102 protein-coding genes, 1 tRNA gene and 4 pseudogenes (1 of these 107 cut by a window edge) are annotated in these 112,144 nt (G+C 68.3%); 57 read left to right on the top strand and 50 right to left on the bottom strand.

Translation table 11 applies throughout. The annotated features are described in order from the left end of the window. Window positions 1–438 carry the 5' portion of a tRNA epoxyqueuosine(34) reductase QueG gene (gene queG / locus FM069_RS14795; RefSeq protein WP_143489136.1) on the bottom strand. 648 nt of this gene lie to the left of the window's left edge, so only the first 438 of its 1,086 coding nucleotides appear in the window; its start codon is at window positions 436–438; its stop codon lies off the left edge, out of view. 63 nt (window positions 439–501) lie between these two features. Between queG and FM069_RS14790 the strand changes: the two genes are divergently transcribed. The 13 genes and pseudogenes from FM069_RS14790 (at window position 502) to FM069_RS22360 (ending at window position 15,515) form a co-directional block, all read left to right on the top strand. Further along, on the top strand, window positions 502–2,001 hold the full coding sequence (locus tag FM069_RS14790; RefSeq protein WP_143489135.1) for an NAD(P)H-hydrate dehydratase: 1,500 nt from the start codon (window positions 502–504) through the stop codon (window positions 1,999–2,001). After that, window positions 1,998–2,468, top strand: coding sequence for a tRNA (adenosine(37)-N6)-threonylcarbamoyltransferase complex ATPase subunit type 1 TsaE (gene tsaE / locus FM069_RS14785; RefSeq protein WP_143489223.1), 471 nt, complete (start codon window positions 1,998–2,000; stop codon window positions 2,466–2,468). Before FM069_RS14790 ends, tsaE begins: the two co-directional genes overlap by 4 nt. Before the next feature lie 8 nt (window positions 2,469–2,476). Then, complete coding sequence (locus FM069_RS14780; protein ID WP_218570303.1) at window positions 2,477–3,907, top strand: N-acetylmuramoyl-L-alanine amidase; 1,431 nt, start codon at window positions 2,477–2,479, stop codon at window positions 3,905–3,907. Continuing rightward, window positions 3,904–5,805 (top strand): DNA mismatch repair endonuclease MutL, encoded by a 1,902-nt coding sequence (gene mutL / locus FM069_RS14775; protein WP_143489133.1) that lies wholly within the window; start codon window positions 3,904–3,906, stop codon window positions 5,803–5,805. Before FM069_RS14780 ends, mutL begins: the two co-directional genes overlap by 4 nt. Before the next feature lie 30 nt (window positions 5,806–5,835). Further along, window positions 5,836–6,810, top strand: coding sequence for a tRNA (adenosine(37)-N6)-dimethylallyltransferase MiaA (miaA, locus tag FM069_RS14770; protein ID WP_143489132.1), 975 nt, complete (start codon window positions 5,836–5,838; stop codon window positions 6,808–6,810). A gap of 96 nt (window positions 6,811–6,906) precedes the next feature. Continuing rightward, entirely contained in the window at window positions 6,907–7,155 is a 249-nt protein-coding gene (gene hfq, locus FM069_RS14765; RefSeq protein ID WP_143489131.1) for an RNA chaperone Hfq, read from the top strand. Between the two features lie 12 nt (window positions 7,156–7,167). After that, on the top strand, window positions 7,168–8,469 hold the full coding sequence (hflX, locus tag FM069_RS14760) for a ribosome rescue GTPase HflX (RefSeq protein ID WP_143489130.1): 1,302 nt from the start codon (window positions 7,168–7,170) through the stop codon (window positions 8,467–8,469). A 96-nt stretch (window positions 8,470–8,565) separates the two neighbouring features. Beyond that, window positions 8,566–9,738, top strand: coding sequence for an FtsH protease activity modulator HflK (gene hflK / locus FM069_RS14755; protein ID WP_143489129.1), 1,173 nt, complete (start codon window positions 8,566–8,568; stop codon window positions 9,736–9,738). Beyond that, a complete protein-coding gene (gene hflC / locus FM069_RS14750) occupies window positions 9,738–10,607 on the top strand; it encodes a protease modulator HflC (RefSeq protein WP_143489128.1) in 870 nt (289 codons plus the stop codon). Before hflK ends, hflC begins: the two co-directional genes overlap by 1 nt. Window positions 10,608–10,896: 289 nt before the next feature. Beyond that, window positions 10,897–12,084 (top strand): ATP phosphoribosyltransferase regulatory subunit, encoded by a 1,188-nt coding sequence (locus tag FM069_RS14745; protein ID WP_143489127.1) that lies wholly within the window; start codon window positions 10,897–10,899, stop codon window positions 12,082–12,084. Window positions 12,085–12,138: 54 nt separating this feature from the next. Further along, window positions 12,139–13,434, top strand: a complete 1,296-nt coding sequence (locus FM069_RS14740) for an adenylosuccinate synthase (protein WP_143489126.1) — start codon at window positions 12,139–12,141, stop codon at window positions 13,432–13,434. Window positions 13,435–13,706: 272 nt separating this feature from the next. Then, window positions 13,707–14,657 (top strand): annotated as a pseudogene (locus tag FM069_RS22365) (HAMP domain-containing protein); the annotation flags it as partial. After that, on the top strand, window positions 14,631–15,515 hold the full coding sequence (locus tag FM069_RS22360) for a methyl-accepting chemotaxis protein (RefSeq protein WP_407681593.1): 885 nt from the start codon (window positions 14,631–14,633) through the stop codon (window positions 15,513–15,515). The pseudogene FM069_RS22365 and the gene FM069_RS22360, both read left to right, overlap by 27 nt. A gap of 107 nt (window positions 15,516–15,622) precedes the next feature. Here FM069_RS22360 and FM069_RS14730 read toward each other — a convergent pair. Next, window positions 15,623–15,709 (bottom strand) — tRNA-Leu (locus FM069_RS14730). A gap of 203 nt (window positions 15,710–15,912) precedes the next feature. Between FM069_RS14730 and rnr the strand changes: the two genes are divergently transcribed. The 9 genes from rnr (at window position 15,913) to FM069_RS14685 (ending at window position 26,787) form a co-directional block, all read left to right on the top strand. Continuing rightward, complete coding sequence (gene rnr / locus FM069_RS14725) at window positions 15,913–18,612, top strand: ribonuclease R (protein ID WP_143489124.1); 2,700 nt, start codon at window positions 15,913–15,915, stop codon at window positions 18,610–18,612. Further along, window positions 18,609–19,361, top strand: coding sequence for a 23S rRNA (guanosine(2251)-2'-O)-methyltransferase RlmB (gene rlmB, locus FM069_RS14720; protein WP_143489123.1), 753 nt, complete (start codon window positions 18,609–18,611; stop codon window positions 19,359–19,361). The genes rnr and rlmB overlap by 4 nt, the downstream gene beginning before the upstream one ends. Window positions 19,362–19,552: 191 nt before the next feature. Then, entirely contained in the window at window positions 19,553–19,969 is a 417-nt protein-coding gene (rpsF, locus tag FM069_RS14715; protein ID WP_143489122.1) for a 30S ribosomal protein S6, read from the top strand. A gap of 26 nt (window positions 19,970–19,995) precedes the next feature. Then, on the top strand, window positions 19,996–20,226 hold the full coding sequence (rpsR, locus tag FM069_RS14710; protein ID WP_003452992.1) for a 30S ribosomal protein S18: 231 nt from the start codon (window positions 19,996–19,998) through the stop codon (window positions 20,224–20,226). Between the two features lie 39 nt (window positions 20,227–20,265). After that, entirely contained in the window at window positions 20,266–21,159 is an 894-nt protein-coding gene (locus FM069_RS14705) for a YybS family protein (protein WP_143489121.1), read from the top strand. Window positions 21,160–21,180: 21 nt separating this feature from the next. Next, the gene (gene rplI / locus FM069_RS14700; RefSeq protein WP_143489120.1) at window positions 21,181–21,627 is read left to right on the top strand and encodes a 50S ribosomal protein L9; all 447 of its coding nucleotides are present in this window, start codon (window positions 21,181–21,183) and stop codon (window positions 21,625–21,627) included. Window positions 21,628–21,756: 129 nt separating this feature from the next. After that, window positions 21,757–23,151 (top strand): replicative DNA helicase, encoded by a 1,395-nt coding sequence (gene dnaB / locus FM069_RS14695; protein ID WP_143489119.1) that lies wholly within the window; start codon window positions 21,757–21,759, stop codon window positions 23,149–23,151. 96 nt (window positions 23,152–23,247) lie between these two features. After that, window positions 23,248–24,327: an alanine racemase gene (gene alr / locus FM069_RS14690; protein WP_143489118.1), complete on the top strand. Its 1,080-nt coding sequence runs from the start codon at window positions 23,248–23,250 to the stop codon at window positions 24,325–24,327. A gap of 165 nt (window positions 24,328–24,492) precedes the next feature. Then, window positions 24,493–26,787: a YgiQ family radical SAM protein gene (locus tag FM069_RS14685; RefSeq protein ID WP_143489117.1), complete on the top strand. Its 2,295-nt coding sequence runs from the start codon at window positions 24,493–24,495 to the stop codon at window positions 26,785–26,787. Between the two features lie 87 nt (window positions 26,788–26,874). Here FM069_RS14685 and FM069_RS14680 read toward each other — a convergent pair whose 3' ends face one another. The 4 genes from FM069_RS14680 to FM069_RS14665 all read right to left on the bottom strand — a co-directional run bounded on the left by FM069_RS14680 (window position 26,875) and on the right by FM069_RS14665 (window position 29,408). Further along, on the bottom strand, window positions 26,875–27,321 hold the full coding sequence (locus tag FM069_RS14680; RefSeq protein WP_143489116.1) for a GNAT family N-acetyltransferase: 447 nt from the start codon (window positions 27,319–27,321) through the stop codon (window positions 26,875–26,877). Between the two features lie 74 nt (window positions 27,322–27,395). Further along, entirely contained in the window at window positions 27,396–27,866 is a 471-nt protein-coding gene (locus FM069_RS14675; protein ID WP_143489115.1) for a hypothetical protein, read from the bottom strand. Window positions 27,867–28,191: 325 nt separating this feature from the next. Continuing rightward, complete coding sequence (locus tag FM069_RS14670; protein WP_143489114.1) at window positions 28,192–28,782, bottom strand: hypothetical protein; 591 nt, start codon at window positions 28,780–28,782, stop codon at window positions 28,192–28,194. Beyond that, window positions 28,779–29,408 (bottom strand): transglycosylase SLT domain-containing protein, encoded by a 630-nt coding sequence (locus tag FM069_RS14665; protein WP_143489113.1) that lies wholly within the window; start codon window positions 29,406–29,408, stop codon window positions 28,779–28,781. The genes FM069_RS14670 and FM069_RS14665 overlap by 4 nt, the downstream gene beginning before the upstream one ends. 279 nt (window positions 29,409–29,687) lie before the next feature. Here FM069_RS14665 and azu point away from each other — a divergent pair, with 279 nt between their 5' ends. The 7 genes from azu (at window position 29,688) to FM069_RS14630 (ending at window position 36,921) form a co-directional block, all read left to right on the top strand. After that, window positions 29,688–30,137, top strand: coding sequence for an azurin (azu, locus tag FM069_RS14660; RefSeq protein ID WP_143489112.1), 450 nt, complete (start codon window positions 29,688–29,690; stop codon window positions 30,135–30,137). A gap of 412 nt (window positions 30,138–30,549) precedes the next feature. Then, window positions 30,550–31,659 carry a branched-chain amino acid ABC transporter substrate-binding protein gene (locus tag FM069_RS14655; RefSeq protein ID WP_143489111.1) on the top strand — a complete coding sequence of 370 codons (1,110 nt, stop codon included), beginning with the start codon at window positions 30,550–30,552 and terminating at the stop codon, window positions 31,657–31,659. 136 nt (window positions 31,660–31,795) lie between these two features. Beyond that, on the top strand, window positions 31,796–32,710 hold the full coding sequence (locus FM069_RS14650; RefSeq protein WP_143489110.1) for an ABC transporter permease subunit: 915 nt from the start codon (window positions 31,796–31,798) through the stop codon (window positions 32,708–32,710). A gap of 3 nt (window positions 32,711–32,713) precedes the next feature. Continuing rightward, entirely contained in the window at window positions 32,714–33,997 is a 1,284-nt protein-coding gene (livM, locus tag FM069_RS14645; RefSeq protein WP_143489109.1) for a high-affinity branched-chain amino acid ABC transporter permease LivM, read from the top strand. Beyond that, a complete protein-coding gene (locus tag FM069_RS14640; protein ID WP_143489108.1) occupies window positions 33,994–34,869 on the top strand; it encodes an ABC transporter ATP-binding protein in 876 nt (291 codons plus the stop codon). Before livM ends, FM069_RS14640 begins: the two co-directional genes overlap by 4 nt. Beyond that, entirely contained in the window at window positions 34,866–35,579 is a 714-nt protein-coding gene (locus FM069_RS14635) for an ABC transporter ATP-binding protein (RefSeq protein ID WP_143489107.1), read from the top strand. The genes FM069_RS14640 and FM069_RS14635 overlap by 4 nt, the downstream gene beginning before the upstream one ends. Window positions 35,580–36,156: 577 nt before the next feature. After that, complete coding sequence (locus FM069_RS14630) at window positions 36,157–36,921, top strand: SDR family oxidoreductase (RefSeq protein WP_143489106.1); 765 nt, start codon at window positions 36,157–36,159, stop codon at window positions 36,919–36,921. Between the two features lie 40 nt (window positions 36,922–36,961). Here FM069_RS14630 and FM069_RS14625 read toward each other — a convergent pair whose 3' ends face one another. The 7 genes from FM069_RS14625 to osmE all read right to left on the bottom strand — a co-directional run bounded on the left by FM069_RS14625 (window position 36,962) and on the right by osmE (window position 41,396). Next, window positions 36,962–37,534 (bottom strand): HupE/UreJ family protein, encoded by a 573-nt coding sequence (locus FM069_RS14625; RefSeq protein WP_143489105.1) that lies wholly within the window; start codon window positions 37,532–37,534, stop codon window positions 36,962–36,964. A 53-nt stretch (window positions 37,535–37,587) separates the two neighbouring features. Continuing rightward, window positions 37,588–38,202 carry an urease accessory protein UreG gene (gene ureG / locus FM069_RS14620; RefSeq protein WP_143489104.1) on the bottom strand — a complete coding sequence of 205 codons (615 nt, stop codon included), beginning with the start codon at window positions 38,200–38,202 and terminating at the stop codon, window positions 37,588–37,590. A gap of 17 nt (window positions 38,203–38,219) precedes the next feature. Continuing rightward, a complete protein-coding gene (locus FM069_RS14615; protein WP_143489103.1) occupies window positions 38,220–38,894 on the bottom strand; it encodes an urease accessory protein UreF in 675 nt (224 codons plus the stop codon). Further along, window positions 38,891–39,391 (bottom strand): urease accessory protein UreE, encoded by a 501-nt coding sequence (gene ureE / locus FM069_RS14610; protein WP_143489102.1) that lies wholly within the window; start codon window positions 39,389–39,391, stop codon window positions 38,891–38,893. Before ureE ends, FM069_RS14615 begins: the two co-directional genes overlap by 4 nt. A gap of 171 nt (window positions 39,392–39,562) precedes the next feature. Beyond that, on the bottom strand, window positions 39,563–40,198 hold the full coding sequence (locus FM069_RS14605) for a TetR family transcriptional regulator (protein WP_143489101.1): 636 nt from the start codon (window positions 40,196–40,198) through the stop codon (window positions 39,563–39,565). Window positions 40,199–40,391: 193 nt separating this feature from the next. Then, the gene (locus FM069_RS14600; RefSeq protein WP_143489100.1) at window positions 40,392–40,805 is read right to left on the bottom strand and encodes a hypothetical protein; all 414 of its coding nucleotides are present in this window, start codon (window positions 40,803–40,805) and stop codon (window positions 40,392–40,394) included. Between the two features lie 243 nt (window positions 40,806–41,048). Beyond that, on the bottom strand, window positions 41,049–41,396 hold the full coding sequence (gene osmE, locus FM069_RS14595; protein WP_143489099.1) for an osmotically-inducible lipoprotein OsmE: 348 nt from the start codon (window positions 41,394–41,396) through the stop codon (window positions 41,049–41,051). A 118-nt stretch (window positions 41,397–41,514) separates the two neighbouring features. On the opposite strand from osmE, the gene FM069_RS14590 reads away from it, so the two are divergent. Beyond that, window positions 41,515–42,405, top strand: a complete 891-nt coding sequence (locus tag FM069_RS14590; protein WP_143489098.1) for an esterase/lipase family protein — start codon at window positions 41,515–41,517, stop codon at window positions 42,403–42,405. 17 nt (window positions 42,406–42,422) lie between these two features. Then, window positions 42,423–42,830 carry a hypothetical protein gene (locus FM069_RS14585; RefSeq protein WP_143489097.1) on the top strand — a complete coding sequence of 136 codons (408 nt, stop codon included), beginning with the start codon at window positions 42,423–42,425 and terminating at the stop codon, window positions 42,828–42,830. Between the two features lie 14 nt (window positions 42,831–42,844). Here FM069_RS14585 and FM069_RS14580 read toward each other — a convergent pair whose 3' ends face one another. The 4 genes from FM069_RS14580 to FM069_RS14565 form a co-directional block, all read right to left on the bottom strand. Further along, window positions 42,845–43,051 (bottom strand): hypothetical protein, encoded by a 207-nt coding sequence (locus FM069_RS14580; RefSeq protein WP_143489096.1) that lies wholly within the window; start codon window positions 43,049–43,051, stop codon window positions 42,845–42,847. Window positions 43,052–43,192: 141 nt separating this feature from the next. Then, a complete protein-coding gene (locus FM069_RS14575; protein ID WP_143489095.1) occupies window positions 43,193–43,591 on the bottom strand; it encodes a termination factor Rho in 399 nt (132 codons plus the stop codon). Between the two features lie 83 nt (window positions 43,592–43,674). Further along, a complete protein-coding gene (locus tag FM069_RS14570; protein ID WP_143489094.1) occupies window positions 43,675–44,940 on the bottom strand; it encodes an Hsp70 family protein in 1,266 nt (421 codons plus the stop codon). 100 nt (window positions 44,941–45,040) lie between these two features. After that, on the bottom strand, window positions 45,041–45,979 hold the full coding sequence (locus FM069_RS14565; RefSeq protein WP_143489093.1) for a lysylphosphatidylglycerol synthase transmembrane domain-containing protein: 939 nt from the start codon (window positions 45,977–45,979) through the stop codon (window positions 45,041–45,043). A 398-nt stretch (window positions 45,980–46,377) separates the two neighbouring features. Between FM069_RS14565 and FM069_RS14560 the strand changes: the two genes are divergently transcribed. From FM069_RS14560 to FM069_RS14550, 3 genes are all read left to right on the top strand, one after another. Next, window positions 46,378–46,620: a hypothetical protein gene (locus FM069_RS14560; protein WP_143489092.1), complete on the top strand. Its 243-nt coding sequence runs from the start codon at window positions 46,378–46,380 to the stop codon at window positions 46,618–46,620. A 204-nt stretch (window positions 46,621–46,824) separates the two neighbouring features. Next, window positions 46,825–47,781 carry a siderophore-interacting protein gene (locus FM069_RS14555; protein ID WP_143489091.1) on the top strand — a complete coding sequence of 319 codons (957 nt, stop codon included), beginning with the start codon at window positions 46,825–46,827 and terminating at the stop codon, window positions 47,779–47,781. Window positions 47,782–47,848: 67 nt separating this feature from the next. After that, window positions 47,849–48,115: a DksA/TraR family C4-type zinc finger protein gene (locus tag FM069_RS14550; RefSeq protein WP_143489090.1), complete on the top strand. Its 267-nt coding sequence runs from the start codon at window positions 47,849–47,851 to the stop codon at window positions 48,113–48,115. Between the two features lie 52 nt (window positions 48,116–48,167). Here FM069_RS14550 and ureC read toward each other — a convergent pair whose 3' ends face one another. From ureC to FM069_RS14440, 22 genes are all read right to left on the bottom strand, one after another. Beyond that, window positions 48,168–49,868: an urease subunit alpha gene (ureC, locus tag FM069_RS14545; RefSeq protein WP_143489089.1), complete on the bottom strand. Its 1,701-nt coding sequence runs from the start codon at window positions 49,866–49,868 to the stop codon at window positions 48,168–48,170. Window positions 49,869–50,356: 488 nt separating this feature from the next. Then, window positions 50,357–50,662: an urease subunit beta gene (locus FM069_RS14540; protein ID WP_143489088.1), complete on the bottom strand. Its 306-nt coding sequence runs from the start codon at window positions 50,660–50,662 to the stop codon at window positions 50,357–50,359. Continuing rightward, the gene (locus tag FM069_RS14535) at window positions 50,659–51,219 is read right to left on the bottom strand and encodes a GNAT family N-acetyltransferase (RefSeq protein ID WP_143489087.1); all 561 of its coding nucleotides are present in this window, start codon (window positions 51,217–51,219) and stop codon (window positions 50,659–50,661) included. Before FM069_RS14535 ends, FM069_RS14540 begins: the two co-directional genes overlap by 4 nt. Window positions 51,220–51,227: 8 nt before the next feature. Further along, window positions 51,228–51,530 (bottom strand): urease subunit gamma, encoded by a 303-nt coding sequence (locus FM069_RS14530; protein WP_143489086.1) that lies wholly within the window; start codon window positions 51,528–51,530, stop codon window positions 51,228–51,230. An 8-nt stretch (window positions 51,531–51,538) separates the two neighbouring features. Next, window positions 51,539–52,408: an urease accessory protein UreD gene (locus FM069_RS14525; protein ID WP_233282050.1), complete on the bottom strand. Its 870-nt coding sequence runs from the start codon at window positions 52,406–52,408 to the stop codon at window positions 51,539–51,541. After that, entirely contained in the window at window positions 52,405–52,857 is a 453-nt protein-coding gene (locus FM069_RS14520; protein WP_143489085.1) for a GNAT family N-acetyltransferase, read from the bottom strand. Before FM069_RS14520 ends, FM069_RS14525 begins: the two co-directional genes overlap by 4 nt. Before the next feature lie 272 nt (window positions 52,858–53,129). Next, window positions 53,130–53,729, bottom strand: coding sequence for a MarC family protein (locus FM069_RS14515; RefSeq protein ID WP_143489084.1), 600 nt, complete (start codon window positions 53,727–53,729; stop codon window positions 53,130–53,132). A 73-nt stretch (window positions 53,730–53,802) separates the two neighbouring features. Further along, window positions 53,803–56,598 (bottom strand): hybrid sensor histidine kinase/response regulator, encoded by a 2,796-nt coding sequence (locus FM069_RS14510; RefSeq protein ID WP_143489083.1) that lies wholly within the window; start codon window positions 56,596–56,598, stop codon window positions 53,803–53,805. Window positions 56,599–56,789: 191 nt separating this feature from the next. Next, entirely contained in the window at window positions 56,790–58,079 is a 1,290-nt protein-coding gene (gene purD, locus FM069_RS14505) for a phosphoribosylamine--glycine ligase (protein ID WP_143489082.1), read from the bottom strand. 209 nt (window positions 58,080–58,288) lie between these two features. Continuing rightward, entirely contained in the window at window positions 58,289–59,896 is a 1,608-nt protein-coding gene (gene purH, locus FM069_RS14500; protein ID WP_143489081.1) for a bifunctional phosphoribosylaminoimidazolecarboxamide formyltransferase/IMP cyclohydrolase, read from the bottom strand. Between the two features lie 88 nt (window positions 59,897–59,984). Continuing rightward, the gene (gene fis / locus FM069_RS14495; RefSeq protein ID WP_143489080.1) at window positions 59,985–60,305 is read right to left on the bottom strand and encodes a DNA-binding transcriptional regulator Fis; all 321 of its coding nucleotides are present in this window, start codon (window positions 60,303–60,305) and stop codon (window positions 59,985–59,987) included. Continuing rightward, window positions 60,302–61,297, bottom strand: coding sequence for a tRNA dihydrouridine synthase DusB (gene dusB / locus FM069_RS14490; protein ID WP_143489079.1), 996 nt, complete (start codon window positions 61,295–61,297; stop codon window positions 60,302–60,304). Before dusB ends, fis begins: the two co-directional genes overlap by 4 nt. A 179-nt stretch (window positions 61,298–61,476) precedes the next feature. Further along, window positions 61,477–62,871 carry a DUF3426 domain-containing protein gene (locus FM069_RS14485; protein WP_143489078.1) on the bottom strand — a complete coding sequence of 465 codons (1,395 nt, stop codon included), beginning with the start codon at window positions 62,869–62,871 and terminating at the stop codon, window positions 61,477–61,479. Between the two features lie 43 nt (window positions 62,872–62,914). Next, a complete protein-coding gene (gene prmA, locus FM069_RS14480; RefSeq protein WP_143489077.1) occupies window positions 62,915–63,805 on the bottom strand; it encodes a 50S ribosomal protein L11 methyltransferase in 891 nt (296 codons plus the stop codon). 80 nt (window positions 63,806–63,885) lie between these two features. After that, entirely contained in the window at window positions 63,886–64,323 is a 438-nt protein-coding gene (locus FM069_RS14475; protein ID WP_143489076.1) for a hypothetical protein, read from the bottom strand. Beyond that, window positions 64,317–64,928 carry a peptidoglycan recognition protein family protein gene (locus FM069_RS14470; protein ID WP_143489075.1) on the bottom strand — a complete coding sequence of 204 codons (612 nt, stop codon included), beginning with the start codon at window positions 64,926–64,928 and terminating at the stop codon, window positions 64,317–64,319. The genes FM069_RS14475 and FM069_RS14470 overlap by 7 nt, the downstream gene beginning before the upstream one ends. 217 nt (window positions 64,929–65,145) lie before the next feature. Continuing rightward, window positions 65,146–66,489 carry an acetyl-CoA carboxylase biotin carboxylase subunit gene (gene accC, locus FM069_RS14465; RefSeq protein ID WP_143489074.1) on the bottom strand — a complete coding sequence of 448 codons (1,344 nt, stop codon included), beginning with the start codon at window positions 66,487–66,489 and terminating at the stop codon, window positions 65,146–65,148. A gap of 17 nt (window positions 66,490–66,506) precedes the next feature. Next, window positions 66,507–66,974, bottom strand: a complete 468-nt coding sequence (gene accB / locus FM069_RS14460) for an acetyl-CoA carboxylase biotin carboxyl carrier protein (RefSeq protein ID WP_143489073.1) — start codon at window positions 66,972–66,974, stop codon at window positions 66,507–66,509. Window positions 66,975–66,997: 23 nt separating this feature from the next. Continuing rightward, entirely contained in the window at window positions 66,998–67,441 is a 444-nt protein-coding gene (gene aroQ / locus FM069_RS14455) for a type II 3-dehydroquinate dehydratase (RefSeq protein WP_143489072.1), read from the bottom strand. Between the two features lie 113 nt (window positions 67,442–67,554). Next, a complete protein-coding gene (gene dsbD, locus FM069_RS14450) occupies window positions 67,555–69,375 on the bottom strand; it encodes a protein-disulfide reductase DsbD (protein WP_143489071.1) in 1,821 nt (606 codons plus the stop codon). 81 nt (window positions 69,376–69,456) lie between these two features. Next, window positions 69,457–70,764 carry a methyl-accepting chemotaxis protein gene (locus FM069_RS14445; RefSeq protein WP_407681592.1) on the bottom strand — a complete coding sequence of 436 codons (1,308 nt, stop codon included), beginning with the start codon at window positions 70,762–70,764 and terminating at the stop codon, window positions 69,457–69,459. Between the two features lie 753 nt (window positions 70,765–71,517). Further along, entirely contained in the window at window positions 71,518–73,131 is a 1,614-nt protein-coding gene (locus tag FM069_RS14440) for a GGDEF domain-containing response regulator (protein WP_143489069.1), read from the bottom strand. 338 nt (window positions 73,132–73,469) lie between these two features. On the opposite strand from FM069_RS14440, the gene FM069_RS14435 reads away from it, so the two are divergent. The 4 genes from FM069_RS14435 to speA all read left to right on the top strand — a co-directional run bounded on the left by FM069_RS14435 (window position 73,470) and on the right by speA (window position 77,683). Then, complete coding sequence (locus FM069_RS14435; RefSeq protein WP_143489068.1) at window positions 73,470–74,537, top strand: DUF2333 family protein; 1,068 nt, start codon at window positions 73,470–73,472, stop codon at window positions 74,535–74,537. A gap of 3 nt (window positions 74,538–74,540) precedes the next feature. Beyond that, window positions 74,541–75,080: an NUDIX hydrolase gene (locus FM069_RS14430; RefSeq protein WP_143489067.1), complete on the top strand. Its 540-nt coding sequence runs from the start codon at window positions 74,541–74,543 to the stop codon at window positions 75,078–75,080. A 189-nt stretch (window positions 75,081–75,269) separates the two neighbouring features. Next, complete coding sequence (locus FM069_RS14425) at window positions 75,270–75,641, top strand: translation initiation factor Sui1 (protein ID WP_143489066.1); 372 nt, start codon at window positions 75,270–75,272, stop codon at window positions 75,639–75,641. 128 nt (window positions 75,642–75,769) lie between these two features. Next, window positions 75,770–77,683, top strand: a complete 1,914-nt coding sequence (gene speA, locus FM069_RS14420) for an arginine decarboxylase (RefSeq protein WP_143489065.1) — start codon at window positions 75,770–75,772, stop codon at window positions 77,681–77,683. A gap of 99 nt (window positions 77,684–77,782) precedes the next feature. Here the strand turns inward: speA and pdxR are convergent, their stop codons facing one another. Next, entirely contained in the window at window positions 77,783–79,213 is a 1,431-nt protein-coding gene (pdxR, locus tag FM069_RS14415) for a MocR-like pyridoxine biosynthesis transcription factor PdxR (RefSeq protein ID WP_143489064.1), read from the bottom strand. 87 nt (window positions 79,214–79,300) lie between these two features. Between pdxR and FM069_RS14410 the strand changes: the two genes are divergently transcribed. Continuing rightward, entirely contained in the window at window positions 79,301–79,732 is a 432-nt protein-coding gene (locus FM069_RS14410; protein WP_143489063.1) for a carboxymuconolactone decarboxylase family protein, read from the top strand. On the opposite strand, the gene FM069_RS14405 is transcribed toward FM069_RS14410, so the two are convergent. Both FM069_RS14405 and FM069_RS14400 read right to left on the bottom strand, forming a co-directional pair. Continuing rightward, complete coding sequence (locus FM069_RS14405) at window positions 79,726–80,280, bottom strand: DUF2799 domain-containing protein (RefSeq protein ID WP_143489062.1); 555 nt, start codon at window positions 80,278–80,280, stop codon at window positions 79,726–79,728. The two genes, FM069_RS14410 and FM069_RS14405, sit on opposite strands and share 7 nt — an antisense overlap. Beyond that, window positions 80,280–80,735: a DUF2214 family protein gene (locus FM069_RS14400; protein WP_143489061.1), complete on the bottom strand. Its 456-nt coding sequence runs from the start codon at window positions 80,733–80,735 to the stop codon at window positions 80,280–80,282. The genes FM069_RS14405 and FM069_RS14400 overlap by 1 nt, the downstream gene beginning before the upstream one ends. Before the next feature lie 77 nt (window positions 80,736–80,812). Between FM069_RS14400 and FM069_RS14395 the strand changes: the two genes are divergently transcribed. After that, on the top strand, window positions 80,813–82,165 hold the full coding sequence (locus FM069_RS14395) for a CoA transferase (protein WP_143489060.1): 1,353 nt from the start codon (window positions 80,813–80,815) through the stop codon (window positions 82,163–82,165). A 212-nt stretch (window positions 82,166–82,377) separates the two neighbouring features. Here the strand turns inward: FM069_RS14395 and FM069_RS14390 are convergent, their stop codons facing one another. After that, complete coding sequence (locus FM069_RS14390; protein WP_143489059.1) at window positions 82,378–83,718, bottom strand: MATE family efflux transporter; 1,341 nt, start codon at window positions 83,716–83,718, stop codon at window positions 82,378–82,380. 167 nt (window positions 83,719–83,885) lie between these two features. On the opposite strand from FM069_RS14390, the gene FM069_RS14385 reads away from it, so the two are divergent. The 5 genes and pseudogenes from FM069_RS14385 (at window position 83,886) to FM069_RS22350 (ending at window position 95,844) form a co-directional block, all read left to right on the top strand. Further along, window positions 83,886–88,802, top strand: coding sequence for an alpha-2-macroglobulin family protein (locus FM069_RS14385; RefSeq protein WP_143489058.1), 4,917 nt, complete (start codon window positions 83,886–83,888; stop codon window positions 88,800–88,802). A gap of 31 nt (window positions 88,803–88,833) precedes the next feature. Further along, window positions 88,834–91,173 carry a peptidoglycan glycosyltransferase PbpC gene (gene pbpC, locus FM069_RS14380; protein ID WP_143489057.1) on the top strand — a complete coding sequence of 780 codons (2,340 nt, stop codon included), beginning with the start codon at window positions 88,834–88,836 and terminating at the stop codon, window positions 91,171–91,173. Window positions 91,174–91,333: 160 nt separating this feature from the next. Continuing rightward, window positions 91,334–93,787, top strand: a complete 2,454-nt coding sequence (locus FM069_RS14375; RefSeq protein ID WP_143489056.1) for a glycogen/starch/alpha-glucan phosphorylase — start codon at window positions 91,334–91,336, stop codon at window positions 93,785–93,787. A gap of 128 nt (window positions 93,788–93,915) precedes the next feature. Beyond that, window positions 93,916–94,980, top strand: a pseudogene (locus FM069_RS22355) (HAMP domain-containing protein); the annotation flags it as partial. A 126-nt stretch (window positions 94,981–95,106) separates the two neighbouring features. Continuing rightward, on the top strand, window positions 95,107–95,844 hold the full coding sequence (locus FM069_RS22350; RefSeq protein WP_407681591.1) for a methyl-accepting chemotaxis protein: 738 nt from the start codon (window positions 95,107–95,109) through the stop codon (window positions 95,842–95,844). Window positions 95,845–95,973: 129 nt separating this feature from the next. Here the strand turns inward: FM069_RS22350 and FM069_RS22345 are convergent. From FM069_RS22345 to FM069_RS14360, 3 genes and pseudogenes are all read right to left on the bottom strand, one after another. Next, window positions 95,974–96,573: pseudogene (locus tag FM069_RS22345) on the bottom strand (methyl-accepting chemotaxis protein); the annotation flags it as partial. A gap of 261 nt (window positions 96,574–96,834) precedes the next feature. Beyond that, window positions 96,835–97,602: pseudogene (locus FM069_RS22340) on the bottom strand (MCP four helix bundle domain-containing protein); the annotation flags it as partial. A 154-nt stretch (window positions 97,603–97,756) separates the two neighbouring features. Then, window positions 97,757–98,203, bottom strand: a complete 447-nt coding sequence (locus FM069_RS14360) for a DMT family transporter (protein ID WP_143489053.1) — start codon at window positions 98,201–98,203, stop codon at window positions 97,757–97,759. 591 nt (window positions 98,204–98,794) lie between these two features. Here FM069_RS14360 and FM069_RS21635 point away from each other — a divergent pair. Together FM069_RS21635 and FM069_RS14355 are read left to right on the top strand one after the other, a co-directional pair. Further along, the gene (locus tag FM069_RS21635) at window positions 98,795–98,932 is read left to right on the top strand and encodes a hypothetical protein (RefSeq protein WP_178106754.1); all 138 of its coding nucleotides are present in this window, start codon (window positions 98,795–98,797) and stop codon (window positions 98,930–98,932) included. Between the two features lie 88 nt (window positions 98,933–99,020). Then, window positions 99,021–99,992: a M29 family metallopeptidase gene (locus FM069_RS14355; protein WP_143489052.1), complete on the top strand. Its 972-nt coding sequence runs from the start codon at window positions 99,021–99,023 to the stop codon at window positions 99,990–99,992. A 79-nt stretch (window positions 99,993–100,071) separates the two neighbouring features. Here FM069_RS14355 and FM069_RS14350 read toward each other — a convergent pair whose 3' ends face one another. Next, window positions 100,072–100,638, bottom strand: coding sequence for a DUF4136 domain-containing protein (locus FM069_RS14350; protein WP_143489051.1), 567 nt, complete (start codon window positions 100,636–100,638; stop codon window positions 100,072–100,074). 324 nt (window positions 100,639–100,962) lie between these two features. Here FM069_RS14350 and FM069_RS14345 point away from each other — a divergent pair, with 324 nt between their 5' ends. The 10 genes from FM069_RS14345 to FM069_RS14300 all read left to right on the top strand — a co-directional run bounded on the left by FM069_RS14345 (window position 100,963) and on the right by FM069_RS14300 (window position 110,444). Then, entirely contained in the window at window positions 100,963–101,979 is a 1,017-nt protein-coding gene (locus tag FM069_RS14345) for a methyl-accepting chemotaxis protein (protein WP_143489221.1), read from the top strand. 9 nt (window positions 101,980–101,988) lie between these two features. After that, window positions 101,989–102,354: a response regulator gene (locus FM069_RS14340; protein WP_143489050.1), complete on the top strand. Its 366-nt coding sequence runs from the start codon at window positions 101,989–101,991 to the stop codon at window positions 102,352–102,354. A gap of 3 nt (window positions 102,355–102,357) precedes the next feature. Then, window positions 102,358–102,678 (top strand): STAS domain-containing protein, encoded by a 321-nt coding sequence (locus FM069_RS14335; protein ID WP_143489049.1) that lies wholly within the window; start codon window positions 102,358–102,360, stop codon window positions 102,676–102,678. A 10-nt stretch (window positions 102,679–102,688) separates the two neighbouring features. Next, window positions 102,689–104,896, top strand: a complete 2,208-nt coding sequence (locus FM069_RS14330) for a chemotaxis protein CheA (RefSeq protein WP_143489048.1) — start codon at window positions 102,689–102,691, stop codon at window positions 104,894–104,896. A 12-nt stretch (window positions 104,897–104,908) separates the two neighbouring features. After that, a complete protein-coding gene (locus FM069_RS14325) occupies window positions 104,909–106,549 on the top strand; it encodes a methyl-accepting chemotaxis protein (RefSeq protein ID WP_143489047.1) in 1,641 nt (546 codons plus the stop codon). A gap of 10 nt (window positions 106,550–106,559) precedes the next feature. Then, window positions 106,560–107,081 carry a chemotaxis protein CheW gene (locus FM069_RS14320; protein WP_143489046.1) on the top strand — a complete coding sequence of 174 codons (522 nt, stop codon included), beginning with the start codon at window positions 106,560–106,562 and terminating at the stop codon, window positions 107,079–107,081. Window position 107,082: 1 nt separating this feature from the next. Next, window positions 107,083–107,898, top strand: a complete 816-nt coding sequence (locus FM069_RS14315; protein ID WP_143489045.1) for a CheR family methyltransferase — start codon at window positions 107,083–107,085, stop codon at window positions 107,896–107,898. Further along, a complete protein-coding gene (locus FM069_RS14310; protein ID WP_143489044.1) occupies window positions 107,895–108,380 on the top strand; it encodes a chemotaxis protein CheD in 486 nt (161 codons plus the stop codon). The genes FM069_RS14315 and FM069_RS14310 overlap by 4 nt, the downstream gene beginning before the upstream one ends. Further along, window positions 108,377–109,474 (top strand): protein-glutamate methylesterase/protein-glutamine glutaminase, encoded by a 1,098-nt coding sequence (locus tag FM069_RS14305; RefSeq protein ID WP_143489043.1) that lies wholly within the window; start codon window positions 108,377–108,379, stop codon window positions 109,472–109,474. Before FM069_RS14310 ends, FM069_RS14305 begins: the two co-directional genes overlap by 4 nt. Before the next feature lie 313 nt (window positions 109,475–109,787). Beyond that, window positions 109,788–110,444 carry a response regulator gene (locus FM069_RS14300; protein ID WP_143489042.1) on the top strand — a complete coding sequence of 219 codons (657 nt, stop codon included), beginning with the start codon at window positions 109,788–109,790 and terminating at the stop codon, window positions 110,442–110,444. A gap of 1 nt (window position 110,445) precedes the next feature. Here the strand turns inward: FM069_RS14300 and FM069_RS14295 are convergent, their stop codons facing one another. From FM069_RS14295 to FM069_RS14285, 3 genes are read right to left on the bottom strand one after another with little or no spacing between them, the layout of a single operon-like run. Then, window positions 110,446–111,063, bottom strand: a complete 618-nt coding sequence (locus tag FM069_RS14295) for a DUF4136 domain-containing protein (RefSeq protein ID WP_143489041.1) — start codon at window positions 111,061–111,063, stop codon at window positions 110,446–110,448. 12 nt (window positions 111,064–111,075) lie between these two features. After that, window positions 111,076–111,825 (bottom strand): methyltransferase, encoded by a 750-nt coding sequence (locus FM069_RS14290; protein ID WP_143489040.1) that lies wholly within the window; start codon window positions 111,823–111,825, stop codon window positions 111,076–111,078. Further along, window positions 111,822–112,127, bottom strand: a complete 306-nt coding sequence (locus FM069_RS14285) for a MazG-like family protein (RefSeq protein ID WP_143489039.1) — start codon at window positions 112,125–112,127, stop codon at window positions 111,822–111,824. The genes FM069_RS14290 and FM069_RS14285 overlap by 4 nt, the downstream gene beginning before the upstream one ends. Window positions 112,128–112,144 lie beyond the last annotated feature (17 nt).

The raw sequence follows: 112,144 nt of genomic DNA, 5'->3' as shown, positions 1-112,144 counted from the left end.
GACGAACGCCCGGTAGCCGAACGGGCCGATGGCCGTCTGGATGCGTTCGGCCAGCTGCTGCAGGCGTTTGCGGATCAGCTTGTGATAGTCGCGGCCGAGGGCGTAGCGGGAGACGTAGGCCTTCTCCGGCTCGCCCAGCACCTGGGTCATGCGGGTGTCGCCGGGCAGGTAGTCCATGCGCAGGGACACCACCCGCAGGGTCCCCGGGACCAACTCGTCCGGCCGCGAGCGCTTGCTGCCGTGGGCCGCCATGTATTCCATTTCGCCCTGGTAGCCGGCGTCCAGCCAGCGCTGCAGGTGCGCTTCGTGCTCGCCCAGCACCACCCCGGCGATGCCCACCTGCTGGAAGCCCAGCTCACGACCCCAGACCTTGATCGACTGCGCGAGGGCATCCGGGTCGGGCCGGAGCGGAGGGGGAGAGGCGGGAGCGGCGGACATGGGCGAACGGAGCGAGGGAGGTGCGTATAATTCTGCCAGACCCAGCCGCCCGCGCCGACTCGCATGACTGCCTTTCACGACGACCTGCCCACTTCCCTGCATTCCGCCGCCCAGGTCCGCGACCTGGATGCGCGCCTGATCGCCGCCGGCACGCCGGGCTTCGACCTCATGCAGCGCGCCGCCCGCGCCACCTGGAATGCCCTGCGCCGACGCTGGCCGGACGCAGGCGCGCTGACCGTGCTGGCCGGCCATGGCAACAACGCCGGCGACGGCTACCTGGTCGCTGTGCTGGCCACGCGTGCGGGCTGGCAGGTCCGGGTGCTGGCGGTGGGCGAACCGACGCGGCTCGAGGGCGACGCCCGCCGGGCCCATGCGGAGGCCCTGGCCGCCGGGGTGGAGGTCCTGTCCTGGAGCACCCAGTCCGCCGTCGAGGGCGTGGCGGTGGATGCCCTGCTGGGCACCGGCTTCCACGGAACCTTGCGAGCGCCCTACGCCGAGGCGATCCGCTGGCTGAACGCCAGCGGCGCGCCGATCCTGGCGGTGGACCTGCCCTCGGGGCTCGAGGCCGACAGCGGGCGGGTGCCGGAGGTGGCGGTGCGGGCCGAACTGACCGTGACCTTCATCGGTCTCAAGCTCGGTTTATTTTCCGGTGAAGGGGCGGACATGGCCGGCGACCTGGTATTCGACGATCTGCAGGCGGACGCGGCGCTGCGCGAGGCGACCCCGGCGGTCGCCCGGCGCCTGGCCCGTGAGTATCTGCCGACCCTGGCGCCGCGCGCGCGTACCGCCCACAAGGGGCAGTTCGGCCATGTGCTGGTGGTGGGCGGCGACCTGGGCCTCGGTGGCTCGGTCCTGCTGAGCACCGAGAGCGCCCTGCGCGCCGGTGCCGGGCTGGTGAGCCTGGCCACCCGAGGCGAGCACGTCCCGGCCGCCCTGGCGCGGATGCCGGAAGTCATGGCGCGGGGCGTGCGCTCCGCCAATCAGTTGCACACCCTGGTGGACAAGGCCGACGTGCTGGTGGTCGGCCCCGGCCTCGGCCAGGACGCCTGGGGCCGCAGCCTGCTGAGCATCGCCAGTGGCCGCGAGGTGCCCCAGGTCTGGGATGCCGACGCGCTCAACCTGCTGGCCAGCGGCGGCTACCGTCTGCCGCCCGACGCGGTCATCACTCCGCACCCCGGCGAAGCCGGCCGGCTGCTCGGCCGAAGCACCGCCGACGTCCAGGCGGACCGGCCGGCCGCCGCCCGCGCCCTGGTGGAGCGCTTCGGCTGCTGCGTGATCCTTAAGGGCGCCGGCAGTCTGGTGGCCGCGCCGGGCCAGCCCCTCAGCCTCTGCGACCGTGGCCACCCGGCCATGGCCGGCGCCGGCTTCGGCGACGTGCTCGCCGGCCTGGTGGGGGCCTTGCGGGGCCAGGGGTTGTCCGCCTACGACGCCGCCTGCCTGGCGGTCTGGCTGCATGCCAGCGCTGGCGAACGCCTGGGTCAGGGTGGGCGCGGCATGACCGCCAGCGACCTGATTCCGGCGATCCGCCAGCTCCTCGAGGAGGTGTCCCCGTGCCGGCCGTGAGCGACGCGCTGACCCTGGAGATCGCCGACGAGGCCGGCATGCTGGCGCTGGGCGGGCGGCTCGCCGCGGTGACCGCCGGGCGCGGCATCCTGTATCTGCACGGCGACCTGGGGGCGGGCAAGACCACCCTGTCCCGCGGGATCATCCGTGGCCTCGGTCACCACGGCGCGGTGAAGAGTCCCACGTTCACCCTGGTGGAGCCCTATGAACTGGGCGAATGCCGGGCCTTCCACTTCGACCTGTATCGCCTGGCGGACCCGGAAGAGCTGGAGTTCCTCGGCATTCGCGACTACTTCGCCGACGATGCCCTGTGCCTGGTGGAATGGCCGCAGCGCGGGGCAGGCATTTTGCCAAAGGCCGACCTGGACATTACCATTAGCCCCCACGGGAGCGGCAGGCGATTGCTCCTGCAGCCGCGCAGCGCACGTGGCGAGGCTTGGTGCTCCGTACTGGGCGGTGCAGTTTGAACGACAAGATGGGGTGGGTTATGCGCATGCGCGCACTGTGTGCCGGCTTGGGGCTGATGCTTGCATTCCTGGCTTTCGACGCCCTGGCCGCCACGGCCGACGTGCGGGGCGTTCGCCTGTGGCGCGCGCCCGACAACACCCGGCTGGTGTTCGACCTGTCCGGGCCAGTGCAGCACAGCGTCTTCACCCTGAGCGCGCCCAACCGCCTGGTGATCGACGTCAACGGCGCCCATCTCACCACCCCCCTCGACAAGCTCAACTTCGCCAACACCCCCATCACCGGGATGCGTTCCGCGCAGCGCACCCCCGATGACCTGCGGGTGGTGATCGACCTGTCCGCGGTGGTCAATCCCAAGAGCTTCACCCTGGCGCCCAACCAGCAGTACGGCAACCGCCTGGTGGTGGATCTCTACGATCAGGAAGCCACCCCGTCCCCCAGCGTGCCGGCCACCGCCGTCCCCGACACGCCCCAACTGCCGGTGACCCCCGCGCAGCCGGCGGTGAAGCTGCCCAGCGTGCCGGGCGGCAAGCGCGACATCATCGTCGCGGTGGATGCCGGGCATGGCGGCGAGGACCCGGGAGCCATCGGCGCCAAGGGCCAGCACGAGAAGGACATCACCCTGGCCATCGCCAAGGCCCTGCAGCAGCAGATCAACCAGCAGAAGGGGTTCCGTGCCGAGCTGGTGCGGACCGGCGACTATTTCATCCCGCTGCGCAAGCGCACCGAGATCGCCCGCAAGAAGGGCGCCGACCTATTCGTCTCAATCCATGCGGATGCCGCGCCCCGGCCCTCGGCCTTCGGTGCGTCGGTGTTCGCCCTGTCCGATCGCGGCGCCACCTCGGAGACCGCCCGCTGGCTGGCGGACAACGAGAACCGTTCCGACCTGATCGGCGGCGTCGGCGGGGTCAGCCTGGACGACAAGGACCGCATGCTGGCCGGCGTGCTGCTGGACCTGTCCATGACCGCCTCGCTGTCGTCGAGCCTGAACGTCGGGCAGAAGGTCCTCACCAACATCGGTCGCGCCACCCCGCTGCACAAGCGCCGAGTCGAGCAAGCCGCGTTCATGGTGCTGAAGTCCCCGGACATCCCGTCGATCCTGGTGGAAACCGGCTTCATCTCCAATCCCAACGAGGCGCTCAAGCTCACAAGTGCCAGCCACCAGCAAGTGTTGGCCCGCTCCATCGCCTCCGGTGTGCGCCAGTTCTTCCAGCAGAACCCGCCGCCCGGGACCTACCTTGCGGCGCTGCGTGACCAGGGGCGCCTGCCCACCGGCCCGCGGGAGCACGTGGTGGCGCCCGGCGAGAGCCTGGCCCTGATCGCCCAGCGCTACCAGGTCAGCCTCGGTTCGCTGCGCAGCGCCAACGGCCTGAAGAACGACACCGTGAAGGTCGGCCAGACCCTGAACGTGCCGGCCACCACCCTGGCGTCCCAGGAATGAGCGGCTCCCCGGAACGGCTGGCGTCCCGCATCCAGCAACTGTCGCCGCGGCTGGCCAACCAGATCGCCGCCGGCGAGGTGGTGGAGCGGCCCGCCTCGGTGATCAAGGAGTTGCTGGAGAACAGCCTGGACGCCGGCGCACGGCGAATCGACGTCGAGGTGGAGCAGGGTGGTATCAAGCTCCTGCGGGTCCGCGACGACGGTGGCGGCATCGATGCCGACGATCTGCCCCTGGCTCTGTCTCGCCATGCCACCAGCAAGATCCGCGAGCTGGAAGACCTAGAGCGGGTGATGAGCCTGGGCTTTCGCGGCGAGGCCCTGGCGTCCATCAGTTCCGTGGCGCGGCTAACCCTGACCTCCCGCACGGCCGATGCCGCCCAGGCCTGGCAGGTGGAGGCCGAGGGCCGCGACATGGCTCCTCGCGTGCAGCCGGCGGCCCACCCGGTGGGGACCTCGGTGGAAGTGCGCGACCTGTTCTTCAATACCCCGGCCCGGCGCAAGTTCCTGCGGGCCGAGAAAACCGAGTTCGACCACCTGCAGGAAGTCATCAAGCGCCTGGCGCTGGCCCGTTTCGATGTGGCGTTCCACTTGCGCCACAACGGCAAGACGGTGCTGGCGCTGCACGAGGCCCACGACGAGCTGGCCCGCGCACGCCGGGTCGCGGCGGTGTGCGGGTCGGCCTTCCTGGAACAGGCCCTGCCCATCGAGATCGAGCGCAACGAACTGCGCCTGTGGGGCTGGGTCGGCTTGCCGACCTTTTCCCGTAGTCAGGCCGACCTGCAGTATTTCTACGTGAACGGCCGCATGGTGCGCGACAAGCTGGTGGCTCACGCGGTGCGCCAGGCCTACCGCGACGTGTTGTTCAACGGCCGTCACCCGACCTTCGTGCTGTTCCTGGAGATCGATCCGCTGGGGGTGGACGTTAACGTCCATCCCACCAAGCACGAGGTGCGCTTCCGCGAAGGGCGGATGGTTCACGATTTTCTCTATGGCACCCTGCACCGGGCGCTGGGGGATGTGCGTCCGGAGGACCAGTTGGCCGCGCCGGCGGCGGTGACGGCGGTGCTGCGTCCCACCGGGCCGGCGGCCGGGGAGTTCGGTCCCCAGGGCGAGATGAGCCTGGCGGCCTCGGTGCTCGAGGTGCCGGCAGCGCCGCAGGACTGGCGTCCCGGCGCGAGCACCGGAGGCGGTTATTCGCCTCCGCGGCCGGCCCCGGACGGTTCGCTCGCCGAAGTGCGCGGCGCCTACCGGGAATTCTTCGCCCCGCTGCCGCAGGGCGCCTCGCCCGCCGCGCTACCGGACACGCCGGGTGACGTACCGCCCCTGGGCTACGCCCTGGCACAGCTGAAGGGCGTCTACATCCTGGCCGAGAACAGCATCGGGCTGGTGCTGGTGGACATGCACGCCGCCCATGAACGGATCACCTACGAGCGCCTGAAGACGGCGATGGACAGCGAAGGCCTGCGCAGCCAGCCGCTGCTGGTGCCGGAGTCCATCGCGGTCAGCCAGCGCGAAGCGGATTGCGCTGAGGAACACGGTGCCTGGTTCCAGCGCCTGGGCTTCGAGCTGCAGCGCCTGGGGCCGGAAACCCTGGCGATCCGCCAGATCCCGGCATTGCTCAAACAGGCCGAGGCCAACCAGCTGGTGCGCGACGTGGTCGCCGACCTGCTGGAGTACGGCACCAGCGACCGCATCCAAGCGCACCTCAACGAGCTGCTGGCCACCATGGCCTGCCATGGCGCCGTTCGGGCCAACCGCCGGCTGACCCTGCCGGAGATGAATGCGTTGCTGCGGGACATGGAGCAGACCGAGCGCAGCGGGCAGTGCAACCATGGGCGCCCCACCTGGACCCAGCTGGGCATGGACGACCTGGACAAGCTGTTCCTGCGCGGTCGCTGAGCCGCCTCTTTTCCTTCCCGACCTTCCTCCATGAACCCACGGCTTCCTCCCGCGATCTTCCTGATGGGCCCCACGGCCGCGGGCAAGACCGACCTGGCCCTGGCCCTGGCCGATGCCTTGCCCTGCGACCTGATCAGCGTCGACTCCGCCCTGGTCTACCGCGGCATGGACATCGGCACCGCGAAGCCGGAGCCTGCGGTACTGGCACGCCATCCCCATCGGCTGATCGACATCCGTGACCCGGCCCAGAGCTATTCCGCCGCCGAGTTCCGCGCCGACGCCCTGGCAGCCATGGCGGAGAGCCGCGCGAGAGGCCGCATTCCCCTGCTGGTGGGCGGCACCATGCTGTACTACAAGGCGCTGCTGGAGGGCCTGGCGGACATGCCGGCCGCCGATCCGGCGGTGCGCGCGGCCCTCGAGGCCCAGGCCGCGGCCGAGGGCTGGGAGGCACTGCACCGTGAGCTGGCGACGGTGGACCCAGTGTCCGCCGCGCGCATCCATCCGAACGATCCGCAGCGCCTCGTCCGGGCCCTCGAGGTGTACCGGGTGAGCGGCCTTACCATGACCGCCCACCGCGAGCGTCAACGCGCCGAAAATACCGTCCCAGAGGCTCCGGGCGCTGGACAATTCCCTTATACTGTCGCCCACTTGGCGATCGCTCCGGCGCAGCGCCAGGTCCTGCACGGGCGGATCGCCGAGCGTTTTCGCCTGATGCTGGAACGGGGGTTCGTCGAGGAAGTCGAAGCCCTGCGTGAGCGGGGTGATTTACATGTGGGGTTGCCGTCGATACGCGCCGTGGGCTACCGGCAGGTGTGGGAATACCTGGAAGGCAGCCTGAGCCGGGCCGAAATGGAAGCGCGAGGCGTCATCGCCACGCGTCAACTGGCCAAACGTCAATTCACCTGGTTGCGCAGCTGGTCCGATCTGCACTGGCTGGACAGCCTGGCTTGCGACAATCTGCCGCGTACCTTGAAATACCTGAAAGCGGTCTCCATATTGAGTTGAGACCTCACGGTCGCGTTTGTCCCCGGGCACGCGATACACCAAATTCTTTCTTACTTGATACCTACCAAACGGTTGATTCTTAAAGGAGTGCGTCACATGTCAAAAGGGCATTCGCTACAAGACCCTTACCTCAACACCCTGCGTAAGGAACGCGTCCCGGTTTCCATCTATCTCGTCAACGGTATCAAGCTGCAGGGCCAGATCGAATCCTTCGACCAGTTCGTCATTCTGCTGAAGAACACGGTCAGCCAGATGGTGTACAAGCATGCCATCTCCACCGTGGTGCCGAGCCGTCCGGTTCGCCTGCCCACCGCTGATCAGCCACTGGAACCGGGCAACGCCTGACAGGAGTCCGCATTGTTCTTCGAGCGCCCGGGAGGTGGTGAGCGGGCCATTCTGGTTCATCTGGAAGGCCAGGATCCCGAGGTGCGGGAAGACCCGCAGGAATTCCAGGAGCTGGCACGCTCCGCGGGCGCGGATATGGTGGCCCTCGTGGTCGTCCCGCGCCAGCAGTTCACTGCCAAGTACCTGATCGGTAGCGGCAAGGTTGACGAATTGCACGATCTCGTCCGGGCCGAACAGGTCGAGCTGGTCATCTTCAACCACACCCTCACACCCAGCCAGGAGCGCAACCTCGAGCGTGCCTTCGAGTGCCGGGTGCTGGACCGTACCGGTCTCATCCTCGACATCTTCGCCCAGCGCGCCCGTACCCATGAAGGCAAGCTGCAGGTGGAGCTGGCGCAGCTCAACCATGTGAGCACCCGGCTGGTGCGGGGCTGGACCCACCTGGAGCGGCAGAAGGGCGGGATCGGCCTGCGTGGCCCCGGCGAGACTCAGTTGGAGACCGACCGCCGCCTGCTGCGGGTGCGTATCCGTCAGATCAAGCACCGACTCGACAAAGTCCGCAGCCAGCGCGAGCAGGCGCGACGCGGGCGCAAGCGGGCGGAAATCCCTTCGATCTCTCTGGTGGGCTATACAAACGCCGGTAAATCCACGCTGTTCAATGCGCTAACCACCTCGGACGTCTATGCCGCCAACCAGCTGTTCGCCACCCTCGACCCGACGTTGCGCCGTCTGGACCTGAGCGACATCGGTCCGGTGGTGCTGGCGGATACCGTGGGGTTCATCCGTCACCTGCCGCACAAGCTGGTGGAGGCGTTCCGCGCGACCCTCGAGGAATCCAGTAACGCCGACCTGCTGGTGCACGTGATCGATGCCCACGAGCCCGAGCGCGACGCCCAGGTTGAGCAGGTGCTGGCGGTGCTGGCGGAGATCGGCGCGGACCAGCTGCCGATTCTCGAGGTGTATAACAAGCTGGACCTGCTCGATGGCATCCCGCCGCACATCCAGCGTGATGCCGAGGGCAATCCCGAGCGGGTCTGGCTGTCCGCCCGCGATGGGCTCGGACTGGAGTTGCTGGAGCAGGCTATCGCCGAGTTGCTTGGGGACAACCTGTTCGCCGGGGTGTTGCGATTGCCCCAGACGCTGGCGAAGTTGCGGGCGCAGTTCTTCGAGGCGGGCGCGGTGCAGGCCGAGGAGCACGATGAGTCCGGTACTACACTGCTGTCCGTGCGCCTGCCGCGGGTGGAACTCAACCGTCTGGTGAGCCGCGAGGGCTGGGAGCCGGACGCATTCATCGAGCAACATACTTTGCAATAAAGCCCGGCCCCGTGCTTTTGCCGCGGGCGACGGGCATTCTGTAGCATTGGCGGGCGCGCCGCGGGCGCGCCTTCGCTTTATCAGATGGAGAGCGCTATGGCTTGGAACGAGCCGGGTGGCAACTCGAATAACCAGGACCCCTGGGGCGGGCGCAAAGGGGGCGGTAAACAAAGTCCACCGGATCTGGATGAAGTCCTGCGCAAACTGCAGGGTAGCCTGGGCGGTCTGCTCGGCGGACGCAAACGCAGCGGCAGTGGGGGCGATGGTGGCTCCGGCGGTCGCGGGCGCGGCGGCAGTTTCGGCTTGGTGGGGATCGTCCTCGGCGTACTGGCCATCCTCTGGCTGTACAACGCCATCTACGTGGTGGATGAGCAGGAGCAGGCCGTGGTGCTGCGCCTCGGCAAGTACCACGAGACCGTCGGCCCGGGCCTGAACATCTACTTCCCGCCCTTCGACAAGCGCTTCCAGGAGAACGTTACCCGTGAGCGGGCCTACAGCAAGCAGGGCCAGATGCTCACCGAGGACGAGAACATCGTCGAAGTGCCGCTCACCGTGCAGTACAAGGTCACCAGCCTGCAGGACTTCGTGCTCAACGTCGACCAGCCGGAAGTGAGCCTGCAGCAGGCCACCGAGAGCGCCCTGCGCCACGTGGTGGGTTCCACGGCGATGGACCAGGTCCTCACCGAGGGTCGCGAGCTGATGGCCAGCGAAATCAAGCAGCGCCTGCAGCGTTTTCTCGATACCTACCGCACCGGTATCACCGTCACCCAGGTCAACGTGCAGAGTGCGGCCGCGCCGCGGGACGTGCAGGAAGCCTTCGACGACGTGATCCGCGCACGGGAAGACGAGCAGCGCGCCAAGAACCAGGCGGAAGCCTACGCCAACGGCGTGGTGCCGGAGGCCCGAGGCCAGGCACAGCGCATCATCGAGGACGCCAATGGCTACCGGGATGAAGTGGTGGCTCGCGCCCAGGGTGAGGCCGACCGCTTCACCAAGCTGGTGGTGGAGTACCGCAAGGCGCCGGAGGTGACTCGCCAGCGCCTGTACCTGGATACCATGCAGGAGGTGTTCAGCAACACCAGCAAGGTGCTGCTGACGGGTGACAAGGCCCAGAACAACCTGCTGTATCTGCCGTTGGACAAGATGATCGACAACCGTGGGGCGAGCAATGCGGCGTCGGGTGGAGTGACCAGCAGCGCGCCGGACGTGGGCGCCCGTGTGGTCACCGACCTGCAGCAGCGTGACCTGCGTTCGAGGGAGAGCCGCTGATGAGCAACAAATCGCTGATCGCCCTGATCTGCGGCGTGGTCGTCGCGCTGGTGGCCTGGAACAGCTTCTACATCGTGCTGCAGACCGAGAAGGCCGTGATGCTGCGCTTCGGCCGTATCGTCCAGGCCGACGTTCCGCCGGGCCTGCACGTGAAGATTCCGTACGTCAACCAGGTGCGCAAGTTCGATGCGCGGCTGCTGACCCTGGACTCGCCCACCGAGCGCTTCCTCACCCTGGAGAAGAAAGCGGTGATGGTGGATGCCTATGCCAAGTGGCGGGTAGCGGATGCCGAGCGCTTCTACACTGCCACGTCCGGCATGAAGCAGATCGCCGACGAGCGTCTGTCGCGGCGCCTGGAAGCGGGGCTGCGCGACCAGTTCGGTAAGCGCACCCTGCACGAGGTGGTGTCTGGCGAACGCGATGCGCTCATGGGCGACATCACTGCAGCGCTGAACCGCATGGCGGGCAAGGAGCTGGGTATCGAAGTGGTGGACGTGCGCGTCAAGGCCATCGACCTGCCCAAGGAAGTCAACCGCAGCGTGTTCGAGCGCATGGGCACCGAACGCGAGCGTGAGGCGCGGGAACACCGGGCCAAAGGCAGCGAGTTGGCCGAAGGTATCCGTGCCGACGCCGACCGCCAGCGCCGGGTGCTGCTGGCCGAGGCTTACCGCCAGGCGGAAGAGGCTCGCGGTGATGGCGACGCCAAGGCCGCGGCGATCTACTCCCAGGCTTATGGCCAGGACCAGGAGTTCTACGCGTTCTATCGCAGCCTGCGGGCTTACCGGGAAAGCTTCGCCACCAAGGGTGACGTCTTGGTCCTCGACCCCAGCAGTGAGTTCTTCCGCTACCTGCAGCAGGCCAAGCCCTGACCGGGACCCGGCAGGCGTCCCGTCGCCTGCCGGGGTGACCCACGGGGAAAATCTGGGTATCATGAATCAGCCGGGAACCTCCCGGCTTTTTTACGTCCGCGGGAATCATGCGGCAGGAATCGGCCTCGCGGCCGGGCTGCCTTTCTCTCTGCGCCGAGGCGCACCGCGGTACCGGGCTGGCGGCCTTCACTGCCGGCTCCGCCCGACGGGAATGACCGGCCTGCCGCCGGGCTCGCTCCCGCATCGGCTTCACTGAAGGCCTGCCGCCGATTGAGAAGGAAATGGTGAAATGGCAACGGTAGATCGCTGGCTGCTGCCAGATGGGATCGAAGAAGTGCTGCCGCCTGAAGCGGCCCGTATCGAAGCAGCCCGTCGTCAGGTACTGGACCTGTTCCAGCGCTGGGGCTACGAGTTCGTCGTCACGCCACACCTGGAATACCTCGAATCCCTGCTGACCGGCGCGGGCCAGGACCTCGACCTGCGTACCTTCAAGGTCATCGACCCGCAGTCCGGCCGGCTGATGGGCTTCCGGGCCGACATCACCCCGCAGGTGGCGCGCCTCGATGCCCACACCCTGCGCCGCGAAGGCCCCAGCCGGTTGTGCTACGCCGGTAGCGTGCTCCACGTGCAGCCCCGCGCGCTGTCCACCTCCCGCAGCCCGATCCAGCTGGGCGCCGAACTCTACGGCGACGCCAGTCCTGCCAGCGACGTGGAAGTCATCAGCCTGATGCTGGACATGCTGGACATGGCGCGCGTCCCCGATGTGCACATGGACCTCGGCCACGTCGGCATCTACCGTGGCCTGGCGCGCGCAGCCGACCTGTCCGGCCAGGCCGAGCAGGAGCTCTTCGACGCCCTGCAGCGCAAGGCCGTGGACGAAGTGGCCGCCCTTACCGATCACCTGCAGCCCGGCATGGCCTCCATGCTGCGGGCCCTTGCCGAATTGTCCGGCGGGCGCGAGGTGCTGGAGTTGGCCCAGGCCTGCCTGGTGGAGGCGCCGGGCGATGTCCACCGTGCCCTGGACGACCTGATCGCCATCGCCGACGAACTGGAAGTGCGTTATCCGGAATTGCCGCTGTACTTCGACCTGGGCGAGCTGCGGGGCTATCACTATCACTCCGGCGTGGTGTTCGCCGCGTTCGTCCCCGGGGTTGGCCAGTCCATCGCCCAGGGCGGGCGCTACGACGGCATCGGTGCCGATTTCGGCCGGGCACGCCCGGCCACGGGCTTCTCCACCGACCTCAAGTCCCTGGTCAGCCTCGGCCGCATGCAGCTGGACGAGCCGTTGACCGGCATCTGGGCGCCGGACAGCCGCGACGTCTACCTGTGGCAGGCAGTACGCCGGCTGCGGCGCGAAGGCCAGCGGGTGGTGCAGGCGCTGCCCGGCCAAGCTTCCGGAGCCGCTGGCGAGGCCGGTTGCGACAGCCAGCTGGTCTGGCGCGACGGTCAGTGGGCCGTGGCGCCACTGGCGCTCTGAATCGTTTTTTCGCCGGCCTGGCCGGCTGTGGTTTTCCTCGAGAGGACAAGTGTTATGGGTAAGAATGTCGTCGTCCTGGGCACCCAGTGGGGTGATGAGGGCAAGGGCAAGATCGTCGACCTGCTCACCGACCAGGCCGCCGCCGTGGTGCGCTACCAGGGCGGGCACAACGCCGGCCATACCCTGGTGATCGACGGTGAGAAGACCGTGCTGCACCTGATCCCGTCCGGCATCCTGCGCGACAATGTGCAGTGCCTGATCGGCAACGGGGTGGTGGTCGCGCCGGACGCCCTGCTGCGGGAGATCACCAAGCTGGAAGAGAAGGGCGTACCGGTGCGCGAGCGCCTGCGCATCAGCCCCTCGTGCACCCTGATCCTGCCCTACCACGTGGCCCTGGATCAGGCCCGGGAGAAAGCCCGCGGCGATGCGAAGATCGGCACCACCGGCCGCGGCATCGGCCCGGCCTACGAGGACAAGGTGGCCCGTCGCGGCCTGCGCATCGGCGACCTGTTCCACCGCGAGCGCTTCGCCGCCAAGCTGGGCGAACTGCTGGACTTCCACAACTTCGTCCTGCAGCACTACTACAAGGAGCCGGCGCTCGACTTCCAGAAGACTCTGGACGAAGCGCTCGGCTACGCCGACCTGCTGAAGCCGATGATCACCGACGTCGCCGCCCGCCTGCACGAACTGCGCAGGGAAGGCGCCTGCATCATGTTCGAGGGCGCCCAGGGTTCGCTGCTGGACATCGACCACGGCACCTACCCCTACGTCACCAGTTCCAGCACCACCGCCGGCGGCACCGCCACCGGTTCGGGCTTCGGCCCGCTGTACCTGGACTACATCCTCGGCATCACCAAGGCCTACACCACTCGCGTGGGGTCCGGTCCGTTCCCCACCGAGCTGTTCGACGACGTCGGCGCATTCCTCGCCAAGCGTGGCCACGAGTTCGGCGCCACCACCGGTCGCGCCCGTCGCTGCGGCTGGTTCGATGCGGTGATCCTGCGCCGCGCCATCGAGATCAACAGCATCTCCGGCCTCTGCCTGACCAAGCTGGACGTGCTCGACGGCCTGGACACCATCCGTATCTGCACCGGCTACAAGGACCAGAACGGTGATGTGCTGACCGACGCGCCCACCGATGCCGACAGCTACATCGGCCTGCAGCCGGTATACGAGGAGGTGCCCGGCTGGTCCGAGTCGACCGTGGGGGCGAAGAGCCTGGACGACCTGCCGGCCAACGCCCGTGCCTACATCAAGCGCATCGAGGCGCTGGTGGGGGCGCCCATCGACATCATCTCCACCGGCCCGGACCGTAACGAGACGATTGTCCTGCGTCATCCCTATGCCTGATCGGATCGGGTAGAAAAGCAACGGGCCGCTATGCGGCCCGTTGCTTTTTCAGGAGGAAATTTCGTCCCGCAAGCGGCACGCCCTTTGCTTTGGGCTATAAATCCCTTTGTAGTCCCGTCCATCGACGGTCGTTGGAGGTCAATATCGTGTCCGCCGTCCTTTCCCTGCTGCGCAGCCGCTTGCTGCTGCCTGTGTTCGTCGCCCTGGGCATCGCCCTGTTCGTACAGGTGGTGGTGGTGCTCGTGCTGACCCAGAGCACCGTGAAAACCCTGATGGCTGACCTGGGCGACCGCCTGAGCAGCGACACCGAGCGCCTTTCCTCCGAGCTGAAGGCGGCCGGGGACGAGGTGACTTCCAGCCTGGGTAGCCTTTCCACCCGCACCCGGGAGGGGCTCACCACAGGCCTCACCGCGCGGCTGTCGGAAGAACAGAAGCAGATGCGTACCGCCCTGGAAAAGGGCCTGAAGGACTCCGCCAACGATCTGGCGCTGCTGCTGGCGGCCGTCGCCCCGCGCGCCATGTGGGACGCCGATATCCCGACGCTGTCCGAATTCGCGCGCCGTGCGCAACGCAATCCCAACGTGCTGTTCGTCGTCTATGACGATGCCGAAGGTCAGCACCTGACCCGCTACCTGAACCGCGACAACGCCCAGATCAAGGCACTGCTGGAAAAGGGGCAGGGAGCTCGAGCGCTAGACAAGGTCCTGGACGCCGCGCGCAACGACCCATCGGTGTTCTTCGTGGAGTCGTCCATCAGCCCCAACGGGGTGGAAATCGGCAAGGTGCTGATGGGGGTCTCCACTGCAGCCATCGAGAGCGAACTGGCTGCCCTGGATACCCGCTTCGGCGCCTTGATTTCCAGCAGCGACCAACTGGTGGCGGACAGCCTCGCCGGCGCCGCCAAGGACAGTTCCACGGCCCTGACGGCTCGCCTGAAGTCCGCCGAGGAAACCGCTTCCAACATGACCGCCGGCATGCGTGGCGCGGTGCACAACGCGGAATCCAACCTGCGCTGGCGCATCGGTATCGGCCTGGTGCTGGTGGGGTTCGGCGTGCTGTTGGTGGTGGCGATCGTGCTGGGCCACCGGGTGGTGAACCGCCTGCGCCTGCTCATCGCGGCGCTCCACGACCTGGCAGCGGGCGAGGGCGACTTGACCCGCCGGGTGGAAATCGATAGCCGTGACGAAGTCGGGGAAATGGCTTCGGCGGTGAACAGCTTCGTCGCCAAGTTGCAGCCCATCGTGCGCGAAGCGGGAGACGTGGCGGTGCGCACCGGGCATGAGATCAGCGACCTGACCGCTCGAAGCGGCGCTGCCGAGGCGGCGACGGCACGTCAGCGGGACGAGGTGGCGGTGAGCCTGAGCGCCCTGGCGGAAATGGCCGCCGAGGCCCAGTCGGAAAGCCACACCATGCAGGAAGCGCTGGAGCGGGTGGTGGCGATCCGCAAGGCGGCCCACGACAACGCGGCGATCGCCAGCCGGGTGGGCAGCCTGATCGAGGAACTGGTCACCCGGGTCGAGACCGGCTCCGCGGTGATCGAACGCCTGGCACGCCAGAGCGAGCAGATCGAAGTGGTGCTGACGGTGATCCATGGCATCGCCGAGCAGACCAACCTGCTGGCGCTGAACGCCGCCATCGAAGCCGCTCGCGCCGGTGAAAGCGGCCGCGGGTTCGCCGTGGTGGCCGACGAGGTGCGCGCGCTGGCGAGCAAGACCCAGCAATCCACCGGGGACATCCAGGCGCATATCGGCGCCCTGCAGCGGGGCGCCCGCGAGGCGGTGGCGGCCATCGGCCAGGCCGGCCAGCAGGCGGGCGAAGGGTTGTCGGCGCTGCGGGAAAGCCGTCAGTTGCAGCAATCCGTGGAGCGCGCGGTGGACGAGGTCCACGTGGCCATCGATGCTGCGACCCTGGCCGCGTCCCGGCAGGCGGCCGGTGCCGATGCCGTGCGTGGGCGGGTCGAGGTGATTCATGCGGAAGCCCAGCGGGCTGCCGAGGCCGTAGCGGCCACGGCGGCCAGTGGGCGGGAACTGGACATGCTGGCGGCCCAGCTCAAGGCCAGCCTGGGGCAATTCCGCGCCTGACTGCGAGATGAACCCGGTGCCGGCTGCGAGTCGGTATCGGGCAAAAAGAAAATTTTCCGGAACGGAAAAAACAAAACCGAGCACGAGGCTCGGTTCTGTTTGGAATTTGGTGCCCAGGAGAAGACTCGAACTTCCACGGTGTTGCCACCGCTAGGACCTGAACCTAGTGCGTCTACCAATTCCGCCACCTGGGCGTTGCGTCCGGCGATTGCTCGCTTTCTTCAACTACAACCACGTTTGCCGTCGTTGTGGTGGCGCACTATACGGACCAGGTTGGGTGTTGTAAACACCTGTTGTGAAAAAAATTTTAATCGCGCGCCGAAGCTGACCGCACCGGTATTTTCCAGCTTAATAGGCGCGTACCGTATGGACAGACGAACAAGGTGAAGGCGCTCTGATGGCCGATTGGAAGACCCTCGATCCCGAGGCCGCCCGCGAGGCGGAAAAATACGAAAACCCTATTCCCAGCCGTGAACTCATTCTCCAGCACCTCGCTGAGCGCGGGGCGCCCGCCAGCCGCGAGCAGTTGGTGGACGAGTTCGGGCTCACCACCGAGGATCAACTGGAAGCGCTGCGCCGCCGCCTGCGGGCGATGGAGCGCGACGCGCAGTTGATCTACACCCGCCGCGGCACCTATGCCCCGGTGGACAAGCTGGACCTCATCTGCGGCCGCATCAGCGGTCACCGCGATGGCTTCGGTTTCCTGATCCCCGACGACGGCAGCGACGACCTGTTCCTCAGCCCGGCTCAGATGCGCCTGGTATTCGATGGTGATCGTGCCCTGGCGCGGGTCGCCGGGTTCGATCGGCGTGGCCGCCGCGAAGGCGCCCTGGTGGAGATCGTTTCCCGGGCCCACGAAACCCTGGTGGGACGTTTCTTCGAGGAAAGCGGCATCGCCCGGGTGGTGGCCGACAACCCGAAAATCCAGCAGGAAGTGCTGATCCCTCAGGGCAAGCAGGGCGGGGCGCGGCACGGCCAGTTCGTCCAGGTGCGCATCGATCAGTGGCCCAGCGGTTTCCGTCAGGCGCAGGGCGAAGTGGTGGAAGTGCTGGGTGACTACATGGCGCCGGGCATGGAAATCGAAGTGGCCTTGCGCAGCTACGACATCCCCCACGAGTGGCCGCCCGAAGTGCTCAAGGAGGTCGCCAAACTCAAGCCCGAGGTGGCGGACAAGGACAAGGAGAAGCGGATCGATCTGCGGCACCTGCCCCTGGTCACCATCGATGGCGAAGACGCCCGCGACTTCGACGACGCGGTATACGCCGAGGCCCGCAAGGGCGGCGGCTGGCGCCTGTTCGTGGCCATCGCCGACGTGTCCCACTACGTGAAGGTCGATTCCGCCCTGGACCAGGAGGCCAGCAAGCGTGGCAACTCGGTGTATTTTCCCGAGAAGGTCGTGCCGATGCTGCCGGAGATCCTCTCCAATGGCCTGTGCTCGCTGAACCCCCTCACCGACCGTCTGGCGATGGTCTGCGAGATGGCCCTGTCGCGCGCCGGCAAGCTTACCGGCTACGTGTTCTACGAAGCGGTGATCCATTCCCACGCACGGCTTACCTACACCAAGGTCAGCCAGTTGCTGGAAACCCCGGATTCGGTGGAGGGCCGGCAGCTTGCCGAGCAACTGCCCCACCTCGTGCCGCACCTGCAGCAGCTCTACGCGCTCTACCAGGTGCTGCTGGGCGCGCGTCAGCGCCGGGGGGCCATCGACTTCGAGACCCAGGAAACCCGCATCGTCTTCAGCGCCGAGCGCAAGATCGCCGAAATCCGTCCCACTCAGCGCAATGAGGCTCACAAGCTGATCGAGGAGTGCATGCTCTGCGCCAACGTGGCCACCGCGCGCTTCCTGCAGCAGCACGGCATCCCCTCGCTGTACCGGGTGCACGATGGTCCGCCGGCCGAGCGTCTGGACAAGCTGCGCCAGTTCCTCGGAGAGTTGGGCCTGACCCTCAACCGCGGCAAGGGCGACCCGACCCCGACCGACTACCAGGCCCTGCTGCAGACGATCCGCGAGCGGCCCGACTACCACCTGATCCAGACCGTGATGCTGCGCTCCCTGAGCCAGGCGGTGTACAGCCCGGAGAACGAAGGCCACTTCGGCCTGAACTACGAGGCCTACACCCACTTCACGTCCCCGATCCGGCGCTACCCGGACCTGCTGGTGCATCGGGCGATCCGCAGCGTGATCCGCTCCCGGATCGCCACCGACCACGTACGCCGGGCCGGTGCCAGCAGCATGCCGAAGGCGCGCATCTACCCCTACGACGAGGCGGCCCTGGCGCAGTTGGGCGAGCAGGCGTCGATGACCGAGCGCCGCGCCGACGAGGCGACCCGCGACGTCACCAACTGGCTCAAGTGCGAGTACATGCGCGAGCGGGTCGGCGAGGTCTTCCCCGGGGTGATTTCCGCGGTGACCGGCTTCGGGCTGTTCGTCGAACTGACCGACATCTACGTCGAAGGCCTGGTGCACGTCACGGCGCTGCCGGACGACTACTACCACTTCGACCCGATCCACCATCGCTTGTCGGGCGAGCGCAGCGGTCGCAGCTTCCGCCTCGGCGACCCGGTAAGTGTGCGGGTCGCGCGGGTCGACCTGGACGAGCGCAAGATCGACTTCGAAATGGGCGAACTCGGCCCGGCCGGTCGCAAGAAACGCTCGACTGGCGATGATTCGGCCAAGACCGATTCCCGCGCGCCACGTCGGCGAGGGCGCGACGAGTCCCCGGCAGCGGACGACAATGCCAGCCTGTCAAAGCGCTCGGGCAGGGTGCAGGCGTTGCCACCGGTCGCGCCGGATATCCTGGCCCAGGCCGAGGACATGCTGGGTGGTGACGTGCAGAAGAGCCGGGCGATGAAGCAGGCCCTGCTGTCCGAGGCGCGCCAGGAGGCGACCGGCAAGAAGAAATCCCGGTCCGCCACGTCCGGCGCCACCCGGGCGCCAGGGGCAGGCAAAGGCAAAGCCAAAGGCGGTGCGGGAGCCGGGGCGGTATCCGCCCAGGCCCCGAAGAGCAAGGCTGGCAAGCATCGCAAGGGCGTCTCCAGGGCCAAGACGGCGGACGCCGCGGCACCGACCCCCCGTAAGCGCAAGGCCACGTCATGAGTCAGTTGGAAAAAATCTACGGTGTGCACGCCGTAGAGGCACTGCTGCGCCACCATCCCAAGCGGGTCAAGCAGGTCTGGCTGGCGGAAGGGCGCGGCGATCCCCGCGCACAGGCACTGGTCGAGCTGGCCGAGCGGGCACGAATCGCCGTGGGGCAGTGCGAGCGACGGGAAATGGACGCCTGGGTAGAAGGCGTCCACCAAGGCGTGGTGGCGGAGGTCAGTCCCAGCCAGGTCTGGGGCGAAGCGATGCTCGACGAGTTGCTGGACCGAGCCGAAGGGCCGCCCCTGCTGCTGGTCCTGGACGGGGTCACCGATCCCCACAATCTGGGCGCCTGCTTGCGGACCGCGGATGCCGCCGGTGCACTGGCGGTGATCGTGCCCAAGGACAAGTCGGCCACCCTTAATGCGACGGTGCGCAAGGTCGCCTGTGGCGCTGCCGAGGTGATGCCCCTGGTGGCGGTCACCAACCTGGCCCGCAGCCTGGAAAAACTGCGCCAGCGGGGCCTGTGGGTGGTGGGCACCGCTGGCGAGGTGGAGCAGGAGCTGTTCGACCAGGACATGACCGGCCCGACGGTGCTGGTGATGGGGGCCGAGGGCAAGGGCATGCGCCGCCTGACCCGGGAGCATTGCGACTATCTGGTGAAGTTGCCCATGGCCGGCAGCGTCAGCAGCCTCAACGTCTCCGTGGCCACCGGTGTCTGCCTGTTCGAGGCCTTGCGCCAGCGACGCGCCAAGGCCGCCCGCTGAAAGCCTGGGTCATCGTCTGGCTGTTCAAATAATCGCCATTCGCCTTGCGCCTCCCGAGGGGCTTCTCTAGAATGTCGCGCCTTGCCGCCTCGGCAGGCGCAGACGCGCCCCGGTGCCGGCAAGTCCATACGAAACATTCACTCCTTGCCTGACCGCACCCGTCGGCAGGCTACAACCCGTAAGGAGCATTCATGCGTCATTACGAAATCATCTTCCTGGTCCACCCGGATCAGAGCGAGCAGGTCGGCGGCATGGTCGAGCGCTACACCAAGCTCATCGAGGAAGACGGCGGCAAGATCCATCGCCTGGAAGACTGGGGCCGTCGCCAACTGGCCTACGCCATCAACAACGTTCACAAGGCTCACTACGTGATGCTGAACGTCGAGTGCAGCGGCAAGGCTCTGGCCGAACTGGAAGACAACTTCCGCTACAACGACGCCGTGATCCGCAACCTGATCATCCGCCGCGACGAAGCCGTTACCGGTCAGTCCGAGATGCTCAAGGCCGAGGAAAACCGCAGCGAGCGCCGTGAGCGTCGCGACCGCGTCGAGTCCGCGGAAGGCGCCGAGAGCGACGACAGCGACAACAGCGACAACGCTGACGAGTAATTCCCGGATCTAGTGAGGATATCCACATGGCACGTTTCTTCCGCCGTCGTAAGTTCTGCCGTTTCACCGCCGAAGGCGTGAAAGAGATCGACTTCAAAGATCTCAACACCCTGAAAGCCTACATCTCGGAAACCGGCAAGATCGTTCCCAGCCGCATCACCGGGACCAAAGCCAAGTATCAGCGTCAGCTGGCCACCGCTATCAAGCGCGCCCGCTACCTGGCCCTGCTGCCCTACACCGACAGCCACGGCCGTTGAGCCCAGGTCGTCGACAGAAGTAACGGATAGATAGAACGCATGCGCGCCCTGGCCGGTTTCATCATGCGCGGGCGCATGCAGGCCACCCTCGTGGTGGCGGGTGCCGCCGCGATGCCGTTGTTGTTCTGGCTGAGCGCTGCCGCCGGTTCCCTGGTGCTGTTGCGCCGCGGCCTCGGCGATGCCATGGGCATCGTGCTCTGGGCCTTGTTGCCCGCCGCGGCCTGGTGGTTCTTCGGTGAGCCGAGGACGCTGCTGGTGCTGGTGGGCACGCTGGGCCTGGCGCTGGTGCTGCGCTCGAGCCTGTCCTGGCGACGTACGCTGCTTTGCAGCGTCGCCCTGGGGCTGGTGTATGGCGTAGCGCTGGGCATGCTGTTCGGCGCGCCCATCGAGGCGTTGGCGGGCGAGTTGCGCAAGCTGCTGCCGCAGATGCTGCAGGGTGTCCACCAGTCGTTGTCGGTGGACGAACAGGCCCGCCTGGAAGGTATGGTGGCGCCGGTACTGACCGGACTGCTGGCGGCGTTGTTGCAGATCGCCAGCCTGCTGAGCCTGGTGCTCGGTCGCTACTGGCAGGCGGCGCTGTACAACCCTGGCGGCTTCGGGCATGAGTTTCGTGCCCTGCGGTTGCCACCGGTGATGGCGTTCGGGTTGCTCGCCGGCATGCTGCTGGGGCCCAACCTGGGGGTCCAGCTGGCCATGCTGACACCGCTGTGCAGCGTGCCGCTGGCCTTCGCCGGCGTCGCCCTGATACACGGCCTGGTCGCCCAGGGGCGGCTTGGCCGGTTCTGGCTGGTGGGGCTCTACGTAACGCTGCTGCTGTTCATGCAGTTGATCTATCCATTGCTGGTCGTCGTGGCCATCGTCGACAGCCTGTTTGATTTTCGGCGCCGCCCGGGTCGCAAGAACGGACCGGACGCACCGAACGGTGAAGGTTAAAAGTTAAGAGGTAAGACTCAAATGGAAGTCATCCTGCTGGAAAAAATCGCCAACCTGGGCAACCTGGGCGACAAGGTGAACGTCAAGTCCGGTTACGGCCGCAACTACCTGCTGCCGCAAGGCAAGGCCACCGCCGCTACCGAAGCCAACGTCGCCGCGTTCGAAGCCCGTCGCGCCGAGCTGGAAAAGGCTGCTGCCGACAAGCGCGAGTCCGCCGAGACCCGCGCCGCTCAACTGGCCGAGCTGGAAGTCACCATCACGGCTGTGGCCGGTGACGAAGGCAAGCTGTTCGGTTCCATCGGCACCGCCGACATCGCCGACGCCCTGACCGCCTCCGGCGTTGAAGTGGCGAAGAGCGAAGTGCGTCTGCCCAACGGCACCATCCGCCAGGTAGGCGAGTACGACGTGGCCGTGCACCTGCACACCGACGTCGAAGCCACCGTCAAGCTGATCGTCCTGGCCGGCTGAGTCGCGCCAGGCGGTCCGCCGCCGGAGCGGGCTTGCGTCCAGGCGCAAGGCTGCTAACAATCGGGCACGGTCACGCGCGAGCGTACCGTGCCCGTTGTCTTTTCCTATGCCCCGAATTCCGCGAAGCCCATGAACGATATCTCCGTCCCCGAGCAATACGACCTGGAAACCGCCGCACTCAAGGTGCCGCCGCATTCCATCGAGGCCGAGCAGGCCGTGCTGGGCGGGCTGATGCTGGACAACAACGCCTGGGAGCGGGTGCTCGACCAAGTGTCCGACGGTGACTTCTACCGTCACGACCACCGCCTGATCTTCCGTGCCATCCACAAGCTGGCCGAGCGCAACCAGCCGTTCGACGTGGTCACCCTGTCCGAGCAACTGGACAAGGAAGGCCAACTGAGCCAGGTCGGCGGCCTGGCCTACCTGGGCGAACTGGCCAAGAACATTCCCTCGGTGGCCAACATCAAGGCCTATGCGCAGATCATTCGCGAGCGCGCCACGCTGCGGCAGCTGATCGGCATTTCCAACGAGATCGCCGATAGCGCCTACGCCCCTCAGGGCCGCACCGGCGAGGAAATCCTCGACGAGGCGGAGCGGCTGATCTTCCAGATCGCCGAAGCCCGGCCGAAAACCGGCGGCCCCCTGGCGATCAATGACATCCTGGTCAAGGCCATCGACCGGATCGACTCGCTGTTCAACGCCGGCGACGCCATCACCGGCCTGTCCACCGGGTTCACCGACCTGGACGGCGCCACCAGCGGCCTGCAGCCGGCCGACCTGGTGATCGTCGCGGGGCGGCCGTCGATGGGCAAGACCACCTTCGCCATGAACCTGGTGGAAAACGCCGTCCTGCGCAGCGACAAGGCGGTGGTGGTGTATTCCCTGGAGATGCCCGCCGACTCCATCGTGATCCGGATGCTCGCGTCCCTCGGCCGTATCGACCAGACCAAGGTGCGCGCCGGTCGCCTGGAAGATGACGACTGGCCGCGGCTGACCTCCGCGGTCAACCTGCTCAACGACCGCAAGCTGTTCATCGACGACACCGCCGGTATCTCGCCGTCGGAGATGCGCGCGCGCACCCGGCGCCTGGCCCGGGAGCACGGCGAAATCGCCATGATCATGGTGGACTACCTGCAGCTGATGCAGATTCCCGGCTCCAGCGGCGACAACCGGGTCAACGAAATTTCCGAGATATCCCGCTCGCTCAAGGCCCTGGCGAAGGAATTCAACTGCCCGGTGGTGGCCCTGTCGCAGCTCAACCGCTCTTTGGAGCAGCGGCCCAACAAGCGCCCGGTGAACTCCGACCTGCGGGAATCCGGCGCCATCGAGCAGGACGCCGACATCATCATGTTCGTCTACCGGGACGAGGTGTATCACCCGGAGACGGAGTACAAGGGCGTCGCCGAGATCATTATCGGCAAGCAGCGGAACGGCCCCATCGGCACCACACGGCTGGCGTTCCTCGGCAAGTATTCGCGCTTCGAGAACCTCGCGCCGGGCAGCTACACCTTCGACGACGAATGATCCACCCCGGCCGCCACGCGGCCTGAGTCAGGTCAATTCGGCGCCACCCCCGGCGTGGTTAAGATGGCTGCCCGTCCCGCCTGCAAGGATTCGTCAATGCGCCCGCTCATCGCCACGGTCGATCTGGCCGCCATTCGCCACAACCATGCCGTCGCCAAGCGTTGCGCACCGGGCCGGCAGAGCTTCGCCGTGGTCAAGGCCAATGCCTACGGGCACGGCGCCCGGGAAGTGGTCAGCACCTTGCACGACGAGGCGGACGGGTTCGCCGTGGCCTGCCTGGAGGAGGCGGCCGAGGTGCGGGGCATGCACGGCACGGCGCGCATCCTGCTGCTAGAAGGTTGTTTCGAGCCGGACGAATACCGGGTCGCCGCCCAATTGGGGCTGGACGTGGTGCTGCGCGACGATGCCCAGGCCGAGGCGCTGCTGGCCAGCGACCCCCACAAGCCTCTGGCGGTATGGCTCAAGCTGGACTCGGGCATGCACCGGCTCGGCTTCACCCCGCAGGCCCTGCGCGCCTGGCACGCCCGGCTGCAGGACGCGGCGCAGGTTGCCGAATTGAACCTGATCAGCCATTTCGCCTGCGCCGACGAGCGCGGCCATCCGCTCACCGAGCAGCAGGTGGAGATGTTCCTCGACCTGCTGGACCTGGACTTCAACCAGCGCAGCCTGGCCAACTCGGCGGCGATCCTGACCATTCCCGCAGCCCACATGGACTGGGTGCGCCCGGGCATCCTGCTCTATGGCGCCACGCCGTTCGCCGACCTGGGCGCCCACGAGCTGGGTCTGCGCCCGGCGATGACCCTAGAGGCGGAGCTGATCGGCGTGCGCGAGGTGGAGCGGGGCGCCAGCGTCGGCTACGGCGCCGACTGGATCGCCGAACGGCCGACCCGCCTCGGCACAGTCTGCTGCGGTTACGCCGACGGCTACCCGCGCCACGCGCCGGCCGGCACTCCGGTGCTGGTGAACGGCAAGCGCGTCCCGCTGGTGGGCCGGGTGTCCATGGACCTGCTGACGGTGGACCTGTCGGACCATCCGGACATCGTGGTAGGGGCCAAGGTGGAGTTGTGGGGCGCCGGCCTGCCGGTGGACGAGGTGGCACAGGCCGCCGGCACCGTGGGCTACGAGCTGCTGAGCAAGGTCACCGCCCGCGTCCGCCGGCGCTACCGCGGCCACTGAGGGCGCGAGGGGCCTGGCGCACCGCCCACGCGAAGGGCCTCGGCGTGGGCGTTCCGGCACGATGGAAAGACCGACCGCCCGCGTCGGACTTGTATGTTTTTTGTGCTATATTCCGCGCCCGCGTTTTCGCGACCCCCCATTCCTAGAGATACCCCGGTGCCCGTGATGCAAGCCGCGAAGCCGCTGTTCGACTATCCCAAGTACTGGGCCGAATGTTTCGGCCCCGCACCGTTCCTGCCCATGAGCCGGGGGGAAATGGATCAGCTGGGCTGGGACTCCTGCGACATCATCATCGTCACTGGCGACGCCTACGTGGACCACCCGTCCTTCGGCATGGCGATCATCGGCCGGCTGCTGGAATCCCAGGGCTTCCGGGTGGGGATCATCGCCCAGCCGGACTGGCGCTCGAAGGACGACTTCATGGCGTTGGGCGAACCGAACCTGTTCTTCGGCGTGGCGGCCGGCAACATGGACTCCATGATCAACCGCTACACCGCCGACAAGAAGATCCGCTCCGACGACGCCTACACTGCGGGCGGCCTCGCCGGGCGGCGGCCGGACCGGGCCAGCCTGGTCTACAGCCAGCGCTGCAAGGAAGCCTACAGCCACGTGCCCGTGGTGCTCGGCGGCATCGAAGCGTCGCTGCGGCGCATCGCCCACTACGACTATTGGCAGGACAAGGTGCGCCGCTCGATCCTGATGGATGCCACCGCCGACATCCTGCTGTACGGCAACGCCGAGCGCGCGGTGGTGGAGATCGCCCAGCGCCTGGCCTACGGGCAGAAGATCGAGGACATTTCCGACATTCGCGGCACGGCGTTCATCCGCCGCGACACGCCGGTGGGCTGGTTCGAACTCGACTCCACCCGCATCGACCGTCCGGGGCGGGTCGACAAGATCATCAACCCCTACGTGAACACCCAGGACACCGAAGCCTGCGCCATCGAGCAGGAAAAGGGGGCGGCCGGCTCAGGCCCTGTCGAGGATCCCAACGAGGCCAAGGTCGTCCAGCTGCTTTCGCACCCGCGCCTGGAGCGCGACAGGACGGTGATCCGCCTGCCGTCCTTCGAGAAGGTGCGCAACGACCCGGTGCTCTATGCCCACGCCAACCGCGTGCTGCACCTGGAAACCAACCCGGGCAATGCCCGCGCACTGGTGCAGAAGCATGGTGAGGTGGACGTGTGGTTCAACCCGCCACCCATCCCCATGACCACCGAGGAAATGGACTACGTGTTCGGCATGCCCTATGCGCGCGTGCCGCACCCGGCCTATGGCAAGGAGAAGATTCCGGCCTACGAGATGATCCGTTTCTCTGTGAACATCATGCGTGGCTGCTTCGGTGGCTGCACCTTCTGCTCCATCACCGAGCACGAAGGCCGGATCATCCAGAACCGTTCCCACGAGTCGATCATCCGCGAGATCGAGGAGATGCGCGACAAGGTGCCGGGCTTCACCGGCGTGGTCTCCGACCTCGGCGGGCCGACCGCCAACATGTACCGCATCGCCTGCAAGGACCCGGAGATCGAGAAGCACTGCCGCAAGCCGTCCTGTGTGTTCCCCGGCATCTGCGAGAACCTCAACACCGATCACTCGTCCCTGATCGAGCTGTACCGCAAGGCGCGTGCGTTGCCAGGCGTGAAGAAGATCCTGATCGCCTCCGGCCTGCGTTACGACCTGGCCGTCGAGTCGCCGGAGTACGTCAAGGAGCTGGTCACCCACCATGTCGGCGGCTATCTGAAGATCGCTCCGGAGCATACCGAGCGCGGCCCGCTGGACAAGATGATGAAGCCGGGCATCGGCAGCTACGACACCTTCAAGCGGATGTTCGAGAAATACTCGAAGGAAGCGGGCAAGGAACAGTACCTGATCCCGTACTTCATCGCCGCGCACCCGGGCACCACCGACGAGGACATGATGAATCTCGCCCTGTGGCTCAAGCGCAACGGCTTCCGCGCCGACCAGGTACAGGCGTTCTACCCGTCGCCAATGGCCACCGCGACGGCCATGTACCACTCGGGCAAGAACCCGTTGCGTAAGGTCACCTACAAGAGCGATGGGGTGGAGATCGTCAAGAGCGAGCAGCAGCGTCGTCTGCACAAGGCGTTCCTGCGCTACCACGACCCGAAGGGCTGGCCGCTGCTGCGCGAGGCGCTGGAGCGCATGGGCCGCGCCGACCTGATCGGCAGCGGCAAGCATCAACTGATCCCCGCCCACCAGCCCCAGGCCGATGGCTACCAGAGCGCACGGCGCAAGAACTCCACCCCGGCCGGTAGCAAGAAGGCCGGTGGCGGTCGTGTTCTCACCCAGCACACCGGCCTGCCGCCCCGTGGCAGCGATGGCAGCAAGCCGTGGGACAAGCGCGAGCAGGCCAAGGCCGCCGCCGAGGCGCGGCACCAGGCGCACAAGGCGGCCGGCGCACGGAAGAAGCCAGGCAAGGCCCGTCCGGCGGTGCCTCGCTAAAACGCTGTCGCAGCGTCCTCCCGGTAGGGAGCGGCGTCGCTTGCTTCCCGGTGTAGAAGGGCCGGGCGAGCCCGCCGGCCGCTTGGCTCAGCCCATGCGCCTCAGGTGCAGCAGCGGAAAGGGGCGTCCCTCGCCATCCACCGGCGAACGGCCCGTCACCTCGAAGCCCATGCGCCGGTAGAACCCCAGGGCCTGGGGATTCTGCTCGTTGACGTCCAGTTCGTTCACGCCCTGTTCGGCTATGGCCTGCTCCAGCAGGTGGCGGCCCAGCCCCCGGCCATGGTGGGACGGGGCGACGAACAGCATCTCCACGCGGCACCCGCTGCGCCCGAGGAAACCGACCACGCGCCCTGCCTCGTCACGGATGCAGGACAGCTCCAGCGCGGGCAGATACCGCTCACGGATCGCTACCCGCAGCGCATGGATGTCAGCCTCGTCGAGGAAACCGTGGGTAGCCCGTACCGCCGCCTCCCAGACGTCCAGCAGGACGGGCAGGTCGGTGGCCATGGGCGTATCGAGGCGGACGTCGGGCATGGTGGGTGTTGTCGGCATGGGGCAGGCAGGAGACCCGGGCCAGTCTAGCGGGATCAGCCCGCAGGCCGAACCGTTCAGGGCTGCGGGCGCCGCGGCTTCAGGCGGATGGCGTCGTAGCCTGGCAGCGCCGGCAGGGTGTCGCTGCCCTGGGGGCCTTCGGACAGGTAGGCCTGGTAAGCCGCTCCCTTGCTGCTGTCGAACCGGTAGACCAGGTAGCGTTCCGGCGTCTCGTTTCGCCCGGGATTGGGCACTACGACATAGAAGCCGCCCGGGCCGAGGTAGAGCCATTCCGGTGCATCTCGCTCGGCGATGTTCAGCCGTTCCCAAGTGCCCCAGGCCTGGTTGTAGCGCAGCACCACACTCTGCAGGAAGTTGGAGTGGAACTCGCCGGTGAGCACCAGGACCTGCTCGCCATGGCCCGCGCACTGGGCTTCCACGAACGATCCCCTGGAACGCTCCGCCGGATCGTCTTCCGGTTCTTCGCGTTCGTCGTATAGGTATTCCGCCTTGCCCTCGAGGACCAGGTGATAGACGGCTGACCCCACCCAAGCATCGTTCCGGGTGACATCCACCCTTTTCTTTTCCGTTTCGCCCAGTGTGCAGGTGATGAGCCTCTCCGCAGACAGCGCAGGCAGGCCGCATACGAGTGGCAGCAGGAAAACAAGGTGCAGCAGCGGTTTGGGCATGGCGTTCTTCGAACAAGGACAGTTGCGGGGAATGGAGTCGCGCAGGGATTGATGCAAGCCGTCTTCTTAGCGTCTCTTGGGCACACGCGTGGTGAGCCTGGTATGCATTGCCTGAGGCGTACGGTACATCCCGAATTGGCTGGTGGCAGGCCGGCCCGCTTGGTCGGTGGCCGAGCCGGTGCACTCACTCGTCTTCGCTATGGATTTGCTCGATCTCCATCACGTCATAACCGTCCCGGGCGGGAAGGACGTCGCTGACGGCGGGTTCTTCGACGCCCTCCGCAGGGGTGGGAAAGTGGTAGACGAGGTACTGCTTGTCGCTTTCGTAACCCTGGTTCGGAATCACCGCCAGCATTCCATCGCGGCCCAGGTAGAGCCAGCGCGGCGTGGCCTTCTCCGCGAAGATCAGGACTTCGGTTTTATGGGTGGCGGGGTTCTTCCGGACCACCGCGCCCTTGAGATACGGGGAGGCGCTCTCGTAGACGAAGAACAGGGTGTTGCCAAGGCACTGGGCGGACAGCTCATGGCCGACGTACTCGATGGCCGGCATGTCCTGAAACGCTGGTCGGGTCTCGCCATCGATGTCCAGCAGCGGGGTTTCCCGGTCATAGCCGTCGGGCTGGCCCAGCAGCGCCGCCCGGCTGCCATCGACCATGGTGCAGGCGAGCACCGAGCGAGGCGGCGCCTCCTTGCCCGGGTAGGGGGGCTGGTCGGCCCGGGCCGCGAGGGCCAGGGTTCCCAGCAGGACGGAGGCGAGCCAGGGGCGCATCTTCATTTGAGGGTATCGTAGAGCGGTTGCATGGAGTCCGGCCGGGCCCGCAGGCGGGTGGCCGCCAGGCTGATCTTGGCGTAGTAGACGCCATTGCGCAGGCCACGGTACTGCTTGTAGCCATCTTCCACAGAGCCGGCGCTGTCGACGCAGTACTGCATGTATTCGGTGCCCAATTGGATGTTGGTGGCTTCGTCGAAGATCAGCGCGCTGGAGTGCATTGCCTTGCCTTCGGCCATGCAGGCTTCGAACTCGGCCTTGTCGCGGATCTTGTGCTTGAGCTCCTTTTCCTTGCGGGTCTGGTAGACCTGCTTCACCGCGGCCAGGGTCATCTGCATCAGCCCCTTGGCACTGCTGCCGGGAGCCTTGGCCATGGCGTCGAAGCGCGACTCCATGTAGATCTGGCAGATGATCAGGTCGTTATCCAGCGTGGAACGGTTGTTGGCCGTCACGAGGCGGCGGATTTCCTGCAGGCGTGCCCGATCCGCGGGGCTAGTGCGGTCGATGCCTTCGCCGGAGCCCTGGCTGCCCACCGGGCCGGGGGCGGGACTGAGGGAGCGGCACAGGGTGCCGCTGTCGATGGCGCCGCTGCGCGTGGCGCAGGTCGGTCCGGGAATGCGGTAGCCGGTCATGCTGTCTTCCTGGCTTGTCACGGGAGGCGCGACCGGCCGCGGCATGGGCCTGGCGCGCGAAAGGTCCCACTATTGGCAAAATCCGGGCGGGACGCCAGCCTCGCCTGTCGATTAGCAGACCGGCGTCACACAAGCCGGGGGCGCCGCGACGGACGAGCCGAACGGTGTCCCGGTCGGGTTCGGCGCCTGCGTCTCGTTGCCGCAACCACTGGGAACCGCGCCGCTTATCAGGCAGTCTGGAATACGGCTACGTATGCCAATCTGCCAAGGAGACATCCAATGATTCGCAAGCTCATCGTCGCATCCGTGCTGGCCGCCGCCAGCCTGCCGGTCCTGGCCGCCGAATGCGAGGTCGAGGTGCATTCCACCGACCAGATGTCCTATACCACCAAGGCCATCGACATCAGCAAGAGCTGCAAGACCTTCACCGTCAAGCTCACCCACGACGGCAAGCTGCCGAAGAACGTGATGGGCCACAACTGGGTGCTGAGCAAGACGTCCGACATGGCCGGCATCACCACGGACGGCATGAGCGCCGGCGTGGACAACAACTACCTGAAGGCCGACGACGCCCGTGTCATCGCCCACACCAAGCTCATCGGTGGCGGCGAGTCCGATTCCGTGACCTTCGACGTATCCAAGCTGCAGGCCGGCGAGGACTACCAGTTCTTCTGCTCCTTCCCGGGGCACTCCTCGATGATGAAAGGTGCGGTGAAACTGGTCGACTGACCGTTCGCCCGCTTCGCCAGATGCCCCGGCCTTGTCTGGGGCGTTTCGTTTTGGGGCACGGCGATTCCTTTGGCGCTGCAACGGCCGTTCGGGCCACCCGTTGAACAGGGGGAATAACCGGTCGATGCGCCATTACGAGGCGCTCGATACGGTGCCTGCACCAGGCTGGCGCTTTTTGGGAAAACGGGGCGCAGGCGTTACAGAAAGTAAAGATCAGTGCCCCGAGTGGGGCGTTACAGATCAGTCGCGGAAAACAGTCGGCCCACGGGTCGTCGGGAAAGTCTACGCAAAAGCGACGTTTTTTTAACTGGAAACTACTTTTGAAGGGGCTGGAGCCCCGCGCAAAAAGACTGGCATAAGCCTTGCTGTTGCACGGGGGCCAATACCTATAACTCCCCTCGGAGCATGCTGCATGTCGAAGATTCTTCAGAAAGGCTTTCTGGCTCTCGCAGTGTCCACCGCCATGGGCTTCGCCCATGCCGATATCGTCGTCGCCGTCGCCGCTCCGCTCACCGGCGGCAACGCAGCGTTCGGGGAACAGTTGTGGCGGGGCGCCGAGCAGGCGGCCAATGACATCAACGCGGCCGGCGGTATCAATGGCGAGAAGATCAAGCTGGTGAAAGGCGACGACGCCTGCGAGCCGAAGCAGGCCGTGGCCGTGGCCAACCGGCTGGTGGACTCCGACAAGGCGGTGGCGGTGATCGGCCACTTCTGCTCGTCCTCCACCATCCCCGCCTCGGAGATCTACGACGAGGCCGGCATCATCTCCATCACCCCGGCGTCCACCAACCCGCAAGTGACCGAGCGCGGCCTGAACGGCGAATTCCGCATGTGCGGCCGTGACGACCAACAGGGCATCGTCGCTGGCGACTATATCGTCGACGTGCTCAAGGCCACCAAGGTCGCCATCGTCCACGACAAGGACACCTACGGCCAGGGCCTGGCCGACGCCACCAAGGCGCAGCTGGCCAAGCGCGGCATCAAGGAGGTGCTCTACGAGGGCCTGACCCGCGGTGAGAAGGACTTCAACGCCCTGGTCACCAAGATCCGTTCCTCCGGCGCCGAAGTGGTGTACTTCGGCGGCCTGCACCCCGAGGCCGGCCCGCTGGTCCGGCAGATGCGCGAGCAGGGCGTGAACGCCAAGTTCATCTCCGGCGATGGCGTGGTCACCGACGAACTGGTCACCACCGCTGGCGGCCCGCAGTACACCAAGGGCGTGCTGATGACCTTCGGCGCCGACCCGCGGTTGATCGCCGACGGCAAGGCGGTGATCGAGAAATTCCGCAGCAGCGGTTACGAGCCCGAGGGCTACACCCTGTACTCCTACGCTTCCATGCAGGCCGTGGCCGCTGCCTTCAAGGGCGCCGGCAGCACCGAAGGCGCGGCCGCCAGCGCCTGGCTGAAGAGCAATCCGGTGGAAACCGTCATGGGCAAGAAGGAGTGGGACAAGAAAGGCGACCTGAAAGTCTCCGACTACGTGATGTACGAGTGGGACGACCAAGGCAAATACCACCAGAAGTAAACCGCTCTCCTGACGCGGGATCGCCTTCGGGCATCCCGCCGTCGCCGTTCCCGGCCGTGTCGCGACCGGCCCGCTCACGAGGCGGGTCGGTCGCCGGCGCGCCGCCGTTCTTCCCTACGCCTATGAGAATGACTTCATGGACGGTATTTTCCTGCAACAGCTGATCAACGGGCTGACCCTCGGGTCCGTCTATGGGCTGATCGCCATCGGTTACACGATGGTCTACGGCATCATCGGCATGATCAACTTCGCCCACGGCGACGTGTACATGATCTCCGCCTACCTCGCGGCCATCGGCCTGGCCGTGCTGGCCTTCTTCGGCGTCCAGTCGTTCCCGCTGCTGATCCTCGGCACCCTGGTGTTCACCATCGTGATCACCGGCGTCTACGGCTGGACCATCGAGCGCATCGCCTACAAGCCGCTGCGCAACTCCACCCGCCTGGCGCCGCTGATCAGCGCCATCGGCATGTCGCTGATCCTGCAGAACTACGTGCAGATCGCCCAGGGCGCCCGCCAGCAGGGCGTGCCCACCCTGCTGGACGGCATCATCAAGTTTCACGTCGGCACCGGCTACGTGCAGCTCACCTACACCAAGCTGTTCATCATCGTCGTGTCGCTGCTGGGCATGGGCGTGCTCACCTACGTGATCCAGCGCACCAAGCTGGGCCGCATGTGCCGTGCCACCCAGCAGGACCGCAAGATGGCCTCGATCCTCGGCATCAACACCGACCGGGTGATCTCCTACGTGTTCGTCATCGGCGCGTCCATGGCTGCCCTGGCCGGCGTGCTGATCACCATGAACTACGGCACCTTCGACTTCTATGCGGGCTTCATCATCGGCATCAAGGCGTTCACCGCCGCGGTGCTCGGCGGCATCGGCTCGCTGCCCGGCGCGATGCTCGGCGGAATGATCCTCGGCATTGCCGAGGCGCAGTTCTCCGGGCTGGTGAATTCCGACTTCAAGGACGTGTTCTCCTTCTCCCTGCTGGTCATGATCCTGATCTTCCGTCCCCAAGGGCTCATGGGCAGACCCCATGTAGCGAAGGTGTAAGCGATGTCGGTTAAAGAATCCTCGATCGATTTCAAGCGGTGCCTGATCGATACCATTCTGGCCGGCCTGGTGGCGCTGATCGTGTTCGGCCCGATCGTCGGCGTGGTGCTGCAGGGTTACGACTTCACCCTGCAACCGGTGCGTGTCGCCTGGCTGGTGGCGGCGGTGATGCTCGGCCGTTTCTGCCTCAGCCTGTTCCTGCAGACTTCTGCAGGCCGCCGCGTCGCCGACTCGTTCGCCTCGCCGTCGGGCGGCGTGCACGTGCTGCCGCCCGACCACAAGTCGATGCTGCGCTTCGTCATCCCGGTGGTGGTGCTGCTGGCCATCGCCTTCCCGTTCTTCGCCAACAAGTACCTGCTCTCGGTGGTGATCCTCGGCCTGATCTACGTGCTGCTGGGTCTGGGCCTGAACATCGTGGTGGGGCTGGCTGGTCTGCTGGACCTGGGCTTCGTCGGGTTCTACGCCATCGGCGCCTATGGCCTGGCCCTGGGCTACCAGTACCTCGGCCTGGGCTTCTGGTCGGCGCTGCCGATGGTGGTGATCCTGGCCGCCTGCGCCGGCGCGCTACTGGGCTTCCCGGTGCTGCGCATGCATGGCGACTACCTGGCCATCGTCACCCTGGGCTTCGGCGAGATCATCCGCCTGGTGCTGAACAACTGGATGGAGTTCACCAAGGGCCCCAACGGCGTACCGGTTCCCGGCCCGACCCTGTTCGGCCTGGAGTTCGGTCGACGGGCCAAGGAGCAGGGGCACGTCCCGATCCATGAGTGGCTGGGGGTGGCCTACAACCCCAACGCGACCCTGATCTTCACCTTCGTCGCCCTGTTCGTGATGGTGCTGATCGTCCTGTACATCAAGCACCGGCTGACCCGCATGCCCATCGGCCGGGCCTGGGAAGCGCTGCGCGAGGACGAAATCGCCTGCCGCGCCATGGGCCTCAACCACGTACTGGTGAAGCTCTCGGCGTTCATGATGGGCGCCGCCGTGGCGGGTATCGCCGGGGTGTTCTTCGCCACCAAGCAGGGCTTCATCGATCCGTCTTCGTTCACCTTCTTCGAGTCGGCGCTGATCCTCGCCATCGTGGTGCTGGGCGGCATGGGCTCGACCCTGGGCGTGGTGATCGCGGCCTTCGTGCTGACCGTCGCGCCGGAGCTGCTGCGCAGCTTCGCCGAGTACCGCGTGCTGCTGTTCGGCATCGTCATGGTGCTGATGATGATCTGGCGGCCCAGGGGCCTGGTGCGGATCAGCCGCACCGGTGTCGCGATCCGCAAGGGGGTGGCGCCATGAGCCGCGACGTCATCCTCTCCGTCGAACACCTGATGATGCAGTTCGGCGGCATCCGCGCCCTGAACGACGTCAGCTTCGCCATCGAGCGACATTCCATCTCCGCCCTGATCGGGCCCAATGGCGCCGGCAAGACCACGGTGTTCAACTGCCTGACCGGCTTCTACAAGGCCACTGACGGCCACATCGTGCTGGATACCCGTGAGCAGCCCACCGACGTGGGCCAGGTGATGGGCGAGCCGTTCCAGCTCCATGACTTCGTGTCGCCGCCGAGCTTCCTCAGCCGCCTGCGTTACAAGATGTTCGGTGGTACCCACCTGGTGAACCGTGCCGGCCTGGCGCGCACCTTTCAGAACATCCGGCTGTTCCGCGAGATGTCGGTGGTGGAGAACCTGCTGGTGGCCCAGCACATGTGGGTCAACCGCAACCTGGTGGCCGGCGTGCTCAACACCCCGGCCTATCGCCGGGCCGAGGAAAAGGCCTTGGACACCGCCTTCTACTGGCTGGAAGTGGTGGACCTGGTGGAGCACGCCAACCGCCTCGCCGGCGAACTCTCCTACGGTCAGCAGCGCCGCCTGGAGATCGCCCGGGCCATGTGCACCCGGCCGGAGATCGTCTGCCTGGACGAGCCGGCCGCCGGCCTCAACCCGGCCGAGACCGAGCGCCTGAGCGCCATCATCCGTCGCCTGCGGGACGAGCACCGGATCACCGTGCTGCTGATCGAGCACGACATGGGCATGGTGATGAGCATCTCCGACCAGGTGATCGTGCTCGACCACGGCGCGCTGATCGCCGAGGGTACTCCCGAACAGGTCCGTAACGATCCCAAGGTCATCGCCGCCTACCTGGGTGCCGATGAGGAGGAAGTGGCATGAGCGCCCTGCTCGAATTCAAGGACGTCGACGTCCACTACGGGCCGATCCAGGCGCTGAAGAAGGTCTCGCTGCACATCCACGAGGGCGAGACGGTCAGCCTGATCGGCGCCAACGGCGCGGGCAAGTCCACCCTGCTGATGTCGATCTTCGGCCAGCCCCGGGCCAGCGCCGGGCAGATCGTCTACAGCGGCGTCGACATCACCCGCAAGTCGGCCGACTACGTGGCCTCCCATGGCATCGCCCAGTCGCCGGAAGGGCGGCGGGTGTTCCCTGACATGAGCGTCGAGGAAAACCTGCTGATGGGCACCATTCCGGTGGGCATGAAGCACGCCGACGAGGACATGCAACGGATGTTCGACCTCTTCCCGCGGCTGAAGGAGCGGCGCAACCAGCGGGCCATGACCATGTCCGGGGGCGAGCAGCAGATGCTCGCCATCGCCCGGGCGCTCATGAGCCGCCCGCGCCTGCTGCTGCTGGACGAGCCGAGCCTGGGCCTGGCGCCCATCGTGGTGAAGCAGATCTTCCAGACCCTGCGGGAGTTGGCGAAGAGCGGCATGACCATCTTCCTGGTGGAGCAGAACGCCAACCACGCCCTGCGCCTTTCGGACCGCGCCTACGTGATGGTCACCGGCGAGATCCGCATGACCGGCACCGGTCAGGAACTGCTCGGCAACGAGGACGTGCGCAGCGCCTATCTCGGCGGTCACTGACCGCTTTTCGGCCGGGACGCCCGTCCCGGCCTTCTTCCACTGTTCGTGTGGATGTCCTTGTGGATAAGATGGAGACAGCCTGCTACAGGCCAACGCCTGCGCGGCCTCCAGTCATCCGCTCGAAAAACGCTCATATCGGCTTTCTGCCCACCTAATCAGACACTTAGCGATCTCCAGCTGCTCGTGGCTCTGGGCAGGAATTGTCCACGCGACCTGGGGATAACTCTGTGGAAAGCACGGGGAGCGACGGCTGGCGCCCAGGCGGCGCGGGGCCTGGAACAGGCTGGCCAGCGTTTGAGCGGTGGACCCTGGTGAGCAGTGCGACTTAGCAGCTCCTATGAGGCTCGCTGAGTTGTCCACGGATGCTGTGGGTCGGGGTGTGCGCCGGTTGTGGACAACCTGGGGGCATTCGACGGTCGGGCCCGGTAACCGGGGCCACGGGCGTCCCGTACGTTTTTCAGCCAGGCTGGCGACCACGCGGGCGCTGCAGATCGGGTACGCTTGCCGCTGGCCATCTTCCGGCCGTGCCGACGAAGCCCGTGGCGCGGCCGCCGACACTCGATCGAGGAGAACTGACATGCCCGCAACCCTGTTCATCACCGGCGCCACGTCCGGGTTCGGCGAAGCCTGCGCCCGCCGTTTCGCCGAGGCCGGCTGGTCCCTGGTGATCACCGGCCGCCGCGCGGAGCGCCTGCAGGCGCTGGCGGAAGAACTCTCGGCGAAGACCGCGGTGCTGCCGCTGGTGGTGGACGTGCGCGACCGGGCGGCCATGGAGGCCGCGGTAGCGGGGTTGCCGGAGCGTTTCGCGCGGCTGCGGGGGCTGATCAACAATGCCGGGCTGGCCTTGGGCACCGACCCTGCGCCGTCCTGCGACCTGGACGACTGGGACACCATGGTGGACACCAACATCAAGGGCCTGATGTACAGTACGCGCTTGCTGCTGTCCCGGCTGATCGCCTACGGGCGCGGCGCCGGGATCGTCAACCTGGGCTCGGTGGCGGGGCACTGGCCGTACCCGGGCAGCCACGTCTACGGCGCCACCAAGGCCTTTGTCCGGCAATTCTCGCTGAACCTGCGCAACGACCTGGTGGGCACCGGGGTGCGGGTCACCGACCTGGAGCCGGGGATGTGCGAGAGCGAATTCTCCCTGGTGCGCTTCGATGGCGACCAGGCCCGCTACGACGCCACCTATGCCGGCGCCGAGCCGATCCAGCCGGCGGATATCGCCGAGACCGTGTACTGGATTCTCAACCAGCCGGCCCACATCAACATCAACAGCCTCGAACTGATGCCGGTCAGCCAGACCTGGGCCGGGTTCGCCGTGGACCGCACCCGCGGGTGACGCCAGGCCCGGCCCGCTGAAACGGGTCGGGCCCGTGGTGTCAGCCGGCCAGCATCCAGGCGCCGATGACGGCCGAGACCGCGCCTGCCAGCCGCACCAGCGGCGCGGCGGCGCGGGGCAGGACCCGAACCACCCCATAACCGGCTGCGTGCAGGGCGGCGGTGGCGGCGACGAAGCCGGCGGCGAAGGTCCACGGGCTGGCCAGGTCCGGCAGTTCCAGGCCGTGGGCGGTGCCGTGGGCCACGGCGAACAGCGCGGTCAGGCCCAGGGCGAGCGCCAGGGGCGGACGCACCGCCAGGGCCACCAGCAGGCCCAGGGCCAGCACCGAGGCAGCGATGTCGGTCTCCAGGAACGGCAAGGCCACCCCGGAAAAGCCCAGCAGGCCGCCCACCAACATGCTGCCGACGAAGGTGGCCGGCAGCGCCCAGCGGGCGGCGCCCTGCTGCTGGGCCGCCCACAGCCCCACTGCCAGCATGGCCAGCAGGTGGTCCAGGCCGGTCAGGGGGTGGGCGACCCCGGCCAGCAGGCCGGTGCTGTCGTGGCCCGGATGGGCGAAGGCCAGGGTCGGGCCCAGCAGGGTGGCGAAGGCGAGCAATGCGGTGGAACGTTTCATGGCGGGGACTCCAGAGGGGTGGGGCGCCGCAGCCGGCGGCGCGACGGGAGGGCTCAGGCAGCGCCCAGCAGGCCTTGGTGTTCGATGAAGGCGATGATCCGGTCCAGGCCCTGGCCGGTCTTCTGGTTGCTGAACACGAACGGCTTGTCGCCGCGCATCTTCCGCGCGTCGCGGTCCATCACCTCCAGGGACGCGCCCACCAGCGGCGCCAGGTCCACCTTGTTGATCACCAGCAGGTCCGACTTGCAGATGCCCGGCCCGCCCTTGCGGGGCAGCTTGTCGCCGGCGGAGACGTCGATCACGTAGAGGGTCAGGTCGGACAGCTCCGGGCTGAAGGTGGCGGACAGGTTGTCGCCACCGGATTCGACGATGATCAGCTCCAGGCCGGGGAAGCGCCGGTTGAGCTGGTCCACCGCCTCCAGGTTGATGGAGGCATCCTCGCGGATCGCTGTATGGGGGCAGCCGCCGGTCTCCACGCCGATGATCCGCTCCGGCGCCAGGGCGTCGTTGCGCACCAGGAACTGGGCGTCCTCCTGGGTGTAGATGTCGTTGGTCACCACGGCCAGGTTGTAGCGGTCGCGCAGGGCGCGGCACAGCGCCAGGGTCAGGGCGGTCTTGCCGGAACCGACCGGGCCGCCGATACCGACGCGCAGGGGTTGGCTGTTCATCTGTGGGGCTCCTTTTCCTAGGATCTGAACAAACGGCTGTACTGGCGCTCGTGCGCCATGCTCGCCAGGGCCAGGCCGAAGGCGGCCGTGCCCCAGTGGGCGGGTTCGAGGGTCTGGGCAGTCGCCTGGGCGGCCTGCAAGGTGGGCAGCAGGGCGCTGGTCAGCCGCTGGGCCGCCTGCTGCCCCAGGGGCAGGGTCTTCATCAGCACCGCCAACTGGTTCTCCAGCCAGCCCCACAGCCAGGCGGCCAGGGCATCGGCAGGAGCGATGGACCAGGCGCGGGCGGCCAGGGCCCAGGCCACCGGCAGGCCGGGCTCTTCCAGGCGGGCGAAGGCGGCGCGGGCCGGCTCGTCCAGCTCCGGCAGGTCGGCCAGCAACTGCTGCAGGGAATAACCCATCTGCCGGCTTTCCAGGTGCAGCTCGCGGGTTTCGCGGCTGGCCCGGTGGCGGGCGGCGAGTGCCTGCAGGGCTGGCCAGTCCGCCGCTTCGGCGGCGAGGCAATGGGCGAACAGCAGGGGCGCCTCGAAGCGCGCCAGGTTGAATTGGAGCTGGTCGGCGATCCAGCGACGGGCGCCTTCGGCATCGGCCACTCGGCCTTGTTCGACGGCCATCTCCAGCCCCTGGGAGTAGCTGTAGCCGCCGATGGGCAGCTGCGGGCTGGCCAGGCGCAGCAGCGCCCACGCCGGGTTCATCGGCGCACGCCGAACTGGTGCAGGCGCGGCGCGTAGCTGAATTCCGCCTCGCCGGCATGGGAATGGTGGTGGCCGCCGCCGTAGGCCCCGTGTTCCGGCTGGAACGGCGCCTCCAGGGTCTCCACCTGGGCACCCAGCTGTTCCAGCATGGCCTGCAGCACGTAATCGTCCAGCAGCCGCAGCCAGCCGTCGCCGATTTGCAGCGCCACGTGGCGGTTCCCCAGATGGTAGGCCGCGCGGGTCAGTTCGAAGGCGCTGGCGCAGGTGATGTGCAGCAGGCGCTCGGCCTGGGCCCGCACCACGACGATCCGGCCGTCTTCCGCTTGCAGGCATTCGCCGTCATGCAGCGGCGGCTGGCCGCGTTCGAGGAACAGGCCGACGTCCTCGCCGGCGTGGCTGAAGCAGCGCAGCCGACTCTTGCTGCGGGCGTCGTAGGTCAGGTGCAGTTCGGCATCCCAGGTGGGCTGGGGTGCGAGACGGTGGCGGATCACCAGCATGAGACGCGTTCCATGTCGGTCGGGAGGACGGGCTGGAGTGTAGAGCAAGGGGCTTGCCAATCAGGCGCGGCGCCACGGCTCGCGGCGCGCCGCACAGCATGCCACCGAATTTGATCGTCCGGTCAGGTTTTTTGGGTGCACGGCCGGGCGGTCGCGCACCGCGCTGGTGCGTCAGGCGTCGGGACGGCCGATGCCCGACCAGTGCTTGCCACCGACGAAGATGAAGCGCAGCTGTTGGGTGATCTTGGCGGCCGCGGCCAGGTGCGTGGGCAGGTGCGCATCCGGCGGGTCGATGAGCTCCGGCAGGGTGGCGAAGACGGTCTTCACCACCAGGTCGGACAGCACGCCAAGGGCGGCTTCGTCCAGGTGTGGCAGGCGGTTCATCAGCTTGAGGTCGGCCGCCAGGTCATCGGTAATGCGCTGGCGCAGCGCGGCGATGGCTTGGCGAACGGGCTGCGAGCCACCGTACTGCTCGCGGGCGAGGAACAGGAACTGCGCGCGGTTGGCGCTCACCGCGTCGAGGAAGATGCGGGTGCTGGCTTCCACCAGGCCGCCCAGTTCGAACTCGTTGCGCCGCACCTGGCGCAGCGTTTCGCGAAAGGTCTCGCCCACTTCCGCTACCAGGGCCAGGCCCAATTCGTCCATGTCCTGAAAGTGCCGATAGAAGCCGGTGGGTACGATGCCCGCACGCCGCGCCACTTCCCGCAGGCTCAGGCTGCCGAAGCCCCGACCGCTGTCCATCAGCTCCCGGGCCGCACCCATCAGGGCCTGCCGGGTCTGCAGTTTCTGTTCGGCACGAAGGGACATGGCACGCGGAATCCGGATCGACGACGCGCCACTCTAGCAAATGGCCTTCGACGGCGTCGAACGGGGCGGAAGAGGAGGGGGAGCTGCGGGGCGAGGGGCCCAAGGCTCACCGCGAGGCCGGCGGAGCCGGTCTTCGCGGTCGGGCGGAAGGTCAGGCCGGATGCCGGGCCTTCAATCGGCGATCGACACCGCTTCAGGCGGTGCGGATCCCAGGGGTGCGGTCGGAACCGTCTTCGGCGATGCGGATGCCCGGGGTGCGATCAGAACCGTCTTCGGCGATGCGGATGCCAGGTGTGCGGTCAGAACCGTCTTCAGCAATGCGGATGCCCGGGGTACGGTCGGAGCCATCTTCGGCAACGCGGATGCCAGGGGTACGGTCGGAACCGTCTTCAGCAATGCGGACGCCCGGGGTGCGGTCGGAACCGTCTTCGGCAATGCGAACGCCGTCCCGCTGCAAGGCGCGGTGATCGCTGTTGTGGTCGTGTTCCTGAACGAAGGTGCTGCGGTGGGCTTCAGCGGGGGCCGGCTGGAGGGTGTCCTGCGGCAGGGCAAAAGCGGCGGTGGAAAGGCTGGCCAGGATCAGGCTGGCGAGAAGGGTGCGTTTCATCGTGGGGCTCCTTGTGGGGGCTTGAATGGGTACGGAGCTATGGTCCCTCAAGGGAAATCGATGAAAAAGCGCGAATAGGGAATAGTAAGAATCGACATTGTTGATTGTTTTGCGGAAAGCCCCGTCCCAGAGCGCTTCCTGGCACTCAGGTGATGGCATTTTTATTGATCGAACGGACAAAAAAAGAGGAGGGATACGTTGGGGAAAAGGGTGGGCGCGGCCGGGGAGGCCGCGCCGCGGACATCAGGGGTGCAGCTCGCGCTCGCGTTCTTCGCGCTGGGCGCAGGTCATGAAGCCGGTGTGGTCCACCAGCCCGTTGGCGTCGAAGCTGACGTGGAACGGCTGTTGATGGCCGTCGGTGGTCAGGATGTAGTTATTGCAGGTACCGGGGCGGTAGGTGCGTTTCACCGAAGAGGAAGCCGGGCCGCCGATGGCCAGGACGCGCTCCTTGGTCATGCCTTTTTCCACCTGCTTCACCAGCGGTTCGTCGCGGTAGGTGAAGTGGTCAACCGGGTTCTCCGGTTTGCCGGCGCAGCCCGCCAGGGTGAGGGTGCCGAGGGCGAAGAGAGTGGCGAGGGAGAGCTTGGACATGGTCGCTTCCTTGTTGAGTGGACACACGATGTTGATCCGCGAAGCGCGCCGGGAGTTCGACTGCAATGCACCCGAGCGATTGCCGCGGCCGGCGGTCCATAGCCTAGGAGGTGCGCCCATGCCCCATGCTGCCCGAACCCGTTATCCCCTCGTCCTGGTGCCCGGCCTTCTGGGTTTCGTGCGGTTGCCGGGTTACCCGTACTGGTATGGCATCGAGGCCGCCCTCCGCGAAGCCGGTGCCGAGGTATACCCGGTGCGGGTCTCCGGCCTGAACACCAGCGACGTGCGCGGCGAGCAGTTGCTGACCCGCATCGAGGCCATCCGCCGCCACAGTGGCGCGGAGCGGGTCAACTTGATCGGCCACAGCCAGGGGGCGCTCACTGCGCGCTACGCAGCGGCTCAGCGGCCCGAGTGGGTGGCGTCGGTGACCTCGGTCGCCGGTCCGAACCGGGGCTCGGAGCTGGCGGACTACCTGCAACGTAAAGCGCCCGAAGGCAGCGCCCGGGAACGCTTGCTGAACGCCGCAGCCCTTGGCGTCGCCCATGCCCTGGCCGCCCTGGACCAGGGCGACCCCGGCCCGCGGCTGCCCCAGGATGCCCGGGCGGCAAGGCGTTGCCTGACCCGTGACGGGGTGGCCGCCTTCAACGCCCGCTTTCCCCAAGGGCTGCAAGAGCCCCCGGATGCCCTGGGCGACGTGGAGGTCGCGGGTGTTCGCTATTACTCCTGGACCGGCATCCTGCAGCCCGGTCGCAGCGACCGCGGGCGCAACCGCCTGGACCCTACCCAGCTGGCCTGCCGCCTGCTGGCGCGGACCTTCCGCGATGACGCGGGCCAGAACGATGGTTTCGTGGGCCGCAGCAGCGCCCGCCTGGGCCGGGTGATCGGCGATGACTATGCCCTGGACCACCTGGACATCGTCAACCAGGGTTTCGGCGCGGTCGGCCTCGGCGTCGACCCGGTGGCCCTGTTCGTCGCCCATGCCGCGCGCCTGCGCGACGCCGGCCTGTAACCTGAGGAGAACCGCCCATGACACGCATCCCGTCCATTCGCGCCTGGTTGCTGGCGCCCCTGATCCTGGTGGCCGCCTGTTCCACCGCCCCCCCGTCCGCGCCACCCGTGGACCGGCCGCTGCCACCCCGGGAGGCCGGGCTCGCCTTCGTCAACCAAGTGTGGAAGGTGAGCGAGTCCCGCGACGTGGCGCTGGGCATGCTGTACGTCTTCCTCTCCGACGGCACCCTGGTGATGAGCGCCCCCGGTAGCCGGCCGGCTCTGGGGACCTGGGCCGCCCAAGGCGAGGGGCTGACCATGACGGAGGACGGCATCACCTATTCGGTACAGGTGCTGGAGTCGAGCCCGGCGCGGTTCCGCCTGCGCAGCTTCAACCCCGGTGAGCCCGTGGACATCACCCTGGTGCCGGCGGCCGGGTCTCGCTAGGCGTCCTGAGCGGATTACTGGTCAGGATCGGCCTGCTGCTGAAGACGCTGGTTGTTCAGCGCGTTGGCCTGTTCGATCTGCTGGCGCAGTTGGGCTTCCTGCTGGCGTGCCTGTTCGGCCTGCTTTGCCTGGAGGGTGGCGGTGGCGGCGGTTTCACCTGCGCCGCAACCCGTCAAGGAAAAAAGAGCCACCAGCAATAGGGTGAGACGTGTAATGGACATGGAACGACCTCGAATCGGCAATCACGCGACCAGTATGGCGTGATGTCGAAGGAGGCGCAGAGGGCCCTGGCGTAACGGTGGCGTGGGTGCGACGAACAGGCGGACAAGATGTCCCGCATGGGCGGGCGAGGGGCTTGGCGCTCAGCTGAGCGCCTTGATCAGTTCGGCCTTGCGCATCCGCGAGCGGCCCCGGACGTTTTTCGCCGCAGCGCGCTTCATCAGCTCGTCCTTGGTCAGCGCAGTCAGGGACGTGCTGCCGCCGTGGCTGCCAGCGCTGGCGCGGCCGCGGTTGGCCGGGTGGCCCTTGCGCGCGGAGGCCGCACGACGAGCCGAATCCTTGCGATCGGCGCGCTTCGCGGTGGCGCTCTTCTCTTTGCCGGAGCCGGATTTCTCGCCGCCCCCGGACTGCTTGTTGACGGTCGCCCAGGCGCGCGCCTCGGCTTCCTTGTCGGAGACACCGCGTTCTTCGTAGCTTTCCGCGATGTGCTCGGCCTTGCGCTTCTGCGCCGTGGTGTAGGTACTCTTGTCGCCGCGAGCCATGATGGACCTCCGGATCGAGTGGTTACGTCTGTATCGACTGCCCACCCGGACCGGGTTTCCGCTGCGCCGACGTATGGCAACCGTCAGCCGTAGCGCTTCTTCGCCTCGATGGCCAGGCCGCTGCCGATGCTGCCGAAGGTGTTGCCTTCCACATGGGCGGCATTGGGCAGCAATCGGGCGATGCGCTGACGCAGGGCCGGGATGCCGCTGGAGCCGCCGGTGAAGAACACCGTATCCACCTGGTCGGGCTGCACGCCGGCCTTGCGCAGCAGCTCGGTGACGCCCTGGTGGATGCGGGTCAGCTGGCTGTCGATGGCATCCTCGAACAGCGGGCGGTCCAGCATCACCCGCAGGTCCGCCTCGATCCGCTCCAGGGACAGCTCCAGGCGCGGCGCCTTGGTGAGGTCGATCTTGCTCTGCTCCACCTGCATCGCCAGCCAATGGCCGGCCCGCTCCTCGATCAGCCGGAACAGCCGGTCGATGCCGGTGGCGTCGACGATGTCGTAGCGCATGTTGCGCAGCGCCAGCTGGGTCTTCTGGGCATACAGCGCGTTGATGGTATGCCAGGTGGCCAGGTTGAGGTGGTAGTGGGTGGGCATCAGGGCATCGCTCTTCATCCGGCTGCCGTAGCCGAACAGCGGCATCACCCCGCGCAGGCTGAGCTGCTTGTCGAAGTCGGTACCGCCGATGTGCACGCCATCGGTGGCGAGGATGTCGTCCTGGCGCTCGGCCCGGTCACGTCGCTCCGGGGACAGGCGCACCAGGGAGAAGTCCGAGGTCCCGCCGCCGATGTCGACGATCAGCACCTGCTCCTCGCGGGTCACGCTGCGCTCGTAGTCGAAGGCAGCGGCGATGGGCTCGTACTGGAACGACACGTCGCGAAAGCCCAGGTCCCGGGCCACGGCCACCAGGGTATCGGCGGCCTCGCGGTCGGCCTCGGGGTCGTCGTCGACGAAGAACACCGGCCGGCCCAGCACCACCTGCTCGAACCCGCGGTCGGCGAAGGCCTCGGCGCGCCGCTTCAGTTCACCGACGAACAGCCCGAGCAATTGCTTGAAGGGCATGGCGCTGCCCAGCACGGCGGTTTCGCTCTTCAGCAGCTTCGAGCCCAGCAGGCTCTTCAGCGAGCGCATCAGCCTGCCTTCGTAGCCACTTAGGTATTCGTCCAGGGCCTGGCGGCCGAAGACCGGGCGGCGCTCCTCGAAGTTGAAGAACAGTACGGAGGGGAGGGTGATCTTGCCGTCCTCTAGGGGCAGCAGGGGTTCCTCGCCGGGGCGCCACCAGCCGACGGTGGAGTTGGACGTGCCGAAGTCGATGCCGCAGGCTCGGGCCGGGGAATCCTTGTACATGTCGCGACGGTTCCGGGTAGCAAAAACGGCCGCGCAGTGTATGCGAGCCGTCGCGGGAAAGCTGCCCCCGCCCGGTCGGAAAAATCCGCGGGGGCGCGACTCAGCCCGGGCCGGGCTTGCGGTTCCAGCGCGACCATTCGAAGCCGGTCACGACGAACACCGACAGGGCGAACGGCAGCAGCAGGTACAGGCCGCGGAAGACGATCAGCGCCGCCAGCACGTCGGACTTGTGCATCTCCGGCATCGCCGCGAGGAAGGTCACTTCCAGCACCCCCAGCCCGCCCGGCGCGTGGGACAGCAGGGCCAGGGAGAACGAGGCGAGGAACACCCCCAGCACCACCAGGTAGCCGGGATTGCCCTCGCTGGGCAGGGCGAAGTAGATGATGGCTGCCGCGCAGGCCAGTTCCAGCGGGCCGGCCATCAACTGGCGGGCCACGATGCCCAGGCGCGGGTACTCGATGTGCAGCTTGCCCCAGGTCCACGGCTTGAACCGCCGCCAGGACCCCAGCACGTAGAGCGACACCAGTCCCAGCAGCACCAGGCCGATGGACACCGACAGCCAGGGCCCGACATTGGCCACGCGGGTGATGATCTGCGGCTGCGCCACCAGCACACAGCCGCTGGCCAGCAGGGTGCCGAGGACGAAGGTGAAGGAGCAGAAGACGATCAGGATGCCGATTTCCTGAGGCGCCAGGCCTTTGGTGCGGTAGGCCCGGTAGCGCACCAGGGCGCCGGAGAACACCGAGGCGCCGATGTTGTGGGCCAGGGCGTAGGTGGTGAAGGAACAGAGGGTGATGAACCACCAGGAAATCTTCTTGCCCAGGTGGGCCACGGCGATGCGGTCGTACCAGGCCAGGGCAGAATAGGCGCCGAGGGTCGCCACGGCGGCCAGCAGCCAGTTCAGCCGGGGAATCGCCTGCAGGCTGGAGGCGATCTCGTCGAGGGAGATGTTGCGCACTTCATGGTAGAGCAGGTAGCAGGACAGCACGACCGCGCCAATACCGACGAGGGTCCAGAGCAGGTCACTCCTCTTCATCACTGGCATGACTCCTTAACCTTTGGCTGTCATCCCTCACGGCATTTCCAAGGCCAGGGGGACCGGCGTCTGCGGCCGGTTTTATACGTGTTGGTCCGAGGTCGGCGCGCACCTGCTCCCTTTTCGGGCACGACAACGGCGGGGCAGTATCCCGGACGCCGGCCCGTTCCTCAACTCCCGCCGGCGTAACGAGGTGTTTCCTCGACGTCCGCCTTCCAGGTGTGACAGGCGAAACGGCCGTGCTATCCGAATATCGCCACGAGGCGAGTACGCTGGGGGAGGCGTTTTGTCGCAGTCGCGCGGCCCTTTCTATATGGCCAGGGGCTACCGTTCAGCGGATATCGAGAACGAATGCCGCAGGCGACGCATCGTAAATTCCATGGAGACACGGAGTAGATGCCATGAGCCAGAAAGCGCTGTATGAAATCCAGTACAAACTGCTGGGCGAGCCCCATGCCGACCTGATCACCGACCTCAACGTGCCCGTCATCGACGTGGTTCAGGAATTGGCCCGCAAACACAACGTGGCCGTGAACGACGACAACGCGGTGGCGGTGGACGAGGGCGTGCCTCTGGTCGTGCCGATCACCGACGTGCACATCCATAGCGTCAGCGCCGACGATGTAGCGGACGGATCGCACTGATCCCTTCAGCGGCCCGTCAGGCCCCGCCCGGGGCCCGGGCCGCGGAGCCTCGCTCCAGGCACTTGCCTCTCTGAGGGGTGATGCCCGTAGACATTTCTCGTTCCGCCCTCCCGGCCTGCTGGCACACGGTTTTCTCATCACCTTCCTAAATACGCCGCCGCGGCATTCGTCCCGACCCTGACACTTGCGTTCCGGGGAGGCCCCATGTCGTTCGCCACCACCGTCACCGCGGGCCTGCGCGCCTTGGCCGGGCAGGCCCGCCCGGACGAGCCGGGCTACCGCGTCTTCAACGTCGCGCTGAAACGGCGCATCACCCTGTCCCCCTGCCTGAGTCGGCTGGTCTTCGGCGGGCCGGACGTGGCCCGCATGCGCACCCTGGCGCCGGACCAGCGCATCAAGGTGCTGTTCCCCGGCCCGGATGGTCTGGCGCCGACGGTGCCGGACCTGCCCGACTGGTATGCCACCTACCGGACCCTGGACCCCGCCACGCGCCCACCGATGCGGACCTACACCCTGCGCCAGCTGCGGGTCGAGGCCGAGGAAGTGGACGTGGAATTCGTCCTCCACGGCGAGACCGGCCCGGCCTCCGCCTGGGCCACCCACGCGCGGGTCGGCGACCGCGTGCAGCTGGTGGCGCCCAACCGTGCCCACGCCGGCGACCCCGGCGGCTACGAATGGAAGCCGCCCCAGGTGCTGAGCGACGTGGTGCTGATCGCCGACGAAACCGCGGTGCCCGCCGCGGTCGGCATCCTGGAGGACCTTGCCAGCCGCCGCGATCCGCCACGGGTCCAGGCGTTCTTCGAGATGCCCGCCGCCGAGGATCGCTTCCCCCTGACGGCAGGCCCCTGGGCCTCGGTGGAGTGGCTATCGCGGGACGAAGGCCGGGTTGCCCATGGCGCGCGGATGATCGAGGCCGCCCGGGAACGGGCGCGCTGGCCGACCGAGGGTGCGGCGAAGGCGCGCCCGCCCAAAGACATCGACCTGGACCGCACGCTGCTATGGGAAACCGCGAGCCGCGCCGACCGCGGCACCTACACCTGGGTCGCCGGGGAGTCGGCCGCGGTCATGGCGATCCGGCGCCACCTGGTGGGCGAGCGCGGGCTGGACAAGCGTTCCTGCAGCTTCATGGGCTATTGGCGCCACGGCAAGCGGAACGACTGAGGCCTGCCGTCGTCGGACAGAGTACGGGCCACCGAAGGCCCTGCGGACGAGCGGAGGTAAGGTCCCCATGGCCGGAGGCTGGAGCACCGACGGTGCGGTGCAAGAACAGATCGACAGCACCTTGGACGACGCGGTCCAGCGCGCCCGCAGCCAGCTCCCGCGCGGCGAGAGCCTGACCCACTGCGAGGAATGCGAGGCCCCGATCCCCGAGGCGCGGCGCAAGGCCCTGCCAGGGGTGAAGCTGTGCGTGGCCTGCCAGGCCGCCCACGACAAGGAGCAGGCGGCGTTCAGCGGCTACAACCGTCGAGGCAGCAAGGACAGCCAGCTGCGCTGATCCTTGAGCCTTCCACCCGGCGCTCGACCGCCACGACCTATCGCACTGCCCCTCAGAACAGGAAGTACCGCTGCGCCATGGGCAGCACGTCGGCCGGCTCGCACCAGAGCAACTGGCCGTCCGCGCGCACTTGGTAGTTCTGCGGGTCCACCTCGATGGTGGGCAGGTAGCCATTGTGGATCAGGTCGCTTTTCTGCGCCGTGCGGCAGCCCTTCACCACGCCGATGCGCTTCCTCAGCCCCAGTCGCTCGGGCACGCCGGCCTCGAAGGCGGCCTGGCTGATGAAGGTCAGGCTGGTGGCGTGGCGCATTCCAGCGTAGCTGCCGAACATCGGCCGGTAGTGCACGGGCTGCGGGGTGGGAATGGAGGCGTTGGCATCCCCCATCAGGCTCGCGGCGATGGCGCCGCCCTTGAGGATCAGGGTCGGTTTCACGCCGAAGAACGCCGGGCGCCAGAGCACCAGGTCGGCGAACTTGCCCACCTCGATAGAGCCCACCTCGTGACTGATCCCGTGGGTGATGGCGGGGTTGATGGTGTACTTGGCGATGTAGCGCTTGACCCGGAAGTTGTCGTGGCCGGCGCGATCCTCGGGCAGCGGGCCGCGCTGCTTCTTCATCTTGTCGGCGGTCTGCCAGGTGCGGGTGATGACCTCGCCGACGCGGCCCATGGCCTGGCTGTCGGAGCTGATCATGGCGAAGGCGCCCAGGTCGTGAAGGATGTCCTCGGCGGCGATGGTCTCGCGACGGATGCGGCTTTCGGCGAAGGCCACGTCCTCGGCGATGCTGGGGTCCAGGTGATGGCAGACCATGAGCATGTCCAAGTGCTCGTCGATGGTGTTCTTGGTGAAGGGCCGGGTCGGGTTGGTGGAGCTGGGCAGCACGTTGGGAAAGCCGCAGGCCTTGATGATGTCCGGTGCGTGGCCACCCCCGGCACCCTCGGTGTGATAGGTGTGGATGGTGCGGCCCTTGAAGGCGCCCAGGGTGGTCTCGACGAAGCCTGACTCGTTGAGGGTGTCGGTGTGGATGGCCACCTGGATGTCGAAGCGGTCGGCCACCGCCAGGCAGTTGTCGATGGCGGCGGGGGTGGTGCCCCAGTCCTCGTGCAGCTTGAGGCCGATGGCCCCGGCGCGGATCTGCTCTTCCAGGGGCTCCGGCAGGCTGGCATTGCCCTTGCCGGTGAAGCCGATGTTCATGGGAAAGGCGTCGGCGGCCATGAGCATCTGCGCCATGTGCCAGGGGCCGGGGGTCACGGTGGTGGCATAGGTGCCGGTGGCCGGGCCGGTGCCGCCGCCGATCATGGTGGTGGTGCCGCTCATGAGCGCCTCTTCGATCTGCTGCGGGCAAATGAAGTGAATGTGGGAGTCGATGCCGCCGGCGGTGAGGATCATGCCTTCCCCGGCGATCACCTCGGTGGCGGCGCCCACCGGCACGCTGACCTCGGGCTGGATGTCGGGGTTGCCGGCCTTGCCGATGGCCTGGATGCGACCATCTTTCAGGCCCACGTCGGCCTTGACGATGCCCCAGTGGTCGACGATCAAGGCATTGGTGATCACCGTGTCCGCCACCTCGGCGGCCAGTCGCTGGCCCTGGCCCATGCCGTCCCGGATCACCTTGCCGCCGCCGAACTTCACCTCTTCGCCGTACACCGTGAAATCCCGCTCCACCTCGATCCACAGGTCGGTATCGGCCAGGCGAACCCGGTCGCCGGTGGTGGGGCCGAACATGTCGGCGTAGGCGCGGCGGGAAATCTTCATCGGTTCGATCCTTCCTGTGGGGCCGTGTGGTTCGGGGGTTGGGGGTGTGGGGACGTCAGTGGTTGGTTGTGTCCAAAATCAGGACGATGCGGCTTAACCGTTCAAATTCATATGTTCCGGCTGCAGGGGCCTGACGCTGGGTCCTGCTCCTGGTTGGGTGCCGGTGCCGCTGGTGGAAAAGCCTTCGGCGTTTTCCACCCTACGGGACGTGGACCGAGGTGACCGGTGCGTGTAGCGGCTTACCTCGTCGTAGGGTGGACAAGCACTGCTTGTCCACCGGCGCTCGGTTGGCGTCGGCACGGCGGTTGTGTGGTGGAAAAGCCTTTGGCGTTTTCCACCCTACGGGGCGTGGGCGGTGGTGAACCGGTGCGTGTAGCGGCTTACCTCGTCGTAGGGTGGACAAGCACTGCTTGTCCACCGGCTCTCGGTTGGTGTCGGCACGGCTGTTGTGTGGTGGAAAAGCCGTTGGCGTTTTCATCCCTCCAGGCCTAGAGCGGGCCCATGACCCTGCCTGCGAAGCCGTACACGCGTCGGTCGCCGGCAAGTTCCACCAGGTCCACTTCCCGGCGCTGGCCGGGCTCGAAGCGCACCGCCGTGCCCGCCGGGATGTTCAGGCGCATGCCGCGGGTGGCGGCGCGGTCGAACAGCAGGGCGTCGTTGGTCTCGAAGAAGTGGTAGTGGGAGCCGACCTGGATCGGCCGGTCGCCGCTGTTGGCGACGCTCAGCCGCAGGGTGCGGCGGCCGACGTTGAGTTCGATGTCGCCGTCCGCGACCTGGTATTCGCCGGGAATCATGCGGGGCTCCTGAGGCGCTTGTAGTAGAGCGCGGTGGGGTGGTAACGGCCGTCCGGGGCGGCGGCGTAGTCGGGAATCTCGCCGGCTCGTTGGTAGCCAAGGGCCTGGTAGAGGTGCTCGGCCTCGGAGCCGGCCAGGGTATCGAGGAACAGCAGGCCGCGGCCCAGGTCGAGGGCCGCCTGTTCCAGCGCGGCCATCAGCTGCCGGGCGAGGCCGCGGCGACGGGCGACACGGGCCACCAGCAGCTTCTGCACCTCGGCGCGGTTGAGCCCGTTGGGCTTGCTGGCGAGGGCCAGTTGCACGCTGCCGAGCACGACGCCGTCCTCCAGCGCCACCCACAGGCGCAATTGCCCGCTGGCCAGGCCGGCGGCCACCTCCGACCAGTAGGCGTCGAGTTGCGCCTCGGGCGGGTCGTTCAGGAAACCCACGGAGGCGCCACCCGCCACGCTGTCCCGCAGCAGCGCCTGCAGGCCGGCGCGGTATTCGGGAAAGTGGGCAGGCGTCACCGCCCGTAGGCGCAGGGCGCCATGGGCGGTCGTGGCAGCGTCGGGGGACATGGCAACTCTCAAGCGATGGGCTGGTGCACGGTCACCAGCTTGGTGCCGTCGGGGAAGGTGGCTTCCACTTGGATGTCCGGGATCATGTCCGGCACGCCCTCCATGACCTGGTCCCGGTCCAGCAGGGTGGTGCCGTAGTGCATCAGTTCGGCCACGCTGCGCCCGTCCCGGGCGCCTTCCAGGATCGCCGCGGAGATCAGCGCCACGGCTTCCGGGTGGTTGAGTTTCACGCCGCGGGCGAGGCGGCGCTCGGCCACCAGGCCAGCGGTGAAGATCAGCAGCTTGTCTTTTTCGCGGGGGGTCAGGTCCATGGTCCGTCTCAGGTGGTCCAGATGCGGGGCGGTCGGGCGTCGCGGCCCAGCAGGGCCGGGCGCAACAGGTGCCAGAGGTCGATCAGCCAGGCGCGGGCGTCCAAGGCCTCGGCGGCGAGGCAGCGGGCGACCACCAGGCCCGGCAGTTGGCTGAGGTCGCCCCGCAGGCCGGCCCGGTTTTCGCCAAGGGCCCGGCACTGGTCGAGTTGTTCGGGGCTGGCCTCGCCGGTGGCCAGCAGGGTGGCGAACACCGGCTGGCCGTCGAGGCCGATGGGGGCGTCCAGCAGGCCGTCGCCGCCCACCAAACGCTGGCGTTCGTGCCAGAGCAGGTGGCCGTCACGGCGGATGTCCAGCGCGGCGCGGACGTCGCCGTCGGTGAAGCGCTCGCCGCTGGCGGGGCGGCCCAGGGCGACGATGTCCCAGTACAACAGCCGGGCGTCCGCGGCCAGGTCGATGCGGGTCTCCAGGCGCGCCTGGGCGCCGGAGAACACGATGGTTTCCTGGGGCAGCCATTCCAGGGTGGCGCCGGCCTCGACCCGCAGGGCGAGGTGCTGCCGGGCGGGCTGGTCGGCGCGGTACCACTTGGCCGCCCCCGGGCTGGTCAGCTGGGCCCAGGCGCTGTCGCCGACGCGGATGTCCAGGTCGAGGCTGTCGCCCCCGGCGATGCCGCCCGGCGGGTGTACGACGATGTGCTGGCAGACGCCGGGGCCCTCGGGGTACAGGTGCCGCTGCACCCGCAGCGGCCCGAGGTGACGGCGGGTGACCGGGCGCGTGGCCTCGCCAACGCGGGCGTAGGCCAGTTCCAGCTCGGCCTGCCAGGCGGGATGGAACGTCGCCGGTACGGGAGCGACGGCAGAGGCGGGCAGGCAGGCGTTCACGCCAGGACCTTGCGCAGGTACACCCGCGGGAAGCCGTCTTCCACCCGCCGGGCATATTCCACGTAGCCGGCGCGCTCGTAGCGGGCGATGTTCTCCCGCATCCGCTCGTGGGTGTACAGGTAGAGCGAGGCATGGCCCTGGTCGCGGGCGTGGCGCTCGGCGCTGTTGAGCAGGAAATGGCCGATGCCGCGGTTCTGGAAGGTGGGCGCCACCGCCATGTTTTCCAGCAGCAGGCCCTCGTCGGTGGTGCGCAGTACCAGGACCCCGGCCAGTTGGCCGCCCCATTCCGCCAGGTAGACCCCGCCGCCGGCAATGACCTGGCCGTAGTCCTGGGTCATGGGACCTGGCTCCCGGCCGATTCGCGCGACCCACGGGGCGTAGGCGGCCCGGACGCAGGCGGTGACGCGGGCGGCGTCCGCCGGGGTGGCGTTGCGGAGAGTGATGGCCATGCGCTGCGATCCTGACAGAGAAAAAGCGTGTCCGCCGCTTCCGGCCTCGTGCCGGAGGAATCGCTCGGAATGCTGCTCCCGGTGCGATGAATTGTCTACAAAATCATTTCAAATTGTTGCGAGGCGAGAGGCTCGTACCCAGGCAGCGCAGCAAGAGGCGTGCCGGGGTTGGACACGAGGGAAGGAGCGGTATCGCGCAGGATCGGGTCGCAGCGGCATGCGCCGTGGTGCACGGGCTGTCGACCGTGCCCCACGGTGGGGCGCGCCAGGGGTCAGCTGGCCAGCAGGTAGTTGCGGATGCCGGTGAAGATGATCTGGGCGGCCAGGGCGCAGACGAACAGTCCCATCAGGCGGCTGACGATTTGTAGCCCCTGCTCCTTGAGCAGGCGTTCGAAGCGGTCGGAGAGGTACAACACCAGGCCCACGGTGAGGCTGGCGAAGACGATCGCGGCCACTGCCAGGGCCTTGTCGTTCCAGTGGGGCTGGGTGGCACCCATCACCAACATGGCGCCGATGGTGCCGGGCCCCACCGTGAGCGGGATGGTCAGGGGGACGATGGTCACGTCCTGGTGCAGGTTGTCCGCCTGCACCGTGGGCTTGCCCTGGGCCATGCCCAGAGCGGAGATAAACAGCACGCTGCCCGCGCCGATGCGGAATGCGTCGATGGTGATGCCGAAGACGCTGAAGATGCCCTGGCCGAACAGATAGAGCAGCAGGCTGGAGACCAGGGTCCCGATGGCCACCTTCCAGGCCAGCCGCTTGCGTTCCTTCACCGTGTAGCCGCGGGTCATGCCGATGAAGCAGGAGAGCACGAAGAACGGGCTGTAGAGCACCAGCATTTTCAGGTACAGGCTGAACAGCATCGAATGCATGGACGGACGCTCGCGGGGACGGTGCGGGCCATTGTAGGAGGATTGGCGGGTGCCGTCGCGGGACGGCCGGGGCTCAGGTGGGCAGGGGGTCGCTGGCGCTGGGTACGCGACGGGCTTCCTTCTGCGCCACCCAGTACTCGATCAGTTCCCGCAGCTGGGACAGTTCCACCGGCTTGGACATGTGGCCGTCCATGCCCACTTCCCGGGTGCGTTCCTTGTGCTCAGAGAGGATGTGGGCGGTGAGGGCCACCACCGGCGTGCGCCGGCGCTGCTCCTCGGCTTCCCATTCGCGCAGCCGCTCGGTGGCGGTGAAGCCGTCGAGGATCGGCATCTCGCAGTCCATCAGCACCAGGTCGTAGGCGGTGGCCTTCATCGCCTCCAGGGCTTCCTCGCCGTTGCTGGCGGTGTCCGGCTGCAGGCTCAGCTTGCTCAGCATGCCGCGGATCACCTTGGTGGAAATGCTGTTGTCCTCGGCCACCAGGATGCGGAAGTCCGGCGGCACGCTCAGGGGCGTACTCACCACCGGCTGGGCGACTCGCGCGGTGCCACCGTTCTTGCGCTGCGCCAGTTCGTCGGCGAGGGTGGTCTTGAGGGTATAGCCGGCCACCGGCTTGGCGAGGATGCGCTTGATCCCGGCGTTGCGCGCCACCACCTTGCCCGGGGCGTTGCTGATCCCGGTGAGCATGATCAGCAGGATGTCGTGGTTGAGGCTGGGGTCTTCCTTCACCCGGGTGGCCAGCTGCATGCCGGTCATGCCGGGCATGTCCTGATCCAGCAGCACCACATCGAAGTATTCCCGCAGGTGCGCCTTGGTGCGCAGCAGCGCCAGTGCTTCCTTGCCCGAGGACACCGCGCTCACCTGCACGCCCCAGGCGTTGCATTGTTGCACCAGCACCTTGCGGCAGGTCTCGTTGTCGTCCACCACCAGCAGCCGCGTGCCCTGCAGCGGGCTATCCAGGTCGGCGGTGGGGTGTTCCAGGCGCTCGCTGTCCAGGGGCAGGCTCAGCCACAGGGTGGAGCCCAGGGAGCCGTTGGTCTGGATGCCGAACTCCCCGTGCATCAGCCGCACCAGTTGGCGGGCGATGATCAGCCCGAGGCGACCGCCCAGCTTGGTGGCGGCGAGGAAGTCCTTGCTGTGTAGCTCGGCGTTGAGCAGGGCGTCGCGCTCCCCGGGGAGCATCGGCTGGCCGCTGTCCTGCACCGCGATGCGCAGGCGCGACTGCGGGCCGGTGCCGGACTCCAGGGCCACCACCAGCAGGATCTCGCCCTCGTCGGTCTGCTTGAACGCGTTGTCCAGCAGGCTCAGCACCGCCTGGCGCAGGCGCGTCGGGTCGCCACTGATGACCCGCGGCACCTGGGGCTGCATGAAGCTGATCAGCTCCACTTTCTGTTGCTCGGCCTTGGCGCGGAAGATGTCCAGGCAGTCCTCGATCAGGCCGTTGAGGTCGAACTGCACATCGTCCAGCTCGATCTGCCCGGACTCCAGCTTGGAGATGTCGAGGATTTCGTTGATCAGGGTGAGCAGCTCGTTGCCGGCGCTGTGGATGGTCTGCACGTAGTCCCGCTGCTTGGTGGACAGCTGGGTGCCCAGAAGCAGCTCGGTCATCCCCAGCACGCCGTTCATGGGGGTGCGGATTTCATGGCTGATCTTCGCCAGGAAGTCCGCCTTGGCCTTGAGCTCGGCGGAGCTGGCGGCCAGTTCGCGGCTGGCACTGAAGCGCTCCTGGACGATGCGCCGCTGGCGCTCGCTCAGGGCCAGGCTCATGAGGAAACCGCTCACCACGCAGGCGCTGAGCAGGCCGAAGGCCAACCACTCCGGCTGCGCCTTCCAGTAGCCGAACAGCGCCGGCAGGGCGCCGAACACGCTGGCGCAGAACAGCGTCATGGCCAGGCAGAACAGCCGCGCCGGGGTGTAGCCGCGCCGCCATTGGCGCAGCGCCACCAGCAGGATGCTCAGGCCGGTCACCGCGGCCAAGAGGTAGACCAGTTGGGTGGTACGCAGCCCGGTGCCCAGCAGCAGCACCGCGCCCACCAGGGCCGCCACCAGCAGCTCGCCAGCCAGCAACCGCGCCAGGCTGCCCTTGGCGGTCTCGGTGTCGAAGAAGCTGACGGTGAAGCCCATGGCGCAGACGATGGACAGCAGGATCGCCAGATGGGTGATGTGGGGCTGCAGCATCTGCCAGTTGCCCAGCCAGGGCGACAGCACCCCCAGCATGCTCAGCGCGGCGGCCATCAGGCAGCCCTGGATGCCCACCAGCCAGAGGCCGCTGCTGGCACGGGCCCGGCTGAAGCGGAACAGGTTGTAGACCATCAGCATGCCGATGGCCCCCAGCAGCAGGCCGAACAGCAGCGAGCGGCTGTCGTTGGCGGCGAGTTCGGTGGCCGGCTGCAGGCTGAGGCCGGGCCGTAGCGGTTGCTCCGAGGCCAGGCGCAGGTAGACGTCCAGCAGCGCTTCGGAGGGCGGCAGCGGCAGGAGGAAATCGCGGCTGGGGAGCGGGCGGCTGGCGAACGGCAGGCGGCTGCCGGTGTGGGTCTGCTCCAGCAGCTCCTCGCCGCGCATCACGTAGAGATCGACGTAGGCCAGGTAGGGGGCGAACAGCCGCAGGACCTGCTCGCGGTCCTGGGGAGGAAGGCGGTAGTGCAGCCACAGCGCCTGCTTGCCGCCGGCGAGGTAGAGCTGGTCGAGGCCGACGGGAGCGAACTGGGACTGGTAGCGGGCGGTGCGGATGTCGGCGAGCCGCAGGCTGCCGTCGTGGTCGATCAGCAGTTCCCAGGGCGGGTGGTCGGCGGCGTGTGCCGGTGCCAGGCAAACGAGCGTGGCCAGCATGGCACTGACGAGAAAACCGATGGCAATCCTGAGCCGACGCACGAGCAAGTCCCTTCAGGTGAGTGGCCGGATTATAGCCAAGCCATTCGCACGGAGAATATGTCAAAGGCGGCCGGCGCTTCCGGCGGGCGGCACGGGCGTCCGGCTATCGCCACACAGTGCCCGATGTGGCGAACGCCGGGAAGGGGTTTACCCGATCTTTACGATGAAATCCCCCTCCCGGCGCGTGCCGCTCAGCGGTCGTCCCGCTCGCGTGCGATGGCCCGGTAGCCGATGTCGCTGCGGTAGAACATGCCGTCCCAACCGATCTGCTCGGCCACGCGGTAGGCCTGCTGCTGGGCACTGGACACGCTCGGGCCGATGGCCGTGGCGCACAGCACGCGGCCGCCGCTGGTGACGACCTGGCCGTCCTTCAGCGCGGTGCCTGCATGGAACACCTTGCCGTCGATCTTCGCCGCTGCGTCCAGGCCGGAGATCACCGCCCCCTTGGCGTAGTCGCCGGGATAACCGCCGGCAGCGAGCACCACGCCCACGGTCGGGCGCGGGTCCCACTGGGCCTCGACCTTGTCCAGCGCCTTCGCCAGGGCGGCCTCCACCAGCAGCACCAGGCTCGATTGCAGGCGCAGCATCACCGGCTGGGTTTCCGGGTCGCCGAAGCGGCAATTGAATTCGATGACCTTGGGCGCGCCCTGGGCGTCGATCATCAGGCCGGCGTAGAGGAAGCCGGTGTAGGTGTTGCCCTCGGCGGCCATGCCGCGGACCGTCGGCCAGATCACCTCGTCCATCACCCGCTGGTGCACCGCAGGGGTGACCACCGGGGCCGGCGAGTAGGCGCCCATGCCGCCGGTGTTGGGGCCGCTGTCGCCGTCGCCGACGCGCTTGTGGTCCTGGCTGGTGGCCATGGGCAGGACGTTCTCGCCGTCCACCATGACGATGAAGCTGGCTTCCTCGCCGTCCAGGAATTCCTCGATAACCACCCGCGAGCCCGCGTCGCCAAAGGCATTGCCGGCCAGCATGTCGCGCACCGCGTCCTCGGCTTCGGCCAGGGCCATGGCGACGATCACGCCCTTGCCGGCGGCCAGGCCATCCGCCTTGATGACGATGGGCGCACCCTGCTCGCGCAGGTAGGCGAGGGCCGGCTCCACCTCGGTGAAGTTGCGGTAGGCCGCGGTGGGGATGGCGTGGCGGGCCAGGAAATCCTTGGTAAAGGCCTTGGAGCCTTCCAGCTGGGCGGCGCCGGCGGTGGGACCGAAGCAGTCCAGACCGCGCGACCGGAACAAGTCGACCACGCCCTTCACCAGCGGCGCCTCGGGGCCGACGATGGTCAGCTGCACGTGTTGCGCGGCGAAGTCGGCCAACTGCTCGAGGGCCAGTACGTCGATGGCCACGTTCTCGCACTTGGGCTCGGTGGCGGTGCCGGCGTTGCCGGGGGCGACGAAGACCTTCTCGACGCGCGGGTCCTGGGCCACTTTCCAGGCCAGGGCGTGTTCGCGGCCACCGCTGCCGATGATGAGTACGTTCATTGTGTTCTCCTTGAGGAGGCGGGCTGTCTGCCCGAACGGTGGATGACGGGTGCGTCATCCACCCTACGAAGCTGCGGATCGTCTACGACGGGTTTCGGGGGCGCTGGGGAGGGCCGGCGCAAGGCTCCAGCCCGGGCGGCGCGGCCTTCTAGCCACGAGCCGCTGGGCCAGGCGCCGCCGCAGATTCCCGCTTAGCGCGCCCGTATCACTCAGTGGCGGAAATGACGCATCCCGGTGAACACCATGGCGATATCCGCCTCGTCTGCCGCGGCGATCACTTCGTTGTCGCGCATCGAACCGCCGGGCTGGATCACTGCGGTGATGCCTGCCTGGGCGGCGTTGTCGATACCGTCGCGGAACGGGAAGAAGGCATCAGAGGCCATTACCGCGCCCTTCACCTCGAGGCCCGCGTGCTCGGCCTTGATGGCGGCGATGCGCGCGGAGTTGACCCGGCTCATCTGGCCGGCACCGACGCCCACGGTCTGGCGGTTTCGGGCGTAGACGATGGCGTTGGACTTGACGAACTTCGCCACTTTCCAGGCGAACACCAGGTCGTGGATTTCCTGCTCGGTGGGCGCGCGCTTGGTCACCACCTTGAGGTCCGCCTCGGTGATCATGCCGGTGTCGCGGCTCTGCACCAGCAGGCCGCCATTGACCCGCTTGAAGTCCCAGCCCGCGGCGCGTTCGGCCAGCCACTCGCCGCATTCCAGCAGGCGTACGTTGGCCTTGGCGGCCACCACTTCGCGAGCCTCGGCGGAGACTTTCGGGGCGATGATCACTTCGACGAACTGGCGCTCGACGATGGCCCGGGCGGTCTCGCCGTCCAGCTCGCGGTTGAAGGCGATGATGCCGCCGAACGCCGACTCGCTGTCGGTGGCATAGGCCAGGTCGTAGGCCTTGCGGATGCCGCCGTCCTGCTCCGGCACCACGGCGACGCCGCAGGGGTTGGCGTGCTTGACGATGACGCAGGCCGGCTTGACGAAGCTCTTCACGCATTCCAGGGCGGCGTCGGTGTCGGCGACGTTATTGAAGGACAGTTCCTTGCCCTGCAACTGCACAGCGGTGGACACGCTGGCCTCACCCGTGCGTGCCTCCACGTAGAACGCCGCCTGCTGGTGCGGGTTCTCGCCGTAGCGCATTTCCTGGGCCTTGACGAACTGGGTGTTGAAGGTTCGCGGGAAGGCGCCGCGCTCGGCGGTGCCCAGAGTGTCGCGAGCCTGGTCGATGGTGCCCAGGTAGTTGGCGATCATGCCGTCGTAGGCGGCGGTGTGCTCGAAGGCCTTGAGCGCCAGGTCGAAGCGCTGGGCGTAGGTCAGGCCACCCGCCTGCAGGCTGGCGATGACGTCGGCGTAATCGCCAGTGTTGACCACGATGGCGACGTCCTTGTGGTTCTTCGCCGCCGACCGGACCATGGTCGGGCCGCCGATGTCGATGTTCTCGATGGCGCTGGCCAGGTCGCAGTCGGGGCGGGTCACCGTGGCCTCGAAGGGATAGAGGTTGACCGCTACCAGGTCGATGGGGGCGATGCCGTGCCGGGCCATGACCTCGCCGTCCTGATCGCGGCGGCCGAGGATGCCGCCGTGGATCTTCGGATGCAGGGTCTTCACCCGACCGTCCATCATCTCCGGGAAGCCAGTGTGGTCGGCGACTTCCACCGCGTCGATCGCGTGTTCCCGGAGCAGCTTGTAGGTGCCGCCGGTGGACAGGATTTCCACGCCCAGGGCGCGCAGGGCGCGGGCGAAGTCGAGGACGCCGGTCTTGTCGGAAACGCTGATCAGGGCGCGGCGGACGGGGAGGCGAAGGGTCTGGTCGGTCATTGCAATTCCTAGGGCTGCAGGCTACAGGCCGCGGGCCCCGACCCGGACCGCTCGACGCGCTGCCCCGGTCCGCGGCCCGCCGCCGCGGTTAGAGCAGGTCGTACTGCTTGAGCTTCTTGCGCAGGGTGCCGCGGTTCAGGCCCAGCAGCTCGGAGGCTTTGGTCTGGTTGCCCTTGACGTAGTTCATCACGCTTTCCAGCAGGGGCGCCTCGACTTCGGAGAGCACGAGGTTGTACACGTCGGTCACGTCGGCGCCCTCGAGATGGGCGAAGTAATTGTGCAGCGCCTTCTCCACGCTGCCGCGCAGGGTCCAGCCCTCGGCGCTCGGCGCATTCAGGTGTTGCTTCAGATTGGCGTTGTCGCTCACGGATGCTGCCCCATCAAAAAAATTCTCGCTGATCATCGTCATGCGGCCACCCCTTGGTTGTCATAGCATTCGGCGAAGAACTGCCGGATGCTGGCGTCCTGTGCGTCTTGTTCTTCCAGGCGGTTGAAGCGGGCGCGGAACTCCCTGGCGCCGGGTAGCGTCGCCAAGTACCAGCCGACGTGCTTACGGGCGATCCGCACGCCCATTACGTCGCCATAGAAGTCGTGCAGCGCCGCCAGGTGCTCCAGCAAGATGCCTTCCACTTCCTTCAGTTCCGGCGCCGGCAACTGCTCGCCGGTCGCCAGGTAATGGACGATCTCGCGGAAGATCCACGGTCGTCCTTGTGCCGCGCGGCCGATCAGCAGTCCGTCGGCGCCGGTGGCGGCGAGGACCTGCGCGGCCTTGCGCGGTGAGTCGATGTCGCCGTTGGCGAACACCGGAATCGTCAGCGCCTGCTTGATCGCGGCGATGCTGTCGTACTCCGCCTCCCCGGTGTAGAGGTCGGCGCGGGTCCGGCCATGCACCGCCAGGGCCTGGATGCCCGAGCCCTCGGCGATGCGTGCGACGGCCAGGCCATTGCGGTTCTGCCGGTCCCAGCCGGTGCGGATCTTCAGGGTCACCGGCACGTCCACCGCGCCGACCACCGCTTCGAGGATGTCCGCCACCAGTTTCTCGTCCTTCATCAGGGCCGACCCCGCGGCCTTGTTGCAGACCTTCTTCGCCGGGCAGCCCATGTTGACGTCGATGATCTGCGCGCCCAGGTCGACGTTGGCCCGGGCTGCCTCGGCGAGCATCTGCGGGTCGCCGCCGGCGATCTGCACCGAGCGCGGCTCCGGGTCGCCCGCATGCAGCAGGCGCAGGCTCGACTTGCGGGTGTTCCACAGGCGTACGTCGCTGGTGACCATTTCCGACACCACCAGGCCGGCGCCGAGGCGACGGCAGAGCTGGCGGAACGGACGGTCGGTGACACCCGCCATGGGCGCGAGGATCACCGGATTGGGCAACGCGTAAGGGCCAATGCTTAGCGCCGACATGGGTTTTCCCTGCCTGTGGGGGCCTGCTCGGAAGAGGTCGGGTGTTCGAAAAAGGGTGGGCATGATACCCGCTCCGGATGACCGGATAAAGCGCGATCTGAACAAATTCTGAACAGCGATTTGCTTATCGCGAACGGTCGGGTCGCCGTCCGCGAGCTGCTCGCGCGGGTGCCGGAGGACTAGTCCGGGGAGTGGAAGCTGAGGCTGTAGTTCACCGCCCGGGCGCCTGGGTCGAGGATGTCCAGGGAGATGTGGATGGGCGTCTGCGGGGGCATTTCCGTCTGGCCGGCCAGTTCGCCGCCCAGGTACTCGCCGGGCTTGAAGCGGCGACTGGCCAGCAACTGGCCGTTCAGGTCGGCGAAGCGCAGTTCCAGCAGCGGGAATGGCTGGGCGAAGGACGCGCGATTGTAGAGGATCGCGTCCACCACCAGGGCGCCGCTGAATTCCGGATGGCTGCGCACCACCAGGTTGCTGCTCTTGATCAGCTCGATGTCCACCCGGGACGGCAGCTGGCAACCGATCTCCGGGCAGATCTGCTCGAACCAGGGGCGGTACTGGTCCTGGCGGGCCAGTTCGCCGAAGTGGTACCAGACGTATTGCCCGCCCAGTGCCGCCAGGGCCAGCAGGTTGACCAGCGTCCAGGCGATCCAGCGGCCCCAGGGCTTCTTCGGCTGCTGCCAGTCCAGGTGCAGTGGCTCCTCGCTCAGGGTCCGCAACCCTTCATCCCGCAGCGCCGGCTCGTGGCGCGGCCGGCTGGGCGCCGGCGCGGAGACCGGCGTGTCGACGTCGTCCTCGTCGTCCGGCTCCGCCCGCAAGACGGGCAGCGGGGCGAGCTTTTCGATCCGGGCCACGGGCTCCAGGCGTTCCGGCTCCACGCGGGTTGCGACCAGCGGCGCGGGGGGCGTCTGTACCGGTACCGGTGGGGACGGCTCCACTTTCACCGGTATCGGCCCCGGCAGGGGACGAGGTGGTACGGGACGGCGGGTTTCTTCCTGCAGCAGCGCCTCGGCCCAGCGTTCGTCGTGACGATCCGGCGCATCGTCGCGCTGACCCAGCAGGCGGTCGGCGGCCAGGGGCGCGCGTTCGAGGGCGAGGAATTCCTGGGACAGCTGCAGCTCTTCCCGCTCCAGCTTGGCCAGTTCCTCGTCCAGGTCCAGGCTGTCCAGGTCCAGGTCGTCGTGGATCCACAGGGTATCCGGCTTGCCGCCTGGCTTGCCCTTGCCAGCGTCCTCCACCAGCCTTGGAGTCGGAGTCGGAGTCGGAGTCGGAGTCGGAGTCGGAGTCGGAGTCGGAGTCGGAGTCGCGGGTGTCGGCACTGCGGTCGCAACCGGTGCAGGTGCAGGTGCAGGTGCAGGTGCAGGTGCAGGTGCAGGCTTGGCGGCCGCTGCCTGTAGCACTTGGCGGGTCTGCGGGCGGACCGCGGACACCGCGTCGCTGAGCAACTGCTGGGCCGCGTTGTAGACGTGCAGGCAGGCGCCACAGCGGACCGCCCCGTGGGCCGCGCTCAGCTGGGCGCGACTCACCCGGAAACTGGTGCGGCAATTCGGGCACTGGGTGACGAAGCTGTCGATCATGCGGCGGTCCGTACGGAGCGAGGCGCTAGTCTAGCGTAAGCGTCTACGGGCACGGCAAGCGGCGCCGGCCACTGATCCGGACCCAGCTGTCCTTCTCCGCGGTGGGGTCGAGGTCGAAGGCCTCGGCGTAGGCGGCGCGCACCTCTTCGGCCTGTTCGGCGAGGATGCCGGACAGCGCCAGGCGTCCGCCAGGGGCAACCCGCTCGGTGATCTGCGGGGCCAGGGCCACCAGCGGGCCGGCGAGGATGTTCGCCACCACCACGTCGGCCTCGCCGGGCGGCAGGTCGTCGGGCAGGTAGACAGGAAAACGCGTGGGGTCGATGCCGTTGCGGCTGGCGTTGTCCCGCGAAGCCTCCAGGGCCTGGGGATCGATGTCGGTGCCGCTGGCGCGTTCGGCGCCCAGCAGCAGCGCGGCGATCGCCAGGATGCCCGAGCCACAGCCGAAGTCGAGCACATGGCAGCCCGCCAGGGGCTGGCCGTCGAGCCATTCCAGGCAGAGCGCGGTGGTCGGGTGGGTGCCGGTGCCGAATGCCAGGCCCGGGTCCAGCAGCAGGTTCACCGCTTCAGGTTCCGGCGCGGCGTGCCAACTGGGCACGATCCACAGGCGCTGGCCGAAGCGCATGGGCTGGAAGGCGTCCATCCAGCTGCGCTCCCAGTCCTGGTCCTCGATGCGCTCGGCGGTGTAGGCCGGCACGGCGCCAGCGGTGAGGCGGGTCAGGCGTTGCAGCAGGTCGGCTTCGTCGGTGTCGCCTTCGAATAGCGCCAGCAGGTGGGTGTTGCGCCACAGCGGCGTGGTGCCCAGGTCCGGCTCGAAGATCGGCTGGTCCTCGGCATCCATGAACGTCACCGACACGGCGCCCGCTTCCAGCAGGACATCTTCGTAGACTTCGGCTTGATCAGGGGTGATGGCGAGTCGCAGCTGGAGCCAGGGCATGGCGGGAGAAACCTCGATCGGCGGGCGGCTGAAGCGGGCGGGACCGGGGCGGCCCCGCCGGGCCGGAAAAGGCGGCAACCTTACCAGACAAAGGGTTTGAAGCGACACTCCGGGCAGTACAGGTAGATTTCCTTGCCGTCCTCGAAGACCACCGAGCCGGCCTGCAGCTGGTGCAGCGACCAGGTCGCGGTGCGGCCGTCGACGAAGGTGACCGTGCCGCTGGCGTGGCAGGGCGACCAGTCCAGGGTATGCCAGTAGTCGTCGGCCGCCACCGCGCGGGTGGTGGCGAAGAACTTGCGGGCGCCGGCCTCGTCGAGGACGAAGCCGGAACAGTCGGCCTGGTCGCTCTCCGGGCCCTTCGCCCGCGCGGCGTTGCGGGTGATCTGCACCGAGCGCACGGCCGCCAGGCCGGAATCCTGCAGGGTGGGTTCGGTACCGTCGTCATCCGCCGGGTTCTGCGCGCCGGCGCAGCCAGCGGCGAGGAGGCCGGCGGCGAGTATCGCGATCGTCTTCACCATCTTGCGGTCGAGGCCTCCGAGTCGGTTTTGCGGGATACCGTGGGGTGACGGAAGACTTCCATCATCGGCACCTTCAGGGCGACGGAAATTTCGTCGATCAGCCATTTCAGCGAGGCGTTCTGGGCGTCGGTGACGGTCACGTAGACCCGCTCCGCGGCGCCGGCCACACGGCCGAAGTCGCTGTTGGCGACGGTCTCGCCCACCAGCTCGATGCCGATGCTGTCCTGGTTCGAGGGGTAGCGGTCGGGGGCCGACTTGGCGATTTCCCGGGTGTGCTCGGCGCGCGGGTTGAAGCTCTGCAGGGCCTTGGTCTCGGCGGGGCTGCAGCGGTGCTCGGCGAGGCAGCGGGCGCGCAGGCGGCCGACGTGGTTGGTGCGCTTGTACAGCGAGGCGGTCTGGTAGATGGTGCCGTCCTTGTCCACCAGCAGGTGCGCGCCGGCCACGCTGGTCTTGTAGCTGTTCAGGGACGAGGCGGCGGTGGAGCCGCCTGTCTGGTGGACGATGATGCCGTTCACCGCGCTCATGTCACCCCGTTCGATGGTGGTGGCGCGGGCGTTACGGACCCGCGGGTCGGTGATCATGCCGGCAGCGTCGATAGTCAACATACGGATTCTCCCTTCGAGGTCAGCCCCGATAGTGCCGGGGGTGAGCATTCCTTACCGCTGGAAATCGCGAAAACTGTGACCTGGGTAACACCCGCCGCCGTGGTCGCCGGTATCGGGATTGGCGTTCGACGCTGCTTCGCCTCCCAGGTTCCGGAGGTCGCGGAAATGAAAAAGGGGAGCGCGAGCGCTCCCCTTCGGGTGACGGGGCGGGGCCGCGTCACTTCATGCCGAGCTTGTGCTCCAGGTAATGGATGTTCACGCCGCCGCGGCAGAAACCCTTGTCCCGGGTCAGGTCGCGGTGCAGCGGGATGTTGGTCTTGATGCCATCCACCACGATCTCGTCGAGGGCGTTGCGCATGCGCGCCATGGCCTCGTCGCGGGTCGAGCCGTAGCTGATCAGCTTGCCGATCAGCGAATCGTAGTTGGGCGGGACCGCATAGCCGCTGTAGAGGTGCGAGTCGACGCGGATGCCGTTGCCGCCGGGGGCGTGGAAGTATTTGACCTTGCCCGGGCTGGGCATGAAGGTCGACGGGTCCTCGGCGTTGATCCGGCATTCCAGGGCATGGCCGCGGATGACCACGTCGTCCTGGCTGAAGGACAGCTTGTTGCCGGCGGCGATGCTGAGCATCTCCTTGACGATGTCGATGCCGGTGACCATCTCGGTGACCGGGTGCTCCACCTGGACGCGGGTGTTCATCTCGATGAAATAGAAGTGCCCGTTCTCGTAGAGGAACTCGAAGGTCCCGGCGCCGCGGTAGCCGATCTCGATGCAGGCCCGCACGCAGCGGTCGAGCACTTCCTGACGGGCCTTCTCGTCGAGGCCGGGGGCAGGCGCCTCTTCCAGCACCTTCTGGTGGCGGCGCTGCAGGGAGCAGTCGCGGTCGCCCAGGTGGATGGCGTTGCCCTGGCCGTCGGACAGGACCTGGACTTCCACGTGGCGCGGGTTGGTGAGGAATTTCTCCAGGTACACCATCGGGTTGCCGAAGGCGGCGCCGGCTTCGGTGCGGGTCAGTTTGGCCGACTTGATCAGTTCGTCCTCGCTGTGCACCACGCGCATGCCCCGCCCGCCGCCGCCACCGGCGGCCTTGATGATCACCGGGTAGCCCACTTCGCGGGCGATGGCCAGGGCCGCTTCCTCATCCTCCGGCAGCGGGCCGTCGGAGCCCGGTACGGTGGGGACGCCGGCCTTCTTCATGGCGTCCTTGGCGGACACCTTGTCGCCCATCAGGCGGATCACGTCGGCAGTGGGGCCGATGAAGGCGAACCCGGATTTCTCCACCTGCTCGGCGAAGTCGGCGTTCTCGGCGAGGAAGCCGTAGCCGGGGTGGATCGCGGTGGCGCCGGTGACTTCGGCGGCGGCGATGATCGCCGGGATGTGCAGGTAGGATTGGGCGGCGGGCGCCGGGCCGATGCAGACGGTTTCGTCGGCTAAGGACAGGTGCATCAGCTCGCGGTCCGCCGTAGAGTGTACCGCCACCGTCTTGATGCCCAGCTCCTTGCAGGCGCGCAGGATGCGCAGGGCGATCTCGCCGCGGTTGGCGATCAGGACTTTTTCCAACATCGCAGGCTCTCCGCGGTTCAGACGATGGTGAACAGCGGCTGGTCGTACTCTACCGGCTGGCCGTTTTCCACCAGGATGGATTCGATCACGCCGCTGGTCTCGGCTTCGATGTGGTTCATCATCTTCATGGCTTCGACGATGCACAGGATGTCGCCCTTCTTCACGCTCTGGCCGACGTCGGCGAACACCGGCGTGGTGGGCGAGGAGGCGCGGTAGAAGGTGCCGACCATCGGCGAGCGGACCACGGTGCCGTTGAGGGCGGCGGCGGGCGCCTCGCCGGCCGGGGCGGCCTGGGTCGCGGCGACCGGAGCCGGCGCGGCAGGGGCCTGGCCCATGGGGGCGGCGGCGTAGATCGGCTGGGCGGAGAACGCCTGCTTGCTGTGGCGGCTGATGCGTACCGACTCTTCCCCTTCGTGAATCTCCAGCTCGTCGATCCCGGATTCTTCCAGCAGCTCGATCAGTTTCTTGACTTTACGGATGTCCATTAATCATCAACTCCCAGGTCAGGTCAGGGGCGTTCTAGTTGTTCCAGGGCAGCCTCCAGGGCCAGGCGATAGCCTGTGGCGCCGAGGCCGCAGATCACTCCCACGGCAACGTCGGAGAAGTAGGAGTGATGACGGAAAGGTTCGCGCTTGTGCACGTTGGACAGGTGCACTTCGATGAATGGGATGCTCACCGCCAGCAACGCGTCACGTAATGCCACGCTGGTGTGAGTGAAGGCAGCCGGATTGATCAGGATGAAGTCCACGCCTTCGTCGCGGGCGGCGTGGATGCGCTCGATGAGCTCGTACTCAGCGTTGCTCTGCAGGAACAGCAGGTGGTGACCAGCGTCGCTGGCCCGCTGCTGCAGGTCGCGGTTGATCTGGTCGAGGGTGACGGCGCCGTAGACGCCCGGCTCGCGGGTGCCGAGCAGGTTGAGGTTGGGCCCGTGAAGCACCAGGAGGGTGGCCATGTGCGTGTCCTTGTTCTTGTCAGCCGGAAGACTATGCAGGAAAGCCGGAAAAACTGTCCAGTTGCCGACGATTGGCCTCAGGATGGCCGTCGTTTGCGTCAGATGGATGATATTCAGCGGCGCGCCGCGGCTTGCTCCAGGCGCGCCACGAAGGCCGCCGCGTCGATCTCCCCTACGACTCGCAGATCGCTGCGCTCGTCACCCTTTTCGTCGAAGAACTGGATCGCCGGCGGGCCGAACAGGCCGTAGCGGTCGAGCACCGCGCGTTGCGCGGGGTCGCTGCGGGTGATGTCGAAGCGCAGCAACCGGTAGCCACCCAGGCGCGCCAGCACCTCGGGCGCCTCGAACACCTCGCGCTCGATCACCTTGCAGCTGATGCACCAGTCGGCGTACCAGTCCAGCAGCAACGGCTGACCGGCGGCGCGGGCCTCGTCCAGGGCGGCCTGCAGGGCCGCGGGCTCGCTGACGGTGCGCCAGCCGTCGGCAGTCGCGGTCGACGCCGGAGCGCCTGCGCTGGCCGTCGCGGCGCCGAGGGGCCGCAGGGGATCGCTGCGACCCTGCAGGGCGCCGGTCCAGGCGGCCACCGCGTACACCAGCAACGCCAGGCCTGCCACCTGCGCCAGGCGCAGGCGCGGCGGTTTCGGCACGAATTCCAGGGCGCCGAGGAACAGCGCCACCCCAGCCGCCAGCAGGCCCCACAGGGCCAGCGCCAGGGGACCCGGCAGGACCCGCTCCAGCAGCCACAGGGTGACCGCCAGCAGCAACACGCCGAAGGCGTTGCGCACCTCTACCATCCAGGTCCCGGTCTTCGGCAGCAGCGCGCCGCCGCCGGCGGCGAACAGCACCAGCGGTGCGCCCATCCCCAGGCCCAAGAGGAACAGCTTGAGGCCGCCTCCCAGGGCATCGCCGCTGGTGCTGATGTACAGCAGCGCGCCGGCCAGGGGCGCCGACACGCAAGGGGAGACCAGCAGGCTGGAGAGCACCCCCAGCAGCGCGGCGCCCCACAGGGACCCGCCTTCGGTGCGGCCGGCCAGGCGGTCCAGGGGTTCGCTGATCAGCCGCGGCAGGCGCAGCTCGAAGAGGCCGAACATGGCCAGGGCGAAGACCGCGAAGAACGCCGCGAACGGCACCAAAATCCACGGGGACTGCAGGCGGGCCTGCAGGTTGAGTTCGGCGCCGAACACCCCCATCAGCGCGCCGAGCACCGCGAAGCAGGCTGCCATGGGCAGGACGTAGGCCAGGGACAGCGCCAGCCCGCGGGTACCGCCGACCCGCCCGCGCAGGACCACCCCGGAGAGGATCGGCAGCATCGGCAGGACGCACGGGGTGAAGGTCAGGCCGAGGCCGGCGAGGAAGAACAGCGCCAGCTCGTGCCAGCTCCAGCCGGGTGTGGCGGGCGTGGCACCCGGTGCGACCGCGCTGGACGAAGCGCTGGCGCTGGTGCTGTCCGGCTGCGCCTCGCCGATGCGGATGCGCTCGGTCTCTGGCGGGTAGCACAGGCCCTTGTCGGCGCAGCCCTGGTAGGTGACCACCAGAGTGTAGGGTTCGCGGGGGGCTTGCTTGAGGGGCAACTCCAGGTCGAGGATGCCGTAGTAGACCTCCACGTCGCCGAAGTAGTCGTCGCGCTTGTGCAGCCCGTCCGGCAGGCGCGGCTCGCCCAGGCCGATGTCCGCCGGCTCGGTGCGGAACTGGAAGCGGTGGCGATACAGGTAATAGCCTTCGGCGGTGATGAAGCTCAGCTTGATCGACTCCGCCGAGCTGCCGCTCAGGCGCAGGCGGAAGGCTTCGCGCACCGGCAGGAAGTCGTCGCTGTTGTTCAGCGGGGCGCCGAGGCTGCCACCCCCCAGGGGGCCGGCGGCGGGGCGCTGGTCGAAGAAGCCGGCGGATGCGGGCAGGGTGATCAGCAGGAGCAGCAGGATCAGCAGTCGGCGCATGGGTCGCTCGCGGGACGAAAATGCCCGGCATGATAACCAAATCGCCCGGCGCCCGGGGGTGACCGTTCGGCGCGGCGCCGGCTAGACGCGGAACGCCTGGACCGCGCCGTGCAACTGGTGGCCCAGGCGCAGCAGGTGCTCGCCCTGTTCCCGACCCTGGCCGATGTGGGCGAGGTTCTCGCCCCCCAACTGGTGGATGCGCTCGCTGTGGCCACGGATCTCGCCTACCGCCTCGCGCTGCTGGGCGGTGGCTTCGGCGATGCGCTGGGCGAGGCCGGCGATGGTCTGGATGGAGGCGACGATGGCCTGCAACGCACCGTCGGCCAGGGCCGCTTCGGACGCGGTGGCCTCGGCGTGCTCCACCTGGCTGCGCATGGCCTGCACCGAGGCCAGCGCCGCCTGCTGCAGACGGCCGATCAACTGCTGGATTTCCCCGGTGGCACCGGTGGTGCGCTGGGCCAGGGAGCGCACTTCCTCGGCCACCACGGCGAAGCCGCGGCCGCTCTCGCCGGCGCGGGCGGCCTCGATGGCGGCGTTCAGCGCCAGCAGGTTGGTCTGCTCGGCGACGCCGCGGATCACCGTCAGCACGCTCTCGATGGCCGCGCTTTCCGCCGCCAGCCGCTCGATGGCCTGGGCGTTGCCCTGCACCTCCACCACCAGGCTGCGCAGCCCGTCCAGGCTGTGGCCGATCACCTGCTGGCCGCGCTCCACGGCGAGGCCGGCTTCCTGGCTCGCCCCGGCGGCCTGGCTGGCATCGTCGGCCACCTGGCGAATGCTGGTTTCCAGCGCACCGAGGGCGTCGCGGATCAGTGCGGTGTCCCCAGCCTGGCGCTCGGCGCCGGCGTGCAGGCCGCCGCTGAGGTCGGCGAGGGTGCGGCTGCTGCCGGCCACGGCTTCGGCGTGGCCGCGCAGGGTGCCCACCAGCTCCACCAGGTACAGGCGCAGGCGTCCCAGGGAGGTCTCGATGTCCTGCAATTCCCGGGTGCGGGTGTGCAGCAGGATCGGTTCGGAGAAGTCCCCTGCAGCCCAGGCGGACAGAGCGGGCGCCAGCCGGCCGAGGATCCCGGCCAGGCGCCGCTGCAGGCGATCGATGAGCAGGGCGGCGAGGAGGATCAGGCCGATGGCCAGGCCCTGGATCAGTTGCACTTCGCCCTGGATGCGGCCGTGCTCGGCACGCACCTCGGGCTCCAGACCGGCGAGGGCATCCTGCAGGCCGCGGACCCGCTGGGTGCTGGTGGCGGCCAGCTCGCCGCGCTGGCGGATCAGCGCCCGGGTCCGCTGCAGTTCGCCGGGGTAGCGTTGCAGCAGGCTGCCCAGGTCGCGGCGCAGAGCGATGCCCTGGTCCTCGGCCGGGGCCTTGGCGCTGTCGTCGTTGGCCAGCCCGAGCATGGCGGCGAAGCCCTCGGCGGCCGAGCCGCTCTCGTCGGCGACACCCAGCAGGGGCAGGTCGCCGAGGCGGCGCGCCTGGTCCTGCAGCGCGGCCAGTTCGCGATCGACGTCGGCGGCCAGTTCGTCACGGCCGCTGTCCACCAATTTGCCGCGGGCCTGGGCCAGGCGGGTGAGGTGCTGCGCCGCGGCGAACAGCGGCGGGCGGTAGGCGGCCGCCTGCTCGGCGGCGCCCTGGTCGGCGTAGCGGGCCAGACGGTCGAGGGCGCTGCCGATCTCCCGCTCCGCCTGGAGGATCAGCCCCTGGGGATCGCCGGCCAGCTTGCCGGCGGCCAGCAGGTCGCCGGCGACGAAGGCGCGCAGCTCCTCGATGCTCGGCCGCAGCCGGTCGGCCAGGGCGTCGGGCAGGGCCTGGCGTTCCTCGGCGAGGGTCGCCAGGGCCTGGTCCGCCGCTTTCTGCCGCAACGCGTCGCCGCTGTTCAGGTAGGCCTGGATGTTGTCGGCCACGTCGTGCTGCACGCTCTGGGACAGCGCCAGGTAACGCTCCATGAGCTGGAACGGCCGCTCCAGGGCCCGCTGCGACCAGACGAGGGTGGCGCCCAGCGCCAGGCAGGCCCCCACCAGCAGCAGCGTGGTGAGGGTGGTGAGCAGCTTGAGACGCATCGGGCTCGGCCTCGTAACGCGGGTCGGGCCGTCACGGTATGGCAGGCAGGTTGCAGAACGATGACAGTGTGATCGGCGTCACAGAACAACGGGTCAGCCGAAGACTTCCACCCGGTTGCGGCCGCCGCCCTTGGCCTCGTACAGCGCCTCGTCCGCGCGCTTGGACAGGGTCTTGATGTCCATGCCGTCGCGCAGCTCGGCGATCCCGCAGCTGAAGGTGCAGCTGAGTTCCCCGGGCTGCGCCGGGTAACGGATCTCGGCGAAACGCTTGCGGATCTCGTCCAGCACCCGGAAGGCCGACTGGGCGTCGGTGTCCGGCAGCACCACGGCGAATTCCTCGCCGCCGTAGCGGCCGATGTGGTCGGTCTTGCGCAGGCGCTGCTTGAGGAACAGGGCGAGGCTCTTGATGACCCGATCGCCCATGGGGTGGCCGTAGGTGTCGTTGACCTTCTTGAAGTGATCGATATCGATCATGGCGAAGGCCAGGGGCTGGCGGAAGCGCCGGGCGCGGAAGCGCGCATCCTCCAGCAGTTGCAGGGTGTGGGTGTGGTTGAACAGCCCGGTGAGGCTGTCCCGCACCATGCGGGCGCGCAGGCTGCGGGCCCGGGCCGCGCGGGTGCGCACCGTGGCGATCAGGTGGCGCGGCTTGATCGGCTTGGTGAGGAAGTCGTCGCCGCCCTCGCTCATGGCGTCGAGCTGCTTGTCCAGGTCGTCCTCGGCCGACAGGTAGATGATCGGCACGCTGACGTAGCGCTCGTGCTGGCGGATCACCTTGGCCAGCTCGGTGCCGACGCAGCCGGGCATGTACATGTCGAGGATGATCAGGTCCGGCTGGAAGTCCGCCAGCTCGCCCATGGCCAGCACCGGGTCGGTGATCGCCCGGGTGACGATGCCGGCGCTGTTGAGCACCATCTCGGTGTGGATGGCCTGGGCTTTGGAGTCGTCCACCACCATCACCTTGTAGGGTTCGTAGTGGGCGCTGCGGGTGAGCAGCTCGACCTTCTCCAGCACGCTGGAGGCATCGATGGTGCCGGTGAAGAATTCCTGGCCGCCGGCGCGCACCGCCGCCAGGCGGGTGGGGGTGTCGGTGTCGTCGTGGCTGAAGAACAGCACCGGGATCTTGTGCTCCAGGCCGGCCTGGGCCTCGGCGGCCAGCTCCAGGCCGACGCCGGGGCCGTCGAAGTCCACCTCCATGACGATCAGCGCCGGGTGACGCTCGGCCATGGCGGCGCGGAAGGTGACGGCGTCCTCGAAGCCCTGGGCGCTGAGGCCGAAGAAGTCCAGCTGCTGGATCAGCCGCTCGACCCGGTCGTGGTCCTGCAGCGCCATGTACACCGGCTTGCGCAGGGGCGGCAGGGCCATCTGGTCGAACTGGTCGCTGTGGCGCAGCCCGGTGCGCGACAGGCGCTGCATCAGCTGGTTGAGTTCGGTGATGACCGCGCTGTTGAGGCGGCCGCGGTTGGCGCTCACCGTCTGCAGGCACTGCTCGATGTTCTGGGCGAGGAGGGTGTGCTCGGGCTGGTCGAAGCGTTCGGCGTAGCGCAACAGTCGCAGGTTGGCTTCCGTCAGTTCGGCCATGTCCTGGGCGTTCCACTCGACCCGCTGCAGCCGTTGCCAGACTTCCAGCACCTGGCGAGCCTGGTGGATGACCCGCTGGGCGAAATGGTGCTTGAGTCGATCCCGGCTGGGGTCTTCTTGCTCGGTCATGGCCCGGCTTCTTGGGGTGCGTTGGCGTGGCTTATATAACGCGTCGAGGGACCGACTCAAGGTCGATTGAGGCATCCGTATGCGATCGGCGCTGGATAATGGCGCTATGCTAGCACCGTGCGGGGCATCAGGAGCAGTACCGCCGATCAAATGGCGTCGGTTAACCGTCATTTTTGCGACCGTTTTCGCGTTTTCCCCCGCGATTTCCACAGTCTTGCTCAGGCCTGGGCGGCGCGCCAGTCCACCTGCTTTCCGTATAGTGCCGCGCGTGACGGCAACCCTCGCCGCGGGTTGTGGTCGAACCCCACCAAGACCGTGATCGAAAAAGGAAACCTGCCATGCTGGACTGGAAGAACCGCACCGGCGATGCCCCCGAGGGCGCGGCTCCCGGAGCCCCCACCGGCGCCCGCCATGCGCCTCGCGGCACTTTGTTCGTCCGCGTCGTCGGCATCCTCCTGCTGATCTACCTCGTGGTCACTCTGGTGATCGGCTGGTACTGGAGCCAGGAGCCCGAGGCCTTCCCGGTGCAGCAGAACGCCCAGGAAGCCGCCCAGCGGACCCAGCGGCAAATGGTCACAGGCTACACCACCGTCGAAACCCTCAAGCGCATCGCCACCACCCTGTTGGACAAGAAGGGCGGCTACCTGTCCAACGACCTGGCGCCCCCCGGCCTGTGGCTGGACAACATGCCCAGCTGGGAATACGGCGTGCTGGTACAGGTCCGCGACATGACCCGCGCCCTGCGCAAGGATTTCGCCCGCTCCCAGTCCCAGTCCACCGAGGACCCGGACCTGACCAAGGCGGAGCCGCGCTTCAACTTCGACAACAAGAGCTGGGCGCTGCCCGCCTCCGAGGCCGAGTACCGCGAAGGCGTGAAGTCGGTGGACCGCTACCTGGCGCGGCTCTCCGCCACGCCGCCCAGCGCGCAGTTCTTCACCCGCGCCGACAACCTCAACAACTGGCTGGGCGACGTCGCCACCCGCCTTGGTTCCCTGTCCCAGCGGCTCTCCGCCAGCGTCGGCCGGGTGCGCCTGAACACCGACGTGAAGGCCGACGAGGTCAAGCCGGGCGTGGTGCCGAAGGTCAGCGAGGAAGTGGTGGAAACCCCCTGGCTGCAGATCGACAACGTCTTCTACGAGGCCCGTGGCCAGGCCTGGGCGCTTTCCCACCTGCTGCGCGCCATCGAGGTGGACTTCGCCGACGTGCTGGCCAAGAAGAACGCCACCATCAGCGTGCGGCAGATCATCCGCGAGCTGGAGGCCGCCCAGGAGCCCATGTGGAGCCCCATGGTCCTCAACGGCAGCGGCTACGGCATCCTCGCCAACCATTCCCTGGTGATGGCCAACTACATCTCCCGGGCCAACGCGGCGATCATTGATCTCCGCCAACTGCTCGAGCAGGGCTGACGGATGGACGGCTGGAGCCCGCGGGAGGTGGCGCACCGCGCCGCCTCGGACAGCGAGATGATCGCCTGGGTCGACGAGCAGGATCACTCCCTCGGCGGCCTGCCGCGGGAGCAGCTGCGCAGCCGCGGGCTGATCGGGCGCGGCACCTTCGTGCTGCTGCTCAACGGCCAAGGCGAGCTGTGCGTGCACCGGCGCACCCTGAGCAAGGCGATCTACCCGGGCTACTGGGACGTGGCCGCGGGCGGCATGGTGCTGATGGGGGAGACCTACCTGGACTCCGCCCACCGCGAGCTGGAGGAAGAACTGGGCGTCACCGGCATCGAGCTGAACAAGCACGGCCGCTTCTTCTTCAGCGAGCCCGGCAACCGGCTGTGGTGCGCGGTGTATTCCACCGTGTTCGACGGCCCTCTGCGGCTGCAGCCGGAGGAAGTGGCCGAGGCCTGCTTCCTGCCCCTGGAGGCGGTACACGAGAAGATCGCCCGGGAGCCGTTCTGCCCCGATTCGCTGCAGGCGCTGCAGCTGTACCTGGCCTCGCTGCCGTGAGCGGGAAACCGCGCTAGGCAGGCGATCGCATTTCCGGTGATTACCGGCTTAGCAAGCGCCGACTTTGCCGGTACACTGCGCCGCCTTCGAACCCGGGCCCTCCGCCCGGATGCGCTGCCCCTGCCAGAGTGGGGCCTCGCGGTCGGCTCTGCCGGCCAGTCGCTATCCTGACCCCTACGAGGAACCCCGGTGGTCAAGAAAGCCGCTTCCCTGTCCGCCCTCGGCGGCCTGGTGTACTCCACCGATGGTGGCCGGCATTGCCCCGACTGCGGGCAGCCGATGGACGCCTGTACCTGCTCTCGCAATGCCCTGCCCGCCGGCGATGGCATCGCCCGCGTACGCCGCGAGACCAAGGGGCGCGGCGGCAAGACGGTGACCACCGTCAGTGGCGTGCCGCTGCCGGAAAGCGAACTCAAGGCCCTGGCATCCGACCTCAAGCGCCGCTGCGGGACGGGCGGTGCCCTCAAGGACGGGGTCATCGAGATCCAGGGCGAGCACGTCGAGTTGCTCCTGGCCGAGCTCGTCAAGCGCGGCTTCACCGCCCGCAAGTCCGGCGGCTGACCCGCCGCTAAACTATCCGCGCCGCGGCGCGGTCAACACCCCACAACGTCCACTACCCGAACCTACCGCTGCGACCCGCCCGATGCGCTCGGCGGGGCGCCGCCCTTCACCGCCCATGGGGGAACCGAATGTCCGCACGACGCACGCGCAAAGACGATGGCAGCAACTGGACAGTGGCCGACAGCCGCAGCGTCTATGGCATCCGCCATTGGGGCGCCGGCTATTTCGCGATCAACGACGCCGGCCGCGTGGAAGTGCGTCCGAACCGCAACGCCAGCCAGCCCGTCGACCTGCTCGCCCAGGTGGACGAGCTGCGCCAGAGCGGCCTGTCGCTGCCGTTGCTGGTGCGCTTCCCGGACATCCTCCAGGACCGCGTGCGCCAGCTGACCGGCGCCTTCGACGCCAACATCGAGCGGCTCGGCTACCAGAACCGCTACACCGCGCTCTACCCGATCAAGGTCAACCAGCAGGAAGCGGTGGTGGAGAACATCATCGCCACCCAGAACGTGGCCATCGGCCTCGAGGCCGGCTCCAAGCCCGAGCTGCTGGCGGTGCTGGCCATGGCGCCCAAGGGCGGCACCATCGTCTGCAACGGCTACAAGGACCGCGAGTTCATCCGCCTGGCGCTGATGGGCCTGAAGCTCGGCCACAACGTGTTCATCGTGATCGAGAAGGAATCCGAAGTACCCCTGGTGATCGACGAGGCCGCGGCCCTGGGCGTGGTGCCCCAGGTGGGCCTGCGGGTGCGCCTGTCGTCCCTGGCGTCCAGCAAGTGGGCCGACACCGGCGGCGAAAAATCCAAGTTCGGCCTGTCGGCGGCGCAGTTGCTGTCGGTGGTGGAGCACTTCCGCGACGCCGGCCTCGGCCAGGGCATCCGCCTGCTGCACTTCCACATGGGCTCGCAGATCGCCAACATCGCCGACTACCGCAAGGGCTTCCGCGAGGCCATCCGCTACTACGGCGAGCTGCGCGCCCTGGGCCTGCCGGTGGACCACGTGGACGTGGGCGGCGGCCTGGGGGTCGACTACGACGGTACCCACTCGCGCAACGCCAGCTCCATCAACTACGACATGGACGACTACGCCGCCACGGTGGTGGACATGCTCAAGGAGTTCTGCGACCGCCAGGACCTGCCGCATCCGCACATTTTCTCCGAAAGTGGCCGGGCCATGACCGCCCACCACGCGGTGCTGGTGGTGCAGGTGACCGACGTGGAGCGGCGCAACGACGACGACCCGCTGGTGGAACCCGGCGCCGAGCAGCCGGAATCCCTGCAAGTGCTGCTGGACCTGCTGGGCCCCAACGACCCGGAGATGGTGGCGGAGACCTACTGGCGCGCCACCCACTACATCGACGAGGTGTCGGCCCAGTATTCCGCCGGCAAGCTCAACCTGCCGCAGAAGGCCCTGGCCGAGCAGTGCTACTTCGCCATCTGCCGGCGCCTGCACGACCAGCTCAAGGCGCGCCAGCGTTCCCATCGCCAGGTGCTGGACGAACTCAACGACAAGCTGGCGGACAAGTACATCTGCAACTTCTCGGTGTTCCAGAGCCTGCCGGACACCTGGGCCATCGACCAGATCCTGCCGATCATGCCGATCCAGCGCCTGCAGGAAGAGCCGCTGCGCCGCGCCGTGCTGCAGGATCTCACCTGCGACTCCGACGGCAAGATCAAGCAGTACGTGGACGAGCAAAGCATCGAGACCAGCATGCCGGTGCACGAGGTGCGCCCCGGCGAGGACTACCTGCTGGGCATGTTCCTGGTGGGCGCCTACCAGGAAATCCTCGGCGACATGCATAACCTGTTCGGCGATACCGACTCGGTGAACATCTACCAGCGTGACGACGGCAGCGTGTACCACGCGGGGATCGAGACCCACGACACCATCGAGGACATGCTGCGCTACGTGCACCTTTCCCCCGAGGAGCTGATGAGCATGTACCAGGACAAGGTGGCCGGTGCCGACCTCAGTGCCGAGGAGCGCGTGCGCTACGTCGACGCCCTGCGCCTGGGCCTGACCCGCTCGTCTTACCTTTCGCCGTGAGGGTTCGCCCGCGGCGACGTGGCCCAGCCCGTCGCCGCGGGGGTATTTCTCCCCTTTCTTGCTGACCGTTCCCGTTCGCCCTCCAAGGCGGGCGGGTGCCTAGCGCCCGAGTTCGCTGCCCAGGGCCTCGTGCAGGCGCTCCACGAGGGCCTCGGCCTGTTCCGCGCTGGCGAGGTTGGTGAAACCCATCAGCAGCCCGGGCGCCGCCGGCGCCTCCAGGGTCCAGCAGGACAGCGCCTGCACCGCCAGTCCGGCGGCATTGGCACGGTCCGCCAGCCAGCCGTCGTCGACCCCCTTCCGCAGCCGCGCCAGCAGATGCATGCCGCCGGCCTGGCGGTTCACCGTCAGGTCCTCACCGAAACGCGCCGCCAGGGCTTGGGTCAGGTAGGCCCGGCGCTGCCCGTAGAGCCCGCGCATGCGCTTGAGGTGGCGGGCGAAATGGCCTTCGCCGAGGAAGTCGCCGACCACCGCCTGCAGCAGCGCCGGGCTGCCGCCGTGGAACAGCCGGGCGCAACGGCGGAAACGCGCGATTTCGTCGGGCGGCACCACCAGGTAGGCCAGGCGCAGGCCGGGGTACAGCACCTTGCTGAAGGTGCCGGTGTAGAGCACCCGGTCATGGCGGTCGAGGCTCTTCAGGGCCGGCAGCGGACGGCCGGTGTAGCGGTATTCACTGTCGTAGTCGTCCTCGACGATCCAGGCCTCGGCGGTCCTGGCCCAGTCCAGCAGGGCCAGGCGCCGCGCCAGGGACAGGGACACGCCCAGGGGGCTCTGGTGGGTCGGGGTAACCACCGCGAAGCGCGCCCGCGGTGCCCGGTCGAGGCCGACCTCGACCCGCAGCCCTTCGCCATCCACCGGTAACGGCACCAGCCGCGCCCCTGCTGCCGCCAGCTGCGCTCGGGCGAAGGGGTAGCCAGGGTCCTCGTACCAGCAGGCGTCGCCGGGTTGCAGCAGGGCGCGGCAGATCAGGTCGAGGGCGCCCGGGTAGCCGGCGGTGACGAACACCTGCGCCGGGTCGCAGGGAATGCCCCGGGCGATCCCCAGGTAAGTGGCGATGGCCACCCGCAGAGGGCCGTGCCCCGCCGGGTCGGGGTAGCCCAGGGCGGCCGGGTCGAGCCCGCGCAGCCGGCGCGCGGCGAGGCGGCTCCAGAGCGCCCGGGGAAAGGCATCCAGGGCCGGCAGGCCCAGCTGAAAGGGCCGCGGCGATGGCGGCGTCCCACCTGCGTCAGGGGAGGAGTCACGAGCGGCGGACGGCGCCGGGCCTGGCGGCGGTAGCGACAACCGGGGCGACACCACGGTGCCGGCGGGTCCGCGGGGCAGCAGGTAGCCTTCGCCGATGAGCAACTGGTAGGCGGCATCCACCGTGCCCCGGGCCACCCCCAGTTCGCTCGCCAGGGTGCGCACCGCCGGCACCCGGTCGCCCGGACGCAGCCGACCCTGGGCAATCGCATCGCGAAAACGCTGGTAGAGCTGACGGTACAGCGGCCCTCCGGCGCCGGCGGCAGGCAGGGACGAATCGAAGGGGAACGGCATGGTCCAGGTGTTTCTCTCGATCTTGGCTTTGCCGACTATGCCATGGCTCGCCTAGAGTGAGCGTCTTTCCTCGATCGGAGCCTTGCCATGAGCCCGTTGCGCCAGCCCTATTCCGAGCTATCCCCCGATGCCTACCACGGCCTGCTGGCGACGAAGAACGCCCTGGCACGCAGCAGCCTCGACGCCGCGCTGGTGGAACTGGTCTACCTGCGCGTGTCCCAGATCAACGGCTGCGCCTACTGCCTGGAACTGCACACCCGGGCCTTGCGCCAGCGGGGCGAGGACCCGGTACGCCTGGATGCCCTGGCCGGCTGGCGGGTCAGCCACCGTTTCAACGCGCGTGAGCGGGCCGCCCTGGACTGGGCCGAGTCCCTCACCCACATCGCCGAGACCCAGGCCCCGGACGCCGTCTACCAGCCCCTGGAGGCCCACTTCAGCCCGGCGGAGATCGCCGACCTGAGCATCGCTATAGCGTTGATGAACGCCTTCAACCGGCTGGCGGTGGGGATGCGTCAGTAACGGTCGACCGGCATCAGGGATTCCTCCAGCAGCCGGTCGCGCAAGCGCTCGCGGACCCGGCGCTCTTCCCGCAGACGGCTGCGCCAGCGGTCGCGGCGGTCGCTGTCCTGCTCGTCGTGGAGGCGTTCTTCGAGGCGGTCTATCTCGTCCTCGGTGTCGCGCAGCTCGCGGCGCAGGCCATAGAGCCGCAGGCCGGCTTCCTGGGCGCGAAAGAATGCCCGCTCGCCGGGCTGGCCGAGGCACACGTAGAGCGAGTCGTAGCCGTCCAGGCCCATACGCCAGCCACGCTCGGCGGTGCAGAAGGTGGGAATGCCGGTGTTCCAGCCGGCCAGGTAGGCGCCACGGTCGGGGCGCACGCCCACTTTGGCGCAGTCTTCGGCGTAGGCGTCGAGCCGGCCGCGGCCGACGCCGTTGGCGCCGTCCCGGTAGCCCACCGCGTGCCAGTCCGCCGAGCGGCACTGCTCGGGGCTCATGCTGGCGCAGCCGCCGAGGCCGGCGAGCAGGCCGGCGCCCAGCAGCGCGAGGCCGGTGCGCGGCAGGCGGCCCATCAGGCGCCGATACCGTAGCCGCGGGCCATCAGGGTGGCCAGCAGCGGCATGATCATCAGCAGCAGCAGCTCCAGGCGGATCGCCATGATCACCGCCCGGCCGCGCCCCGGGGTCACCGCGGGTATCTCGCCGGCGCGCAGCGCCTGGCGCCAGCTCAGGTAGGTGAGGGTGGGCAGGATCGACAGCACCAGCACCAGCAGGAACAGCCCCACCTTGGCGTGGAATACGCCGTTGTGCAGGTAGTAGGCGGGGCCCTTGGCGAACCACAACGCCCGCGCCGCGCCGCTGCCCAGCACCACCAGAGCGCACAGGCCGTAGGCGATGTCGATCCGCAGCAGGCTGCGGGCCCGGTCCAGGTCTAGAGGCAGGCGGAACAGCCGATGCTCCACCGTCAGCAGGCCGAACAGGATGAATATCGACAGGTAATGCAGGTAAGCGGCGAGGGCTTGGGCCATGATGGTTCCTTCGACCGTCGTCGGGGTGCGGGCACGCGTCCGGCGACCAGGATGAAATGACCCCAGGAGGATAAACGATGTCACTGTTCGCCATCGAAGAAGCGCTCGACCTGCCGCCTGCCGGGCCGGCACCGCTGCTGACCGGCGAGGGCGCGCTGCCGTCCGCTTTCGCCGTGACCGACCTGGCCGCCGAGAGCGTGACGGCGGTGGGCCTGGCCGTGGCCGACCTGCTGCAGCGCCAGGGCGATGCCCGGCCGGCGGTCACGGTGGATCGCCGCCTGGCCTCGTTCTGGTTCGCCAGCTCGATCCGGCCCCAAGGCTGGCAGTTGCCGCCATCCTGGGACCCCCTGGCCGGCGATTACCCGGGCCGCGACGGCTGGATTCGCCTGCACACCAATGCGCCCGCCCACCGGGCTGCCGTCGAGCGGGTCGTGGGCGCTTGCGCGGACCGTCCGGCCCTGGCCGCGCACGTGGCGGGCTGGGCGGTGGAGGCCCTGGAGCAGGCGGTGGTGGAGGCGGGCGGCTGCGCGGCGGTCATGCGCGACGCCGCGGCCTGGCGTGCCCAGCCCCAGGGACGCGCGTTGCAGGATGAACCGCTGATCGCCTGGACGACCACCGGCGAAGGGCCGCGACGCGCCTGGCCGGGCACCCCGGAACGGCCCCTGGCGGGCCTGCGGGTGCTGGACCTGACCCGCGTATTGGCCGGGCCGGTGGCCAGCCGCACCCTGGCCGGCCTGGGCGCCCAGGTGCTGCGCATCGACCCGCCGGGCTGGGATGAGCCGGGCCTGGTGCCGGACGTCACCCTGGGCAAGCGCTGCGCCCGGCTCGACCTGCGGCAGACCGCTGACCGTGCCACCTTCGAGGCGTTGCTGGGGCAGGCCGACCTGCTGCTGCACGGCTACCGGGCCGATGCCCTGGAGCGCCTGGGTTACGACGAAGCCCGCTGCCAGACCCTGGCCCCCGGGCTGATCGACGTGGCCCTGAACGCCTATGGCTGGACCGGCCCGTGGCGCAACCGGCGCGGCTTCGACAGCCTGGTGCAGATGAGCACCGGTATCGCTGCGGCGGGCATGGCCTGGCGCCAGGCGGCGCAGCCGGTCCCGTTGCCGGTGCAGGCGCTGGATCACGCCACCGGCTACCTGATGGCCGCTGCGGCGATCCGCGCCTTGGCCAAGCGCCGGGAGGACGGACTGGGCGCCTCGGCACGCCTGTCCCTGGCGCGCACCGCACGCCTGCTGGTGGAGCGATCGGCGCCCGCCGGGGCGGTGTCGCTGGCAGAGGAAACCGAGGCCGACCTGGACCCGGCGGTGGAGCGGGGCGCCTGGGGCGAGGCAAGGCGCCTGGCCTCGCCGCTGCGGGTAGGCGATCGGTCCCTGCACTGGTCGCTGCCGGCCTGCCCCCTGGGCAGCCACCCGGCGGCCTGGTGCTAGGTTCTGTACGAAAAGTGCCTGCGCTCGGTGATGCTGCGTTAAAAACAGGCTCAGAATGCCCATTTACAGCACGTAAACTCCGCTTCTTCGCCTGTTTTTGCCTTGCCTGACCTTCGCTCGACGACTTTTCGTACAGAACCTAGGCCCGGTACATAGGGCGCGTTTGGGAGGAGCGGGGCGCCCGACGAGCCCCGCGGTGCCCATCGAAGTCCTCAGCTGCCGACCCAGCCGTCGCGGCAGGCCAGGCGCCAGGCGAAGCCGCCCAGCCAAACGCCGCGTACCGCCATGAAGGCCAGGAACGCCAGCCATAGCCCGTGGTTGCCCAGCCCCTGCAGCAGCCAGCCCAGGGGCAGCGCCACGGCCAGGGCACCGAGCATGGCGTCGCGCATTTCCCGGGCCCGGGTGGCGCCGATGAACAGCCCGTCCAGCAGGTAGCTCCACACCGCCACCAGGGGCAACAGGGCGAGGTAGGGCAGGTAGCGGTAGGCCACCTGGCGGACCTCGGCGATGTCGCTCTGCAAATCCACCAGCAGGTCGCCCCGCAGCAGGAAGGCCGCGGCGAAGACGAGGCTCGCCAGCAGCGACCAGCCGCCCGCCACCACCAGGGTGCGTCGCAGGGCCTGGCGGTCGGCGGCGCCGATGGCGTGGCCGCAGAGCGCCTCCAGGGCATGGGCCAGGCCATCCAGGGCATAGGCGCACAGCAGCAGGCCGTTGAGCAGCAGGGCGTTGGCGGCGACCGTGGCATCCCCCAGGCGCGCGCCTTGCACGGTCATCAGGAAGAACACCGCCTGCAGCGCCAGGGAGCGGATGAAAATGTCCCGGTTCACCGTCAGCAGCGGTCGCCAGGCGGCCCAACGCCGCAGCGCCGGCCAGTCCGGCCGGCCGGGAAAGCGGCCGAGGGCGCCCCGGGCCAGGTACAGGCCCAGGGCCGCACCGCTCCACTCGGCGATCACCGCCGCCCGCGCGGCACCGGCCACGCCCCAGTCCAGCCCGAGGACGAACCACACCGCCAGGACGATGTTGCAGAGGTTGGTGGTGAGCAGGATCGCCAGGGGCCCGCGGGCGTTCTGAGTGCCCAGCAGCCAGCCCACCAGGGCGTAGTTGGCCAGGGCCGCCGGCAACCCCAGCAGGCGGGTATGGAAGAAGGTGCGGGTGAGGTCGTCGAGAGCGGCCGAGGGATTCATCAGCGCCAGGGCCGAGCGGCTCAGGGGCAGCGCCAGCAGCCCCAGCAGCAGCGCCAGGCCCAGGGCCAGCAGCAGCCCCTGGGCCAGCACCCGGCGCAGGGCGCCGCCGTCGGCACGTCCGGCGGCCTGGGCGGCGAAGCCGGTGCTGCCCATGCGCAGGAAACCGAGGCTGGCCACCAGCATCACGTACAGCGTGCTGCCCACCGCCACGGCCGCCAGCTGGTGGGCGTGGGGCAGGTGGCCGACCACCGCGCTGTCCACCAGGGTCACCAGGGGCACCGACAGGTTGGAGAGGATCATCGGCCCGGCCAGGGCCCAGACCCGGCGGTGGGTGGCGGTGTCGCGCCAGGCGTCGTGGAGCGGGTTCATGGGGTCTCCTTTTGGGGCGCGCAGTATACGGCCGGCTGCCCAGGGCGCGACGCGCGGCACGGAGTGTGCGGTGGCGCATGTTCGCATCCGGCCGCCCTCGTCGCGCCCGGCGGCCATCGGTATAGTGGCCACCACCGCCCACCCCGTGCCCTCCCGGAGTCCCCGAAATGTCGAAGAAAGGCCTGGTCCTCGCCTTCGCATTTGCGCTGCTCAGCGCCTGCGATTCATCCACGCCCCCCGCCAGCACCTCGCAGCAGGCCGCTTCCGCGCAGGCCCCTGCCGCCACGACCCCAGACGCGCGGCCACGCCCGGCGGTGGACACCGCGGCCCTGGCGAAGCGCTTCGAAGGGCGCGAGCTGAAGGTGGTGGACGTTTCCGAGGTGCAGCTAGACGGCGCCAGCGCGCTGTCGGTGACCTTCTCGGTGCCCCTGGACCCGGAGCAGAAATTCGCCGAGCGGCTGCACCTGACCGACACCGTGAGCGGCATCGTGGACGGGGCCTGGGAGCTGTCGGACAACCTCACCGAGCTGCACCTGCGCCACCTGGAGCCCAACCGCCAGCTGAACCTGACCGTCGACCCCACCCTGCGCGCGGTGAACGGCGCGACCCTCGGCCAGCCCAGCATGACCGGCGTGCAGACCCGCGACCTGAAGGCCAGCGTCGGCTTCGCCAGCCGTGGCTCGCTGCTGCCCACCCGCCTGGCCGAAGGCCTGCCGGTGATCGCGCTGAACGTCGACAAGGTGGAGGTGGAGTTCTTCCGCATCAAGGAAGACGCCCTGCCGAAGTTCCTCAGCCAGTGGGGCAAGCGCACCAGCGTGGACTACTGGGAATCCAAGCAACTGCTGCCCATGGCCGAACTGGTCTACGGCGGCCGCTTCGACCTGAAGCCGGCGCGCAACACCCGGGAAAACCTGCTGCTGCCCATCGGCGGCATCGAGCCGCTGAAGAAGCCCGGCGTCTACGTGGCGGTGATGCGCCCCTCCGGCCAGTACGACTATTCCCTGCCGGCGACCCTGTTCACCCTCAGCGACATCGGCCTCTCCACCCACGTCTACGATGATCGCCTGGACGTGTTCACCCAGGCGCTGGAGGGCGGCAAGGCCCTGCAAGGCGTCGAGCTGAGCCTGCTGAACCGCGACGGCGAGCTGCTGGAGAGCGGCAAGACCGACGCCGACGGCCACGCCCAACTGACCCTGCACGACAAGGCCGACGTGGTGCTGGCGCGCCATAACGAGCAGACCAGCCTGCTGCAACTCTCCACCCCGGCCCTGGACCTCGCCGAATTCGACATCGCCGGCCCGGCCAGCCATCGCCTGCAGTTCTTCGTCTTCGGCCCCCGCGACCTCTACCGCCCGGGCGAGACGGTGCTGCTCAACGCGCTGCTGCGGGACGAGGACGGCCGGCCCGTATCCACCCAGCCGGTGAGCGTCGAGCTGCGCCGCCCGGACGACCAGGTCAGCCGCAAGTTCGTCTGGGAGGCGGGCGAGGGCGGCTTCTACCAGTACAGCCTGCCGCTGTCGGCGGAGTCCCCCACCGGGCGCTGGCAACTGCTGTTCGACCTGGGCGGCGGTGATCGCCAGGTCTACGAATTCCTCGTGGAAGACTTCCTCCCCGAGCGCCTGGCCCTGGAACTCAAGGGCAATGACCAGCCCCTGCGGCCGGAGGAGAACGCCCACTTCGCCGTGGAAGGCCGCTACCTCTACGGGGCGCCGGCCTCGGGCAACCGCCTCAGCGGCCAGCTCTACGTGCGCCCGCTGCGGGAAGCGGTGGACGCGCTGCCCGGCTACCAGTTCGGCTCGGTCACCGAGGAAGAACTGAGCCAGGACCTGGAACTGGACGAGACCACCCTGGACGCCGACGGCCAGGGTGCGATGGACGTGGAGAGCCGCTGGCACGACGCCAAGTCCCCGCTGAAACTGATCCTCCAGGCCAGCCTGCAGGAGTCGGGCGGCCGTCCCATCACCCGCCGCCTGGTGCAGCCGGTGTGGCCGGCCGAGCGCCTGCCGGGCCTGCGCGCGCTGTTCGACGGCGAGGAAATCGACGCCGACGGGCGCGCCGAATTCGAGCTGCTGGTGGCCGACGCCGCGGGCAACAAGCTGGCCGCGGACAACCTGCGGGTGCGCCTGGTGCGTGAGCGCCGCGACTACTACTGGAACTTCGGCGACGGCGAAGGCTGGAGCTACCACTACAACGAGAAATACCTGACCCTCGACGAGCAGCAGCTCAGCGTGGCCGCCGGCGGCACCGCCAAGGTCGGCTTCCCGGTGGAGTGGGGCCCGTACCGCGTCGAAGTGGAAGACCCGGAGACCGGGGTGGTCAGCAGCGTGCGCTTCTGGGCCGGCTACCGCTGGCAGGACAACGCCGAGGGCGGCGCCGTGCGCCCCGACCAGGTCAAGCTGGCCCTGGACAAGCCGGCCTACGGCCAGGGCGACACCGCCCACGTCACCGTGACCCCGCCGGCGGCCGGCAGCGGCTACCTGCTGGTGGAATCCGCCGACGGCCCGCTCTGGTGGCAAGCCGTCGACGTGCCCGCCGAGGGCAAGACCTTCGACATCCCCCTGGCCGATGACTGGCAGCGCCATGACCTCTACGTCAGCGCCCTGGTGATCCGCCCCGGCGAGCGCAAGGCCAACGTCACGCCCAAGCGCGCCGTGGGCCTGCTGCACCTGCCCCTGGACCGCGCGCCGCGCAAGCTGGCGGTGGACCTGGAGGCGCCGGCGAAAATGCGCCCCAACCAGCCGCTGACGGTCAAGGTGCACGCCCGCAACGCCGACGGCAGCCCGGCCCGCAGCGCCCACGTGCTGGTGGCCGCGGTGGACGTGGGCATCCTCAACATTACCCGTTACCCGACCCCCGATCCGTTCGCCACGCTGTTCGGCCGCAAGGCCTACGGCGCCGACCAGTACGACGTCTACGGCCAACTGATCGAGGGCGGCGGCCGCCTGGCCAGCCTGGCCTACGGCGGTGACGCCGCCCTGGCGGGGGGCGGCAAGCGGCCCCAGACCAGCGTGACCATCGTCGCCCGCCAGGCACAGCCCGTGACCCTGGACGAGCAGGGCGAAGGCGAGGTCAGCGTGGACATCCCCGACTTCAACGGCGAACTGCGGCTGATGGCCCAGGCCTGGACCGACGAGCGCTACGGCATGGCGGAAGCCAAGACCGTGGTGGCCGCGCCCCTGGTGGCCGAGCTGTCGGCGCCGCGCTTCCTCGCCGGCGGCGACCGCTCGCAGCTGGCGCTGGACCTGACCAACCTGTCCGGCTCGCCCCAGACCCTCGCCGTGCACCTGGGCGTGGAAGGCCCGCTGGCCCTGGAGCAGGTGGACAGCCAGTCGCTGACACTGGCGGAGGGCCAGCGCACCACCCTGAAGATTCCGGTGCGTGCCACCGGGTCCGGCTTCGAGCAGGCCCGAGTGACCCTGGACGTGCAAGGCCTGGACATTCCCGGCGAGACCCTGCCGCCGTTCGCTCGCAGCTGGGCCCTGGGCACCCGCCCGGCCTACCCGGCGCAGACCGAGCAGTTCCGCGCGGTGCTCAAGGGCGAAGCGTGGACCCTACCGGCCGGCACCCTGGCCCAGTACGACCCGTCGGGCCTGGAAGCCATGCTGGCGCTGTCCAGCCGGCCGCCGCTGAACCTCGGCGAGCAGGTCCGCGCCCTCAAGGCCTACCCCTATGGCTGCCTGGAGCAGACCACCAGCGGCCTCTATCCGTCGCTGTACGCCGACGCCGCCACCCTGCAGCGCCTCGGCCTGCAGGGCGAGGCGGACGAGCAGCGGCGCAAGTCCATCGAGCTGGGCATCGAGCGCCTGCTGGGCATGCAGCGCTACAACGGCAGCTTCGGCCTGTGGAGCGCCGACAGCGAAGAGGAGTACTGGCTGACCGCCTACGTCACCGACTTCCTGCTGCGCGCCCGCGAGCAGGGCTTCGCCATCCCGCCAGAGCCGCTGAAGAAGGCCAACGAGCGCCTGCTGCGCTACCTGCAGGACCCGTCGCTGATCGAGATGGACTACAGCTACAACACCGAATACAGCCGCTTCGCCGTGCAGGCCTACGCCGGCTACGTGCTGGCCCGCAGTCAGCAGGCGCCTCTGGGCAACCTGCGCGCGCTGTTCGACCGTCGCGCCGACTCGCGCTCCGGCCTGCCTTTGGTGCAGCTGGCGGTGGCGTTGAAGCAGATGGGCGACGGCCCGCGTGCCGAGCAGGCCTTGCAGGCCGGCCTGGCGGTGAAGCGGACCGACAACGAGTGGTACCACGACTACGGCAGCCCGGTGCGCGACCAGGCGCTGATCCTCTCGTTGCTGGAGGAGAACGACCTGGCGGCGGACGTGCGCGAGCAGCGCCTGTTCGATCTGTCGGAGACCCTCGGCGTGCGCGACTGGCTGTCCACCCAGGAGCGCAATGCCCTGTTCCTCGCCGGCCGCGGCCTGCTGGGCAAGCCGGAGAAGAGCTGGAACGTGACCCTGACCGCGGGTGATCAGCAGCGCGAGCTGAGCGACGCCCAGCCGGGCCTGAAGCTGGACGGGCCGCTGCTGGCCGACCCGCTGAGCCTGCGCAGCACCTCCGAGGCGCCGCTCTACCAGCGCCTGACCCTGTCCGGCTACCCGCGCAAGGCGCCGGCGCCCGGTGGCGATAACCTCAGCATCGAGCGCCAGTACCTGGGCACCGACGGCCGCGCGCTGAACCTGAGCCAGCTGGAAAGCGGCCAACTGGTGCTGGTGCACCTGGCGGTCAAGGCCAAGGAGCGGGTCCCCGACGCCCTGGTGGTGGACATGCTCCCCGCCGGCCTGGAGCTGGAGAACCAGAACCTGGCGCAGAGCTCCGCCAGCCTGCAGGACGCCGGCGGCGAGGTGAAAAAGTGGGCGGAATCCATGCAGGAAAGCCCGCTGAAGCACCAGGAATTCCGCGACGACCGCTATGTCGCGGCGGTGGATGTGAGCGGCTACGAAACCCGGCACCTGCTGTACCTGGCCCGGGCGGTGACGCCGGGGACTTACCGGGTGCCGCCGCCCCAGGTGGAATCCATGTACCGGCCCACCTGGCGCGCCGTGGGCGCCGCGGCGGACGAGCTGGTGGTGAACGGCCATTGAGTCGACCCGCGAGCGCACCGCGGCAGCGGTGATGGCACGACGGGTCTGGCGCCTCCTGCGCCGGCCCTGGCTGTGCCTGCCGCTGCTGGCGGTCCTGCTGCTGGTGGCGGCCGACCGGCTGTTCCCGCTGCCGATGCCCGGCGACGACCTGGCGCGGGTGGTGCTGGCGGAGGACGGCACGCCGCTCTGGCGCTTCGCCGATGCCAACGGGGTGTGGCGCTACCCGGTGGCGGTGGGGGATGTTTCCCCCTACTACCTCGACGCCCTGCTGACCTACGAGGACCGCTGGTTCTACCGCCACCCCGGGGTGAACCCGGTGGCGCTGCTGCGGGCCGCCTGGCAGAACCTCACCGGGGGCCGCGTGCTGTCCGGCGGCAGTACCCTGTCGATGCAGGTGGCGCGGCTGCTGGACCCTCATGCGCGCACCCTGCCGGGCAAGCTGCGCCAGCTGTGGCGCACGCTGCAGCTGGAGTGGCACCTGTCCAAAGAGCAAATCCTCACCCTCTACCTCAACCGGGCGCCATTCGGCGGCACCCTGCAAGGGGTCGCCGCGGCCAGCTGGGCCTACCTGGGCAAGTCGCCGGCCCAGTTGACCCGTGCCGACGCCGCGCTGCTGGCGGTGCTGCCCCAGGCGCCCAGCCGGCTGCGCCCGGACCGCTACCCGGAACGTGCCCAGGCGGCCCGGGACAAGGTGCTGCGGCGCCTGGCGGAATTCGAGACCTGGCCCCGGGCGGCGGTGGACGAGGCGCTGGAGGAGCCGGTGCTCCTGGCGCCGCGCCGCGAGCCGCGCCTGGCGCCGTTGCTGGCGCGGCGGCTGAACGGTGCCGGCAGCCCGCCGCTGATCCGCACTACCCTCGACGCGACCCTGCAGCGGCGCCTGGAGGACCTGCTGCTGGGCTGGCGCGGCCGCCTGCCGGAGCGCACCTCGGCGGCGATCCTGGTGGTGGAGCACGAGCGCATGGCGGTGCGCGCCTACCTGGGCTCGGTGGACCTGGACGACGAGCGCCGCTTCGGCCACGTGGACATGGTCCAGGCGCTGCGCTCGCCCGGCTCGACCCTCAAGCCGTTCCTCTACGGCATGGCCCTGGACGCCGGGCTGATCCACTCCGAATCGCTGCTGCAGGACGTGCCGCGGCGCTATGGCGACTACCGGCCCGGCAATTTCTCCTCCGGCTTCAGCGGCCCGGTGTCCGCCAGCGAGGCCCTGGCCACCTCCCTCAACCTGCCGGCGGTGCAGTTGCTGGAGGCCTTCGGCCCGAAGCGCTTCGCCGGCGAGTTGCGCAACGCCGGGCTGCCCCTGAGCCTGCCTCCCCTGGCCGAGCCGAACCTGGCGCTGATCCTCGGCGGCGCCGGCACCCGCCTGCAGGACCTGGTGTCCGGCTACAGCGCCTTCGCCCGCGAAGGCCGCGCCGCGCGCCTGCGCCTGCAGCCCCAGGACCCGCTCCTGGAGCGGCGCCTGCTGTCCCCCGGCGCGGCCTGGATCGTCCGGCGCATCCTCGCCGGCCAGGCGCGGCCGGACCGCGACCCGCGGGCGCGGCTGGTGCAGCGCCCGCAACTGGCCTGGAAGACCGGCACCAGCTACGGCTTCCGCGATGCCTGGGCCATCGGTATCGGCCCGCGCTACCTGGTCGGCGTGTGGATCGGCCGGCCCGATGGCACCCCGGTGCCGGGCCAGTTCGGCCTGGCCTCGGCGGCGCCGCTGCTGCTGCAGGTCCACGACCTGCTGGTGAACCGCGACGCCCAGCGTGGCGCGCGGATTCCCGACGACCCGCAGCCGGCCTCGGTGGGCGTCGCGGCGATCTGCTGGCCGCTGGGCCAGCCGCTGGCCCGGGACGATGCCAACTGCCGCCGCCAGCGCTTCGCCTGGACCCTGGACGGCACCACCCCGCCGACCCTGCAGGCCGCCGACCAGCCCCTCGGCCTGGGGCTGCGCCAGACCGTCTGGCTGAACGCCGCCGGGTTGCGGGTCGACCCGACCTGCGCCGGCGCCCGGCCCCACGAGCTGGTGCTCTGGCCGGCGCCCCTGGAACCCTGGCTGCCCCGTCGTGAGCGGCGCAGCGCGCGCTTGCCGGCCAGCGACCCGGCCTGCCCGCCGAGCCAGCCAGCGCTGGCCGCGCCGCTGTCCATCGTCGGCGTGCGGCCCAACGACCGCCTCAGCCAGCCGGCCGGCAGCGCCGACCCGCTGCGGCTGAAGCTCGGCGCCCTGGGCGGCAGCGGGCGCCACTGGTGGTTCCTGGACGGCGCGCCGATCGGCGAGAGCGCCGTGGACGACAGCTTCAACCTGGAGCTGAAGGAGCCCGGCCGGCACCAGCTCAGCGTGCTGGACGAGGCGGGCCAGACGGCCCGCGTGGAATTCCAGGTGGGCCGCTGAAACCGCCCGCCGCGCACCCCGCGGCAGGCGCCTTCGGCGGTCTTGGACTTAACTGGAAGAGTTCCGCGCCACCGGCGGCGGGGTCGAACCCGCCCGCGGGCGTCCGGTCGAAGCCCAAGCCGGGGGCCGCCGCTCCCTTCTTTCCGCGAGGTCAATGCCGATGTCCGATGAAACGCTCACGCCCATTCCCGACCAGGTCGCGGCCTTTCGGGTCGCCGTGCTCGCGAAGCTCGCCTACTCGGTCGGCAAAGACGCCGAGCACGCCACCGAGCACGACTGGTTCGAGGCGGTCGCCCTCGCCACGCGGGACTACATGGTGGACTTCTGGCTCGACGACGAGCGGCGGACCCAGCGCAAGAAACAGAAGCGCGTCTACTACCTCTCCCTGGAATTCCTCATCGGGCGCCTGCTGTTCGACAGCCTGAGCAACCTGGGCCTGCTGGACATCGCCCGGGCGGCCCTGGCCGAGGTGGACGTGGACCTGGACCGCATCCGCACCCTGGAGCCCGACGCCGCCCTGGGCAACGGCGGCCTCGGCCGGCTGGCGGCCTGCTTCATGGAGAGCATGGCGACCCTCGGGGTGACCGCCCACGGCTACGGCATCCGCTACGAGCACGGGCTGTTCCGCCAGGCCATCGTCGACGGCTGGCAGCAGGAACAGACCGAGACCTGGCTGGACTTCGGCAACCCCTGGGAGTTCGAGCGCCCGGAAGTGGTGTACGCGGTGAGCTTCGGCGGCAGCGTCACCAGCATCACCGACGCCCAGGGCCATCAGCGGCAGATCTGGCAACCAGCGGAAACGGTGCGCGCGGTGGCCTACGACACCCCGGTGGTGGGCTGGCGCGGCGCCAGCGTCAACGCCTTGCGGCTGTGGCGGGCGCGGGCCACCGAGGAGCTGCACCTGGAGCGCTTCAACGCCGGCGACCACCTGGGCGCGGTGGCGGAGGTGGCCCGGGCGGAAAGCATCTCGCGGGTGCTGTACCCCGCCGACAGCACCGAGGCTGGGCAGGAGCTGCGCCTGCGCCAGGAGTACTTCTTCGTCTCCGCGTCCCTGAAGGACCTGCTGCGGCGCCATCTGAGCCAGCACAGCACGCTGCTCAACCTGCCGCAGCAGGCGGCGATCCAGCTCAACGACACCCACCCGTCCATCGCCGTGGCCGAGCTCATGCGGCTGCTGGTGGACGAGCACGAGCTGCCCTGGGACAAGGCCTGGGAGCTGACCGTCAACACCCTGTCCTACACCAACCACACCCTGCTGCCGGAGGCCCTGGAGAGCTGGCCGGTGTCGCTGATGGAGCGCCTGCTGCCGCGGCACATGCAGATCATCTACCTGATCAACGCCCACCACATCGACGCCCTGCGCGCCCAGGGCCTGCATGACTTCGACCTGCTGCGCTCGGTGTCGCTGATCGAGGAAGGCAACGGTCGCCGGGTGCGCATGGGCAACCTGGCGTTTCTCGGCTCCCACAGCATCAACGGGGTGTCGGCGCTGCATACCCAACTGATGCGCGAGACGGTGTTCACCGACCTGCACCGCCTGTATCCCCAGCGGATCAACAACAAGACCAACGGCATCACCTTCCGCCGCTGGCTGCACCAGGCCAATCCGGCCCTCACCCAGCTGCTGCGGGAGCACCTGGGCGATGGCGTGCTGGACAGCCCCGAGGAAACCCTGCCGCAGCTGGAGCCCTTCGCCGACAAGGCGGCGTTCCGCAAGCGCTTCATCGAGCAGCGGCGGCAGAGCAAGGTGGCCCTGGCCGCCCTCGTGCAGGAACGCCTGAACATCACCCTTAACCCGGACGCGCTGTTCGACGTGCAGGTCAAGCGCATCCACGAGTACAAGCGGCAGTTGCTCAACCTGCTACACACGGTGGCGCTCTACCAGGCGATCCGCGCCGAGCACACCACCGAGTGGGCGCCGCGGGTGAAGATCTTCGCCGGCAAGGCGGCCGCCAGCTATCACCAGGCCAAGCTGATCATCAAGCTGGCCAACGACGTGGCGCGCATGGTGAACAACGACCCTACAGTGCGCGGCCTGCTCAAGGTGGTGTTCCTGCCCAACTACAACGTCAGTCTGGCGGAGAGCATCATTCCCGCGGCCGATCTCTCCGAGCAGATTTCCACCGCCGGGATGGAGGCCTCGGGCACCAGCAACATGAAGTTCGCCCTCAACGGCGCCCTGACCATCGGCACCCTGGACGGCGCCAACGTGGAGATGAGCGAGCGCATCGGCCTGGAAAACATGTTCATCTTCGGCCTCACCGCGCAGCAGGTGAACGTGCGCAAGCGCGCCAACGACTACAACTCCGAGGCCGCCATCGCCGCCTCGCCGCGGCTGGCCGAGGTGCTGCTGGCGCTGCGCAGCGGAGTGTTCTCCCCGGACGACCCGGCGCGCTACGTGGGGCTGGTGGACGAGCTGACCTGGAACGACCGCTTCCTGGTGTGCGCCGACTTCGACGCCTACTGGGACGCCCAGCGCCAAGTCGAGAATCTCTGGCGGCAGCACCAGCGCTGGTGGCGCGCGGCGGTGCTGAACACGGCCCGCACCGGCTGGTTCTCCTCCGACCGCACCATCCGCGAGTACGCCACGGACATCTGGCACGCCCTGGAGTGAGCCCGGGGGCGGGCGGCCTGGCGCGGCGATTGCTTCCCGTTGCCAGGTCGGCGCGTCGGCGGCGGGGTTCCGTCGCGGCCGCGCCATCGTCGTCCCCTGCGTCCTGACCCCTTTCCGGAGAACCCGCGATGCGCCTTTGGCAACGCAGCATTCAGTGGCAACTGATCCTCAGCATGGGCGCGGCTCTGCTCGCCAGCATCCTCATCGTCGTCGGCATCTATTCGGCGGTGATGAACCGGCTGGTGGACCGCTACCTGCTGGGCGAGGCGCTGCCCCAGAGCGTCATGGCGATCCGCAACGACCTGGAACGGGTCCTCGCCCAGCCCCTCACCGCGGCCCGCGACATCGCCGAGAACAGCCTGGTGCGGGACTGGCTGGCCAAGGGCGAGGACCCGGCGCGGCAGGCGGACTTCGAGCGTTACCTGGCCGACGTGCAGGCGACCCACAAGGCCCTGGTGACCTTCATCGTCGCCCTGGACAGTGGCCACTACTTCACCGGGCGCGGCCTCGACCGTACCGTCGAGCGCAGCCGCGACGCCTGGTTCTACGGCTTCATGGACAGCGGCAAGGAGCGCTCCCTGGACATCGACATCGACCAGACCCTGCGCCAGCCGACCCTGTTCATCAACCAGCGCATCGTCCGCGACGGCAAGCCCCTGGGCATCGCCGGCCTGGGCTTCAGCCTGTCGGCCATGTCCGACATGGTGCGGGATTTCCACTTCGGCCAGAACGGCCGCATCTACCTGGTGAGCCGCGACGGCAAGGTGAAGATCCACCCCGACAGCACGTTCAACGACGCCCGCAGCCTGGCCGACCTCACCGGCGCCGAGGTGGCCACCCGGCTGCTGACCCCCGGCGACGAGGCGGCGGTGCGCTTCGAGCGCGACGGCGAGGAATACCTGGCGGTGGCCCGGCCGCTGCAGACCCTGGACTGGCTGCTGGTGAGCGAGGTGCCGGAGCAGGAAATCTACGGCGAGGCGCGCCAGGCGCTGCTGGTCACCAGCCTGATCGGCGTCGGCGTCGCCCTGCTGATGCTGGGCCTGGTGGTGCTGCTCTCCCGCGGGCTGGTGCGGCCGATCCGCCAGGTCACCGCGGCCCTGGTGGAGATCGGTGGCGGGGGCGGCGACCTGACCCGACGCCTGGACGTCAGCCGCGCCGATGAACTGGGCGACCTGTCCCGGGGCTTCAACCGCTTCCTGGAGAGCCAGCGCAGCCTGATCGGCGAGGTGCTGGCCACCAGCGAGCGACTGCGTGGCGCGGTGGCCCAGGTGTCCCAGGTGGTGGAAGACACTGCCAGCCGCTCCGGCCGCCAGCAGAGCATGACCGACCTGGTAGCCACCGCCGTGCACGAGATGGGCCTCACGGTGCAGGAGATTGCCCGCAATGCCAGCGAGGCGGCCGGCGCCTCCCAGACCGCCCGGGAAGAGACCGGTACGGCGCGCCAGGTGGTGGGGGAATCCATCGGGCACATCGAGCGCATGTCCGGCGACATCCGTGGCGCCGCCGAGGCGGTCAGCGAGCTGGCGTCCCAGGTCGCCACCATCGACCAAGTGCTGGCGGTGATCCGCGGCATTTCCGAGCAGACCAACCTGCTGGCGCTGAACGCGGCCATCGAGGCGGCACGGGCCGGGGAGCAGGGCCGCGGCTTCGCGGTGGTGGCGGACGAGGTGCGCACCCTGGCCAGCCGCACCCAGGCGTCCACCGATGAAATCCAGCAGATGATCCAGCGCCTCAAGGATGGTGCGGAGACCGCAGTGCGTTCCATGGAGGCGGGGCAGGCCGCTACCGGCACCGGTGTCGAGGCCAGCCGCCGCACCGGCCGCTCTCTGGAGGCGATCAACCAGCAGGTAGACCGCATCAGCGACATGAACCATCAGGTGGCTACCGCCACCGAAGAACAGACCTCGGTCACCGAGGACATCAACCGCAACGTGCAGGGGATCGCCGACCTGGCACGAGCCACCGCCGAGGACGTGCGGGGCTGCCGGGAAGACTGCCAGGCTCTGCGGCGCCTGGCGGACGACCTGGCGGCGCAGATGGGCAGCTTCCGCCTCTAGGGGCCACGTGCCCCTACGCGTGAAGGCGCCCTGGGGGCGACGCGCCGGGAGGCGCGTTCACCACTGCCGGACACCGCTTCTTCGCCGCATGCCTCGCCTGGCGTTGGCCCAGCGATCGGTACGAAAACCTCAGGACACCCGGAAACGGTTGGTCAGCTCCCGCAGGCGGCTGACGATCTGCGCCAGGGCCTGGCTGCTCTGGTCGATGTGGTTCACCGCTTCCTGGGTGGATTGGGCCACGTCACGGATGTTCACCAGGTTGCGGTTGATCTCGTGGGCCACCGAGGTCTGCTCCTCGGTGGCACTGGCGATCTGGGTGTTCATGTTCATGATGGTGTCCACCGCCTCGCCGATGCTGCGCAGCGCGGTGTCAGCCTCGCCGGCGTCCTCCAGGGTCTGGCGCGCGCGCTGCTGGCCCTGGTCCATGGCCCCGGCGGCATCCCGCGCACCCCGTTGCAGGCGCTCGATCATCTGCTGGATTTCCGCCGTGGACTGCTGGGTGCGCTGGGCCAGCGAACGCACTTCGTCCGCCACCACCGCGAAGCCGCGGCCCTGTTCGCCGGCGCGAGCCGCCTCGATGGCCGCGTTCAACGCCAGCAGGTTGGTCTGCTCGGCGATGCCTCGGATCACGTCCAGCACGCCGCCGATGGTGTCGCTGGCATTGGCCACGTCGGTGACCTGCAGCGAGGTGTCCTGCAGTTCGCTGGACAGCTGGGTGACCGCGCCCAGGGTGCGGCTGACGATCTGGCTGCCGGAGTTGGCCTCGCGCTCGGCGTTCATCGCTGCCTGGGCGGCGCCGGCGGCGTTGCGCGCCACCTCCTGGATGGTTTCGGCCATCTCGGTGGTGGCGGTGGCCACCTGGTCGGTTTCGGATTGCTGGCGGTCCATGTCCTGGCGCGCCTTGAGGGTCACCTGGCTGAGCTCCTCGCTCTGCCCGCGGACCTGCTCGGTGACCTGCTGCAGCGCCGAAATAGCCTCGCGGAAGCGCTGCAGCATGCTGTTGTAGGCCTGGGCGACGCTGCTGATCTCGTCGCGCCCGCGGCTGTCCAGGCGTGCGGTGAGGTCGGCGTCCCGCTCGGCCTGGCGCAGCGCCGCCAGCAGCGCTGCCAGGGGCTGGGTCACGCTGCGCGCCACCAGCCAGCCGCCGATCACGGTCACCAGCAGGATCAGGCCGACCACCGCCAGCATCGCCTCGCGAACCCGGTGGTAGACCTCCTCGGCCCGGTCCCGGGTGGCCTTGGCCTCGTTCAGCTGTACCTGGATCAGCGAACCGATGCTGGCGGTGATGGGGTCGATGGTGCGGTACAGCGGGCCGTTGAAGGCGGCCAGGGTGCCCTGCAATGGCTCCGGGGCGCCCTGCAGGAAGGCGATCGCCCGCTGGATGTCCTGGTTGGCCGCCTGGAACCGCTGGGCGGCCTCGGCGGACAGGTGCTGTTCCTCGGCGGTCAGGTGGGTGGCCTGGTAGCTGCGCCAGAGGGCGTCGATCTCCCGCTGGGCGGTGTTGAGGTTGGTCAGCGCCTCCTGCTTGCCCAGCAGGCCGTGGTCGGCCTTGTTCACCGTGTCGATGATATTGACCGCGTAGTAGTCGCTGATCTGCTTGAGCTGTTGCAGCGGCACCACGCGGTCGTCGTAGAGCTGGCCGACCCCGGCGTCGATGCGCGAGAAGCCATGCAGCGCCAGCCCCAGCAGCGCCAGGATAGCCAGGAGGGGAAGGACGACCAGCACCATCAGGCGGTGGGTCACTTTGAGTTTGTTCATGGTTGATCCTCGATCAGCGATGAGCCGTCCCTGCCGCGCGTATGGCTCCCTGCAAGCCAGTCTGGTTCAGGTTCTGCAAACGGTCAGAGGAAATAACAGAACTTTCGGATGGCTCACTGCTATTACTTCGGACTATCCGCCGAACGGTAGACCCTCAGCCGCGGCGGATCAGCCAGACGCCGCCGAGGATCAGCAGCAGGCCGGCCACCTTCATCAGGCTCACCGGCGCCTCGCGATAGCCCACCCAGCCGAAGTGGTCCAGCATCACCGCCATGCTCAGCTGGCCCGCCAGGACCAGCACCATGAACAGCAGCGCGCCGATGCGCGGCCCGGCGAACGCCGCGGTGGCGATGAACACCGCCCCCAGCAGGCCGCCGCACCATTGCCACCACTGCACGCCCTTGAGGGCTGTCAGGCTCGGCAGGTCGCGCTGCGCCAGCACCACCGTCAGCAACGCCACGGTGCCCACGCCGAAGGACACCAGGGCGGCGCACATCACGCTGGACACCTGCTTCGCCAGCAGGCCGTTGATGCCGGCCTGCAGGGGCAGGAAGGCACCGGCGATGAAGGGCAGGACGAGCAACCACCAGGCAAGGGGCATCGGGACGAACTCCAGGAGGTAAAAAGAGGGCCGCAGAGTATGCCAGAGCGACAGCGGCGCCTCGCGCTGTCCCCACGCGGTCACTGGCGAACTCTACAAAACGTCGAGCGTACCGCCGCGATGCGTCCGTCGTTATCGCGCCCACCATGCGGGCAATGCCGACAACCTGAATAACTTTGTTTTTTGTCTGAATTAAAAACATGAAAGTGCATGGGTCATTATTTGTTTGCGCAAATTAAATGCGGCGCGAAATTGATGGCGAAGTGCGATTGATTGTTGCCCTGCACCTTCCCCTTATTGTCGGTTTCGGGATTGTTGTCGACGGTAAGTGGCTGATGAAGAACGCGAAGCGACAAATTGAAAGTTGCGGAGTTAAAGTGCCAATTCCTTGATTGCACAGGGAAGTTTTAATTGATCAAACGAGCGAGCTAAAAAAGAGAGGTCCATTCGGCCCTTTCCGGTTTGCAAATCAAATGCACTGCACTAGTTTTTTAATCGCTTGCTGACCACGACGGTCAGCGTGCTTCCACGGTGAAACCGAAGTTCGGCGTTCACCCTTTCCGGTAAGTACGTGAATCAAGGAGATACCCCATGCAAACTGTCGAACAAGTCCGTGAAGAAGAGCTGCAACTGGACGATTGGTTCGAGGCCGAAACCCACGACGCTGCCGTGGACATGATGAAGAACGAAGCCGTCGTGCCGTTCGGCACCGCCATGTGGCCGTTCTGATCGCAGTCTGAAATACCCATCGGGGGGCGAATGCGGCGCGCTGCGTTCGCCCCTTTTCATTGCCACGCCGCGCCCAGGGAAGGTACCGATGGACCGCGATCGCGCTCTCCAGCATTTTCTGTATTACCTGCCGCATCACCCCGCCCTCGACGGGCGCTCCCCGATCACCGTATTGCTCGGCCACACCGCGCCCTATGCCGAGCTGGTGGGGCATATCCAGCACATGGCTGCCAGCCAGGACACCTTGCGCTTCACTGCCATGGCCCTCGACGAGTCGCCGACCGAGGCCCTGGCCGACGCCATCGTCGCCTCGGATCTGTTCATCCTCTTCTATGACGCCTCGACCCTGGCCAACCCCCGGGCCGAGGGGCCGCCCTTCATCCGCGCGCTGCAACCGGTGATTTCCGAGCACTGGCGCAAGTCTCTGCTGTTCAAGGACTACGGCGACTATTTCTACGACACCTTCAGCGTCGAGCCCGAGCGCGTCGCCGACCTCAACGCCGCGCTGATCCGCCGCATGAGCGAGGGCGAGGTGCTGACCTTCAGCGACGTCCACGGCTCGCGCTTCGACGCCTCGCTGCGGGCGCTGAAGAAGTGGACCAACATCAACGGCGTCGGCAACTACGACCTGGCGCCCGGCGAGATCGCCACCCACAGCGAGACCATCAACGGTCACGTGAAATTCGTCGGCACCTTCCTCGGCACCATCCCCTTCGCCCGCAAGTACGGGGTGCTGGAATCGCCCCTGGAGCTATGGATCGAGAACTCCACCATCAGCCGCATCGCCACTGACGTGCCGGGGCTGGAGCAGGACTTCAGCAAGTACCTGGACGCCAACCCGTCGAACCGGCGCATCGAGGAACTGGGTATCGGCACCAACGAGGGGGTCAAGCGGCTCTATGCCCGCAACGCCGGATTCGAGGAGCGCCACTGCGGCTTGCACCTGGGGCTGGGCGGCGGGGCCAAGGGTAGCCACCACCTGGACCTGATCTTCGACAGCGGCACCCTGGCCGTGGATGGCCGTGTGGTGTTCGACGACCGCACCGGCTACGTGGTTTAGGATACGGCCGCCACCGGTGCACCGAGGAGGGCAAGGAGCGCTTGTCTGACGGGGGCTGGGTCTGGGAGCGGTCGAAGGCTCAGCGGCCGCGCGGCGGGTACTGCGCCAGCAGGCGGGCCACGGTCTGGCGGATTTCCGCGTCACGCTGGGCCGGCGCCTGGCCGGGACGCAGCACCTGCTCCGCTGAGGCCCGCCAGACCAGCTTGCCGTCGCGGCCGTCCAGCAGGTCCAGCTGCAGGGTGGCGACTCGGTAGTCCACGGTGCGGGTTTCGGTATAGGCCGGACCCGCCCACGGGCTGCCCCAGTAGCCACCCCAATAGCCGCCGTAGTTGGTGTTCACCTGCTGCTGGCGATCATCGACGATCAGCCAGGCCTGCACCTTGAGGTCGCCTGACGCGCCGCCTGCGGCCGGGCGCAGGCCGTGTCGGTCCAGTTGGTCCGACACCGCGCTGCGGATGCGTTGCTCGGTGAGGTCGCTGGCCACCCGCGGGTCGTCCGGGCTGTAGCGTACGGCGGGGGCCTGCCAGCTCCAACTGCGGTAGGCGGCGAAATCGCGGCTGACGTCGTAGTCCTGTTCGATGCGCGGCGTGCTGCACCCGGCGACGAGCAGGGCGACGGTCAGGCAGAGGGCTCGTGACAACGGCATGGTTCGACTCCAGCCCGCACAGGCGGAAAGCGGTGAACGGAGTGCCAGGCGGCGAGACGTCGCTGCGACGGGGTTGTCGCGGCAAAGCGGGGCGCCTATCCGCTGTCTGACCGCTCCCGGTGGGGTTTGTCCCCTCCAATGCACCCCGGTGCGGCCCTCAGGAAATCCCTTAGGCCGCTTCTCAGGGAAACCCCGATACACCTGATATCAGGGCGCAACTAAGGTGAAACGTAATGCCTTTGTGGCACAAGGAGAAGCGCCTTGTTTGTGTATTTCGGGCTGTGGCTTGCCCTGGCCGTTACCGCGGCGGGGATCGCACTGAACATGACCTGGCTCGCCGGCCTGGGGTGCGCACTGGGCGCGCTGGCGGCGCTGGCGCTGTGGTGGTGGCGCAAGCCGGCACCGCCGCCGGTGGACGTTGTGGAAGTCGAGGAGCCACCGAAGCGGCGCGACGTCGAGCCGGTGCTGCAGGGCGTGCTGCCCACTTGGCGCGAGAACATCGACCAGGTGCGCCAGCTGAACCAGCACAACGTGCGGGAACTGTTCGAGCGCTTCGCTACCCTTACCGGCCGCCTGGAGAACACCCTCGCCGGCTCCGAGGAGGTGATCGGCAGCGGCGGGGTGGGCGACAGCCTGCGCCAGGCCAACTCCCGGCTGACCGAAGTGATCGACGCCTTCCACGCCGCCAGTCAGCGCAAGAACCAGTTGTTCGCCACCATCGGCCATCTGGACAGCTACGCCACCGAACTGCAGCAGATGTCCAAGCTGGTCCAGGACATCGCCAGCCAGACCAACCTGCTCGCCCTCAACGCCGCCATCGAGGCCGCCCGTGCCGGGGAATACGGCCGCGGCTTCTCCGTGGTGGCCGACGAGGTGCGCAAGCTGTCCACCCTGTCGGCCGAGACTGGCCACCGCATGGGCGAGAAGGTCAGCGAGATCAACAAGGCCATCCGCGCCACGGTCTCCGCCACCGAGGAACTCAGCCAGAGCGAGCAGAACAACCTGGACTACCTGGACGACGTTGCCGGTCAGGTGATGACGCGGCTCAGCGAGAACCTGGAATCCCTTTCGGAATCGTCCATGCGCCTGCAGCAGGACGCCCGTACGACCCAGTCCGACATCCAGGAAATCATCGTCAGCCTGCAGTACCAGGACCGTTCCGACCAGATGCTCGACCACCTGCAGATCGACCTCCAGCGGCTGGAGGACGCGGTGCGCGAGCAGCACGCCGCCCTCGACGATCCCGCCCGCTGGCTGCGCGACCTGCGCGACCGCTTCACCACCGACGAAGAGCGCCATGGCCGGCGCGGTCCGGCCAACAACGACGTGACCTTCTTCTAAGGAGTAACCATGAGCAAGACCATCCTCATCGTCGATGACTCCATGTCCATGCGCCAGCTGGTGAAGATGACCCTCACCGGCGCCGGCCACCAGGTCATCGAGGCCAGCGACGGGCGCGATGCGCTGACCAAGCTCAACGGCCAGAAGATCAACCTGATCATCAGCGACGTGAACATGCCGAACCTGGATGGCATCGGCCTGGTGAAGGAGATCAAGAACCGCAACGAGTACCGCTTCACGCCGATCATCATGCTCACCACCGAGAGCGAGCAGGGCAAGAAGGCCGAAGGCCAGGCAGCCGGCGCCAAGGCCTGGATCGTCAAGCCGTTCCAGCCGCAGCAACTCCTCGCCGCCGTCGAAAAGCTGGTGGGCTGAGCCATGCTCGAACTCCGCCACGACACCCACCAGGACCCGGCCCTGCTGGCCCTCACCGGCAGCCTGACCATCTACGAGGTGCGCCAGGCTCATGACGAGCTGCGCGCCGCCCTGGCCGGCGGTCAGCGCCAGTGGCGCATCGACCTGGCCGAGCTTGAGGAACTGGATAGCGCCGGCGCCCAGCTGCTGCTGGCGCTGCAACGCCACCTGCTGAGCCTGGATGGTGGACTGGACGTGAGCAACCCCACCGCGGACGTGCTGGAACTGCTGGAGCTGCTGCACCTGCAGTCGCTCTACCCCGACGTGCTACCGGCGCAGCCCTGAGGAGCGACCCATGCTGAATGGAGAGCAGTGGAGCCAGTTGCTGCAGAGCTTCCTGGAGGAAGGCGGCGATTTGCTCAAGCAGGCCGAGGAATGCCTGCTGGTGCTGGACGGCGACCTCGCCGACGAGGAGGCCATCAACGGCCTGTTCCGTGCCATGCACACCCTCAAAGGATCGGCCGGGCTGTTCTCCCTGACCCCGGTGGTGGCGTTCACCCACCAGTTGGAAAGCCTGCTGATGGCCGTCCGCGACGGCGAGCGCAGCCTGACGCCGAACCTGATTTCACTGATGCTGCGTTGCCTCGACGAACTGGGCTCCATGATCGGCCGGATCAACGTCGAGACTGGCGCGGTGGAAGGCAACGACGAGGTGCTGCAGACCCAGTTGCTCAACGCCCTGGCTGCGGAAATGGGCCAAGGCAGCGACAGCCTGCCGACGCCCACCGCGCCCCGGGAGGGGCAGGTGCAGCGCGCCCCGGCCACCGGCGAGGGCGCATGGCACATTTCCCTGCGCTTTTCCCCGGACCTCTACCGCAACGGCTTCGACCCGGCGGCGTTCGTGCGCTACCTGAGCCGGCTGGGCGAGATCACCCACCTGGAGGTACTGGACGAAAACCTGCCGGACTTCCACCAGATGGACCCCGAGGCCTGCTACCTGGGCATGGAGATTTCCCTGCGCAGCGCCTCCAGCAAGGCCGAGATCGAGGAAGTCTTCGAGTTCATCCTGGACTTCTGCAAGCTGCGCATCCTGCCGCCGGAAAGCAGCCTGAGCGACTACCTCCAACTGATCCGCGAGCTGCCCGAGACCGACGAGCGCATCGGCAGCATCCTGGTGGCCAGCGGCCTGCTCACCGAGCACGAGCTGAACACCGGCCTGACCATGCAGGCCCAGGGCGAGGAGCCACGCGCTCCACTGGGCAGCGTGCTGGTGGAGGCCGGCATGGTGGCGCCCGCGGTGGTCAACGCCGCCCTGGAGAAGCAACAAGTGGTGCGCGAGCGCCGCGCCCAGGAATCCAGCCTGATCAAGGTGGCCGCCCACAAGCTGGACGAACTGATCAACCTGGTGGGCGAGCTGGTCATCAGCGCCGCCGGCGCCCAACTCCAGGCCCGCGCCCATGGCCACTCCGACTTCATCGAATCCACCCAGGTGGTGAACCGCCACGTGGAGCAGATCCGCGAGGCGGCCCTGAAGCTGCGGATGATCGAGATCGGCGACACCTTCAACCGCTTCCACCGGGTGGTGCGCGACGTCAGCCAGGAGCTGGGCAAGAAGATCCGCCTTGAAGTACGGGGCGCCGACACCGAGCTGGACAAGTCGGTCACCGATAAGATCGCCGACCCGCTCACCCACTTGGTGCGCAACGCCATCGACCACGGCATCGAATCCGCCGAGGAGCGCCTGGCGGCCGGCAAGCCGGCGGAAGGGCACCTGGCCCTGAACGCGTACCACGAATCGGGGATGATCGTCATCGAGGTGAGCGACGACGGCCGCGGCCTGAATACCGCGCGCATCCGCCAGAAGGCCATCGACAAGGGGCTGATCGACCCCAACGCCAACCTCAGCGAACACGACCTGCACATGCTGATCTTCGCCGCCGGCTTTTCCACTGCCGACAGCGTCTCCAACCTGTCCGGCCGTGGTGTCGGCATGGACGTGGTGCGCAGCGCCATCGACCAGCTGCGCGGCACGGTGGAGATCGAGTCGCGGCCGGGGCTCGGCTGTACGTTCCGCATTCGCCTGCCCCTGACCCTGGCCATCATCGAGGGCTTCCTGGTGAGCCTGGGCGGCGAATACTTCGTGATCCCCCTGGACATGGTCACCGAGTGCATGGAACTGGGCGACCAACCGCTCATCGACGGCATTTACGGCTACCTCAACCTGCGTGGCAAGCCGTTGCCCTGCATCGACCTGTCCGCCCACTTCGACCTGCCTGCCAGCGCCGTGCGCCGGCGCAACATCGTGGTAGTGAGCCAGGGCCGGCAGCAGGCCGGGCTGATCGTCGACCAACTGCACGGCGAGCTGCAGACGGTGATCAAGCCCCTCGGCCTGCTGTTCCAGCACCTGCAGGGGATCAGCGGCTCCACCATTCTCGGATCGGGCCAGGTGGCGCTGATCCTGGATATCCCCAGCCTGTTCCGCCAATTGCAGGCGCTGGTCGACACCGGCGCTTCCGAGACCCGCTCCGTCCAGAACCGCCAGGAGCTTCTGCCGAGGCTTTAAGGAGAACCACCCATGCAATTCATTCGCAACATGAAAATCGGCGTCCGGCTGACCCTGGGCTTCTTGCTCGTGGTGGCATTGACCGTGGTGGTCGGCGTGATCGGTATTCTCAACCTCAGCAAGGTCAACGACCTCAGCGACAAGATGTACAACCAGGACCTGACCGGCCTGAGCGACGTGCAACAGGCCAACATCCAATTGGTGATCATCGGCCGGGCGCTGCGCACCAGCCTGCTGGCGGCCAGCGTGGAGGAGCGGGACGCCGCGGCGGACACCGTGCGCAAGGCCATCGCCGACACCCATGCGCTGATCGACAAGGCCCGGTCTGCCTTCATCTCCGAGCAGGGCAAGGCGCTGTTCGCGCGTATCGAGGGCCCGCTGAAGGAATATGAGACCGACGTCCAGCGCACCTTGCAGTTGCACATCCAGTCCGGGGCCTTGCAGCAGAGCACCGAGATCACCCAGATGCTTCCGGAGCTATCCAAGCGCGGCAACATCGTCGACGGCATCATGGGCGAGGTGGTGGCCTTCAAGCAGAAACGCGCCAGCGACGCCAACGACACCATCACCGAGATCTACACCGGGTCGCGGACCCAGATGATCGTCCTGATCGTCATCGCCGCGCTGTTCGGTGTGGGCATCGGCATGCTCATCACCCGCACCATCAGCAAGCCGCTGATCAGCGCTGTTCACGCGGCCGACCAACTGGCCGCGGGCGACCTCAGCGCCGACTTGACGGTCACCTCGAAGGACGAAACCGGCCAGTTGCTGCAGTCCATGAAGAACCTTATCGAGCGCCTGCGCAGCATCATGGGTGACGTGCGCAGCGCCGCCGAAGCGCTGTCCTCCGCCTCCGAGGAAGTCAGCGCGACGTCCCAGTCCCTCAGCCAGGCAGCCAGCGAACAGGCCGCCAGCGTCGAGGAAACCACGGCGTCGGTGGAGCAGATGACCGCTTCCATCGCGCAGAACACCGAGAGCTCGAAGATCACCGACGGCATCGCCGGCAAGGCCGCCAACGACGCGGTCCAGGGCGGTGGTGCGGTGGGCGACACGGTGCGCGCCATGAAGCAGATCGCCGACAAGATCGGCATCATCGACGACATCGCCTACCAGACCAACCTGCTGGCCCTCAACGCGGCCATCGAGGCGGCCCGGGCCGGCGACCACGGCAAGGGCTTCGCGGTGGTGGCCGCCGAGGTGCGCAAGCTGGCGGAACGCAGCCAGGTGGCGGCCCAGGAGATCGGCCAAGTGGCCGCCAGCAGCGTGCAACTGGCCGAGCAGGCCGGGCGCCTGCTGGACGAGATCGTGCCGAACATCCAGCGCACCTCCGACCTGGTGCAGGAGATCACCGCGGCGTCCCAGGAGCAGAGCAGCGCCGCCGGGCAGATCAACATCGCCATGGGCCAGATGAACCAGATCACTCAGCAGAACGCCTCCGCCTCCGAGCAACTGGCGGCCACCGCCGAGGAAATGAACGCCCAGGCCGGGCAACTGCAGGAAATGATCGGCTTCTTCCGCTTCGACGCCAGCGCGTCCAGCGTGCGCCCGCCGCTGCGCGGCCGCACCGGCGGCGGCTACGTGGAGTCCCCGCGGCCGTCCCGTCAGCAGCCCGACACGCTGTCCGATGACGGCCAGTTCGTCCGCTTCTCGTGAGGGCGCCCCGATGAGCAACGCAGTCCAGCCTTCGGGCGCCTACGGTGGCCTCGCCGGTCACAGCGTGCAGCACCTGTCCTTCCGTGTCCGCCAGGCCCGCTACGCGCTGCCCATCGACCTGGTGCGGGAGATCATCGAGTACGGGGAAATCACCACCGTGCCGATGATGCCGGTGTTCATCCACGGGGTGATCAACCTGCGCGGCAACGTGGTGCCGGTGCTGGACCTGGCCGCGCGCTTCGGCTTCGAGCTGACGGTGCCGAGCAAGCGCACCTGCATCGTGATCATCGAACTGGCGCTGGACGATCAGCAGCAGCGCATCGGCCTAGTGGTGGACGCGGTGGACGCGGTGCTGGACATCGCGCCGGGCGAAGTGGAGCCGCCGCCGCCGTTCGGCGCGGGCATCCGCACCGACTTCATCCTCGGCATGGCCCGCAGCGACAACGGCTTCACCATCATCCTCGACATGCGCCGCGTGTTGTCCCTGGACGACATCCGCCAGCTCAGCCTGGCCGCGGCCCAGGGAGCGTGAGATGGACGCGCCCGGGATGCAGATGCCGCCGCTGGGCGACGCGGAGTTCCAGCGCCTGCAACGCCTGATGGCCGATGCCTCGGGCATCCGCATGGCCGACCACAAGCGTTCGCTGGTGGCCGGCCGGCTGATGAAGCGCCTGCGGCACTTCGGCCTGGGCAGCTACGGCGAATACCTCGACCTGCTGGGCAGCGATGCCCACAAGGGGGAGCGGCGCCTGGTGATCGACCTGCTGACCACCAACGAAACCTACTTCTTCCGCGAACCCAAGCACTTCGAGTTCCTCGGCCCCTGGTTGTCGTCCCGCCGCGGGCCCCAGCGGATCTGGAGCGCCGCCTGCTCCTCGGGCGAGGAGCCCTACACCCTGGCGATGGTGGCGGCGGAGAACGTCACCGGCAACGACTGGACCATCACCGCCAGCGACCTCAGCCAGCGCATGCTGGAGAAGGCCGCCGCCGGCATCTATGACCTGTCCCAGGCCCGCCACTTTCCCGCCGGCTGGCTGCACCGCCATTGCCTGAAGGGTATCGGCGAGCGCGAGGGCTGCTTCCGGGTCTCCGCCAAGCTGCGGGAGCGGGTGAATTTCCGCGAGCTGAACCTGACCCATCCCCTGCCGGAGCAGTTGGGGCCGTTCGATGCGATCTTCCTGCGCAACGTGCTGATCTACTTCGAGGCGAAGGAGAAGTGCGCCATCGTCGGCCGGCTGGTCCAGCGCCTGCGGGACGACGGCCTGCTGTTCATCGGCCATGCCGAGAGCCTGCACGGCCTCGACCTGCCGGTGCGCAGCGTGCAGCCTTCGGTATACCGGCGCGTATGAGCAAGCGGTTCCTGCGCCCCGGCGAGTATTTCTTCGGCTTGCACCAAGGCACCGTGGGTACCCTGCTGGGTTCCTGCGTGTCCATCACCCTCTGGCACCCGCGCCGGCGCCTGATGGCGGTGACCCATTTCCTGCTGCCCCGCGACCCCCAGGGCATCCTGGTCTACGACACCCGCTATGGGGTCGGGGTGTTCCACCGGCTGCTGCGGGACATGGCCAAGTTCGACACCCACCCGGCGGAGTACCGCAAGGGCATCTTCGGCGGCGGCAGCCTGATGGCCCGGGAGCGGCCGTCCACCCGGGTCGGCCAGCAGAACATCGCCTTCGCCCGGGAACAGTTCGAGATCCTCACCTGGACAGCCGATCACACCGACGTGGACGGCAGCGACTACCGGCGCCTGAGCATGGACGGCCGCACCGGCGAGGTCGATTGCCAGCGCCTGGTCTGGAAGTCCTCCACCTTCGTAGGGAGAAACGAGTGATCAAGGTATTCATCGTCGACGACTCCGCGCTGGTGCGGCAGGTCCTGACCAGCTGCCTCGACAACCATCCGGGCATCCGCGTCATCGGCCAGGCCGCCGACCCGCTGTTCGCCCTGGAGAAGATGCGCCACGACTGGCCGGACGTATTGGTGCTGGACGTGGAGATGCCGCGCATGGACGGCATCACCTTCCTGCGCAAGATCATGGCCGAGCGTCCCACCCCCGCGATCATCTGCTCGACCCTTACCGAATCGGGCGCCGCCATCACCCTGGACGCGCTGTCCGCCGGCGCGGTGGGGGTATTCACCAAGGCCAAGCTGGGCCTCAAGGAAAGCCTGCACCAGATGTCCGGCGAGCTGATCAAGCAGATCGAGCAGGCCGCCCGCGCCCATCCCCAGACCTTCACCCGGGCCGCCACGCCGGCTCCCGCGCCGGCCGCCAGTGCCGCCCCGGCCCACCAGGCGGCGCCGGCCGTGGACGTGTTCGCCACCACCGACCAGGTGGTGGCCCTGGGTACCTCCACCGGCGGCACCCAGGCCCTGGAGTTCGTGCTGCGCCAGCTGCAACGGGACTGCCCGGGTATCGTCATCGTCCAGCACATGCCGGAGAAATTCACCGCAGCGTTCTCCCAGCGCCTGGACAGCCTGTGCCAGATCGAGGTGCGCGAAGCCTGCCACATGGACCGGGTCCGTTCCGGCCTGGCCCTGGTGGCCCCCGGCGGCAAGCACATGCAGCTCAAGCGCAGCGGCGCGCAGTATTTCGTCGAGGTGCTGGACGGGCCGCCGGTGAACCGCCACAAGCCCTCGGTGGACGTACTGTTCCGCTCCGTGGCCAAGCACGCCGGGCAGAACGCCATGGGCATGATCATGACCGGCATGGGCGACGACGGCGCCCGTGGCCTGCTCAGCATGCGCGAAGCGGGGGCCCGCACCGTGGCCCAGGACGAAGCCAGCTGCGTGGTCTTCGGCATGCCCAAGGAGGCGCTGCGCATGGGCGCCGCCGAGGTGGTGGAGCCGCTTTCCGCCTTCCCCCGGCTGATCCAGCTGTACGGCCGCCAGGGCGCCGACCCCCGGCGTGGCGGTATGCCGCGCTGATCTCTCGGCGTCGCCACCGCGCCATCCGGCAAAATTCGCCTACCCTGTTAGGACGTGCCTACTCCGGAAGCACCCGGGGTGAGCGCGTTTCGCCGTGTTTTCTGCGTTCCAGCCAGTGCAGTCGTCGAAGGAAGGCTCCCCCGAGTCGACACCGTCACGAGGACAAGACCCGCATGTGTGTTCGTGTCATGAGCCGTCCATCGACTCGCCTGGAGCGCCACGGCGCCTTTCCACTCCAAGAACAAGCACGTGCTGCGACCCGGCGGATGCCGCCGGGCCGCATTCATTCGCGTCGCTATCCGGGCCGCCGCTTATGACTTGTCGAATTCTGCTGGCAGACGATCATGCACTGATCCGCGCGGGCATCCGCGCCCTCATCGAAGACCTCAACGGCTATGAAGTGGTGGGAGAGGCGGAGGATGGCAGCGAAGCCATCGACCTCGCCGACGCCCTGCAGCCGGACATCGTGTTGCTGGATATTTCCATGAAGCGGGTGGGCGGCATCGAGGCGCTGCACGAGCTGGCCAGCCGCTCGCCCTCCAGCAAGGTCCTGATGCTGTCCATGCACACCGGGCCGGACATGGTGCTCAAGGCGCTGCAACAGGGTGCCCACGGCTACCTGCTCAAGGACAGCGCCATCATCGAGCTGCGCCTGGCCCTGGAGGCCATGCGCCGGGGTGACCGCTACCTCAGCTCGGCCATCGTCCAGCCGGTGATCGAGCGGGCCGTGCAGCAGACGCCCGCCGGCACCAGCAGCGACGCCAGCCAGCTACTCACCGCGCGCCAGGTGGAAATCCTCCGGCTGATCGCCCGGGGCGAATCCACCCGGTCCATCGCCAGCGGCCTCGGCCTGAGCGTGAAGACCGTGGAGACCCACCGCGCGCAGATCATGCACCGGCTGAAGATCCATGACGTGGCGGGGCTGGCGCTGTTCGCCGTGCGCGAGGGCATCATCCAGCTGGACGATTGATTCAGCGCGGCGGGTAGTGGGACAGGGCGTCCTTCACCGCGGCGCGCAGCCCCTTGGCCCGCTCCGCCTGGTCGCCGCCGCCGAGGCTCTCGCCGGCACCGCTCCACACCAACTGGCCGTCGCGGCCGTCGTAGAGGTCGATGCGCACCACCGTCACCTGCTCGGTGTAGGTGCGCACCCGTGGCGCGCCGCCCCAGCCCCCGTAGCCGTCCCGGTAGTAGCCGCCGCGGCCGTAGTAACCCCCGCCGTAGTACCCGTCGTCGTAGTCCGAGACCTGGCGCAGCCGCTGCTCCTGGCGTACCTCGGCACCCACCAGCAGGTCGCCCGCCCCGCCGTTGCGGGCCGGGCGCAGGCCTTGCTGGTCGAGGCCCGCTGCCACCGTCTCGGCCAGGCTGTCGCCGCTGGTGGCGTTGGCGCCGGCCGGCAGCGCGCCGTTGCGCCAGCTCCAGCTGCGGTAGCGCCCGTAGTCCCGCGGCGCCGCGGGGTAGGCGCTGCGGTCGAAGGTGGCGGCGGCCTGGGGCGGTGCCGGCGGCAGCGGCCGCGAGTCGGCGACATAGGGGTTGGGGCTCCGGCAGGCCGCGAGGAGCAGACTCAGCAGGAGTGGGACGCTTCGTTTCATGGCAACCCTCCGTCAGCGCGGGCGACAGATCCAGTGCAGGTAACGGCCGAGCCCGGCGAAGGCCGGGTGGCGGCGGTGGGCCAGTTCCATCTCCAGCAGCGCCGCCGGTTCGGCCTTGGCCTGGAAGTCCGCCGGCATATAGTCGTGGAAGACCCGCACGCCACTGCGGCTTTCGACCCGCCAGGCCGAGTCGAGTTGCTCCGCCAAGTCGCGTGGGTCCAGGGGCTGCTGGGGAGTCAGGCTCTGGCCTTCGCCGGCGAAGCGAGCGCGTCGCAGCTTGCGGAAGTGGCCCTTGAGCAGGTTGCGGTAGATCAGCGCGTCCTTGTTGTAGAACGCCAGGGACAGCCAGCCGTCGTCGGCCACCAGGCCGCGCAGCACCGGCAGGATCGCCAGGGGTTCGGCCAGCCATTCCAGCACCGCGTGGCAGAGCACCAGGTCATAGCGGTGCTCCAGTTGGTCCGGTAGGTCCTGCCAGGCGGCCTGCAGGAAACGCGCGTCCTGGCCCGCGTCCGCGAAGCGCTGACGGGCACCCTCCAGCATGGGCGCGGCCGGTTCCGCCAGGGTCACCCGGTGGCCGCGCTCGGCCAGCCACAGGCTCATGTGGCCGAGGCCGGCGCCGACGTCCAGCACCTCCAGGGGGCGGGCCGGCAGCGCTTCCTCCAGGTCCGCCTGGAGCACCGCCAGGCGGATGGCGCCCTTGGCGCCGCCGTAGATTTTCTCGGCGAAGCGCACCGCCAGTTCGTCGAAGTGGCGATCGCTCATGACAGGAAGCGCCGTTCGCTGTCGGCCAGCTTGGCGCGCACCACCTGGTTCAGGTCGAGGCCCAGTTCGGCGCAGAGCAGCAGGAGATAGAGCACCACGTCGCCGACTTCCTGGCCGGCATGGGCCAGCTGGTCGGGGGGCAGGGCGCGGGATTCGGGTTCGCTGAGCCACTGGAAGATTTCCACCAATTCGGCCATCTCCACGCTGGCGGCCATGGCCAGGTTCTTCGGGCTGTGGAAGCGCCTCCAGTCGTTGGCGTCGCGGATGGCGTGCAGGCGGGCGGTGAGTTCGGCGATGTCCATGGGGCTCGGGCAGGGCG

It is taken from the genome of Pseudomonas mangiferae, assembly GCF_007109405.1.
Taxonomy (GTDB): Bacteria; Pseudomonadota; Gammaproteobacteria; order Pseudomonadales; family Pseudomonadaceae; genus Pseudomonas_T; species Pseudomonas_T mangiferae.
The sequence above is the reverse complement of the archived record's forward strand: the minus strand, read 5'-3'. Positions and strand labels throughout refer to the sequence as shown.

What these genes read in the sequence shown, in the direction of transcription:
- ureE (WP_143489102.1), bottom strand. Translation starts at nt 39,391, where the DNA reads ATGCTGGTGATCCGCCACCGTCTCGCACCCCAGCCCACCTGGGATGCC.
- FM069_RS14475 (WP_143489076.1), bottom strand. Translation starts at nt 64,323, where the DNA reads ATGGTGAAGACGATCGCGATACTCGCCGCCGGCCTCCTCGCCGCTGGC.
- FM069_RS14520 (WP_143489085.1), bottom strand. Translation starts at nt 52,857, where the DNA reads ATGGCCATCACTCTCCGCAACGCCACCCCGGCGGACGCCGCCCGCGTC.
- FM069_RS14575 (WP_143489095.1), bottom strand. Translation starts at nt 43,591, where the DNA reads ATGGCTCGCGGCGACAAGAGTACCTACACCACGGCGCAGAAGCGCAAG.
- fis (WP_143489080.1), bottom strand. Translation starts at nt 60,305, where the DNA reads ATGACGATGATCAGCGAGAATTTTTTTGATGGGGCAGCATCCGTGAGC.
- FM069_RS14655 (WP_143489111.1), top strand. Translation starts at nt 30,550, where the DNA reads ATGTCGAAGATTCTTCAGAAAGGCTTTCTGGCTCTCGCAGTGTCCACC.
- ureC (WP_143489089.1), bottom strand. Translation starts at nt 49,868, where the DNA reads ATGAAGATTTCCCGCCGCGCCTACGCCGACATGTTCGGCCCCACCACC.
- miaA (WP_143489132.1), top strand. Translation starts at nt 5,836, where the DNA reads ATGAACCCACGGCTTCCTCCCGCGATCTTCCTGATGGGCCCCACGGCC.
- FM069_RS22350 (WP_407681591.1), top strand. Translation starts at nt 95,107, where the DNA reads ATGACCGACCTGGTAGCCACCGCCGTGCACGAGATGGGCCTCACGGTG.
- FM069_RS14340 (WP_143489050.1), top strand. Translation starts at nt 101,989, where the DNA reads ATGAGCAAGACCATCCTCATCGTCGATGACTCCATGTCCATGCGCCAG.
- dsbD (WP_143489071.1), bottom strand. Translation starts at nt 69,375, where the DNA reads ATGCGCCGACTGCTGATCCTGCTGCTCCTGCTGATCACCCTGCCCGCA.
- FM069_RS14315 (WP_143489045.1), top strand. Translation starts at nt 107,083, where the DNA reads ATGGACGCGCCCGGGATGCAGATGCCGCCGCTGGGCGACGCGGAGTTC.
- FM069_RS14640 (WP_143489108.1), top strand. Translation starts at nt 33,994, where the DNA reads ATGAGCCGCGACGTCATCCTCTCCGTCGAACACCTGATGATGCAGTTC.
- FM069_RS14375 (WP_143489056.1), top strand. Translation starts at nt 91,334, where the DNA reads ATGTCCGATGAAACGCTCACGCCCATTCCCGACCAGGTCGCGGCCTTT.
- FM069_RS14665 (WP_143489113.1), bottom strand. Translation starts at nt 29,408, where the DNA reads ATGACCGGCTACCGCATTCCCGGACCGACCTGCGCCACGCGCAGCGGC.
- accB (WP_143489073.1), bottom strand. Translation starts at nt 66,974, where the DNA reads ATGGACATCCGTAAAGTCAAGAAACTGATCGAGCTGCTGGAAGAATCC.
- FM069_RS14625 (WP_143489105.1), bottom strand. Translation starts at nt 37,534, where the DNA reads ATGAAACGTTCCACCGCATTGCTCGCCTTCGCCACCCTGCTGGGCCCG.
- FM069_RS14650 (WP_143489110.1), top strand. Translation starts at nt 31,796, where the DNA reads ATGGACGGTATTTTCCTGCAACAGCTGATCAACGGGCTGACCCTCGGG.
- FM069_RS14445 (WP_407681592.1), bottom strand. Translation starts at nt 70,764, where the DNA reads ATGCTCGGGCTGGCCAACGACGACAGCGCCAAGGCCCCGGCCGAGGAC.
- FM069_RS14570 (WP_143489094.1), bottom strand. Translation starts at nt 44,940, where the DNA reads ATGTACAAGGATTCCCCGGCCCGAGCCTGCGGCATCGACTTCGGCACG.
- FM069_RS14410 (WP_143489063.1), top strand. Translation starts at nt 79,301, where the DNA reads ATGAGCCCGTTGCGCCAGCCCTATTCCGAGCTATCCCCCGATGCCTAC.
- FM069_RS14745 (WP_143489127.1), top strand. Translation starts at nt 10,897, where the DNA reads ATGGCAACGGTAGATCGCTGGCTGCTGCCAGATGGGATCGAAGAAGTG.
- FM069_RS14740 (WP_143489126.1), top strand. Translation starts at nt 12,139, where the DNA reads ATGGGTAAGAATGTCGTCGTCCTGGGCACCCAGTGGGGTGATGAGGGC.
- hflK (WP_143489129.1), top strand. Translation starts at nt 8,566, where the DNA reads ATGGCTTGGAACGAGCCGGGTGGCAACTCGAATAACCAGGACCCCTGG.
- FM069_RS14290 (WP_143489040.1), bottom strand. Translation starts at nt 111,825, where the DNA reads ATGAGCGATCGCCACTTCGACGAACTGGCGGTGCGCTTCGCCGAGAAA.
- FM069_RS14385 (WP_143489058.1), top strand. Translation starts at nt 83,886, where the DNA reads ATGTCGAAGAAAGGCCTGGTCCTCGCCTTCGCATTTGCGCTGCTCAGC.
- speA (WP_143489065.1), top strand. Translation starts at nt 75,770, where the DNA reads ATGTCCGCACGACGCACGCGCAAAGACGATGGCAGCAACTGGACAGTG.
- purH (WP_143489081.1), bottom strand. Translation starts at nt 59,896, where the DNA reads ATGACCGACCAGACCCTTCGCCTCCCCGTCCGCCGCGCCCTGATCAGC.
- FM069_RS14580 (WP_143489096.1), bottom strand. Translation starts at nt 43,051, where the DNA reads ATGTCCATTACACGTCTCACCCTATTGCTGGTGGCTCTTTTTTCCTTG.
- FM069_RS14670 (WP_143489114.1), bottom strand. Translation starts at nt 28,782, where the DNA reads ATGAAGATGCGCCCCTGGCTCGCCTCCGTCCTGCTGGGAACCCTGGCC.
- FM069_RS14390 (WP_143489059.1), bottom strand. Translation starts at nt 83,718, where the DNA reads ATGAACCCGCTCCACGACGCCTGGCGCGACACCGCCACCCACCGCCGG.
- FM069_RS14345 (WP_143489221.1), top strand. Translation starts at nt 100,963, where the DNA reads ATGACCTGGCTCGCCGGCCTGGGGTGCGCACTGGGCGCGCTGGCGGCG.
- FM069_RS14790 (WP_143489135.1), top strand. Translation starts at nt 502, where the DNA reads ATGACTGCCTTTCACGACGACCTGCCCACTTCCCTGCATTCCGCCGCC.
- dnaB (WP_143489119.1), top strand. Translation starts at nt 21,757, where the DNA reads ATGAACGATATCTCCGTCCCCGAGCAATACGACCTGGAAACCGCCGCA.
- FM069_RS14680 (WP_143489116.1), bottom strand. Translation starts at nt 27,321, where the DNA reads ATGCCCGACGTCCGCCTCGATACGCCCATGGCCACCGACCTGCCCGTC.
- pbpC (WP_143489057.1), top strand. Translation starts at nt 88,834, where the DNA reads ATGGCACGACGGGTCTGGCGCCTCCTGCGCCGGCCCTGGCTGTGCCTG.
- FM069_RS14590 (WP_143489098.1), top strand. Translation starts at nt 41,515, where the DNA reads ATGCCCCATGCTGCCCGAACCCGTTATCCCCTCGTCCTGGTGCCCGGC.
- FM069_RS14485 (WP_143489078.1), bottom strand. Translation starts at nt 62,871, where the DNA reads ATGATCGACAGCTTCGTCACCCAGTGCCCGAATTGCCGCACCAGTTTC.
- FM069_RS14635 (WP_143489107.1), top strand. Translation starts at nt 34,866, where the DNA reads ATGAGCGCCCTGCTCGAATTCAAGGACGTCGACGTCCACTACGGGCCG.
- FM069_RS14350 (WP_143489051.1), bottom strand. Translation starts at nt 100,638, where the DNA reads ATGCCGTTGTCACGAGCCCTCTGCCTGACCGTCGCCCTGCTCGTCGCC.
- dusB (WP_143489079.1), bottom strand. Translation starts at nt 61,297, where the DNA reads ATGTCGGCGCTAAGCATTGGCCCTTACGCGTTGCCCAATCCGGTGATC.
- mutL (WP_143489133.1), top strand. Translation starts at nt 3,904, where the DNA reads ATGAGCGGCTCCCCGGAACGGCTGGCGTCCCGCATCCAGCAACTGTCG.
- FM069_RS14310 (WP_143489044.1), top strand. Translation starts at nt 107,895, where the DNA reads ATGAGCAAGCGGTTCCTGCGCCCCGGCGAGTATTTCTTCGGCTTGCAC.
- prmA (WP_143489077.1), bottom strand. Translation starts at nt 63,805, where the DNA reads ATGCCCTGGCTCCAGCTGCGACTCGCCATCACCCCTGATCAAGCCGAA.
- aroQ (WP_143489072.1), bottom strand. Translation starts at nt 67,441, where the DNA reads ATGGCCACCCTCCTGGTGCTTCACGGGCCCAACCTCAACCTGCTCGGC.
- FM069_RS14300 (WP_143489042.1), top strand. Translation starts at nt 109,788, where the DNA reads ATGACTTGTCGAATTCTGCTGGCAGACGATCATGCACTGATCCGCGCG.
- FM069_RS14330 (WP_143489048.1), top strand. Translation starts at nt 102,689, where the DNA reads ATGCTGAATGGAGAGCAGTGGAGCCAGTTGCTGCAGAGCTTCCTGGAG.
- FM069_RS14585 (WP_143489097.1), top strand. Translation starts at nt 42,423, where the DNA reads ATGACACGCATCCCGTCCATTCGCGCCTGGTTGCTGGCGCCCCTGATC.
- FM069_RS14335 (WP_143489049.1), top strand. Translation starts at nt 102,358, where the DNA reads ATGCTCGAACTCCGCCACGACACCCACCAGGACCCGGCCCTGCTGGCC.
- rpsF (WP_143489122.1), top strand. Translation starts at nt 19,553, where the DNA reads ATGCGTCATTACGAAATCATCTTCCTGGTCCACCCGGATCAGAGCGAG.
- purD (WP_143489082.1), bottom strand. Translation starts at nt 58,079, where the DNA reads ATGAACGTACTCATCATCGGCAGCGGTGGCCGCGAACACGCCCTGGCC.
- FM069_RS14405 (WP_143489062.1), bottom strand. Translation starts at nt 80,280, where the DNA reads ATGGGCCGCCTGCCGCGCACCGGCCTCGCGCTGCTGGGCGCCGGCCTG.
- hfq (WP_143489131.1), top strand. Translation starts at nt 6,907, where the DNA reads ATGTCAAAAGGGCATTCGCTACAAGACCCTTACCTCAACACCCTGCGT.
- FM069_RS14535 (WP_143489087.1), bottom strand. Translation starts at nt 51,219, where the DNA reads ATGTCCCCCGACGCTGCCACGACCGCCCATGGCGCCCTGCGCCTACGG.
- FM069_RS14470 (WP_143489075.1), bottom strand. Translation starts at nt 64,928, where the DNA reads ATGTTGACTATCGACGCTGCCGGCATGATCACCGACCCGCGGGTCCGT.
- FM069_RS14355 (WP_143489052.1), top strand. Translation starts at nt 99,021, where the DNA reads ATGGACCGCGATCGCGCTCTCCAGCATTTTCTGTATTACCTGCCGCAT.
- FM069_RS14285 (WP_143489039.1), bottom strand. Translation starts at nt 112,127, where the DNA reads ATGGACATCGCCGAACTCACCGCCCGCCTGCACGCCATCCGCGACGCC.
- FM069_RS14685 (WP_143489117.1), top strand. Translation starts at nt 24,493, where the DNA reads ATGCAAGCCGCGAAGCCGCTGTTCGACTATCCCAAGTACTGGGCCGAA.
- FM069_RS22360 (WP_407681593.1), top strand. Translation starts at nt 14,631, where the DNA reads ATGGCTTCGGCGGTGAACAGCTTCGTCGCCAAGTTGCAGCCCATCGTG.
- rplI (WP_143489120.1), top strand. Translation starts at nt 21,181, where the DNA reads ATGGAAGTCATCCTGCTGGAAAAAATCGCCAACCTGGGCAACCTGGGC.
- FM069_RS14555 (WP_143489091.1), top strand. Translation starts at nt 46,825, where the DNA reads ATGTCGTTCGCCACCACCGTCACCGCGGGCCTGCGCGCCTTGGCCGGG.
- FM069_RS14295 (WP_143489041.1), bottom strand. Translation starts at nt 111,063, where the DNA reads ATGAAACGAAGCGTCCCACTCCTGCTGAGTCTGCTCCTCGCGGCCTGC.
- rpsR (WP_003452992.1), top strand. Translation starts at nt 19,996, where the DNA reads ATGGCACGTTTCTTCCGCCGTCGTAAGTTCTGCCGTTTCACCGCCGAA.
- FM069_RS14515 (WP_143489084.1), bottom strand. Translation starts at nt 53,729, where the DNA reads ATGCATTCGATGCTGTTCAGCCTGTACCTGAAAATGCTGGTGCTCTAC.
- livM (WP_143489109.1), top strand. Translation starts at nt 32,714, where the DNA reads ATGTCGGTTAAAGAATCCTCGATCGATTTCAAGCGGTGCCTGATCGAT.
- alr (WP_143489118.1), top strand. Translation starts at nt 23,248, where the DNA reads ATGCGCCCGCTCATCGCCACGGTCGATCTGGCCGCCATTCGCCACAAC.
- azu (WP_143489112.1), top strand. Translation starts at nt 29,688, where the DNA reads ATGATTCGCAAGCTCATCGTCGCATCCGTGCTGGCCGCCGCCAGCCTG.
- FM069_RS14530 (WP_143489086.1), bottom strand. Translation starts at nt 51,530, where the DNA reads ATGGACCTGACCCCCCGCGAAAAAGACAAGCTGCTGATCTTCACCGCT.
- FM069_RS14615 (WP_143489103.1), bottom strand. Translation starts at nt 38,894, where the DNA reads ATGAACCCGGCGTGGGCGCTGCTGCGCCTGGCCAGCCCGCAGCTGCCC.
- accC (WP_143489074.1), bottom strand. Translation starts at nt 66,489, where the DNA reads ATGTTGGAAAAAGTCCTGATCGCCAACCGCGGCGAGATCGCCCTGCGC.
- pdxR (WP_143489064.1), bottom strand. Translation starts at nt 79,213, where the DNA reads ATGCCGTTCCCCTTCGATTCGTCCCTGCCTGCCGCCGGCGCCGGAGGG.
- FM069_RS21635 (WP_178106754.1), top strand. Translation starts at nt 98,795, where the DNA reads ATGCAAACTGTCGAACAAGTCCGTGAAGAAGAGCTGCAACTGGACGAT.
- ureG (WP_143489104.1), bottom strand. Translation starts at nt 38,202, where the DNA reads ATGAACAGCCAACCCCTGCGCGTCGGTATCGGCGGCCCGGTCGGTTCC.
- osmE (WP_143489099.1), bottom strand. Translation starts at nt 41,396, where the DNA reads ATGTCCAAGCTCTCCCTCGCCACTCTCTTCGCCCTCGGCACCCTCACC.
- FM069_RS14540 (WP_143489088.1), bottom strand. Translation starts at nt 50,662, where the DNA reads ATGATTCCCGGCGAATACCAGGTCGCGGACGGCGACATCGAACTCAAC.
- FM069_RS14550 (WP_143489090.1), top strand. Translation starts at nt 47,849, where the DNA reads ATGGCCGGAGGCTGGAGCACCGACGGTGCGGTGCAAGAACAGATCGAC.
- FM069_RS14395 (WP_143489060.1), top strand. Translation starts at nt 80,813, where the DNA reads ATGTCACTGTTCGCCATCGAAGAAGCGCTCGACCTGCCGCCTGCCGGG.
- hflC (WP_143489128.1), top strand. Translation starts at nt 9,738, where the DNA reads ATGAGCAACAAATCGCTGATCGCCCTGATCTGCGGCGTGGTCGTCGCG.
- FM069_RS14400 (WP_143489061.1), bottom strand. Translation starts at nt 80,735, where the DNA reads ATGGCCCAAGCCCTCGCCGCTTACCTGCATTACCTGTCGATATTCATC.
- FM069_RS14600 (WP_143489100.1), bottom strand. Translation starts at nt 40,805, where the DNA reads ATGAAACGCACCCTTCTCGCCAGCCTGATCCTGGCCAGCCTTTCCACC.
- FM069_RS14630 (WP_143489106.1), top strand. Translation starts at nt 36,157, where the DNA reads ATGCCCGCAACCCTGTTCATCACCGGCGCCACGTCCGGGTTCGGCGAA.
- FM069_RS14320 (WP_143489046.1), top strand. Translation starts at nt 106,560, where the DNA reads ATGAGCAACGCAGTCCAGCCTTCGGGCGCCTACGGTGGCCTCGCCGGT.
- FM069_RS14325 (WP_143489047.1), top strand. Translation starts at nt 104,909, where the DNA reads ATGCAATTCATTCGCAACATGAAAATCGGCGTCCGGCTGACCCTGGGC.
- FM069_RS14440 (WP_143489069.1), bottom strand. Translation starts at nt 73,131, where the DNA reads ATGACCGAGCAAGAAGACCCCAGCCGGGATCGACTCAAGCACCATTTC.
- FM069_RS14360 (WP_143489053.1), bottom strand. Translation starts at nt 98,203, where the DNA reads ATGCCCCTTGCCTGGTGGTTGCTCGTCCTGCCCTTCATCGCCGGTGCC.
- FM069_RS14430 (WP_143489067.1), top strand. Translation starts at nt 74,541, where the DNA reads ATGGACGGCTGGAGCCCGCGGGAGGTGGCGCACCGCGCCGCCTCGGAC.
- FM069_RS14705 (WP_143489121.1), top strand. Translation starts at nt 20,266, where the DNA reads ATGCGCGCCCTGGCCGGTTTCATCATGCGCGGGCGCATGCAGGCCACC.
- rnr (WP_143489124.1), top strand. Translation starts at nt 15,913, where the DNA reads ATGGCCGATTGGAAGACCCTCGATCCCGAGGCCGCCCGCGAGGCGGAA.
- FM069_RS14780 (WP_218570303.1), top strand. Translation starts at nt 2,477, where the DNA reads ATGGGGTGGGTTATGCGCATGCGCGCACTGTGTGCCGGCTTGGGGCTG.
- FM069_RS14605 (WP_143489101.1), bottom strand. Translation starts at nt 40,198, where the DNA reads ATGTCCCTTCGTGCCGAACAGAAACTGCAGACCCGGCAGGCCCTGATG.
- FM069_RS14435 (WP_143489068.1), top strand. Translation starts at nt 73,470, where the DNA reads ATGCTGGACTGGAAGAACCGCACCGGCGATGCCCCCGAGGGCGCGGCT.
- rlmB (WP_143489123.1), top strand. Translation starts at nt 18,609, where the DNA reads ATGAGTCAGTTGGAAAAAATCTACGGTGTGCACGCCGTAGAGGCACTG.
- FM069_RS14560 (WP_143489092.1), top strand. Translation starts at nt 46,378, where the DNA reads ATGAGCCAGAAAGCGCTGTATGAAATCCAGTACAAACTGCTGGGCGAG.